The organism is Trichocoleus sp. FACHB-46 (assembly GCF_014695385.1).
Lineage (GTDB): Bacteria > Cyanobacteriota > Cyanobacteriia > FACHB-46 > FACHB-46 > Trichocoleus.
The window spans coordinates 1-115,343 of record NZ_JACJOD010000007.1 but is presented as its reverse complement, the minus strand read 5'-3'; the positions used below and the strand labels follow the sequence as shown (position 1 = coordinate 115,343).

The following is a 115,343-nucleotide window of genomic DNA, read 5'->3' as shown; positions in this document are numbered from 1 at the left end:
ATTAAGAAATTTCTTATTTATTAATCTCTTGAATTTAATTGTTAATTCAGTAAATGTGAGCTGAGAAAGGTAAAAAATGTTGCCCTATCTTTGGCTGTCTCAAGAGTTTCTTAGGATTGTGCCCAATCACTAATTGATTTACTAGTTAGATATTTGACTGTTCAATGTAAAGACCTAGATTCTAATCAGTCCTCAGCTCACAGTTCTATCCGCTACAGTTATATTGAGGGTTACTAATGGTTGTAATTCGCAGTTCAGATTGAAGTGTTGAGATATCCTGGGTTGCTTTAGCTGGTTTCATTGTGATTTCAACGGGCGATCGCGAATTTCACCGTGTTCTAGGCGACCAAATGTACTACTTAAGATCGCTACACTAGAGGAGTGGCTAGTTGACTCCGAGCGACCCCAGATTGCTCTCAAGTCACTAGGCGCAAGAGCCGAAACTCTAGCAACTTTGTGCTTTTATTGAGTCGAGATTATGGCGCAATTCCAGATTCAAGCCCCTTTTCAACCCACTGGCGATCAACCTAAGGCGATCCAGCAACTGACTCAGAGTGTGCAGTCAGGTGAACGCTTCCAGACTTTGCTAGGGGCAACGGGTACTGGCAAAACATTTACGATCGCTTCGGTGATTGAAAACGTGGGGAAGCCCACTTTAGTCTTGGCTCATAACAAAACCCTAGCCGCCCAACTTTGCAACGAGTTGCGAGAGTTTTTTCCTAACAACGCCGTCGAGTATTTCATTAGTTATTACGACTACTATCAACCGGAAGCTTATATTCCGGTGACCGATACTTACATTGAAAAGACAGCTTCGATCAACGAAGAGATTGATATGCTGCGGCACTCAGCCACGCGATCGCTGTTCGAACGGCGCGATGTGATTGTGGTCGCTTCTATTAGCTGCATCTATGGCTTAGGCATTCCCTCCGAATATCTGAATGCGGCTGTGCCACTGCGCGTGGGGATGGAAGCCGACCAACGCCAAATTCTGCGCGATTTAGCTTCTGTGCAGTATTCTCGCAACGACTTAGAGATGGGGCGCGGTCGCTTCCGAGTCAAAGGGGATGTGCTAGAAATTGGCCCAGCTTATGAAGACCGCATCATTCGAGTAGAGTTTTTTGGTGATGAGATCGACGCGATTCGCTACATCGATCCCGTAACTGGCGTAACGCTGCAAAGCATGGAGGGGGTGAATATTTACCCTGCCCGTCACTTCGTTACTCCCGAAGACCGCTTAGAGGGAGCCTGCAACGCCATCGAACAAGAGCTGCGCGATCGCCTGGAAATTTTAGAGCAAAACAACAAGCTCCTAGAAGCCCAACGCCTAGAGCAGCGCACCCGCTACGACTTGGAGTTGCTGCGAGAAGTCGGTTACTGCAACGGTGTGGAAAACTACTCGCGCCATCTCGCTGGGCGGCAAGCGGGAGATCCCCCCGAATGCTTAATCGACTATTTCCCCCAAGATTGGCTCTTGGTCGTTGATGAATCTCACGTCACTGTGCCGCAGATTCGGGGTATGTACAATGGTGACCAAGCCCGCAAACAAGTGCTAATTGAGCACGGATTTCGTTTACCCAGTGCCGCCGACAACCGCCCCCTGAAGTCTGAGGAGTTTTGGGGCAAGGCAAAACAGTGCATTTTTGTTTCTGCTACTCCCGGAGACTGGGAGATGGAAATTTCGGACGGTCGAGTGGTGGAGCAGGTGATTCGGCCTACCGCAGTGCTTGACCCGGAAATTTTCGTCCGTCCCACTACAGGTCAAATCGATGATTTGTTTGGCGAAATTCAAGAGCGGGTCCAGCTTCAGGAACGGGTGCTGATCACAACGCTGACCAAGCGCATGGCTGAGGACTTGACCGAGTACTTGCAGGAGCGCAGCGTTCGGGTCCGCTATCTGCACTCTGAGATTCACTCCATCGAGCGGATTGAGATTTTGCAGGATTTACGGGAAGGCACCTTTGATGTCTTGATTGGTGTGAACTTGTTACGGGAAGGCTTGGACTTACCAGAAGTGTCGCTGGTCGCGATCTTAGACGCGGATAAAGAAGGTTTCTTACGAGCGGCGCGATCGCTGATTCAAACTATTGGTCGGGCAGCGCGTCACATCCGAGGTCAGGCCATTCTCTACGCCGACAACCTGACTGACAGTATGGCCAAGGCCATTAGCGAAACCGAGCGGCGGCGAGCAGTGCAAATGGAGTACAACACCAAGCACGGCCTCACGCCACAGCCAATTATCAAAAAATCGAGTAACGCTATTTTGTCGTTTTTAGAGGTATCCCGCCGTCTCAACGCCCAAGAACTAGATCAAGTCTATGAGCAAGCCAGTGATCTCCCTCTAGAAAACATTCCGCAGCTCATCGGTCAGCTAGAAGCTCAGATGAAGGAAGCGTCGAAAAAATTAGAATTTGAAGAGGCCGCTAAGTATCGCGATCGCATCAAACACTTGCGCGACAAGCTATTGGGCCACTAAGCACCTCCGTATCATCTCTCAACTTTGCCTCTGCTTGATGAAACTCTCATCATTGCTTTAAATTTGGCTGCGAAATCTCTCTTAAGCCAGATGTTTAGAAGCGGTTACTGAAAGCGAGAATATGGAGGCTTACTTGTCTTAAGATTTGTGGCCTTCTGATTAGCAGAGCAGAGCGCATTTCATAAGAGATGAGTGAGCTACCTGGATAGATGTCTAGCTGGGAGCTTGATAGTGAAGCAACATAACCGATTGCAAGCATATCGCTACGCGAATCGGGGCAGCATTTACCTCTTTATGCCCATGCTGGATTTTAATGTCATGGCAGAAGTTGGAGAAACTCCGCCTTAAGGGAGTGAGATCGCAGCAAAGCGATCGCTGGGTAAGTTATTGCCTGATCACTATTTGTTGAAAACTTGTTTGCTGAACTTAAGAGTTGGGCAAGATTCTTGTTAGCACTACAGGAATTTTAAGTGGTCGGCTTTTAACCTAGAAAGCTACTGAATAAAGTTGCAAAACTCTTAAAGCGACTGGTTTAACTAATAGCTGCTATTAGGAATACGACACTCGGCGGCAAATCAGGGGTCTACCTAAAGTTAAGAATCAGGCAATTTGCAACGGTGAGTCTACTTCAGTGACCCTATTGCAACAGTTAAGTGCTTCAAGTCCTTGTTGGCTGTTGCCATGACAAGGTTGACCAAAACAATACCTTACTCACTTAAACTCTTAACTCAAATGCCCTACTCTTCAATGTCCTCCTCTCAGACATTTCCTAGTAGAAGCCCTATTCTTGTCTCCAAACCCTTGGCTCCTGAATTTACGGTTGCCATCCCGACATACAACGGTGAGCACCGCTTGCCTGAGTTGTTAGAGCGCCTGCGAGCGCAGGTGAATACAGAGGATTTTCGCTGGGAAATCCTAATAGTTGATAACAACAGTACAGACCAGACTGCTGAGGTCATTCGGACCTTCCAGGCAGATTGGCCCAACCAGTACCCCATCCGGTACTTGTTTGAAGGTCGCCAAGGCTCTGCTTATGCGAGGCAGCGAGCAGTGCAAGCAGCCGAAAGCGAGCTGATTGGTTTTTTAGATGATGACAACATTCCAGCTCTAGACTGGGTGGCAGCAGCTTATGCCTTTGCTCAAAGTCACCCTAGAGCAGGAGCTTACGCGAGTCAAATTCACGGTGACTTTGAAGCTGCACCTCCGCAAAACTTTAGAAGAATTGCTGGTTTCTTGGCGATTACTGAGCGCGGTCCTCAGCCATTGCTATACGATCCTGGCAAAAAGCTGCTGCCTCCTTCAGCAGGCTTAGTGGTGCGTAAAAGTGTTTGGAGCCGCTATGTGCCTCAAACTTTTACCTTGAGAGGAAGAGTCGGACAGTCTCAGGGGCAAGCGATCGCGGCCAGCGAACCGGGAGAAGATCTAGAACTGCTTCTGCATATTCAGAATGCAGGTTGGGAAATTTGGTATAACCCAGACATGGAAATGCACCACAAAATCCCTCACTGGCGTTTTGAGCGAGATTATCTGCTCGCCATGTTTCGAGGGATTGGTCTGAGTCGCTACCACACTCGCATGCTCAGTGTTAAACCTTGGCAGCGTCCATTGGCAGCTCTGGCCTATATCCTGAACGATATGCGTAAAATCCTCCGGCACTGGCTGAAATATAGAACGGTCATCCCTCAAGATTTGGTAGCTACTTGCGAAATGGAGCTGTTCCGCAATAGTTTTCTGAGTCCCTTCCACCACTGGAAGAAAACCCTGAAAAACTAAGAGGGCATAAGTTCTAATCTCTCTATGGATGTAACGATCGCAATTCCTACCTACAACGGTGCCGATCGCCTGCCGCTGATTCTGGAGCGCTTGCGATCGCAGACTGCTGCTGAATCGATTCGGTGGGAAATCATCATCGTTGACAACAACAGCACCGATGGCACTGCCGCTGTGGTGCAACAGTATCAAGCCAACTGGTCCCACCCTTATCCTCTCAAGTATTGCTTTGAGCCAGAACAAGGAGCCGCTTTTGCCCGCCAGCGAGCGATTCGAGAAGCACAGGGTGAACTAGTTGGCTTTTTAGATGATGACAATTTGCCAACGGCAGAGTGGCTCGCCGCTGCCTATGAATTTGCGCAAACTCACCCTCAGGCAGGAGCCTATGGCGGACAGATCTATGGAGATTATGAGGTAGAGCCTCCCGCTAATTTTGAGAAAATTCAGGCATTTCTAGCGATTCGGCAGCGCGGTCCAAATCCAAATTTGTATGAGCCAGAGCGGATCAGTTTACCGCCAGCAGCTTCTTTAGTGGTCCGACGGCAGGCTTGGCTTGAGCATGTCCCACAACGTCCTGCTTTGAGCGGTAAAGTTCGCGGGTGCATGGTGCAGGGGGATGACTACGAACCTTTGCTGTATCTACACAAGGCAGGTTGGGAAATTTGGTACAACCCTGCCATGCAAACTTATCATCAAATTCCTCATTGGCGTTTAGAACGACCCTATTTGACTGAGCTAGCTAGAGGGTGTGGGCTGGCGACCTGTGAGTTACGCCTGATCTACACTGCGGATGCCCAGAAGCCCTGGATCATGGCCAGAACTTTTTTAGGCAATTCCCGGAGAGCTGTGATGCATGTACTCAAGTATCGCCAACGAGTCAAAACAGATCTAATTGCCGCTTGCGAACTGGAGTTTTTTCTAGGTAGCTTGATGAGTCCGTTTTACTACCTCAGAAAAAATCTTCAGGCTAAAGCTGCTCCTAGTCCGCTACAGACTCCTTCAGGCTCTAACTAAACTAGGGCGCGATCGCGCTTGACTAGCGTGCGTTACTTAGGCCAGAGATTGCGCCACCAAGGAGCGGTTTGGCTAGAAATTGCAGGCAACTTCTGACGGATATCCTGGATATTCCAACCCGTTAGTTTAGCTAGGGTTTGAGCTTCTTGTTCAAAGCGGGCAGGTAAAGCTCTCTTATACTGTCGTCCAGCCGCGCAGTTCGTCTCAGCTGTAAAGGCATGGCGCAAAACATAGCGCCCTTGGAAGGACTGTCGATTCGAGGTTTCCTGGAACATTAGATCCTCAGGAAACTTGTCACGGGTATACCGGACATGAATCCGGGTCAGAAAAACATTGGAGGAGGTGTTGTCGTTGAGCCAAAAAACACCCGCCTGACGCAGTTCCTCAGGGTTGAGAGGTTCAGCTGAGCAAGGGTCGCAGTTGCCCATATCCCAGGCATATTCCAAAAAAGCTACCTTTTTACCTTCACGAGTGTAGGCAGTCTGGAACATAGATTTGTAGAAGTCGCCAAACTCGTTTTTGACAAAAACTGGAATTTCAGCATCTGAGGGCACCTGCACGGTTCGGTAGTTAGTGACTTCAGCTTGGCCTTGAGGAGACAACAGGTAAACGATTAAGTCTTGCTCGGTGGCAGCATTAATCATGCCCAAACGGATCGGCAGCATGAACTTGGGTGATTCGTAAGCCATCTGAATCGGACGGAGAAATTGATAGCCCGCTTTTTCAAATTCCGCTAGATTCACCTTGGCGACGAAAAACTTTAGGTTTTGGCGGATGTAGGGTTGCAGAAGTTGCTTCGCTCCTCTAGGAATGCGGTAACCACTGCGGTTCAACCAAGTTTCTAAACCACTGGATTCCTTGGCGCTCAGAATCACAATGTCATACTCACCCACCGTGAATTGAGCTTCAACTTTGACTCCCAGGGCATTGTCGCTCGCAGCTTCCGTAGGCGCACCAGCCATCGCTGCAGACGGAGCCATCACCCTCCCATTAAAAGTTTGAGTTTCACAAGGATTGGAGTCGAAATATTCCACCAGACGAGGGGCACTAAAGGCATCCAGCCGTTCTAGCACTTTAGGATCGCCGACATGAACTTGCTCCTGCTTTAGCACCACTGGCACAGGCACCACGATCGCAAAATCTTTGACATCACCCTGGAAGTCATTGGCCATCGTCAGGACAGTGCGTTCTCCATCTCTGGCGATCGCAACCTGAGAAGCTTTGTTATAGAGTTTGGTGTCTGCTTTAGCGACGTAGAAGCCACAAAAAGCCCAGGCATTGGGTACATACCCAATTAAAATAACCAGCGCCAAAAGCAAGCCCAACAATATCCGTAACGGCTTCATCATAATTTTCTCCAGGTGCATGAATAAGAAGGCTGAGGAATGTTGCTCCTATACTTCAACGGCAGTGGGACTGAGAGGCTCACCAGATTCAGGAGCAGGCCGAGACCAAGTAAAGCGAGGCGCGGACCAGATCAGGTCTATTAGCAAGGTGAGTGGAGACAGCGCAAATAAGGCCCAAAACACAGCAGTCGGGATGAAGAACTGATTGCGGAGCATAAACGTGACAGCGGCAATGGCGACAGACCAAACCAATCGCCCGATCCGAGCATTGGGAATGGAGCGAGGGTCAGTAATCATAAACAAGGCAAACAGCAGTAGAGACCCACTCATTAATCGGTGCCAGTAGACATCCCAAGTCCAACCCAGCCAGAAATTGCGATAGGCTTCTAGGCCAGCGTAGGTGGCTAGAAAGGCGGCTGAAGTATCCCAACGCCCGACGCGCTGTAGCACCAGACCCCCAGCCCCCAGAAAGAGCAGCCCGTACCACCACTCATCGCCCCATTGTCCCGGAGAAACCCAGGCATCTTGAGTGAGCATTAGCACAGCAATAATGCCGAAGTTAGCCGGATTAAAAAAATGCTTGCCTTGTACTTGAAACATAAACTTACTGAGAACCGCTAAGCTGCTGGCTAAAGCCATTGTGCTGGCATGATCCGCTCTGAGCAGCAAACACAGCCCTAAAGACGTGATCAGGGCACTCCGTAGCGATCGCCCCTGCTTCTTAACTGGAGTCGAAGAAGTAGAAATTTCTGTCTGAGTGGTTTGTGAAGTGAGCGATCGCTGTGAGTTCCGGCGCTGCCACCATTCCTGTAAAGCAGACATAACCCATTGAGTCGTGAGGCAAGTCGCGATCGTCACGACAATGAATTCGGGTCGAACCGTCCAGTCTCTCGTGCCTAAGCCCAGGATGAGAAACAGTGAGAGAAACAAAATCTGATAATCACGCGCGTCCTGTAGCAGCATGGCTAGAGCACAGGAGAGGGTCGTCCCCAATCTAGACGAGCCTACTCTTAAACGGTTCTGCTGTTACAGAAATTGTTACAAGCCCTCTCCGTACTTTTGCCAGAGTAGCCAATCACAGTCGATAGTGACGATACACATCACTAGCAGCACGATGTAAAAGTGAGTGACGATACACTAAAGCCTGCAAATCATCCGCATAGCCACCCCCGATCACGCAAGCAACTGGGTAGCCTGCTGCTACACAGGTACTCAAGACCTGCATTTCTCGCCGGAATAAACCTGTATCGGTGAGCGCCAATTTACCCAAGCGATCGCCTAAATGTGGATCAACTCCTGCATCGTAGAGGACTAGATCTGGACGTACCTCAGTGAGTAAATCGGGTAAGTAGGCGGCTAGGGTTTGTAGATAAGCATCGTCTTCCATGCCTACAGGTAAAGGCACATCCAAATCACTTTGTTGCTTAGTACCTGGAAAGTTAACTTCACAGTGCATTGAGAACGTGAAGACACTCGGATCATCCTGGAAGATCAGGGCCGTACCATCGCCTTGATGTACATCTAGGTCAACAATCAGAACTTTCTCCAGTAAGCCCAACTTTTGTAGAGCACGAGCCGCGATCGCCAAATCGTTGAAAATACAAAATCCAGAGCCATAACTAGGAAAGGCATGGTGAGTTCCGCCTGCCGTATTACAAGCAAGCCCTTGCTGTAGAGCTAGCTGTGCCGTGAGAATCGTGCCTCCAACCGCAGTACAGGTGCGATCGACCAAAGCTGGACTCCAGGGCAATCCAATGCGGCGCTGGGCCTTAGGGTCGAGGGTGCCCTCACAATAAGCTTGCACATAATCCCTTGTATGGACGAGTTCTAGAACTGTTTGGGCAGGCCGCTTAGGGGTAAGAAACTGCTCTAGATGCGCCACCCCATCCGCTAGTAGCATCTCGTACAACAGTTTAAACTTCGCCATCGGGAACCGATGTCCTGCTGGCAGAGGCGCAACATAAACTGGGTTATAAACCAAGGGTAAGTCCATCGACTTTCTTACACTGGATACAGAATCCTCAACAGCGATTTCTCTAGAAATTGCTTCACCCCTTCAGCGAGGCTGATCATGGAACTAAGAAGCATTTGGCAATATGGCAGCAATAGTTCTGAAAACAGTAATCACTTTGCCACAATTAGCCAATGGTGGCACAACCTCAACGGCAAAGAGATTCTGTGGCAACAACGGTTGATGCCTACAACTGCGGAGGCCACCAACCTCAACTGGGAACCCCAGCGTTTTGATGAAAAGTTTTTAGTAGTAAACCCTACTATTCGTGGCATCACCCTCTACTGGCAGAAGCCTGATTCATCGCAAGAGCGCAGCACCACAGTCCACAAACTGGAACTAGACCAACTGCATCAGCAACTATACATTTTCCCGCAGTCACAAAAGGAAGTGGTGATTCGGGTAGAGTTGCCGCAGGTTGCGCTCCAGACAGTGGTCATGAAAAATCCCCAGTGGCAAGTTGCTCCCAACGGAGATAACTACTTACTGACACTGCGAGACGATCGCCAGAAAGTCGTAGTGCAAGCCACCTTTGACTCAACTCAAATGAGCCAACTCAAACAACAATTGCCTTAGAAACTGCCCAAGTACAACACAACTACCGAAGCAAGACTAGGGCTTCCCAGCCTTTGCCTCGGTAGCTTTTTAGTTGTGACCGGTGAGCCGTCAACTGCACCTGTCGTTAATCATGAAACACGATGACTGTGAGATGGAAGTTCTGCTGTACGCAGCTTTAGTTAGTCGCTTGGGCTGCCAACAGTTGCTTTAACTTTTCTAGGTCTTGAGCCCAACGTGGGTCAGGCTGAACCGCATCGCTATCAGTAGAAGTGCTAGCTGCAACTCGTCGAGACTTATTGTTATTGTTGCTATTGCCCTTGCTACGACGGCTACCTGTAGAAGGAGCACTGGGGCTAGGACTGCTGCTGACGCCCTCTGCACCCTCTGCACCCTGTTCTTCCTTACCTTTGGCGCGAGGCAACGCTTTCTCAATTTTTAGAGCGCAGTCTTTGAGCACAAAGCCGTTGTATTTTTCAATAATTTCATCGGCTTGCTCATCGGTTTTGACAGTCACAAAACCAAAACCTCGACATTTGCCTGTTTTGCGGTCAGTGATAACCTTGGTAGAGACAGAATCACCAGCTTCTGCAAATACTGCTGCTAGCTCTTGGCGCTCCACTTCTTTGGGTAAATTGCCCACATATAGACGAATAGACATGAAAGATACCTCCAGACATCGGTTCAGATAAACTTGCTTGAAAGCATTAACCTCACGCAGTTAGCGAGAGATTGCCTTGATAGACGACTCTACGAATAGCTACGCCTTGTACTCTCCTCGCTAACATCGAAAACACAGCTCCTCGCCTCAAAAAAGCTGTCCAGTACCCTTCATCCAATGCTTTACACTCCAGAAAAGAGCAAGTTGAACTTCATCATGGTTGTAGGTTTTTAATGATCACTGGAGGCTTATGTTCGAGCGTTTTCTGTTTAAACTGCTTTTCCAGGATTTCTATGCCATTCATTAAGGTATCACGGCCTTAGATACGCAGCTAGGTAAAATCATAAGTTTCAGACTTGAGCCAGATCTTTATCAGTAGATTGGCGAAACAAGCTTTGAATATACCAATAGATTGACGTAACACGCAGGTATATTTCTAGACTGTTTCAATAAAAACCAGCCGATGGCTACGGCTGGTCGAGCTTGCTGTGTTGGGAGGAAGAAAACCTGACACCAAGACGGTTTTGCTGTAAAAACTGCCATTGTTAAAGGCTGAGCCACGTCTTCGGTAAATCGGATCTCTCTGTAAAGAAAAGTAACATAAACTTCCAAATTAGTGCAACTTTTCTTTACACAAGATTTGATAGTGGCAAAAAAATCAATAAGTAGATATTACTAATATCCTCCAATAAATAACAGGATATAAGTGCCAACGCAGGCTGCTACCCCAGCTAGCAAGGTAGACCAAATCGGATGGCGACTAATGCTAATTTTGCCGCTCGAAGTTCGTAAGGTTTCTAAATCGATCCAGGAAGTAGCGCCCCGATGGAACCAACCTTTAGCAGTTACGGCTTGGTGGACTAAGTCACGGGGTTGGGGCGATCGCGCCCAAAATGCTCCCAACGGCCCCACGGCTGAAGTGTGATGCAGCGGTAATAAACCCGTGTCGGTTTGGAGAATCAAGCTTTGGCTTAGCCAATTAGCCAGCCCTGTGCGCCCCAGTACTTTGCCTTGGAGTTGTACAGGTTTGCTGTCGATAGGGAGAAGTGCAGAATTAGCTACCAATGTTGGGAGTGGAGATGTGGCTCGGAGCGTCACTGGAGTGATGTCTGGAAAGAACGGATTGATCCGAACAAAAATCCCTAAGCTCAGACCCAAAGGTAAACAACCGATGAGGACAGCCCAGTCACCCACCAACCAAAACAAATTCCACAACCCTAAGAACTCACCGATCGCAGCGATTAACCAAATCCCTAATCCGATCGCAACGCCTAACCCCAAGCCCCAGAAGGGAGCGCCTTGGAGGGCTAGGCGTTGTCCATAGCGAGTTAACCACTGCTGCCAGGTGAGTTTGGGCGTGGGTGCTTGAGCGGAATTAGCAAAGTTTAGCTCAGAGTCGAGTCGCCAGTGACGGGCGTAAGAACTCAGGAGTTGCAGGCGATTGCCTAATAAAGAATGAGATTGGTTGAGATTGAGCCAATGGCGGTGAGGGTTGGTGCGGTCCCATTCCAAAAGTGCCTCAAATGAGACGGCTGGATAGAAGCTACCGACGGTTAGCGCTGTTTTGTAATCGAGCGGTGCTAGGAAGTTGAAGCCTTCGAGGACATAGCTGGTTTGTTGCTGCTGTTGTACGTCTTGAGCTACCCCGATCGCGGTTTTGAGTAAGGCTCTGGTAAGGCCGTTCGGGTTGCCCGTAAATTCAGCAGCTAAGCGATCGCTGTAGTAGAGCCGCTGACGAGACAGCCACAACAGCGGCCAGCGGAGCAGCCAATAGACGCCATAGTTGAGACTGGAAAAGGCAGCAATGATGTAGACCAGTACCGTGAAGAGGTAAAACAAGGCCGTATTTTGTCGCTGCGCTTGCTTTCTACGAGCTTCCAAGCGATCGCCCCAAGTGGCTACCTGCCAATACAGCGTGTAGGGAACTTGCAGCAGCAGCACTGCTAGGGACATCACCGCAAAATCCCAGTGAGCAATGTGAGCAATTTCCCCAGCATAGAGGGCCGCAATTTCGTCATCTGCCAGTTGTTCTAGCAGTCCTTGGCTGACGGCAATGCGGGCGAAGCGAGGTAGGGAGCCGTAGGTGAGGGCGATTGGTGCAGCGGTGGGTAAAAGCCGTAAGGCAGGAGTGGGAATCTGCTTCTGCCGAGGCAGACGATTGAGAACTTTAGTGGCTTCTGGGCTATAGGTCGCTAAAGTCGCGGTTGATAGGGGTTTCAAGCCGTACAAAAACTTGAGTAGCGCATCCATCAGCCAAGGCAGCGAGGCTAACATCAGCCCTACCACAACAATAAAAATGACCGTTGGATTGCGGTAGAGCAGTTGAATCGGCTGGACAAAAGGAAGCTTGACCAACAGCCAGTTGGTAGCTCGCATAGAGAACCGTAGGACAAACAAGGCGAAAGCCAAAAAAGCGATCGCGCTACCTGCTTGCAAGAGCCCAAGGCGAGTAAGTTTGAGCTTGCTAAGCGGTTGCCACTTTTGTGCTCGACCTGCTTGCTTCCACTCGTGCGGTTCCGTTGCCGCTGTTGATGCTGCTAAAACTGGGTTTGTACTCTCAAATAGAACTTCCTGCGCAACTCCCGTGGGTGGCGTAGAGGTGTCGTCAGGAGCCGGCTGAGGCGATCGCGGTTGACTACCTGAAGTGGTTTGAGGACGCAGTTTGCTAGTTCGAGAACTTTTGCGAATGGAGATGGCATCAAGCGGGACAAATCCAGCTCCGCTAGCATCAGAGATTGTAGATGGAGCCTCGGATGCTGCTGATGTAGCGGGTTGCAACTCGGTAGATGCCACCAGTTGAGGATAGCGTTGGATGAAGCTAGCTAAAGTTTTGTCGGCCCAAGCTTTCGCCTGAGGGTTAGGTGTTTGGGTAAGGGTTTGGCAAAGGGCGATCGCTTGCTCCGTCAGCCCTTGACGCTTATAGGCGGTGACTAACCCAATCTGGGCTTGCAAGCTAGTTGGGGTATTGGGTGTAGGTATTGCAACCTGATTTGGAGAAAAGTTGGCACAGCGCTCTAGCAGCGAGATGGCGGTGGGGTAATCTCCCTGCTTCAGGGCAGTTAAGCCTGCTTTCAGCGTCGCGTTGGTAGATGGTTGGTGAGATGCAGAAGGGTCGGAACTAGACATACAGATGCTGCTGCCATAATCCGCTCCAACATAGCATCAAGTGGAGATAGGTTCTTGCCCAGAAACTACGGGAGCGATCGTGCTTAATTTTAACTCCGGGTGCTCTCCTTCTACTTGCTGGCAGTTCCACTCATTGCGGAAGAGCAGCACAGGACGGCCCCAAGAATCTTTCACCGTGACGGTATTAAACAAGCGCCCCACTTTTTGCAAAGCGTCCCAGCCTCCTGTCACCCAACGAGCCACGCTGTAAGGTAGCAGTTCGATTTGGGTTTCCACGTTGTATTCGTTTTGCAACCGGAACTGTACTACTTCAAATTGCAGTTGCCCGACTGCCGCCAAGATCGGGTCTCGCTTGGCTTCATCTGCCGAGAACATGATCTGAACCGCCCCTTCTTCCCGTAGCTCCGACACACCTTTGTGGAACTGCTTAAACTTGGAGGGGTTGGGGTTTTTGAGGTAAGCAAATAGTTCTGGTGAGAAACAAGGGATGCCTTCGTACTCTAGCTTCTGGCCCAGATAAATCGTGTCTCCAATCGCAAACGCTCCAGGGTTGTTGAGACCGATCACGTCACCAGGGTAAGCCGCCTCGATCGATTCGCGTTCTTGAGCAAACAGCTTTTGCGGGCGAGACAAGCGCACCGTTTTACCCGAACGAGCATGGTTCACGGTCATATCTTTTTCAAACTTACCGGAGCACACCCGCACAAAGGCAATGCGATCGCGGTGTCTGGGGTCCATGTTGGCTTGCAACTTGAAGACAAAACCCGAAAACTCTGGATAGGTAGGCTCTACCTCACCCACCGTACTGTGATGAGGTCCAGGCTTGAGGGCGTAGTCCAAGAAAGCATTCAAGAACGGCTCCACCCCAAAGTTGGTCATGGCGCTGCCAAAGAATACGGGCGTCATTTTGCCTCGGTGTACCTGCGCCAGGTCTAGCTCTGGACCTACCCCCTCAATCACTTCCAAATCTTCTTTGAGTTGGTAGTAGAGTTCTTGCTCCAGCAAGTCTTCGATCCGAGGGTCGCCCAAATCGACGGTTGTAACTGTGGCTTCGCGGCTACCGTGAGCACTGCGCTCGAATAGGTGAATTTTTTGCTCTCGTCGGTCAAACACGCCTCTAAAGCGATCGCCCATCCCAATCGGCCAGTTTACCGCGTAGGTTTGTAAGCCTAGTTCTTGCTCAATTTCATCCAGCAGTTCTAGCGGTTCACGCCCTGGACGATCGAGCTTGTTGATAAAGGTAAAAATAGGCAGCGATCGCAGCTTGCACACTTCAAACAGCTTGCGAGTCTGCGGTTCCAAACCTTTAGCTGCATCGACTAGCATCACCGCATTGTCAGCGGCGGCTAAGGTGCGGTAGGTGTCTTCACTAAAGTCTTGGTGTCCCGGCGTGTCCAGAAGGTTGATATGACAGTCTTTATAAGCAAACTGCAAAACCGTCGAGGTGATCGAAATCCCCCGCTGTTGCTCCATTTCCATCCAGTCTGAGGTTGCTTTGCGCTGAGCACGTCGGGCCTTGACCGCTCCCGCCTCGTGAATTGCGCCTCCGTACAGCAATAGCTTTTCGGTCAGAGTGGTTTTGCCCGCGTCTGGGTGAGAGATAATCGCAAAATTGCGACGACGTTCAATCTCTGTCTCCAACTCAACTTGAAGCGATTTGTCTTGAACCGATTGGTCAAGGGCAAGGGAATCAGTGGACATGCCGGAACCTGACTGGGTAAATCTGTAAAGCAACTTATCAACGCTAAATCGCTAAATTCAACGTTGCCTTTAAACTTGATGATAGCGACAAAAGCTGCGCCTGCGGAAATCCTCCTCAGGTAGAGGATGAGGAGATACCTACCGGAGAGCATCGGATTTCCCTATCTATGTCATACTTTCAGGCAAAGATTAGCTAGATATGATTAAGGCAATTGCCCTGATTGCAATCGCAAACACCTTAACTCCGTGATGGAGAGAAACTGGAATGTACGACACGGATAAGCGGAAATTATTATCGGCAGTAGCGCATGGTTCGATCTTTTTTAGCGCTGCCTTGGTATCTATTGGTGTGCCGATCGCGATTTTGTTTGTTTCTGATGACCCCGTGGTGAAGGAAAACGCCAAGGAAGCCATTAACTTTCACCTTAATATTTGGGTCTGGGGCGCCATTATTGGAGTCCTGTCCTGGATCTTGATTGGTCTTCTGTTGGTGCCTTTCTACTTCCTGGCTCATTGGGGCTTGGCGATTTGGGCGATCGTGACTTCCCTAAGCGATACTGACCACGCATTCCGTTATCCCTTCATTTTCCGATTGGTCTAGGGCGCTCTGGCGATTCCTAAGGATTTGGGAGAGGTGCGCTCTCAAATTTTTTGGTTGAAATAAATCGTTGGTGAAATTTCCTGACTCCATCCACTTCTCCCTGTCAAAGGTAAGGGAAGGTGTGATGGAGTTACTTTATGAGCGATCTTTGTCTGCTGGTAGCCGATGTTTTAGTGAAGAGTCAGTTAGCTAAGACCGCAGCACCAGAAATACCTCAGATTAGCTACTTATTCGCAGCAGACAATTTAACCAAAGCTCAAACGGTTGCTTTAGCTTCACCCCAGGTTACCACCGGAGTTGAATTTGGTGCTCCAGAATTTAGCCAACCCGGATGTCAGCCTCAGCTCACCGCTCAGATAGGGGCAGCTCAGGTGGAGGCGATCGCGCCCAGCCCACAACTTGCTACAGAAATTCACGCTCAAGAAGACAACCTGATCGCGTCGATTCTAGATGATCAGCGTGGTAGTCAGCAGGTTTCTAAAGTTAGTCCTGCTTTGATTCCTAACTTTAGCGATATACCACAAGCTCAGGCTTTGGCTCCGCGATCGGGTAACCAGCTCTATCGCCAAAGACTAGAAGCTCTAAGAGCAGGTACTCTTTACACCCGGATTGCTAGCAATAGTTTTTACTCAGCTTGGTCTCAAGCCACAACGAAGCCCAGCTACAGCCAATGGAAACAACTACTAGAGCTAGAAGCCAGAGCGGTAGCACGAGGCCAAGGAGACAATCGCCTCTCGGTCGTCGTGGGAGACTCGCTTAGCCTCTGGTTCCCGACCCAACGCCTACCTGAGGGGCAATTGTGGCTGAATCAAGGAATTTCGGGCGACACCACAAGTGGCATTCTCCAGCGGCTTTCAGCCTTTACTCAGACGCGGCCTGACACTATTTACGTCATGGCTGGCATCAACGATCTGCGTCGGGGTCATAGCGACCAACGGATTTTAAGTAATTTGCGCCAAATTATGCGACAGCTTCATCAGAAGCATCCTGGCGCTGAGGTTGTTGTGCAGTCAATTTTGCCGACTCGCTATGCTGCGATTCCCAGTAGTCGGATTCGCGGCTTGAATCAACGCATTGCCGCGATCGCCCAACAAGAAAAAGTAAGTTTTCTAGATCTGTACCCCTACTTCACTGACACGCAAGACACCTTGAATCGAGCCTTGACCACTGATGGCTTACACCTGAATCCGCGTGGTTATCAAGTTTGGCAAGTCGCCCTCCAGCAAACAGAATCTCAAATCAAAATCGCTCGTTATCAACGTCTCACGGCTACAGCTGCTTCTAACTCTGCTGTCAGATAACCTAGCGCTGTATCCCTGCCCTAGCTTAGTACCTGCCTGGACGCAAGCCCAAATCCCACTCGATGTTACAAGCAGCGCAGTAATAGTGAACTTCGGATTTTGGCGCTGAAGCTCTAGGAAGCTTGCGCTTACAAGTAGGGCAGCGATAGTAAATCACAGGAACCAGAATGAAATCCGCGATCGCCAAGCCGACAATTACAGCTACATTCAGCACGGTTGGGTAGGCAGGGGATTTGTCCCCACCACCAATTGCCCAGACTACAGTTCCCCCTATGAATAGGGCAAATAAAAATATGGCGATGAAAGTTCTGACCAGCAAACTTTGATCAAGTTGAACTCTTCTACGCATAACAGGGTAAGACTACAGGGGCAACTACTTCTAAATCTTCGGTCTTATGGTCTTCCATCCTGTTATATCTGCTGCGTGGCTTCAGGAGCATCTCAACGATCCGCAAGTGGTAGTAGTGGATTGTCGCTTTGCCTTGATGCAGCCTGAGTTGGGGCAGCAGCAGTATCAAACCAGCCATATTCTAGGCGCTTATTATTTAGATCTCAATCGCGACTTATCAAGCCCAGTAGGTCAACATGGCGGACGGCATCCATTACCAGATCCAGAAGGGTTTGGCGCTAAGTTACGAGCGATCGGAGTTAATTCTGAGAGTTCTTCTGGGCCAACTTTAGTCGTAGCTTACGATGACTCTCGCTTGGCCTTTGCCTCTCGCCTCTGGTGGCTGTTGTGCTACTTTGGCCACAGCAATGTTGCGGTACTAGATGGTGGTTTTGCAGCTTGGCAAGCGGCAGGGTATTCCGTCACCGCAGAGGTGCCAACTCCCCAAGCAGGGAACTTTACCCCGCAACTCCAGCCTGAGCAAGTGGTTGATATTAACGTCGTCAAAGCCCGCAAAGATTTACCGAATGTAGCTTTGGTGGATTCCCGCGAAGGCGATCGCTACCGAGGGGAACGCGAACCGATTGACCCGGTGGCAGGTCATATTCCCGGTGCAGTGAATTACCCCTGGCAAGAAGTCACTAACGAGCAAGGCTATCTGCGACCCACAGTAGAGCAACGCGATCGCTGGACTGAAGTCGCTTCAGCTCAAGAAATTTTGGTTTACTGTGGTTCTGGCGTGACAGCCTGCGTCAATCTACTGTCCCTAGAACTGGCGGGCATTGATCAAGGCAAACTCTACGCTGGTAGTTGGAGCGATTGGTGTTCTTATTTGTAGAAGTGAGGGGTGAGGAGTGAGGAGTGAGGGAGTTAGAAGAGGGGCAGGTTGACAGATAAGCTGACGCCCAGAATAGAGCTGTCAAAATCTACATTGCGGTTAGAAGAGTTGCCGAAGCCGAAGCCTCCGAATACCGTAATGCGGCTGTTGCGAGACCAGTCATAACTTAGACGAGCCAGCAGTTGGTGATAGTTGTCTTCCCGTCCTTGCTCCGTAAAGCTCGATAGTACGTACTGATAGTCCAGCCCTGTCTGAACTTTACTAGTCGGGTTGTAATTCAGAGATGCACCCAAGGCATTGACCACTCGGCTGCGATCGCTCGGATCAGCAAAGCTATAGCGCAGTTGGTAGAAGCTATCAATGGTTACCGCGCTGCCAAGAGAATCTCGGCGGCCCAGACCCAGACGGATGGAGTTGTCATTTAGGAAGCGATCGCCGCCTCCAGCCGTAAATAACTGTTGATTGCTTAAGCCCACCTCCCCGTACATTTTGGGAGTGAGTTGTTGATAGATGGATGCCCCAACCCGTACTTCGTTGTAGTCGAAGTCATCCAAGTTGGCATATTTGATCAGATTGGCATTGATAGAGCCAATTAAATAGGTTTTAGGCCCGATCGCTGGAGTTGCCCACAGGCTCAGTCCCGTGCGAATCAAGCTGTCATTAATGGGGTCAACACTGGAAAAAATGTTGTCACTTTGGAAAAAATCAACCCGACCTTGCAAGTAAACAGTTCGCTGGGAACGAACAGCCTGCACAGGTTGTTGTCTCAGGTGCAGTGTACCGAGTTCTGGGTCAAGTTGTTGATTGCTGTTCTCTACAGACTCCTGTAGGCGCAAGTTGCCTAACTCAGGATCAGCAGCTTGTGGCTCTGCTTCAGAGTTACTTGTATTTGTTGTATCAGATGTATCAGACTCATTACCAGTAGTTTTTCCAGGCTCTTCTGGCTCTCCCGAACTTTCCTGGGCGGCATCGCCTGGTTTTTGCAACCGCAAATTACCCAGCTCTGGATCTGCTAATGTTTGCTCCAGGTGACGCTCTTGCTGCGATTGCACCTCAACCTCAGAAGGCGCGTTTAGCTGAGACAGATATCTCAGCGGCAAGTTTTGATTCGCTAAGGCTGGATTGGTCAAGGATGGCTCTACTGTCACCTCTGACCATAGGATCTCAGTTTCAACGGTTGGTAAACTGAAGCCTACATCTAAGGATACAGAATCCTGCTTTGTTCCTAGGCTATTATCAGGTTGTAAAAATTTTGGCAGCGGCAAAACAACCGGATTGGCTGTTGGCTCAACAGTAGCTTCCGGAATTGGAACAGTTGCTGCGGTAGCACAAGCTGAACTACCTGCAAGACTCAGCCATAGACCTAGGTGTTGCCAAAGTCTGAGGTGCGGATGATAAAACAAGCGTAGATAAACTTGCAAGTTGGATACCGTATATTTACTGAAAAACCAGCCGAAACTCATCGTAGAAGTAATTCTCCTTAGTTGCTAGGGTGGCACGAAATATAAATCAGGGTTTTTAGCTTAAATTTTTTGTTTTAGGGAACTACCAAACTAAGTTGATCGTCGCCTGAATGGATGCCTACCGATAAGTTGTGATTCCTAATATAGGGAATAGACGAAATCCAGCTAATTTGTTCATCTTGGTTAGTAAAGAACGGACGAAAATTTTCGTCAATAGATTCAAATCTTGGATTGTATGTATATTTCCTTAGGGGAATATACGGAAATCGGAAAACTTTCATATAAAATTTTGATGTTGCACCGCCAGGAACCGCTTATGTCTCAAAAATTAGCTCTGTTCCTTGCTCTGATGCTGTCGGGTCTAACTATTGGGAGCTTTACGCAGCCTGCGGATGCCAAAACTCCCTTGACTCGTGCTGTCATTCAGGCACTCCGGAATCGTGTGCAGTTAATGCAAAAAACCCGACCTGTTCGATCGGCACGAGTTTCTGATGCAATGGCTCCTGGCGATGCTCTAGCAACGGCGCGTGCTTCTCTAGCAGAGCTACGTTTTAATGACGGTTCTTTAGCTCGTGTGGGTGAGCAAGCCGTTTTTCGTTTCGTGCCTAATGCCCGTACATTTCAGCTCTCTAATGGCACGATGTTACTCCTCATTCCGCCTGGTCGTGGTCCTACAGGAGTAAGAACCCCCAATGCAGCGGCGGGCATTAAAGGTTCTGCTTTGTTTGTCCGCTATATTCCTGACACAGATACCACCCTGGTTGGGGCACTGACCAATAACCCGCAAGGGCCAATGGTAATTTATAACCGTGATGCTTCTCAAAGCCAAGGCTTACGAGCTGGCCAGTTGGCGGTTATAGTCAAAAACCGGATTGAGCAAGTCTACGACTTTGATCTCAATACCTTCTATGAAACCAGTGATTTAGTCAAAGGGCTGAATCTCACGCAAAAGGATGCTGCTAGTCCCTCAGATGAGGCGATCGCGGCAGTTCGAGCTGAGACAGTAGAGGCTTTGCAAGGCCAGTCCTCCTTCAAAAACGCAAACGTCATCGAAAACCCAACCTTTGTCCGTTTGCCCTCTGAGTCAGCTGATTTTCCCGTTAACAACCTCGATCGCGTCTTCAATTCTGTGGATGTACGCCGAGCTATCGACCCAGAGAAAACTCAATCCGATCAAACCATAGCCTCACCGCAACAACCTGGTTCTGGTTCTGGTAGCGTTCCACCTGTCGCTGGCACTACCCCACCTGCGACTCAACCGCCGGAGCCAGTCACCTCTACTCAAAACCCACCTCCTAGCGACAACCCCGCTATCAGTTCACCGCCTGAACCCACTCCAGTCACTTCAACTCCTCGTCCCCTAGACTCCTTAGGGCAGAGACCAAGGACGGTTGCTCCAACAGACACCAGACTGCTCACCCCTCGCCGCATAGAGCCAGCAACTCCAATTTCGCAACCTAGCACTCCTACGCCGCCCGTAGTCACCACACCCACTCCCCCTACCCCCACCCCTGCCCAAGGGTCAAATACGCCCCCTTCGCCCACGGATGAGCTGCCCGTGGTGCCTAAGCAACCTGATACCCTTCCTAACCCCAATTCTCCTGTTACTCCAGGCTCCAGCCTTCCCAGTCAAACTCAAGGAGATGATCCAGGTATTGGCCAGCCTAATGTAAATCCTCCTATTGACGCTTTACCAGACCTTTCCACTGATACTCCCCCAGGCGGCTCACCGGATGTAATCATTCCGAGTTCACCTATCTTGGTTGAACCCGGATCAGGAGTGCCAGTAGTGCCGATTGATCCGACTTTGCCAGGTAACTTCCCTGGTCAAGGAAACACCGGAGGTAACTTCCCTGGCGGAGGAAATACGGGAGGCGATTTTCCTAGCCAAGCTCCAGTAACGCCTGCTACCCCTATATCCAATCCAACCAATCCGACTGGCGGAGGCCAACCTACAGATCCAACCAATCCGACTGGCGGAGGTCAACCTACAGATCCAACCAATCCAACTGGCAATACGCCACCTAATGGCGGAACACCGGGTAGTGATTTTCCTGGTAAAGCCAATGATGGTAAATTTCCTGGTAAAGCCAATGATGGTGTCTTCCCAGGTGGTGGGGCAACCGAGGGTAAGTTTCCTGGCCGGGTTCCAATTGACAAATAAATAGACTAAGGCGATCGCCTTAGCTATCTACTGAACTATCCACGGGGTCACTGATCTCCGTGGATTCTGTTTCTCCTTCAAGAGTATTGGGCCAAGCCACTGTAGAAAATGCAGCATCTGTAAGCGACACTGGGTCTGTAGAGGCATCCACATCCATATAGGCTATATCTAGAGGGGAAAGCCCATTCGCTGCGTTAAAACTAGTTGAATGATTAGTACTTGTTAGCTTTCGGAGTGCTTCTAAAACTTCAGTGGCAGATTGGTAGCGCTGGCTGAAGTGATAACGCACGAGTTTGCTGAGTATGATTGCCAGTTCATGGCTTACCTCAGTTTTATGCTGCCACAACACTTCTTCAGTTGCTTGGTCTTTTTTGAACTGACTGGGGGGGATGCCAGTCAGAGCTTGAATGGCTGTAATACCGAGAGCATACAGATCGCTATTGCAGCGCGGAGTACCAGCATATTGTTCGCTGGGCATATATCCCTGAGTACCAATGCCAACCGTGATGCTGTCTGGCGTGTCATTTTCGGCTAGGTGAGGAATTCTCTTTACAGCTCCAAAATCAATCAGGACTAGTTTGCCATCCGTTAACCGTCTGATGATGTTGCTAGGCTTGATGTCTCGGTGGATAACGCCTTGACTGTGGACAAAGGCAAGAACTTGCAACAAGTCTTTAAGTAGGTCAATAACTTGAGCTTCGGGTAGCTGTCTACCTAAAGTCAGTTCGTGGCTTAAAGGACGACCAGGAATGAATTCTTGAACTAGGTAAAACTCTTCCTTCTCCTCAAAATAGGCCAATAGTTGAGGAATTTGATCGTGCTTGCCAAGACGCTCTAGAGTTTCGGCCTCCCCGATAAACAGCCTTTTTGCCATCTCTAAAAGATTGATGTTGTTGGTGGCTGTTTTCAGTCGCTTCACAACACACTGGGGATTGCCAGGACGTCGGGTATCTTCAGCAATGTAGGTTTCGCCGAATCCGCCTGACCCTAGAACCTTTGTGATTACATACCGACCATCAAGCTTAGTGCCTAAGATGGCGGTCTCTCGCTCTCGTAATAGATCTCCGACGTGTCCCTGTTGACTTTGGCTAATAATGGTTTGGATGAGAGGAGAATCAATATATTTTTTAAGGGTATGCCATAACTTTAGCTTCTTGAAATGCTCAAGGGTGGAGCTAGCAAACGTGTAGGAAAGCCCACTAAGAGCGATCGCGGTGATTGGTAAGGCCGTGGGCAAAATCAACCCACCGTAAGAAAAGATAAGGTAAGTAGCGCCCCCCCAGCTCAAAGGAGCGACAATGACTAATAGCCACCGAAGCCAGGGTCGCTTGGGGAAGCTCAATAAAAAACCGACGCCGATACTACCAACTAAGCAAAAAATTCCTTGTAAAGACCGATCGGGAATCCCGTCCGCGATCGCCCGACCTTCCATTAAAGTGGCGATCGCATTGGCATGAATTTCTACCCCTGGCATGGCCTGAGAATTTAGCCAGTTAGCAGAAAAGGGCGTTGGTAAAAAATCTTGTAAAATCTCAGCCGTTGACCCAATCAAGACAATCTTATTTTTGAAAGAAAAATCTTGATTTGGTTTCAAGTAATTATTCCAGTAGCTAGGGTCAAGCACATGCCAAAAAGGAATTTGCTTGAAGGTTCCTGCGGGGCCATAGAAAAAAATATGGTCTCCCTGAGAGCTGCTAGGCTTTACTTGGGCTGCCTTGAGCGTCGCCTCAGCAAAATCAGGTACGTTTTGAGGTAATCCGCTAGCAAAGTTAGGGTCTTGAGCTAAAAGCGCAGAATATTGATTGCCTAGACGATGCACCTTGCTGTCAGGCTCCAGCAGGAAATTAATTGAACCCACGGAAAGAGGATTAGTGCGGAAACGAGGATAAATGGGAGTCAACTGGGCAGTAACGCCTTGATCATTGATGATGTCTTCGTACTTAGTGGCTAGAGTGACGCGACCTGCATAGCGCTGTAAGCTCTGACGCAATCGCTCATCATCTTTGGTGCCATAACTGCTGGGCGTTGTAAACTCAATATCTAAAGCCACAGAGCGGGCTCCAGCAGCCATCAACTTGTCAATGGCTTCAGCGTAAGCGGCTCGTTTCCAAGGCCAAGTCTCTAGAGCCGCGAGCGACTTATATTGCTTTGGATCGGCTCGATAGAACTGCCCTTGAGACATTGATTCATCATCGATCGCCAAAATTACAATGTTGCTCGGTGCTGCAATGGGACCCCGCAACTCAAAAAATAGAGTTTGGGCTTGCCGCTCCATAATTTGGCCTAGCGGAATATTGGTGGCCGTCGCGATCGCTGCTGCTGCTGCCCAGACGCCTGTTAGGATGTGACCCAAGTTAGTCAGATTCAGAAACCGCTGTGCAGGCTTCGTTGACTTTACCTTTTCAGTTACTAAAGGCCGAACTGTAGTACCAATGTTTTTCTGCGCTGGCAGCAAACTTCGTTCTTTTGGCATGGGTTGTCTCAGTGATTTAGCTGGTTTCATCCAGAGACTTATGGCGTTGTCACTCGTTTGAAGTTAAGCAATTTGAGTTGGTTTGGAGATGAGTTATCAATGTTCAGGAATAGGATTTAATCGCTTTTAGATTTGCTTAACCTGGACGAGTTCTTTCTAATCAACTTAGCAAACCCTGACTAAGAGCACAGGTTATCTTTATGTAATACTGTGCCTATAGAGGAACCATCCGCCTTCTTGTTTGATGGCATTCAACGAAACTAGAGAACTCTAGTATAAGTAGTTGCGGTCAGCAGGCCGAGCCGTAAAGCTAAAAATAGAAACATATCTCAAGCTAGAACCCTAAGTCAGTTCTTGAGGTTTTCCCCAGATGCATCTTAGAGAGTAGGTCTCTATAATGATGGCAGTCTAAAGGGGCTTAGTTCCCCAAAAATCTGAAGCTTATATACAAACCCGCCTCAATGTAGATGAACTGATAACAACCTCTAGAGTTATATTCTGTACACTTACATTAAATAACCTACAACAACCTACAACCCAAAATTATGTACCCTCATAAACATACTTTAGGATGGCTCAACTTTATCTCGCTCGATAGAGGTAGAGCCAAGAGACAATAGCAGCTAATAGAGAACTGATTAGATATAAATTCCGCAGGCAGCTAGCCTCTATCCACAAGTAACTGCTCTAATGTGGGCTAACTACAATTGCCTAGTAGACCACCTATATAGACAAGTAGATAAAGTCCATAACTTTCAAATTAATTCTCTAATTTTTATTAGGTCTAAGCTTCTATGCCTTGCTCAATGAACCGTCTGTCTATTTTTGTAGACGGGAACAATATGTTCTATGCGCAACAAAAAAATGGTTGGTTTTTTGATCCAAGACGTGTCTTGGAACATTTTACAAATGATCCGGATGTCATGTTGGTCAATGCTTTTTGGTATACCGGAATTAAAGATCCTCAAGACCAACGTGGCTTTCGTGACGCCCTGATTAGTCTAGGCTATACCGTCCGCACCAAAATTCTGAAAGAGTATTACGACGACAATTCGGGTCGTTACTCGCAAAAAGCCAATTTGGATATAGAGATTGTGATCGATATGTTCAACACTGTTGAGCAGTACGATCGCGTGGTTTTGTTTAGTGGGGATGGTGACTTCGAGCGGGCGATCGAACTACTCCGCTCCAAGAGCACTCATATTACAGTGGTATCAACAGAGGGCATGATTGCTCGTGAACTTCGCAACGCCACCGATCGCTATATTGACCTCAACGATATTCGGCCCAAAATTGAGAAATTCGATTCTCAGTTCTAAAAGTTGCACCTTAAACGTCAACGGGGTTCCTTAGAATAAGAAAAGTGTTGTCCACTTGCACTCAAGTTGGCTAAATCTGCTATGAAAGTTCAACCCCAACCAGACCGAATTATTATTTTCGATACGACCTTGCGTGATGGTGAGCAGTCGCCCGGAGCCACGCTGAATGTGGAGGAGAAGCTGACCATCGCCCGACAACTGGCTCGTCTGGGAGTTGATGTCATCGAAGCAGGATTTCCTTTTGCCAGCCCTGGAGACTTTGAAGCCGTCCAAAAAATCGCTCAGACTGTAGGGACCGAACAAGGCCCGGTGATTTGTGGTTTGGCTAGAGCAACTCGTCAAGATATCCAGACCGCAGCAGAAGCTCTCAAGCCAGCGGCTCATGGTCGGATTCACACCTTTATTGCCACTTCCGATATTCATCTCAAGCACAAACTGAAAAAGTCTCGCTCTGAAGTGCTGGCGATCGCCGAAGAAATGGTCGGCTATGCCAAATCCTTAATTGATGACGTGGAGTTCTCGCCTGAAGATGCAGGTCGCTCTGAGCCAGAATTTTTGTATCAAGTGTTAGAGCGGGCGATCGCCGCAGGTGCCACCACCATTAATATCCCTGATACCGTTGGCTACACCGTACCCAGCGAATTTGGCGCTTTGATTCGCGGCATTAAAGAAAACGTCCCTAATATCGACCAAGCCATCATTTCCGTTCACGGCCACAACGACCTCGGCTTAGCCGTCGCCAACTTCCTAGAATCCGTGAAGCATGGAGCCCGCCAGCTAGAATGCACCATTAACGGGATTGGCGAGCGAGCTGGCAATGCCGCCCTAGAAGAATTGGTAATGGCTTTGCATGTGCGGCGGCAGTACTTTAACCCCTTCCTCGGTCGTCCTGCTGACTCAGAAGCATCGCTAACTAATATCGACACCCGCCAGATCTACAAAACCTCCCGCTTGGTTTCTAACTTGACGGGCATGTTGGTACAGCCCAACAAAGCGATCGTTGGTGCCAATGCGTTTGCTCATGAGTCGGGGATTCACCAAGATGGAGTGCTGAAGAACAAGCTTACCTACGAAATCATGGATGCCCAATCCATTGGGCTAACCGATAACCAAATCGTCTTAGGTAAGCACTCAGGTCGCAATGCCTTCCGCACTCGCTTAAAAGAATTGGGCTTTGAGCTGTCGGATCAAGACTTGAATAAAGCCTTTGTTCGGTTCAAAGAACTGGCAGATAAGAAGAAAGAAATCTCGGACTGGGATTTGGAAGCCATCGTCAACGACGAAATTCAGCAGGCTCCCGAATTATTCCGGCTAGAACTAGTGCAGGTTTCCTGTGGCGATCGCGCCCGTCCTACCGCCACCGTCAGCCTCCGCACCCCCGAAGGCGAAGAACTCACCGATGCCGCGATCGGCACTGGCCCTGTGGATGCTGTGTACCGAGCCATCAACCGCGTGGTGAACGTGCCCAACGAACTCATCGAGTTCTCAGTCCAATCCGTCACTGCTGGAATCGATGCAATCGGTGAAGTCACGATTCGCTTACGTCACGGCGATCGCGTCTTCTCCGGGCGAGCCGCCAACACCGACATCATCGTGGCCTCCGCCCAAGCCTACGTCAATGCCCTCAACCGTCTCTATGCCGCCATTAGCGCCCCAACAAACCTGCCTCATGCAGAGAGAATTGGGGCGGAAGTGTAAGAAGGATGAAGTAGGAAGGATGAGGGATGAAAAAGTGAGGAGTGAGAGAGTAAGATTTCTGATCGCCCAAACTCGAAACACTCACACATAGATTCGTTTGGAGGGGGTCTGGGGGACGCAACCGTCCCTCAGCGGGAGTTTGAGGGCAGGTGCCCTCAAGGCTCGGATTAACTAACGTCGATGCACCAACGTTGGCCCTGACTGATCCGTTGGCAACAACAAAACCTCACTTAAATTGACATGCGCCGGACGAGTCGCACAAAACAACACCACATCCGCCACATCCTCAGCCGTTAAAGGTATTAGCCCCTGATATACCTTCTCAGCCCGCTCCGCATCTCCATGAAATCGCACCTGACTAAATTCTGTCTCCACCAAACCAGGGTCAACAGAACTGACTCGCACAGGCGTACCCAACAAATCTTGCTTTAACCCTTCCGAAATCGCTCTCACAGCCGCTTTGGTACCACAGTAAACATTGCCGTTGGGGTAAGTTTGATGCCCTGCGATCGAACCAATATTGATCACGTGCCCTCGGCCTCTCGCCACCATCCCAGGCACCACAGAGCGAGTCACATAGAGCAAGCCCTTGATATTGGTATCAATCATCTCCTCCCAATCTTGCACATCGCCCTCGTAGAGCTTGTCTAAGCCACGGCTCAGGCCCGCATTGTTGACCAAAATATCAATGTTGCCCCAAGAGTCGGGCAGCGATTGGAGGGCAGCTTCTACTTGAGGGCGATCGCGCACATCCAACTGCAACAGATGAATCTCGCTAGCAAACTCTTGATTTAGCTCATCTGCCAACTGTTCTAAGCGATCGCGCCGACGAGCCGCCAACACCAGCTTGGTCCGAGCCTCAGCAAAAGCTCTGGCACAAGCCGCTCCAATGCCGCTGCTAGCCCCAGTAATTAAAACGACTTGATCTTTAATCGCAACCACAATCACACCCCAATTTCAGCTTGCTGACTCACATCAGATTCAGCTTACCGTGAAGGTTTGGGAGGTTGAGTGGCAACAGGTTGACCTACAACTCGTAAGCGTTGAGTCACAATCGTCATGCCATCTTCTCGCACTAAAACCGCTGAGATCCAGCGATCTTCCGGTCTAGCAGGTGCGCGACCCACCTTATAAATGCCGCCTGCCGACAGCAGCTCTAGGTTGAACGTAGCGGGGTTGAGATAATTGTTCGGTTTGATCGGTTCTTCTACGGCTGCTCCTAAGAGGAGGCTGTCTCCCAAAGGTTCTCGCACGATCGCATCGAAGCTGTATTCCTGGTTGGGCCGCACTTGTTCTGGCAGCGTGATTTCTACGCGGGGGGGCGCTTCTCCCGTGGTCAACTGAGTCTCCTCAGCTAGAATCTCTTGCCGCACAATTTTCTGGTTTTCCAGCCGTTGCCGCGATCGCAGAGTTGTGTTCAGAACTAAGTTCCGCTCACCTAATTGCTGCACGCCGCTCATGTAAGTCACTGTTTCCGCCGTAAAGCCTCTTCCTTCGGCTTTCCAGGACTTTAGCTCGGTGCGGTAGTTGATCTGGGGATACTGCTTCCACAACGCCGCTAAGGCTTTTTCAACTCCTTGGCGCGTTAAACCGTCCGAGTGACTGAAGTTTGAGCCGTAGAACTTCATGACTTCCGAAAGATTGTGGCTATTGGCAGCCGCATCAATTTGAGCCAGTAAATTCTTCAGGGGTGCTGGGGCCGCTGGGGTTGTCGTGGCTGGCGCTACTGGTCTAGTTTGAGCCTGCACTGCTACAGGTTGCACTCCCTCTCCCGCAAAAACAGTCAATCCTAGCGTCAGCAGACCCAGGAGCGGCCAAGTCCCTGCTTTTGCCCGGATGTGGCGGGAGTTAGGTTGGAGATTGCGGCATAGACCCGTGAGCGAGTTGTGCATAAGTGATAGCCTGGATAGTTGAGTAGCAACGATCAACGTTTTGGATGCGAAGTCGGCGATGTGGACAGTTTGATCTCCAATCGCAGCCTGTAACTGCTTCCTGCATTGTAGAGTACCCTAAGCGATCGCCTAGTAGTTGAACTGTGTCCCATGAATAGTCCTGCGGCAAATTCTCCTCTTCGATTACTCATCGCAGCGAGTGGCACTGGCGGTCACTTGTTCCCGGCGATCGCAGTAGCAGAGCAACTCCCTGACTACAAAATCGAGTGGCTAGGTGTACCGAATCGGCTCGAAACTCAACTCGTTCCCGCTCAGTATCCGCTACGAACTATCCCGGTCGAAGGCTTTCAACAACGGCTAGGTTTAGGGACGCTCAAAATTCTTTTCCGTTTAATTCGCTCGATTGGACAGGTGCGCCACTTACTCAAGCAAGGCAATTTTCAAGGCGTACTCACGACAGGCGGTTATATTGCGGGACCGAGCATCATTGCGGCGCGATCGCTTGGTTTACCCGTTATCCTGCACGAATCCAACGCTCTACCAGGGAAAGTTACGCGCTGGTTTAGCCCTTGGTGTACGGCAGTCGCCCTAGGATTTGAAAGCGCAGCCCAATATTTGCCTAAAGCTCACAACGTCTACGTCGGAACTCCAGTGCGATCGCAGTTCCGAGCCGCAGCCAATCAGCCGTTGGAGGATCTGCCTATTCCCGCTGATGTCCCATTAATTGTGGTCGTTGGTGGTAGCCAAGGGGCCGTTGCAGTGAATCGAATGGTGCGGCAATCCGCTCCAGCCTGGTTGGCGGCAGGTGCTTGGATCGTCCATCTCACGGGGGACAGTGATCCAGAGACGCAAAGTTTGCAACATCCACATTATTTCGCCTTGCCGTTCTACGACAACATGGCTGGATTGTTTCAACGAGCTACTTTAGCGATTAGCCGCGCTGGAGCGGGTTCGCTGACGGAGCTAGCCATCACAGGCACCCCCTCGATTTTGATTCCTTACCCTTTCGCTGCCGAAGATCACCAAGCGCATAATGCGGCTATCTTTGCAGCGGCAAGAGCCGCCCAAGTCTATCGCCAAGCAGACCTGACCTCAGAACTACTAGAAGCGAAAGTGCTGGAGCTGCTGCGATCGCCTAATCTCTTGCAAGAGATGGCAACCAAAACAGAGTCCCTCGCCGTAGCAGATAGCGCTGAGCAATTAGCCGCCCTTGTACGGCAACTAGTTGAACAAAAACACCAATAAAAAACCCCCTTTTCCAAGGAGGCTAACTTCAAATCTTGCTTCCTTCCTTAGTAGGGAAGGGGCCAGGGGTTAGGTTTATTCTTCTTCAACAAAAGCTTCTTCGTCCTCAACCTCTAGGGGAGCCACGGAGTTAGCAGAAACCACAGCGCCCATTTCGAGCTTCTGGCGGACTTGCTGTTCCACGGTTTTAGCGACTTCGGGGTTTTCTTCCATGTACTTGATGCCATTATCACGGCCTTGGCTGATATTCTCGCCGTTGTAGCTGTACCAAGCACCTTTACGAGTGATCACGCCCATTTCTTCTGCGAGGTCAATCAAGCAACCCAGCGTCGAAATCCCTTTGCCAAAAATGACATCAAATTCAGCAATGCGGAAAGGTGGAGCCACTTTGTTTTTGGCAACCTTCACTTTAGCCCGGATCCCAAACTCTTCAGTGCCCTTTTTCAGGGTTTGAATTCGGCGGATATCGAGGCGAACCGAGGCGTAGAACTTGAGAGCATTACCCCCTGTTGTGGTCTCAGGATTACCGTAGGTTACGCCGATTTTCTGACGCAACTGGTTGAGGAAAACGACAGTACAACCAGAGCGACCAATATTACCAGTAATTTTCCGCAGGGCTTGACTCATCAACCGAGCCTGGAGACCGACGTGGATGTCACCCATGTCGCCTTCAATTTCCGCGCGCGGTACAAGGGCTGCTACCGAGTCAATTACGACAATATCGACAGCCGCAGAGCGAACGAGTTGATCAACAATTTCTAGACCTGCTTCGCCTGTGTCGGGTTGGGAAACCAGCAAATTCTCGATATCAACGCCCAACGCTGCGGAATAGGATGGGTCAAGAGCATGCTCAGCGTCTACAAAGGCGGCGATTCCCCCGGCTTTTTGCACTTCCGCGATCGCATGCAGAGCTAGGGTCGTTTTTCCGGAACTTTCAGGGCCGTAAATCTCAATTACCCGCCCCTTGGGTAACCCACCACCCAAGGCCAAGTCGAGGGTCAACGCTCCAGTGGGAATCGTCTCTACCCGCATCCGGGTAGCATCTCCCAAACGCATGATTGACCCCTTGCCAAAGTTACGCTCAATTTGAGTGAGCACTAGGCTTAGGGCTTTTTGCTTATCGGGGTTATCAGTAATTTTGGTAGCCATTAACGCCTCAAGACAGGATTTTTTGCAGGATGTAACAGGCTGGACAAGACAGAGGGGTGAGACTCTATTCTAGAAATTTAGAGCCGATATGAGGGTGACAACAGCAGCGAAATTACCGTAATAGAGTTAAATTTATCTATCCAATTAGCTGAAGTCTCGTTACTCTGGAAACAGGCAAAGCAGTCTAATTGCTCCCTCTAAAATTTTACCTTGTTTTCAGTACGAACGTACTAAGAAAGAATTAAGGTTTTCAGGCACTTCGGTAGACCCCTATGACGAGGGCATAGCCCCTAGATGATGTTACGATGACCTTCTACCTTCCCGATCTCCTAGTTCCCGATACAGCACTTTCAGTGGCAGGTCTGACCGCCTATATTCAAGCCCTGCTAGAGCAAGACAGTCAGTTGCAGCAGATTTGGGTTACTGGAGAGGTTTCGAGTGCTAACCGTTATCGGAGTGGGTTGTTTTTTACGTTACAAGATCCGGATGCTAAGGCTGCCATCAGCTGTGTGGTTTGGAGCAGTCAGCTCGGCAAAGTAGTAACCCTACCCACCCCAGGCGAACAGATCATTATTCTAGGGCGGATTCATCTACATCCTCAACGGGGGCACTATCAATTAATTGTTTGGCAAGCACTACCGGCTGGTGAGGGCTTAAGAGCTTTACGATACCGCCAGTTGCGGCATCGGCTAGAAGCGGAAGGATTGTTTGATCCCCAACGTAAGCGATCGCTCCCCTCACATCCACAAACCGTTGCTGTCATCACATCTCCGCGGGCTGCGGCTTGGGGGGATATTCAACGTACTCTCAAGCGCCGTTATCCCGGTTTAAAGGTGCTGTTTTCACCCACCTTAGTGCAAGGGGATCAAGCTCCTGTCTCAATTGTGAATGCGATCGAGCGGGTTGAACGGGATGGACGAGCTGAGGTGCTGATCTTATCCCGTGGTGGGGGTGCGACTGAAGATATGGCCTGCTTTAACGACGAACGGGTGGTGCGGGCGATCGCCAACTGTGCCATTCCCGTGATTGCTGGCATCGGGCATCAGCGGGATGAGTCGTTGGCAGATTTAGCCGCAGATGTGTATGCTCACACTCCCACAGCCGCCGCAGAGCAAGCTGTGCCACAATTAGCTGACCTTTACACGCAACATCAGAAGCGAGCGATGGCTTTACAAGAGGCAGCGAACCATCAGTTTGGCCGAGTAGAGGAAGAACTACGCCAGTTGCGCGATCGCCTGCGCAGGTTGCCCCTAGAGCGGCAATTGCAACGGGAGGTAGGCAACCTAGCCTGGCTGCGTCAAGAATTAATTAAAGGTGCCCTACGGCAATCTCAACAAGCCACGCATCACTGTCAAACCCTACAGCAAAAGTTGGCCAATCTTGATCCCCAGTCAGTTCTGCATCGAGGGTATGCCATAGTCAGACAGGGAGATGGCACCATTACCCGCTCTACCACAGGGTTACACTTGGGCCAAGAGCTATCGATTACCCTAGGGCAAGGTCAGCTCAAAGTTCAAGTGACCGAAATTTTACCGGCAAAGCCTAATGCCAGTGAGTCTTCAACTGTACTATGAACGACCTAACAAGCTTGAATCAAAGCACTTCTAAACCAACTGACACCGTAGCCAGTGCCAATTCACCCTCTACTTCATCCCAGACGGACTGGAGTTATGAAACAACGGTGGACCAAATTGAAACGATTATTGGTCAGATTGAGGCAGGAGATCTAGATCTCGTTGAGGTTTTTGATCAATTTGCGATCGCAATTGACCAACTGCGGCAATGCGAAACTTTTTTGCGTCAGCGTCAGCGTCAGATGGATTTGCTGATTGAAAAATTAGTCGATGAGTCTGAATCTTACTAAGACTCGCCCTACTGGTAGCTAACTCCTCCAGTAGCTAACTTCTGTTGCAGGGATCGCTGTTTTTTCTCGTCGCTATAAATAGCGTGGCTCTTTAGGCGATACTGCCCCGTTTGCGCGCTTCTTTGTAAGACGTACCAATATTTCGTAGCCCCGCTCGAATCATTTGCTGCTCTAAAAGGGCAAAAAAGCGAGAGCGATCGCCACCCCGGACCACCGCTTGGTTATGTGCCTCCGCCAACACGACTGGATACCCGTAGCCCTTCTGCACTTGAGCCAGCGTTAAGCTGAGGGCCATCTCTAACAAAGTAGTATCTTCCGCCACCCAAGCAGGAAATTCTACTCTGGCAATTTCAGTGCCCACGTGGACATAGCAAAAGTAGATGTTATGAGGACCATACAGATCTAAAATCCGAGCCGAACTGCGCCAAAGTGGGCTACGTTGTCCTGGTTCGAGAAATGCGGACCACAGCGCAATATCTCGTAGCGGGTCAAACACATGGCAAGGAGCGCGATCGCTTTGGCCAGGGCAGTACGTGGCGCAGTCGGGGGCAGGGTGAGGACAGGTTTGTAAGCGCAAGAAGTTGAGGGCTTCACCACTCCGAGAAGCACTGAGATAACCAATGAGAGGAATTTTGGCTAATCGCAGTTGCTCCCAAGCCTGTAAAATCTCTGGCAACAAGCGATCGCGAGCTTCATTCGGTAGCGCTTCCAGAAACCAATAAATTAGCGAACCATCTACCATCGCCAGTAGGGGAACTTGTTCTGCCGCCTGTCTTTCATCTTGCTTGCTTCCTACTTCATGCTTTACCTGACACGCCAAATCTGCCAATACCGTTGCTTCTGAAACGGTACGGCGATGCCCCATCCATTCCTCAGTGCGAATTCCCCATTGACGGGAAACGTAAAGGTCTTCAGGACGGTAGAACACTTCTGGCAAGCTATCCAACAAAGGATGCAAACTTTGTCCGTAATGCAGCACGACTCGCCCGACATTAATCAAGTAGCAGTAAGCAATCTCATGGTGGCTGGGAGCAATTTGCGATCCATCGGTGGCGATCGCGGTATGAATAGCCGGAGCGACTCCCAAATTGACTCTTGTGGTGAGTGGTTCTACAGGTTCCGCTGCTGCAAAGCCCAAGCGATCGCTCCAGGTTTGTCGTTGCAAGACGAGTTCTGCTTGCCGAGATTGAGCTTGGGTTAGTAATTTTTGGGCTAGTTCCAAGCGCTGCCGCGAAGCAGTTGCTTCGTCCGCTAAGTGCTGGCTAATTCCCTGCATCTGCTGCGCTAGTTTAGTCAGATCAAGCATGGGGCAATTCCTAGGGCCAAGCAGCAAACTCTTGGCTAAATTGAGCGAGGGAGAGCAGTTGAATCCGAGAGGTTTGAGCAGCTAGGCTGCGGTCTGTGGCGGTGTTATAACCCCAATCTGCTAAGTAAAGCTGGACTTCTGTTAAATCAGGCTGCTTTTGTACCGATTGTAAGGTTTTTAAGCGGTCTTCAATAAACCACAGCTCAGCAGCATTTGTGAGGTGATATTCAGGGGTCGCCAGCAACTCTCGTAAAATTTGGTGTTTGGGTCGCTGCACTTCTTTGCCAAAAATTTGGTTAGGAGCTAGCTCAATGCCTTGCTGCTGCAACAGTTGCTCAACAAACCGTCCTTCCTTCGTAGTCACAATCACAGGTTGCCCTGACGCAGCCAAGAATTGCTGAAGTCGAGCAATCACTCCAGGATAAAAGCGATGTAGAGCTAACCAGCTACTCAAATCGGTAGCAATCCATTGATCGCGCCCTTGATCGAGAGCAGCAGCAACTTCTATGGCCTGTAAGTTACTTTCAAGTAGGATTTCTTGGGCGATCGCAGGCCAATCTTGAAAAATTTTAGCAGTCGGAATCTCTAGCAATATCGCTTGGATTAGAACTGGCATTTCCCAACCTGTTTCCACCACTGGACGGAGTTGGTAAAACAGCTCGGCCACTTCTTGACTAGCTTCTGGATTGGCTACAGCATGAGGGCTATTCCAAAGGTGACAGTAAGTTCGCCATGCGGTCTGAAAATATTCCAGCAACCCGTCACAAAGAACTCCATCAAAGTCAAGGGCGAGGACTTTTGGTGCACTTGGGGACATAACTTTGATTCTAAACTGCGCTTCAGGTAAGAACTATCTCACCTATGGCAGTAAACTGCTTAGAATAAAGTATAATTATTTGGATTTAACAACTGGGGCGCTAGGATTCGAACCTAGGAATGGCGAGACCAAAACCCGCTGCCTTACCACTTGGCGACGCCCCATTGGATTCACATTGACAATAATAGCAGCAAAATCCCATAGTCTGTCAAGCACTTTCTAGCCAGTAACTTAACTTTTTTTCAAACTTCCGCTTGACTAACTCAGATGAAGCATCGCTGCCACGAAGTTTTCATCGCCTTCGCGATCGCGTTTCTTGTTGGTCCGTGGGGAAAACTGGGCACTCTGAGGTTAAATCGATTGGTTGGAGGCGACAATAAGGATATGCAACCGAACCATCGCTTCTAGTTTCAGTTTGCATTCCCTCCTTGGGTTATCTCGCTCCATTGCGTTCATTTAGACTGCGTCAGCAGACTAGAGATAGGAATATGTCCTCAGACTTAGGTTATCAAGCAACGATTCTTGCCGTAGATGACAGCGTTGTCATGCAAGAACTGATTAAGCGAGTTTTGGCGGTAGATTATCGGGTTTTGGTTTCCGATAGCGCTGTAGATGCCTTGTCAGTTCTAGGTCGCGAAAAGGTAGCGCTCTTACTTCTAGATGTTTCTATGCCAGGCATTGATGGCCTAGAGTTTTGCCGAACCGTGCGTAAATTACCTCAGTTTGAGGCGTTGCCCATCATTATGCTGACGGCCCGCGATCGCGCTTTTGATAAAGTTCAAGGGCGGCTCGCAGGCGCGTCAGAATATTTGACTAAGCCGTTTGATGCCACTCAATTGCGCCAGTTAATCCAAAAATTTGTTGGCGCTCAGGCTCCGGGCAGCTCCAACTAAAGTTGGCTGCAAGGCTATTTCTGGAAGACTTTGGCTTGAATATCTAGGACCAGAGCCTATATTTTGCGAGAACTTATTTTCGAGCCAGTATTTTATCGGTCTGAACCAAGCTAAGTTAAGCGGCAATCAGACTGTCAATCTCGTTCAAGGCTTGCTCAATTTCAGTAATGCCTGTTGTGATCTCTTCCCAACTTCTTTGTTGAATCTGCTTTTCCATGCGCTCAGCTAGGTTTTGAATGACTTTGACCCCAACATTAGCGCTAGCTCCTTTAATTTGATGAGCTTTGTGCTCTAGGGTCTTCAAGTCTTGATTCAGTACGGCTGCCTTGGCCAGAGAAATGTTTTTCCGAGTATCTTGCAGGAATAGCTGTAGTACTTGTTGCTGAAATGCACCGTTGCCACGAGTGATGCGTTGAAATCGATCGAGGTCTAAGCCAACTCTCGTAGCTAATTCAGGCGTCACAACCCCTGTCGTTTCTGCAACTGGCTCCGTCTCTGGAGGCGCGATCGCGTCACACACCCAAGCGTGACTCCAACGCTTTAACTTGTCAACGAGTTGAGCTTCGTTAAAAGGTTTGTTGAGAAGGTCGTTCATGCCCGCATGAAGGCATTTTTCTTGCTCTCCCTGGACATCATTGGCAGTCATCGCAATCACTACGGCTTGTCGATTTTGCCCTTCTAGGCGACGGATTGCGGCCACAGTAGCGTAGCCATCCAAGACAGGCATCTGACAATCTAACAGGACGATGGTGTAATTTGCCTGAGCCATGAGCGCCAAAGCTTCTTGACCGTTAGTTGCTACATCAGGTTCGCAACCTAGGTTCTTAAGCTGTCTAACCACGACTCTCTGGCTGACAGGACTATCTTCTACTAACAGAATTTTAAGCTTCGATAGGTCTGTCATGGAAACGAGTACAGATTCCTCTGAAAGTTACTGAGCTAATCCTGCTTAGTTAACGCACTTAGTTAAATAGCATACTTAAATATTTTCTCTGTTTATTACCTATTTCGACAGGTTATGCAGTGAGTAAGATCACGGTCTGTATCGATTTCAGCCGCTCCTACAAACTTTTGCTTTTGGTTTTTGGCAACTACAACTTTTTGGGCAAGACTTTGCTAGTAATAAAATTGGCGATGTCATTGACGGGTAGTACGTGCTGTGCGGCCCCCAGCGCGATCGCTTCCTTCGGCATGCCAAACACGATGCTACTTTTCTCATCTTGAGCAATGGTGAGGCCGCCTGCTTCAGCGATCGCTCGCATGCCCTCAGCACCGTCTCGGCCCATTCCAGTCAACAGAGTACCGATTGCCGCCTTACCATAAAACTTAGCCACAGAGTTAAAGGTCACCGTGACCGAGGGGCGATGCCCATCTACCAAGGGCGAAACTGAGCAAAGGAACTTACCTTGGCGATCGAGTTCTAAATGCGATCGCTCCGGGGCAAAATATACCGTTCCTGCCAGCGGCACTTCACCCGCTTGAGCAATTTTGACATGCAATCGACATTCAGCCTTAAGCCAATTCACTAATCCCTGCAAAAATCCTTCGCTGATATGCTGCACACACAAGACTGGGAAGGGCAAGCTGGCAGGTAGTGGTTTCAAAACTGCTTGCAGTGCTTGGGGTCCACCTGTGGATGCTCCAATGGCTAGTACTCGCTTTGGCCCTGTATTCAACCCGATACGCGACCCTGTAGAGGTTGGATAGTTGCCACTGGGCATACTTCCTGAAGATGGAGACTGAGTCACCGGGAAGCGACGCTGCTTTGTAAAGACAGTCACACCAGACAGGACTCTAATCTTAGTGATTAATTCCTGCTTGACTAGCTCGTAGTCAGTGGCCAACCCTGCACCGGGCTTTGGGAAAACATCCACCGCTCCCGCTTCTAGCAACTGAAAGATATTATGCGTGTTGTCAGGCTGGACAGAGGCACTAATTACCAAGATGGGGCGAGGATACTCTGCCATGATTTGCTTGGTAAACTCTAGCCCATCCATCCCTGGCATGTAGAAATCTGTGCAAATGACGGTCGGTTCCACTTGGGGAATCAGTTGCAAAGCTTCAATACCATTCCGGGCGGTTCCAACAACTTGAATGTCTGTTGAAGAAGAAAGCATCCGTTGCAGGATAACCAGAGATACTGGAGAATCTTCTACCAGAAAAACCCGAATTGGCAAAGACGACATCTAAACAAGTCTCCTTAAGGTGTCTAGTAACACCTTCTGGTCAAAAGTACCTTTTGTAATGTAGGCGTTGGCTCCCGCTTCTGCTCCTCGGCGCTTATCCTCATCGGTTGCTAAAGACGTGACCAAAATAATTGGCAGCTCGCTATATTCTTTATGCTGACGAATCTTAGCAGTTAACCCCAAACCATCCAAGTTGGGCATTTGGACATCGGAAATTACAGCATCAAATTCACGATTTCTCAGCTTGTTGAAGCCATCTAAGCCATCCACTGCTGTCACTACTTCGTAACCAGCACTCTCCAAAATGCGCTTCTCTTGAGTCCGAATGGTGATCGAATCTTCTACGAGCAGGACTACTTGTTTGGGTGCTTGCACTTCTGCAAAGGCCTTGGGAACCAAAGTGGTAGCTCGCTGCCGCACTGACTTGAGCAGGTCTTGGGGGTGGAGCACCATGCAAACTTCGCCAGTCCCTAAAATCGTTGCTCCAGCCACATTCCGGACTCGCTTGAGTAATTTGCTTTGGGGTTTGAGCACTACATCTTGTTCGTCGAGTAAAGCCTCTACCAGTAGCCCGACGCGATCGCTGCCCACCTTCAAGATGATACAGGGTAATAACTTGGAGCTGAAACCAGGCTGGGTAGGACGCGACGGTGGACTTGATTTTAGTTCTAGCAAATCCGCCAATTTCACAATCGACACAGGTTGGTCTGCCAGGATAACGGTTTCCCGCCCTTCGATGGCAAAAATCTCATGAGGTTGCACTAATAAAGTCGTATGCACGGCTTCTACGGGGATCGCATAAGGCCGCCCCTGCACTTCTACAATTAGCACATGAGCTGTCGCTAAGGTTGTGCCCATTTGGATGCGGAAGGTGCAACCTTGACCCAACTGCGACTCTACTTGAATGGTACCCTTGAGGCGCTCGACATTGGTGCGGACCACATCTAGCCCAACTCCTCGGCCAGAAATTTCGGTAACAAAGTTTCGGGTGGAAAATCCGGGCGAAAAGATGAGTGCTTGAATTTGGCTGGGAGTCATAATGGCCAAATCTGCTTCTCGAATTACCTCTCGCTTGAGGGCTGTCTGCCTAATACTCTCAACATCTAAACCCCGACCATCATCACTGATTTCAATGACGATATTGGTGGCGGTTTGGTAGCCCTTGAGGCGAATCGTAGCCTGCCGAGACTTGCCTAATTTTTCTCGTTCTGTGGGAGATTCTAGACCATGATCAATGGCGTTGCGAACCATGTGCATCAAGGGGTCTTTCATCTCCTCTAGTATCCGCTTATCAGCCCGGGTTTCTCCACCCTCAATGATCAAATTGACTTCTTTGCCTTGTTGCTTGGCTAAGTCTCGCACGATGCGCGGCAGCAATTGAAAAATCGTGGATAGTGGCAAGAGGCGCAGAGTCCGAACGCCTTCTTCTAGTTCGCTGGCCACAATATCTAGGCGAGCATTATCCTCGTAGGCATCACTTTTTAAGCGATTAATGAGCAATCCAAGCCGATCTAGACGTTCTTCTGTCCGTTGGTAAAACGTTTGCAGTTGTTTGAGGTCTCTCTGGGTGGCGGGGCGATCGCTAGAACTGAAGACAAACCGATTGACAAAGGTATCGCGACTCCATTCTTCCCACAAACTCGCGATCGCTTCAATCTCACTTAAGCGATGAGCCACCCGGATTTTAGTCACGGTTAGCTCACCTGTCTGGATCATCAAAGCATCGAGTTTTTGCGTCTCAACTCGAATTGTTTCAATCTTGTAGCCACCTGAATTGTTAGCATCCGCGATCGCTGGAGCCGCTGGCAAATTTGTCCCTGGAGTTTGAGGAAGGGCCGCAGGAGTTGCTGTGGAGTTGAGAGTCGGAGGTTCTTGAGTTGAGAGAAGATGATAACCGTTGTCTCCGCTGTTTTCTCCCAGCTCAGCAGTCACAAATTCGCCGATAACCACATGGCTGCCCTCGTGAGGTAATCCCTCAGCCGCAATCAAGGGAATCGTTGTGGCTGAATCAGCAGTATCAGCATCTACTGGGGTTTCTGCATCAACAGGCTGTATCAGGTGGCCGTTTAGTACTTCAGCGGTATCACTAGCGCTGTCGCTCGCTACTAAAGATGTATCAGTGGAAATTCCCTGGAGATCTGTGGCGGTAGGTAAGGAAAATGTGGTACTTGCAGACTGATCAGCAGAGACGGCTGAGGACGAAGAATCTGATTCCGGTGCTCCCATTAAATGAGCGAGGACGTGGAAAGCATTAATGTCAGCAGGTTCTCCTGTGACTGATTCATGCACTAATTTACGGATTGCGTCTAAGCCGTAGTAGAGGCGATCGCTCACTGCCGCTAGCCTGATGTTGCCACGCTTAACCGTTCCTAGAACATCCTCAATCTGGTGCGCCAAGGTGCCGACATCTCTGACTCCTAGCATGTTGGCATCACCCTTCAGGCTGTGCGCTTCTCGCAGTAAATCTTCTAATCTAGTGCGATCGCTCGGATGTTCCTCCAAATACAGTAAGCCTGCTTCGAGGTGCTGTAAATGTTCTTCGCTGGCAGTTTTAAAGATACTCCGGAGTTCATCGTCGTCGATCATCATAATCAGGGGTCAACCTACTTGAAATATCTAGATTAAATTCTTCCAATGCGACGCTGCTTCATTAAAAAGAAATGCACCAATGAGCTTAATTCGCAGGGTCATACCTTCAAACATGAAATAAATTCCATTTAAATGAATTCACTACACCACTACCTTTAAGTCGTAGGCAGCTTCGTTCAGTTTTTGCGTACTGGCCTTGGTTTGACTAATACCGCTCGCTGTTTCTAGGGCTCTCTGATTGAGAGAAATCATTGCATCTACAACTTGCTCAATCGCGATCGCCTGTTGTTTTGCAGTCAGCGAAATCTGTTGGTTATTGACAGTGATATTGTTCATCGCCGTCACAATTCCCTCCACAGTTTTTGTGCCTTCATCGGCCACCATTACGGTAGAGTTCGTTGCATTTTGAACATCAGAAACAAGCGAACTAATTCGTTCTGCTGACTTACGACTTTGATCAGCCAGCTTGCGAATTTCGGCAGCGACTACAGCGAAACCTCTGCCATGTTCTCCCGCCCTAGCTGCTTCTACAGCCGCATTCAAGGCCAACATATTAGTTTGGTTGGCTAGATCGCTAACCAAGCTGGAGATGCTGCCAATCTGATTTGTTTGTTCACTTAAGCGCAGAATTTGCTCAGCAATCTGTCCTACTTTGTCGCGCAGGCTAGAATTATGCTCTCCTCCCTGCCGCCCACCTAAACCATTGCCATCAACCAAAATAAGCGCTTGTTGGGCACTGTTTGCTGCTGCTTCAGCTTGCTGAGCTGACTGCCGGGAAGAAGCACTCAACTCATCCATTGTGGTTGTGGTTTCGCTGACGGCTGCGGCTTGCTGGGTAGCCGTGTGCTCCTGCTGCTCAACGGCTGCCGCAATTTCTGAAGCAGAGCTAGCGATCGCGGTTGCAACTTGATTAATCGGCTGGACTACCCGCCGCGCAATAAAAATCGCTACTGAGGAGCCTAAAATAATTGCCACTAAAGTTCCCCCTAGGGAGATCAAAGAGGCAAGTTGCTCAGCTTGTGTGGCTGCTGCCCGCCGCTGGACCAATAGGTCATCCTCGACGGATTGCATCTTGTTAAGCTCGCGGCGAATGTTGTCCATCACGGTTTTGCCTAGGCCAGACAAAACTAAAGCTCTGAGTTCCTGTTCTTTGCCTTGGCGCTTGAGTGCAATGGTTTGGGCCAGCTCATCTAATTTTTGCTGGGTTAATCTTTCGACCTCAACCAGCGATCGCTTTTGCTCTTCATTGCTAAGTTTACTTCTCAACTGACTAATATCAGTCGGAAGGCTGGTCGTCGCTGCGTTATAGGGTTCTAGAAACTCTTCTTTGCCTGTAAAAATGAATCCACGTTGGCCGGTCTCAGCATTAATCAAAGACTTTTCTAGCTCTTGAAGACTTCCTTTAATTTGATAGGTGCGGTTAACCGATGCCATTGAGTTAGCCAAGACCTGCATACTTAGCTTTGAGGCCAAACCAACACCAATCATCAGGGCAAAAATAGTCCCAAATCCAATGGGTACAACTCGACTCAACTTCATGTTGTTGTGCAGCATTTTATTTCCTATGGCTCAGCATTTTTATGATTGCAGTACAAATTATTGTATTTTTCTGGCGATCGCTTTGCCTAAAACAACTACTTAATATTTTGCACATCGGAGCACTTTTAAAGATTTCACAAACTCCAGTGAATCTCAGTATTTACACTGTTTTTAATTTTTAATTTAAACAAAAGACATTAAATTCATGGCTCACTGACCACAAAGCAATATTCAGTCAAGCTTGACTTCTTTAAGAAATCCCATTCCTGCCTAAAAACTATAGATTATTGATAAAATTTCACGATACTAAAAATTAGAAATAGTTTCTTTTAGATTTGTTTTAAAGAAATAGGCTGCGATAAAAACTTGAAAATACAGCTCTTAATAAGAGTTAAAACTAGAATCAAGTGAAAGTTGAAATTTAATCAAGAAATCTATAGTTCTTCTTCCACGAATAAGTTACCTTGATCTAAAACTTTTGACATATCTAAAATTCCCATCATTTTTTCCCGATAGAAAGCTGTACCTTTAAGAAAATTACTACCTTCTGAATACAGAGTCGTGGGCACAGCTTTTAGCTCACCGGGCTGAAGATAACTCACATCAAATACTTCATCTACAGTGATTCCAGCGATTAGTCCGTCAATGTCCACGATCATGGCTTTCATGCCAGAATGACTGGGGTTGCCCGCTAAATTCAAGAGGCTGCGAACATCAATGAGTGTGACAATTTCACCACGCAAGTTCATATTGCCAATAATATGATCTGGGCAACAGGGAACTGGAGTAATTTTGCGGATATCTGTAAATTCACGGACAAACTTGAGATCTAGGCCAAAATATTCTCCATTCAGCCCCACCACAGCAAGTGGAATCAATCCCGTAAAATCTTGATTCTGAGGTAACTGTAATAAATTTGCGGCTCGTTCCCGTAAGATGGCTTTTTCGGCTGCGGTGAGATGAGGGCAGAACTCTGATGTCGAGTGGCTTGTTGGCTCTACTGCCCCCTCTAAGGACGTCAAAACCTCGTTTACTGAGGGATACCGCACTAAATTTTTCTGGTTAAGAATAGTAATAATTTCGCCATCAACCTTGGCAATCCCAGCGGTGAACCTCGATGTAGTTTCTGCCTCTCTACCATAAGGAACTGCTACCTCAATACTGGCCAAATCGAGATTTTTAACTTCATCAACTTGATTGACCAAAATGCCAATCATTAGCTCCTGCCACTCCAGCACGATAATACTATCGCTAAGCTGATAATCCTGAGGTTGCCGCCCAAACCGACGATTCAGATCCATAACAGGCAGCACTTTGCCCCGAAGATTAATCAAGCCAATAAAATCTGGCGGCATCTCTACAGCCGTTGTGAGTTCTGGTAGATAAAAGATTTCCTGAATTAGGTTAGCTTCTAGCCCATAGAGCGAACCATGTAAACTGAAGACTAAATAGGGAGTCGGCAACATTGGTTTATAACAGATGAGTAATTTTTTTAAGATTTAAGAAATGATAGTCAAGTAATTTTAGTTAAGTATTTTTATTCAATAACTTCTTGACGTAGAGTAGTAAGTCACCTGCTGCTGAATGATTTTGGTATTCTACAGTTGTATCAGAAGAAATTTCCTTCAAGAGATCTAATGCTGTACTACGCATTTTTGTAGACCTAATGATGTCATTTTCTCTTGCATAAATTGCGCCTAAATCCAGATAAGCAGCGATCGCCTTAGGATCTAAATAGATAATTTTTTTTAAGATAGACTTGGCTGACTCAATGTCTCCTTCTTCTTCAGACACTTTAGCTAGTAAGTAATAAGGCTTAATAGAATGTATATCTAAGGAAATTGCTTTTTGGCAGTAGTTTTTTGCCTCCTGATATTGCCCTAAGTTAGCATGGGCCTGAGCCATTAAGTAATAAGCATCGAAACTAATTGAGTCATACTTAATAGCTTGGCTTGCTGCTTGCAGAGCTAATACACACAGACCATCTCTCAACAAATTTTCGGCTTGTGTGAGCGACGCTTGATATAGGGCCAAGTGGATTTTGGTTGAGGCGTTAGAGTGAGCCTGCGAGTTTGTATCTAACTCACCAACTGTCCTGTGAGTGGATTTATAACCTACCTCAAGGCTGGGGAGCGAACTTGCTTGCAATGGCTCTTTCCCGATGGGCTTAACTTCTTGGGTGGGCGCTCGCTGAAGTTTGAATTCTTGGGAGCCTAGCTGATGAGCCTGACTTCTGGCTGGATTAGCATTGGGTTCAGTGGATAAAATACGGCGCTGATACACCACCGATTCTGGCCAGATTCGGGTTTGAAACTGAGTCAGTTCTTGATTGTACAGCTCCGCGTGGCCCGTAATTAAATAGCCACCAGGCCTCAAGCAATTGTAAAATTTTTGCAAAACTACCGCGATCGCCGCAGCATCAAAATAGATAAATACATTACGGCAAAGGATTAAATCTAAGTCACAAATATCAGATAGAGGATTAGGAAGTTTATCTTGAATCAAATTCCCTGGATAAAACGTCACCCTTTCTCGAATTTTTGGATTGATCTCCCATCCGGATCGATGAGGAGAAAAATATTGTTGCTGTAATTCAGCGCCAAACGTTCGGAAAGACCAAGAGCTATAGCTACCTTTTTTAGCTTTCTTGATCGCTTCAGGATTAATATCAGTTCCTAAGATAGTGATGTTCCAGTCATCTTGTCTTGGCAACAACTCATGCACCAAGATTGCCAGCGAATAAGCTTCCTCCCCCGTAGAACACCCAGCACTCCAAATTTTGAGTGAAGCTTTAGATTTTCCTTGCTTAACTTTTAAATCTTTTTGGTAGTCAATTAGTTCTGGTAATATTTTATTTTTTAGTAAAGTAATTTGTCCTTGGTCACGAAATAGATAACTTTCGCCTGTGGTTAACAAAATAATTAATTCTTGCCATTCGCGATCGCTTTGAGGCGTAGGCATTTCTAAAAGCTTATAATATTGAGCCAATTCAGATATTTTGAGGCTCTGCATTCTGCTGAGAATCTTCTTGTAAATATTAGGCTGATCTTGCAGACGAATTTGTAATCCTGTCCGTGCTGCGATCAATTCAGTAAGAGCTTGCTGAAATTTATCCTGAATTGGAGGCATAAGTTATAAGGTCTTGATTGTTATCACTATCTACTTTTAGGGAAGTAGCAGTAGAAAAATCCAAAAGTATTGAGCTTAACTTCTATTAGTTACCTAATAAACGAGAGAGCGCTGCGGTAGAGTCTAAACTAGCTTATGCCGTCATCCTGTGGATGTGATTTGTGGATGTGGCCTGTGGATGTAGAAACTACTGCCGTCTAGTTTTGTTTAGGCGACATCAACTGTGGTGGTTTCTACGGGTCTTAGAGCGGCAGGAGGAGTGATCGGAATTTGAATCCAAAACTCTGACCCTTGCTCTGGCTCTGAAACACACTGAAGCGTGCCACCGTGCTTTTCTACAACAATCTGATAGCTAATGGAAAGCCCTAAACCTGTACCCTTTCCTACTGGCTTTGTCGTGAAGAATGGATCGAATAAACGTCCTCTTACAGATTCACTCACACCAGGACCATTATCCTTAATGCGAATCAAAACTTGCGGACTAGAACTAGTGGTTGCTAAGCCTAACAGTTCTGAAGCTGCGGCTAATTCAGGAGTGAGCAGTTCGGTTCGAATTGTAATCTGACCCAGTTGTGGCTGTTCTTCTAACGCATCCACTGCATTGCCAAGAATATTCATAAACACTTGATTTAACTGGCCTGCGTAACATTCCACCAAAGGCAGTTCTCCGTATTCTTTCACCACTTCGATGCCTCGATGACTTCCCGCAGGCTTGAGGCGGTTTTGCAAAATTAATAAGGTATTATCAATGCCTTCGTGAATATTGACTGGTTTCATCTCGGCTTCATCTAAGCGGGAGAAGTTGCGCAACGACAGCACGATTTGGCGGATGCGGTCTGCCCCCATTTTCATAGAGGAAAGCAGCTTCAATAAATCTTCTGTCATAAACTCAACATCCAATTCTTCTATCTGCTGCTGAATACTCTCCACAGGCTCGGGATAGCATTTTTGGTACAGATGCAGTAGTTCGAGTAGGTCTTGGATGTAGTTGTCGGCGTAGATGAGATTGCCGCTGATGAAGTTCACCGGGTTGTTGATTTCATGAGCTACCCCAGCCACTAGTTGACCCAAACTAGACATCTTTTCGGTCTGAATCAGTTGAGTTTGAGTGTGTTTGAGATGTTGTAGCGCCTCTGTCAACTGTTTTGCTTGCATCTGGGCTGCAAAGGCAGCAGCACGAGTTTGAGCATACAGCTCGGCTTGATCAATCGCGATCGCCAGTTGGTCTGTCACGGCTCGCAACAACTCTACTTCTACCTCAGTCCAATGCCGAGGGCCACTTGCATGGCTACAAACAATGGCTCCAAATTGTCCCGAACGAGTTTCTAAGGGGAGCAGTAATTGCGAAGTCATGCCTAAATGGGACAACAGAGCTTTCACATCCACATCGATGTTCTGCTCATTGCTAGCATCATCGATTTGAATGACATCGGCGCTCAGAACTTGTCTCACGACCAAATCAGTGTACTGGGGCGGAAAATCTCCTAACAAACTAGTGAGAGTGGCATGCCGAGCTTCATGAGTGACGGCTAGAGTGGGTTGCTCTGGATGCGGCCAGCACCAAACAAAATGGCACCGATCAATCTTTAACAAACTGCGAATTTCAGTGACAGCCGTTTCTAAAATGGTGTCTAAATCGAGGGAGTTACGAATTTGATTGGCTAAGCGCAACATTAAAGCTTCACGCCGACTCAGCAACTCTTCTCGCGCCCAAGCTCGGTCGATCGCAACTGCAATACTGTTGGCTACCCAGCCTAAAAAGTTCTGGACTGTGTCTGTAATCACCTTGCGACTAAAGAGCGCCATCACTCCGACGAGCCGATCTTCCACAATCAGCGGATAGCCTACAAAGGTCTGCATCCCTTCTTGCTGCACCCACTCGGTAGCTCCAATGCACAAATCCTTGGACACATCATGACTTAAGTAAGGCGTACGATTTTGGGCAATGAAGCCAACAATAGAGATGCCCAAAGAGATCAAACTGGGAAAGTCTTCTGTATGGCTGTGTTGTCCTGCGATCGCCTGTAGCTCTAATAAATTCGTATCGGCGTTGAAGGTCCAGATGCGTACAAAGGCGGCTTCGAGTTGCTGAGCTACGGCGTTAACAAAGCGATCCAGCACCTCTGGTAAATCTCCGCCATGGGCTAAGGCAATCCCGATTTCAGCGCTTAAGGTTGAGAGGCGCGATCGCTCAATCAGAGCTACTTCCGCTTGCTTTCTAGCCGTTACATCTCGGAAATAAACCGAGAGGCCATCTTGGTAAGGATACGCCTGCACCTCAAACCACGTTTCTAGAGGTGCGTAGAATTCCTCAAAATGTACCGTTACCTGCTCACTCACAGCTCTGTGATACTCACGGTGAAATGTAGATCCTACAGTCTCCGGTAACTGGTCCCAAATCCGCTGACCAATCAACTCGGCTCGATCTCTAAATAAGATCTGCTCAGCTTGCGAGTTGACGTAAGTAAAGCGCCAATCGCGATCGAGCGCAAAAAACGCATCAGTGACACTCTCTAAAATATTGATGATGCGCTTGTTCGACTTTTGCAGCTCTTCCTCGGCCCATTTGCGATCGCTGATGTCGATCAAGATGCCATTCCACAGGAGATCTCCGTTAGCTTGCCGAGACGGACATGACGCCCCTTGAATCCATTTCACCTGGCCTGAGGCCAAAACAAATCTTCCCTCCCAGGTCCACGACCCTAAGGTTTGAGCTGAAACTGCAATAGATTGATCTAAACCTGGGCGATCTTCTAAGTGGACTAGGCTAAAAATGGCATCAGCATCCTGTTGAATGACTTCTGGCTCCAACTCCAGCAATTCGCGTGACCCAGGGCTGATAAAGGGAAAAGCCAACGAGCCATCGGAGCGCAGGAGAAACTGGTAAACCATACCAGGAATCGTGATCGCCATCTTTTGGAAGTTGGCCTCACTCTCTTTTAAGGCCGCTTGGGCTTGCACCCATTCCGTCACATCATTCAGCGTGCCAGATGCACCCATCACGGTGCCATTTGCTGCACACATCTGTTGCATATAGATTTCTAGCCAGCAAAGTTCGCCCGCTTCGGTGAAAAAGCGGAGTTGCTGCCGAAAAGCTTCTATGTCTCCTCTCACGATCGCTTGCAGTTGGGCGTGGGTAGACTCATGCTCATCCGGATGCAAGTAGTCAGTAATGGGGCTGCCAATCGATTCTCCCAAAGAGAATCCAGTAATTTCTGTCCAAGCAGGATTGAGGAAAGTCCAGCGACCATCCACACTCAGTTGGAAGATGACTTCTTTAATACTCTCGACCACAGAGCGGTACTGCCTTTCGCTCTCCTGTAGGGCTGCTTCGGCTCGCTTGCGCTCTGTAATATCTTCCGAGATCCCTAATAGATACTGCGGGTTTCCAGTGGCATCTAGTAAAGGAATTTTTTTGGTATGTAAAACTCTTGAGCCTCGGTGCTTGGTGCGAATCTTTTCTTCCGAACTATTAACTAACTGTTTAACCTGTACTACTTCTAGATCCTTGGCTCTAAAAAAGTCGGCTTCTGATTCTGGAAAGAAGTCATAATCATCTTTGCCAATCATTTCAGCTCTAGAAAGACCCGTCAGCTCTTCGCCGAACTTGTTGAATTTAACAAACTTGAATTCTTTGGCATCTTTCACAAAGATCATGTGCGGAATGTTTTCGACGATCGAGTCTAAAAACATTTGGGTCTGCCGTATTTCTGCTTCGGAAGCTTTACGCTCTGTGATGTCGTGAGCGACCGCATAAATCAATCGCTGTTCTACTAAAGGCGTAGCTTTCCAAGAAAGCCATCTATAAGAACCATCTTTGCAGCGATAGCGGTTTTCGAAGCAGAGTGTTTCTAGACCTGATTTCAATCTTTCTAGTTCTGCTGCGGTAGCTTCTTGATCGTCTGGATGTATCCATTCACTCCAGGGATGAGCCGATAACTCTTGATTGGTAAAACCTAGGTTCTTTTCCCAAGCTGGGCTGAGGTATCTAAAATAGTGGTCAAAATCAGCAATAGAAAGCATGTCGAGCGAGAGCGTAAAGAAGCGATCGCGCTCCGCTTCAGCATTTCTCCGCTCTGTAATATCGATGCCTGTACAGATAATGTGCTTGATAGATTCATCTGTATTTAACAAAACCGTGTGTGACCAAGCAATCGTGCGGTGCTGTCCTGACTTGGTTAGACATTGGCTTTCATACTGACTGGCTGCATCTCCCCAATGCAATTTCTGTAGAATAGCCTCGACCTGCTTTCCTTCATCGGGAGCAATAAACCAGTCCCAGAAATACTCTTCTTTGACTTCTTCAAAGGTGTAGTCAGTTGTCGCTGTACAGACTTCGTTGATCCGAAGAACTTGACCTTGAGGATTGAGCACCACCACCAAAGCATTAGCTGTTTCTAGCACGGTAGAAACAAAGTTGCGAACTAGGTCATCCGTGGAATCCAATACGGTGGCGAGGAGAGTGCGCTCTTCCTCAAGGGCTTTCTCCGCTTGCTGGCGATCGCTAACAGCTTGAGTCAAAGCTTGGAGATTGAGCCGTAACTCTAATTGCGTCACCACTTGACGGCTCAGGGCTAGCAGTGCGTCTTGTTGCTCCGGACTTAAGGTGCGGGGTTCATAATCAATCACGCAGAGCGTCCCCAAAGGAAATCCTGCCTGAGTGACTAAAGGTGCGCCCGCGTAAAAACGAATGTGGGGAGCATCAACAACTAAAGGATTAGTCGCGAAGCGATCATCTAGTAAAGCGTCTTCAACCAGGAACAACTGCGGTTGCAAAATCGCATGGGCACAGAAGGCAACTTCTCGTGAGGTCTCACAGGCTGTCAACCCAACTTTAGATTTGAACCATTGCCGATTTTCATCGACCAAGCTCACCAAAGCAATCGGGGTTTGGCAAATATGAGCAGCCAAACGGGTGATGTCATCAAAACTAGTTTCAGGAGCAGTATCCAAGATTTGATACTGCTTCAAAGCCGCTAGTCTAATTAATTCGTTGCTAGGGATGGGTGCTTGCATAAACTGGTTGCTACCTACTGGCTGAGTCCTGTGCTAGCTGAGCGCCTGATCTGCGGTGCAGCTTGACTGTCATCACAGATGTCACAGAACATTGATATTCAAATTTCGGGACTAACTAACAAGGGTCGTTGGGTTGTGTTTAGGGATAAGGATTTAGCATCGCTACACATCTGCGATCGCAACTAACTGGAGCCAATGATTTAGCCTCCGTATCAACACTGGGACAGTTATTAAAGATTAGACATTTAACCTTTGCTAGCAACCAGGCCCAGGGCACTTTCACTCTGATTTATGATGCCCTAAAAGTTACTAACAAGAACCAAAAGCACAGCCACTTTATATTTGTCTTTATATTTGCACTTGTGCTCTACCGATCAAGCTCTGATTGAATAAGCAGCAGTATGAGCAAAAGCTGAAGCTCTGATTGTTATTCATTTTTAGAGTTTGTGCGATCGCTAACTCTAAGCAAATTAAGTTCTATTTTTCTGCTTAGTCAACTGCTGTTTTTACTACTTAGAGGCCAGCTATTACAGTATTAGTCAGTAGTTCAACTTAGGGCAAAGCTAAGTTGCAAGCCAAGTCGCCGTATTTTTAGGATATGTTAAGCAAAAGATAATTAAAGTTTGAATAGGGAATTTATAACTTTAGTTGAAGTGAAGCTCAAGACAGGATAGAAACTAAGATTTGACTTATTTTGCAGCTTTCTAATCAGGCATCAGCTTGAACAACTCAAAGATTAAGCAAATATTAAGTTTCTGTTCTGTCTTTTTTTGATTTTGTTGTAGCTGAAAATCCAGCTTTTCTAATATACAAATACTATTCCACTGACAGCGATCGCCCCATCAATCGTGATGGTTATGCAGAACTTATGCCATCCTCTTCTCCAGATTCGATACATACTGTTCTAGTAGTAGATGATAGTGCTGTAATTCGAGACTTAATCCAGACAGCTTTATCACCTAAATATCGAGTTCTGGCGCTGAGTAATGCGGTTGATGCGTTGGCAGCAATTTATCATGAGCAAATTTCCATTTTGCTACTAGATGTTTTGATGCCAGAAATCGATGGTTTAGAACTCTGTCGCACGATTCGGAATTTACCTCAATTCCATCAGCTACCTATCATTATGATAACGGCCAAGGATAGCCTCTTTGACAAAGTTCAAGGTAGGCTAGCAGGTGCAACTGAATACTTAACTAAACCTTTTAATGCCTGTCAGTTACTCCAAACTATTGAAAGGCTGATTGAAGTTAATTCACTTAAAAATTAAATTTTAGTAGCAGCACCCTAGGAACGGAGCTACTTGTGTTTGGAAATTATCAGTGAATGATAGATTTTACTAGCTTTGAAATGATTGAATCTAATTGAGTTGAGTCAGTGCAGAAGTATTACAGGTGGAAGAATGAGCAAAGTATTAGTGGTTGATGACCTACATAGCGAACTAGAGAGAATTTCTAGTGTTTTGCGGAGTTCTGGCATTGACGTAGTACAGGCTCACGATGGTGAAGAAGCCATTAAAAAACTACAAGAGCAAGAGCTACCTGACCTCGTAATCTTAGATGTGATTATGCCGCGAATTAATGGTTTTGAAGTAATTCGTGAATTGCGCGAAGACGACAAAACCAAGAAGCTCCCGATCATTATATGTACTCAAAAAAATACTGACATTGACAAGATCTGGGGTATGGAGATTGGTGCAGATGCTTATGTGACTAAGCCTTTTGATTCAGGGCAATTGCTTAACATTGTGCAACGCTTTTTGTGAATTCCGAGCTTTGGTAAATCTTTGCTCGGACACTATAGAAACTTCTGTATTTTTGAAGCTTGGTTAATTGTTTTAATATCCTTCAGAGTAGCTATTTGCAATGACTGTTCTTCCTGTGCCTGCTATTGCTGCGCCTGCTACCGTTCAGCAGTTTCTTTTGTTTCGTCAAAAAGACAGCTATTTCGCGATCGAGCTGACTAAAGTCTGTGAAGTTCTCTTCTTAAAAGATCAATTACTAGCTTCAGTTCCTAATACTGCCTCTTTTGTTTTGGGTTTAACTAACCTGCAAGGGGAAATTTTAGTGGTTGCAGATTTTGGTGGTTTGAGCAACATCGGAGTAGTGGAATTGCAGCGAGCTCAGGGCCGAATTCTGGTTCTAGAAATTCCTGATCCGCAAAATATGCAGTTGCTGCCGTTACATGTAGGCGTAGCGGTGTCTCAGGTTGAGGGAGTTGTCTCGCTCCATCCAGATCAAATTGTTTCTGCTATGGACGTGAGCCCAGAGCTAGCTCCAGTACTCAAAGGGCTATATGACTACGAGGGCCGCTTCTTAATGATCTTAGATGCAGAAGCGATCGCTCAATCCCAGCACTGGTAAGCATTTGCTTATTGACTGCCTGTTTGTTGACTGCCTGTTTACTGTCTACTGGTTATTTATTTCCTCTAGAGGCTGCCCTCATGTCTGTTCATCCAAGTTTAGAAGCTGGTGTTCGTGCTCTTCAGTCGGGTCATTATCAAGAAGCGATCGCATTGCTAGAGCAAGTACAAGCAGACAATCCGCAAGATGCCAATCTTCACTACTGGCTCGCCCGCGCTTACCAGAGGGCAATATATGCCTCTGAGCATGCTACATCCTATAGTGCTATTCCTATGGCTCCGCCTCGGACTGTTTTCGAGCCTGCTGCTGAAGTGACAGAATCTCACGCTGCTCCAGATTCAGAAATCAACTCCAGCCGACTCCGAGATGAAATGCTGGCAGATGAACAACGCTTGATTTTGGCCCGCGAGCTAGGATTACTCAACCTCAACTACGGTGCAGCGCCAACTGCCTCTCAACCTGTGATGTTCGGTCACTCGCCAGAGCAGCCTTTAGGCCCACCGCCGTTTGGCCGAAAAGTCATGATTACCGTTCTAAGCCTCAGCATTGTGCCTATATTGTTGCTGGGAATGCTAGCCATCGGAGCAACTACTTATTTCACCACCCAACCTGATGCAACCGCAGGGCAGCCATCCTGTTTAATCACATTATCGGTGGCAACAGGACTGATCGCAGCAGTCGCGGGCGCGATCGCCACAAGCCTATCTCGGCAAACGATTCACCCTTTATTGACAGCCGCCGCTGTCGCCACAAAAATCAGCCAAGGAGATTTGAGCGCCCGTGTACCCGCAGCAGGCAACCAGGAAATTGTCACGCTAGGAGCTGGGGTCAATCACTTAGCAGAGCGAATCCAAGGCTTGGTGCAGCAGAATCAAGAGCAAGCACAGCGCCAGCAAAAAGAACAAACTCAATGGCAACGACAGGTCCATGCGATCGCTCAGATAGTACAGAACTTGGCGGCAGGCAAGCTAGATGCTCGCATCTCTAATGTTCAAGCCCCCAGCTTTCTGCAAGAGCTAGGCGATCAAGTCAACTCAATGGGCGCTCGGCTAGAAACATTAATTACAGAATTACGCAATCAACAAAAAGCCTTAGATGCCTCCGCGATCGTGTCAGTGACCGATCGACAAGGACTCATTACCTACACCAATCAAAAATTTTCTGAGATCTCTGGTTACAGCCGCGAAGAACTGTCAGGCCAAAATCATCGGATTGTCAATTCTGGAACGCATTCCAAAGAATTCTTTACAGCGCTTTGGGCGACTATTGCCAATGGCAAAACATGGCGCGGCGAAATTAAAAATAAGCGCAAGGATGGCTCCTTCTATTGGGTGGATTCCACTCTTATGCCCCTGTTTGATAGCAAAGGTAATATCTCTGGCTACATTGGAGTACGCTTTGACGTCACAGAACGCAAACAAGCAGAAGAACGCCTGCAAACCTTGGCATTAGCCCAGGTAAGTCTAGTTCAAGAAATTAAAAATCGGCAAAATGTTTTAGACGAAGCCGCCATTGTGAGCGAAACCGATCGCAAAGGAAACATTACCTTTATCAATGACAAGTTCTGTGAGATCTCCGGCTATAGTCGCGAAGAACTACTAGGTCAGAATCACCGGATTGTCAATTCTAGCCATCATGCCAAACCCTTTTTTACTGAAATGTGGAGCCTGATTTCCAGTGGTCGAGTCTGGAAAGGTGAAATTAAAAATAAGCGCAAAGATGGAGCGTTCTACTGGGTTGACTCCACGATTGCACCGATCTTTGATACTGACGGCAAAATCGTCAAATATATCGGCATTCGCTTTGATGTGACTGAGCGCAAGCAGGCTGAGGAACGTCTGGAAAAACAGGCTGAAGAGCGTAAATTCGAAGCAGATGCGATCACCCAACAAGTTGTCAATCTGCTGAATGAGATTAAAGGCGCTGCGAAGGGGGATTTAACCGTCAAGGCTCAAGTCACCAATGACTCTTTAGGAGCACTGGCCGATTCCTTTAACTACCTGATCAGCTCGCTGCGCAAGGTTGTCCTGAATATTCAATCTGCGGCTATTCAGGTGAATCAATCGACTACAGACTCGATCAACAACACGAATGAGTTAGCCCAGCAAGCCCGGACCCAAGCTTCTCAAATTGAAAGTACCCTGCGGCAAATTGAGCGACTGCTGAACTCTATCCAAGATGTTGCTGAAGCGGCAAATCGAGCCGAGCATGTGGCTAAACAAGCTGCTCAAACTGCAGAAATCGGTGGTGAAGCGGTCGATCGCACAGTCGATGGCATTAATGACCTCCGCCTCACGATTTCTGAGACCTCCAAAATGATGAAACGCTTGGGAGAAGGTTCGCAGCAAATCGGCAAGATTGTTACCTCTATTTCTCAGATTGCTTCCCAGACCAACCTCCTAGCCCTCAATGCCACGATTGAGGCAGCGCGAGCAGGAGAGCAAGGCAAAGGCTTTGCGGTCGTAGCCGAAGAAGTTCGCAAGCTCGCAGAACGTTCCGCTTCAGCCACTGAGGAAATTTCTGACATTGTCAGCACCATCCAAGACGAAATCAGCCGAGTTATGGCAGCGATGGAAGCAGGAACGCAGCAGGTAGTAGACGGAACCCTATTAGCCTCCGAAGCCAAAACTAATCTGAACGCCATTATTGACGTTAGTCGAGAAATTAATGGCTTGGTGCAGAACATTACCAAGGCGGCTCAGCGGCAGATAACTTCGGCTGAAGATATCTCTGGCACTATTCAGGAGGTGAGTGAGATCTCTACTAATACTGCCGAAAAAGCAGAGAACGTCACGGTGGCCTTGGATGGATTAGCCGTTGTCGTCAACAAACTGCAAAGCTCGGTCGCTAATTTCCGATCGCAGTAATGCTCAGGGAGTACCCACGTTTGCCCTAGTTGTGCCTCGTATGTCAGCCATTGGGATTAGGCGATGAATGCAAAGGATTTAGACAGGTTGATCGGTTGTTTCATAGCAGAAGCCCAAGAATTTCTCCAGATTCTAGAAACAAATTTGTTAGCGATCGAGTGCAATCCTCAAGCCCATCGTCGTTCAGAAGCCGTGAAGGAGCTATTCCGAGCCGCCCATTCTATTAAGGGTTCAGCCTTAATGTTTGGTTTTGAGGGTCTCTCCACAGCAGCGCACGGCCTGGAAGATTGTTTTGCTATTCTGCGCGATCGCGTTGATCTGGCTCAACTAGACTCTCCGACGATCACAGCTTTGCTACAGGGGGTAGATTGTCTCAAAACCATCACCAACAGCAACTTTCAGGGTAAAGCAGAATTTCTAGCTGAATTGCAGGCGATCGCTCAAATCAAAGCTCAGCTTGAAGCACGCTATCCCAAGGTGCCAGATCCAGCTCTTTTGCCGCTACATGCCCCTGCTAACTATGAAGTGATAAAGGCGATCTTTGAACACGAAATTTTGACGGTGCTGAATCAGTTGGAAGCTGAGTTATCTCAAGCTAGACCTGAAACGATCCCATCAGCGGTGGAGGTGCTGTCTAAGATTTATTACCAACTCTCTGGTGTGGCAGGTATGCTGCAACTGCCTGAGTTTGGTCGTGTTGCCGACACGTTGGAGGCGCTGCTCAGTTCACCAGAGTTATCCTTTGAGCAATTCCAGCAGCAAGGCTGGGCGATCGCGCAAAATCTCCAGACTGCTCGTCAGCAAATCTTAAATGGACAACCGATTACGGTTTTACCGCAGGCAACCGCGATCGCCGTTCCCTCTCATCGTTCCGAACCCGATAATTTGTTACACGAGCGGTTCGAAGCTGAACCTAGCCAGTCCCAGCAACCACAGTTCTCAGCTCAACTGCCAACTCCCTTGGCGGAAAGTCGCTTAGATCAGCCAACCGTGCCTATCCTGGACCACATTGGGCCAGAGACTCCAGTTTTTGCTGAGGCAGCTACCCCCATACCCAGTCCTAGTACAGACTCTACTTCATTCAATAGCTGGCAACGTCTGACGATTCGCATTGAAGTGGACCGCTTGACCGAACTGGTGAATTTGGTGGGAGAACTGGTGATTAACCGCACCAATTTGGAAGTCCAAGGAGGACAGTTACGCTCAGAAATCAAGCACATTCGGCGAGGCATGGCAGAGCTACATCAGTTTGGTGGCCAACTTAGAGAAGAATATGATCGCTTGAGTGTGGCTGACTGGCAAACTGCGATCGCGCCGTCTGGTTTGGCAACTAGCCCCCCTAACTCACGCCGCTCTGCTCCATCGACATTCGATGCTCTAGAGCTAGACCAATACACTGAGTTTCATTCCAGAGCTCAGTCTGTGCTTGAGACTACCCATACGGTGGCTCAAACGGCTGACAAACTGGATGCTCTGGTTTTTACCTTTGAGCAAAGTACCGAGCAACTCCGCCGCATTACCGAACAACTGCAATCGCGCGTGATGCAGTTACGGGTAGTCCCCTTCAGCCGAGCGGTCGATCACTTACCCCGTGCCCTGCGAGAGCTGTGCTTGACCCATCACAAAGAAGTGAACTTACTGCTAGTGGGCCGAGACACCAAAATTGATGAAAGCTTATTAGATGCGTTGCGAGAGCCATTAGTTCAGTTATTACGGAACGCCCTTGACCACGGCATTGAACTGCCTGAAGCTCGCGTGAATGCTGGGAAGCCACCTAGTGGTCAAATTGAAATTTCTGCTTTTCAACAAGGCGGTCAAACTATTGTTACCGTTACGGATGATGGCAAAGGCATTGATCCGGAAGCCATTCGTCAACAAATTGTTGCCAGAGGTCTTGTGCCTGCCGAACAAGTTCAAGATTTGTCCCTCGCCGAGCTGTATGACTTTCTATTTTGGCCAGGGTTTAGCACTACCAAGGATGTCACAAATCTTTCTGGGCGAGGGGTGGGACTGGATATTGTGCGCTCTAACCTGCGGCAAGCCCGGGGCACTGTGAAAGTTGATTCTCGCCCAGGGCAAGGAACTAGCTTTATCTTGAAATTGCCACTCATGCTTTCGATCGCCGAAGCCTTAATGGTGCGGATTGATCACAACACAGTGGCGGTGCCCTTAGATGCGATTGAGGAGATTCTGCACATTCAGGGCGATCAGGTACAAATGGCTGGGAACCAGCCCATGATTCGTTGGCGTGGTGAATTTATCCGGTTGGTGCGGTTGCAAGATCTATTGCACTACCATCCGGCTGACTCAGATTTACCATCTCCTGATCCACTAACCCAGGACTTGATTCCTATCTTGGTCCTGAGTGCTGGAGAGGGCGTAGTAGCGATCGCGGTAGAAAGACTGATGGGGCAGCAAGAAATTGTAGTCAAACCAATTCCCGCGCCGCTTTCAAAACCTAAAGGCGTGGTGGGCAGCACCATCTTAGGAAATGGACAAGTAGCTGTCATCTTAGACATCGATGACCTGGTTGAACAGTTCAGCTACCAAACCAGCCAAGCGATCGCTATGAGCGACAAAGGCCCACAGATTCTAGCCCCGGTGCCCGCGACCCAACCTCAAATTTTGGTGGTAGATGACTCCTACACGATCCGACAACTCCTGGCTTTGGCCCTAACGCGGGCGCGGTATCGAGTAGCGCAAGCCAAAGATGGCCAAGATGCGATCGAGCAACTCCAACAAGGGCTGCAATGCGATTGCATTATTGCTGATATTGAGATGCCTCGGATGGATGGGTTTGAGTTATTGCGATCGCTCAAATTCAATTCTCAATTTGCTCACATTCCCGTCGCGATGTTGACTTCTCGCAGCGGAGCCAAACATAGAAAGTTGGCACAGGAGTTAGGCGCGGCTCACTACTTCACTAAACCCTACAACGAAGCCCAGGTTCTAGAAGTGCTCGCCCAACTTTTAGCCGCTAGCCGGATAGCCCTTTGAAGTCTTGATATTGCTATGCCACCTACTCCTTATCACCGCAGGTTCCAGAAGCAGGTTCCCAGCCAGGCTCCTAACTTAACCGAAAAACTGATAGCCTTGCGATTTGGCAGTGAGCAATATGCCATTCCCATGCGCCAGGTTCAGTCTGTCTTGAACAACTTTACGGCTTACGGAGCGCTAGAAACAGGCCAAAGTTTGGTCATGCACAATCAGGGCATTGTCACCTTAATTGATAGCGCTACCCTGTTCCTGAGCCAGCAAGCGATCGCACCCTCACAATTCTTAGTTATCTGTCTGCTAGAGAGTGGTGAGCTTTTAGGCATTCCCACTCCCGAAATGCCCACCATTTTGGAGGCTGACCTGAGCAAACTAGCAACGCTGCCAATGGGTTACCGTCAGGGCCATTTATCCCCAGCGATCGAAAAGCTGATTCCAGTTCCCGATGGCAGCGTGGTGTTTTACATCAATGTAGAACGGTTGTTACCTATTTCTGCCTACTAACTGCACCGGTTTTATGCGGGATAGATCCGCAAGCGCCGATTCGGTTCCTCTCCAAAGCTAGAAGACTTGAGATGATAGTGTTCTGCCAACTCATGTTGCATCTTCCGCACTTTGGACGATCGCGGCAACAACTCGACTGGCTGGCCTTTAGGAATCACGATTTGCTCAACTGCAAGTCTGGCTTCCTCTAGCGCCTCGATTTCGTCTTCATCACCATCACGGTAAAACAGACTCAGATCAGAGGCTTCAGGCACCGCCGGATCATCCATATCCAATAGGCGACGGAGAGAGCGAACAATCTGCGGCACCGTGTTGGCTTTGATTGTATGGATCGGCACATGGCGGCTCTTGGCCATACTTCTCAGCTTGGCATGGTTTTTGACATGCGATCGCAACGCTAAAACGGCATCGGCGCTGTCAATATCTTTTGTCAGCACGACAGGTAGATTCAGAGTTTGAATTACTTGGTCGAGTTGATGCCGACTGATGCCATAGGGATAGACGTGCAAGGGCAGATCTTCACCATTAGGGCCTGTGGTGCGAGCGGAGATCTCACTAACAAAATCTGAACTGCTGCTACTAATACCAAGGCTACCTTGAGGCCAAGAAGCATCGAGTAGTTGCTCAAACTCCTGGGCCGCTGGAGAACTGTCTAATCGGTTGGTCAAAGCTGAGCGTCTAGCCGAGAAACTCTTTTCGCCAAAACTAGGACTTGGCAGCGGCGTCATTTGTCCTGAAGCTCGCCAGCCCACGGCCCCTTTCGCAGCCGCAGCAAAGCGATTGGGGGGCAGTGGGCTTTCTGCGATCGCATTAGGCAATTCGTGGGTAATCACTACTGCGCCCGCTTCGTTTACCGTTCTGGTTTGGGGGTTGGGCTGGCGACCCCGCAGCAAACTGTCCACCGTCTCGGCGACGTGCTCATGCACCACCCACTTTTGCCGCTCCAACATCTCTACTGCGATGTCGAAGGTCGGTGGCGCTTTGCGCTCTAGAACACTTTTCTGGCTGCCCCGCCGTCTGGCTTCCTCGTCGCCCAATGTGACTGACTGGATACCACCTACCAGATCAGACAATGTGGGGTTTTTAATCAAGTTTTCAATCCGGTTGCCGTGAGCGGTGCCCACCAGTTGCACACCCCGTTCCGCGATCGTGCGGGCCGCTAGAGCTTCCAATTCCGTACCAATTTCATCAATCACAATGACTTCTGGCATGTGGTTTTCCACTGCCTCAATCATCACTTGGTGTTGCAGTTCGGGTCGAGCTACTTGCATCCGCCGTGCTCGTCCGATCGCGGGGTGAGGCACATCTCCATCACCTGCAATTTCATTCGAGGTGTCAATGATGACCACTCGTTTTTCTAGTTCATCTGCCAAAACCCTTGCAATTTCGCGGAGTGCAGTGGTTTTGCCAACTCCGGGTCGCCCCAACATCAAAATGGAACGGCCACTTTCTACCAAATCTCGAATCATGCCGATGGTGCCGAAGATGGCTCGCCCGACTCGGCAGGTCAGGCCAATGACTTCGCCTCGCCGATTGCGGATGGCGCTAATTCGGTGCAGGGTTCGTTCAATCCCCGCACGATTGTCTCCACCAAAGTTTCCTACCCGCTCAATCGAGTACTGGAGGTCAGTTTGCGAGACGGGTGTTTCTGACAAGTACTCTGCTTTGCCTGGAAAACGTGCTTCTGGACGGCGGCCTATATCCATCACCACCTCAACCAAGCTCTCTTGGTCGGGATGCTGCTCTAAGCGCTGGCGGATCTCACTTGGCAATATATCTAGCAATTTACTGAGATCGTCTGTAATTTGCATGTTGTTCATCGTGACGTTTTCAGGCTCGATCGCTGCCATGTCTGCTGTCATATCTAGATCTGATGCGGGCTGCTGTTTCTGTTGGCTCGATGCAGCTAAAAGCGGGTCTACTGGACCCGGCAAACTTTCCTGATTGTCAAAAGAATTTGTCTCGTTCAGACTCACCATAGTGATTAAAAAAGTTGAATTAACAGCAGGCGCTTAGGAAAGCAAAGTTTGATTGAGAGCGGACGGTGTCTTGATTTGGCTCACCAAGGAGTGCGCTAAATCAACTGCGGGCCAAAGTAGGTGCGGTTGGCTTTCCAGGGGCAGGGATTGCACTGATTGAATTGGTTGCAGTGGTGCTTCGGCTAAGGCGATCGCTTCAGAAGATGGTCCAGAGATAGGCAGGGACAAACTTTCTAGCTGCTCCAAAATTGGAGACAACAACACTCGTGCGTAACTACCATAGGCCACTCCAGCAATGTATTTCTGTAGGCTTGGGGAAGCTAGAAGCCCTAAGCTGTTTAGCTTCTCGACGGTATGACGGTTAGTTCCTCCTGCTAACTGCACAAATCCTGGCAAGTTGGCTGCCAACACTTTTTGGCCTAACTTGACGGCGGCACGGGTCGCACCGTCTCCAATATCACCACTCATGGGCCGACCATCTGTTTGCCAAACTAAAGCACAGGCTAGCGGCGAAACCGTTTGATAAATTGACCAGAGGTAGTCAATTAGGCCATCGCCATCCGGACAACTAATCGCTAGTAATTTGAGTTGTCCCGCCCAAGGAGCGATCGCCTGCCAAAGTCGCTGGAAATCAGCTAGCCGCCCTACTTGGGTGTGAATCTCTAGAGCATCTACGCCCGCTTGCAGTACTAAAGGGGCGATCGCTTCCGGAGTAAACACATGGGAGCGAGTCGTAATTTGCTGAATCGGACAAATGGGTAAACACCGTCCGCAACCATAGCAACGGGCATCTATAACTCCAGAAAATTGCTCCGGTTGGTTTTGCTGTGGTTGCTCAAAGACAATTGCTTGCGCGGGGCAAATCGTTTCGCAAGGCCGAGGACAGTCAGAAGGACATAAAGTTGGGTTAAATTCTGCTTTGCGGAAATGGGGATCTTCACCGTCATTTAGGCTCACCATCAGCCACGGGCGGCCCTGCCAAGCTAAAGAGGGATGCTGAGAGGCGAGCGCAATGTCGTCCGCTGTGTCTAAAGCTGCTTGGGCGATCGCGATTACCGCTGGGTCTGCGGCAACATCAATACAATCAGCACCAGCCAACGCGTAGGCTAAAGTTAAGTTTCGGACGGCAGGGAGATGTTGGAAACTGGCTCCGCAAATTAATTTAAACCAGCGTCCCTCCCTTAGAGAACGTAAGGGATGGTCAAAATTAGTCACACCTTCATGCTAATGCTCTCGCTGAGAAATGACGAGGCTCTAGACAAAATTTGATCCCCTGCCGCTAGGTTGGGGGCTGTTTGCAATCGAGTGAGGAATTGCCTGACTCTTGCTCATTCACCACATCTGCTGCTTTAAGAGATACTTCGCCGCCAACTCACGCCAAATCTGGTAGTTGTTGGCCTGGCGATCGCCATCCAGCATCCTCAAAGGCAGATGCGGTGTGATTACCGTTTGTTAACAAACTACTGATCTGCTTCTAAAGCGGCTAAATAATCGATTGCGGCTTCCAGCTTAGAAGGGTATTGCTCAGCAAATTGGTTAAACCAAAGCCCTTCCGTAGACAACGGATCTAAATTCTTTAACCAATCTTGGGCAGTGCGAGCCAAAGCAGTTCGACGGGCTTGTTGCGCTTGGGCTTGACGCTGTTGCTCCGCCACTAATTGCTGTTGTCGAGCTTCCTGTGCGATCGCGTCCTGCACCTCGTACTGGCCTTTGATCTCCGCCAACAAGCTATCGAGCGGGTCTGGCTGCCGCCCAGAAGTTGGCTTTGCTGGAGGAGAGCTAGGTGGTAACGGGGATGGTGCGGCTGGCGGTGCAGGTGTTTCGCTGTATTGAGCTTTGACTTGTGCGAGTAACCGTTCGATCGAGTCCATATCGTTTTGCACTTCTAGTCATTAATGGCATTGAGCAACACTTCGCTCAAACTCATCTCCTCAATATCGGCAAAGGTGATCGCATCACAAATATCAAACTTCGCGCCCACCCCTGCGAGTTGCTCGTCTAAAGCTTGAAGAAATTTGGTGGCTTGGGGATCAGCACCAATTTGAATGAACGAAATGGCTAATTCTTCATCTCGCTCCATTTTGCGGGAGGCATCAACGATCACCTCCATAACCGCACGGCGATCGTCCGGTTCCCCATCTGTGATCACCAAAATGGTTTCGCCAGCGGGCTTTGTTTTCCCAGCGGCTTTGCGCTGAAAGTAATAATTGGTGGCATCTTGTAGCACTGCCGCCAAGTTGGTGGTTCCGGCGGGGTCGTTCTCTTGAAAGAGCTGTTCTACTTTGGCTGAAGTCACATCGTCATAGCGCTTGAAGCGTCCTGAGAACAGATAAACCGTGATGCCATCCGGGTCAAACTGCTCACACTTGCGGGCCAGCGCCAAAGTAGACTCCTGTACTTCCATCCAACGACTGCGGCCACCTCTCTGATCTGGAGTGGACATACTGCCACTTTTATCCACGATGAGCGTATAGTCCCGATCTTTCACGACGTAAACCTCAATGCATCCGTGTTTTTCGTCCAGTCTAGAGGATGAAACCTCACAGCGTCACGAGTAAAGATGCGAAAATTAGCAATTAGTCAGTGGCTAAAAACTAATTGCTAAAAATTGATTGTTAAAAACAGGCAGGTGAACTGGTACTGGAGTTGAACCCCGAGCCAGCTTAAGCCGGAATCAATGTTTCTTGCAAAGGCTGCCAGCGACAGACGCGATCGCCGCCGCGCTCTACGACTATCTTGACTCGCGGTTCCAGAGTTGGCAGCAGGGTCAGAAATTCTACTTCTTGGCGTGACAGAATATGACCTTCAATCAACCACAGCACTAAACCTTTGGCATGAGTGGGCAGGTTTTCTAGGTGATAGTTGATAACCGGCGGCGCAAAGTAAACTCGAATATCTTTTTTGCCCAGGTGAGGGGGACGAATACCATGAACTCCAGTCAAGTAACTTCCCAGGTCGCCTAGCCCTTTCGCACTCATATGCACCGTCACATAGCCAGCAGCCCGTAAACGTCGCTGATAGCGGCCTTCAAAACCACCTTCCAAGGGCACATAGAACCCTAAAGAGCCTGACTTTTCTAAATCGCGAATTAGTTTGCCGCCATTTGCGATAAGTGCCATAAGTTTTATGCTTTACCCCGCTCAAAGTCCTATTGTGACTCACTCCACCACATGTGTGGCTGCGATCGCGCCCTTACTTTGGTAGAGAAACTGCTTAAATCTCTCACCTGCCTGTTCATTTTATCCTGTAGCTAGGTACTTATGCCGCCCAGTTCAAAAACCATGCAAGATCTAGAAAACTCGCAACCTTGGCCTCACCAAGATTGGTATCGCAACGATCTTACCCAAAGAAAAAGTTGGTATGGCGGAGTCGCCCAGGCTTACGACCAAGCCAGGCCACGGTATCCCCAGGCTCTAATTCGGCGAGCCGTAGAGTTGGCGCAACTTCCCGCTGATGCCAAGATTTTGGAATTGGGGTGTGGTCCTGGCATCGCAACTAGGCCATTCGCTCAGCTAGGCTACTCAATAGTTTGTCTGGAGCCAAGCCAAGCTGCTTGTCAGTTAACTCAGCAACACTGTGCAGCCTACCCAAACGTTGAGGTCCACAATACCTCCTTTGAAGAATGGCCATTAGAGGCCCAGGAGTTCCATGCGGTTCTGGCCGCGACTTCTTTCCACTGGATTGATCCTGAGATTAGACATGCCAAGGCTGCTGCTGCGCTGTGCGATCGCGGGTTTCTGATTTTGTTGTGGAACACACCTCCTCAGCCCAGCTACGAAATTTCTCAAGCATTAGAGGCGGTTTATCAAATTCATGCTCCGTCTCTAGCAGGCTATGAAGACCATGCCTTCCATGCGCAGAACTTGAACCAAATTGCTCAACTGGTGGTTGGCTCAGGGCAATTTCAGCACTTACTGTCCGAGCAGTTAATCTGCGAAGGTACCTACAGCATTGATAACTACCTAATGCTTTTGAGTACCTTATCCCCGTACATTGCCTTGGAGCTACAGCAGCGGGAGGCTTTATTTACAGATCTACAAGCAGTGCTAGAAGAAACCTGCGATGGTAGCCTGCCAACTTCCTATCTTTCCGCCTTCCATATTGCTCGAAAGGTCTGAGTTGTCAGGTTTAGCGCTTGATTGCTATACGGCACCTTCTGCTTCTAGGTTCACAAGGTGTCACACTGAGTTTAGAGGATGAGTTGCAATATCAGTGCTTTGAAGTCGGTTATGTCCAAAAAGCAAAAGTTTCCTTATCTAGTTGGCTCCAAGTGGACAGCCCGACAAACCCAGATGGGATGGCGACATTTTCAAGTCGTGAATCGTAAAAATGAAGGTCAATGGGTCTTTGCGGAAATGGTAGCGGCCTGTGACCCCAATGTTCGCTTTTGGCTCAATGCCAAACAACTCAAAAATCGTGCGATGTGGCAGGGGGGCTGGCAGTCTCTACAAGAACAAGGCTTTGAAGCAACTGAAACCGAGCCCCTAGAGACGGTAATTTACCCAACTTAGTTTTGGGCGGATCACCGCCTGTCTTCCCTTCGTTAGACAGAGCCAGCTTCACGGAAATTTATTTAGGCTGAGAGGTGGCTTTGTTGGGAAGGCGCTGCTGTGAACCAGAGTGTTTCAGGGTAGTCCATCAGGATAGCCAAAGCTGGAGTAGATAGTAGGAGCGAAGCGTGGAAACCAAACGGCTGGGCAATACAGGTATCACGATTAGTGCGATCGGTTTGGGTGGCATGCCGATGTCCTTAAGCGATCGCCCCACCGAAACGCAAGCCATTGCCACCATTCATCGTGCCTTGGATCTGGGAGTAACCCTGATCGATACGGCAGACTCTTATTGCAAAGACGAATCCGATAAGCATCATAATGAACGGTTGATTCACAAAGCGCTCCAGCAGTATGACGGCGAGAAAAGTCACGTCAAAGTTGCGACAAAGGGCGGCTTGATGCGCCCCAATGGGTCTTGGACTCGCAATGGCAACCCAGAGCACCTGCGAGAGACGATCCGAGTCAGTTTTGAGGCGTTAGGGGGTGAGCAACCAATTGACCTTTGGCAGTACCACGCTCCTGACCCCAACTACACAATTGAAGCATCGCTCACGCCTGTCAAAGAAGCGGTGGAGCAAGGTTTGATCCGTTTCGTAGGGGTTTCCAACTTCTCGGTCGAGCAAATCAAACAAGCCCGCCAGGTAGTAGATGTAGTCTCGGTGCAGAACCAGTACAACCCCTGGTATCGCCAACCAGAGACAGATGGGGTTTTGGAGTACTGCGAGCAAGAGCAGCTCACCTTTATCCCCTGGAGTCCTTTAGGCGGTAGTCGGCGATTTGGGAAATTGCAAGATATTCCGGCGATCGCCCAACTCGCTCAGTCCTACAACTCTTCTGTTTACTGCATTGTGTTGGCTTGGTTACGTGCTAAGTCTCCCTGTGTGGTTCCCATTCCTGGCGCAAGCAAGCCTTCTAGTATCGAAAACTCTGTACAAGCGATCGAGGTGCAACTGTCAGCAGCAGACATCACGGCGATCGATCGCGCCACAGCTTAGTTAAGCCTCTTATCCAGCTAAGCCTCTGATTTCAGCCAGAATACGGCCATATTTCGCAGCAAACGCTGTTGTTGTCAGCCTAGCAGCGGTGAAACGATGGTACTAAAGCTGCGGAGCTGACCTCCTAAAGTTGCTTAGCGTCTGGATTCATGCTTTATTTCCCTGAGACCCTGCTCAGTTCGTCTGGTGGGCGCTTAGTTGCTCTTGCGACTGGGTTGACTTTCTTGGCTGCTAGCGCACGTTGGCTGAGCGCTAGGGTAGCTACGGCGATCGCCCGTGTTCCAACTAACCCATCACCTCAAACCCCAACCATTCCAGACGAGTGGCATCCAGACGAGTGGCAACCGTTTCAGCAAGCGCCCCTCGCCGCGATCGCCTGGAATGTACATGGTGAGATCACCCACTGGAATCCCAGTGCAGCTCAAGTCTTTGGTTACAGCCCCCAGGAAGCGATCGGTCGGCAAGCAGCTTTAATCGTCCCTAGCCACATCAAGGCTTATGCCAATCAAGTTTGGCATGACCTGATCAACCAACGCGGGGGCACTCGCAGTATCAACGAGAATGTGACACAAGATGGCAGAACAATTATTTGTGAGTGGTTCAATGCGCCGCTACTAGACGCACAAGGGCAGGTGCTTGGGGCCATTTCTTTCGTGCAGGATATTACAGAACGCACGCAGGTTGAGAAGCAACTGCTACAAAGTGCTTTTTTTGATAGCTTGACTGGCTTACCGAATCGCGCTTTCTTTAGCGATCGCCTGCACCAAGCAGCCGCCAAAGTCAGCCGCCAATCTGATGGTTGCTTTGCCGTTCTTTTTCTCGACCTAGACCGCTTCAAAGTGGTGAATGACAGTCTGGGACATTTATTCGGCGACCAGTTGCTGGTTGAAGTCGCCCAACGATTGCAAGCTTGCTTACATATAGGCGACACGCTAGCTCATCTGGCTGGAGATGAGTTTGCGATTCTACTAGAGCACATTCAAGACATCAAGGATGCGACCTGCGTAGCAAGGCAGATTCAAGAAGCCGTCAAGAGGCCCTTTATGCTCAATGGCCATGAGGTGTTTACCACCATTAGTATTGGCATCGCCCTCAGCACGATTGATTACGAAAAGCCAGATAACCTGCTGCGGGATGCAGACACAGCCATGTATCGTGCCAAAGCTTTAGGCAAAGCTCGGTACGAAGTCTTTACTTTGGCCATGCACGATCATGCTGTCACACTGCTGCAACTCGAAAATGACCTGCGACGAGCGATTCAGCGGCAAGAATTTTTAGTGCATTACCAACCAATTGTTTCGCTGCGAAACAGCAAAGTGATTGGATTTGAAGCTTTAGTCCGTTGGCAGCATGCTACAAGAGGCCTCATTTCCCCAGCGGAATTTATTCCGGTTGCTGAAGAAACGAACTTAATTGTGCCCATCGGATGGTGGGTACTGGAAGCCGCTTGCCAGCAGATGCGGTCTTGGCAGCTGCAATTTCCCACGACAGCAACTTGGACAATGAGCGTGAATCTCTCTGGGAAGCAAATTGCCCAACCCGATCTAGTAGAACGAATTCGTCAAATTCTGACGGCAACGGGTTTGAGCCCTCGCAACTTGAAATTAGAAATTACCGAGAGCGTGCTCATGCAGAATCCTGAGGCGACCACAGCCCTCTTTTTACAACTGCAAGCCCTAGGAATTCGGTTATCAATTGACGATTTCGGGACAGGTTATTCCTCGTTAGCTTATCTGCATCACTTTCCCATCGACACCTTGAAGATCGATCGCTCCTTTGTAACGAGTGTAGATACAGATGCCGAGAAGTTAGCCATCATTCGCACCATTGTTACCCTAGCCTGGAACCTAGGAATGGATGTAATTGCCGAGGGTGTGGAAACAGCGAAGCAGTTAGCTCAACTCAAAGCCTTAAAGTGTGAAGCAGGACAAGGTTACTTGTTTGCTAAGCCTATGAGTGGTGAGGCAGCAACGGCCTTTATTCAAGCTCATTGCTACCGCTTCACCCGCAAATCTAGTTGAGATATTTGGCGATCGTGTTTTCCTAGCGCACCACCGTAAATGGGAACCGCACAGCGGCCTTCGTGTCATCGACAGAGCCAGTCAACTCTTTGGTCTCTCCTTGGACTAGCACGGTTAAGGTAAAGGGAACTGGACCCGAAGCCGCACAGCGCCGATATAACCGCGCCTCGACTGTGTACTTACCTGCTGACGACCCACCTGTGGGCCAAAAAATATTTTCAACGGGTTTGGCGACAGGCTTGATGCAGTCAGCATTGGCGTCTACATCCTGCTGTCCCCCGGAACGAATACGAGGATTTTTGTAGAACACGGTCTGACCACTGGGGTCAGTAACGGCCAAGTCTAAGTCATCCACCGTTTCCCAGCGCAACGTGGCTTGAATATCGCCAGTGCCCAACTCTGGTTCTTGCCCTCCCGTCACACAAAACACGTCTAAGTTAATCAACCGCCCCGAATCAGTCTTCATGTAGCAAGCTAAGCTCGGTTCCCTGCTAGGTTTTGCCAGCGGATACCCAAATTGCTTGGTTGGCGATGGATTCGCAAAGCTAGGAGCAGCAAACCCTAAAGCCAAAATCAGTGAGACTGCCGTTGGGCGAATGAGTTGCAACATGGTGCTAGGTAGATTGAGAAATGGCGAATGAGGATGCTTATAGAGTTCCCTAGCCAGAAAGAAAAATCAGAAGGTAGCTGCTAGAGGTTAAGCCAGAGGTTAGGCCAGAAGTTAGAGCAGAGGTAGGGCGATCGCACTTCCGTGTCCAAGGCACAATGGGAAAGGGCGTTCCTTCGGGTATTGAATCGGGTATGTCTATCATCGTGGCTGAAGACCTGAGCAAGGTCTATCCTGTAGCGGTCAAAGAGCCAGGTCTGAAGGGGACATTGCTTCACTTCGTGCGGCGTAACTACCGCTTGGTGCAAGCAGTACAGCAAGTTTCGTTTCAGATAGAAGCGGGTGAAGTGGTTGGTTTTTTGGGAGCTAATGGTGCAGGCAAAACCACTACACTCAAAATGCTCACCGGGCTGATTCACCCTTCATCGGGACAAGTTCGGGTGGCGGGGCAGGTACCGTTTCGGCGTGAGGCCAGCTTTCTGCAAAACATCACGCTAGTCATGGGTCAAAAGCAACAATTGATCTGGGACTTGCCAGCGCTGGATTCTCTGCGGATCAATGCTGCGGTTTATGGCATTTCGGACAAAGAACTCCAGTATCGGATTGGCGAATTAGCCGAGATGTTGTCTCTGCAAGCCAAGCTAACCCAACCTGTCCGGAAGCTGTCTCTTGGTGAACGGATGAAAGCCGAACTTCTAGCAGCTTTGCTCCACCATCCTCAAGTTTTGTTTCTAGACGAACCCACTTTAGGCTTGGATGTCAACGCTCAGGTGAGTGTACGGGACTTTTTGCGGGAATATAATCAGCGCTATGGAGCCACTGTGCTGCTGACCAGTCACTACATGGCAGACATCACAGCGCTGTGTAAGCGGGTGCTGGTGATTCATCAGGGACAGTTGATTTACGACGGTAGCTTAGAAGGGCTGTCGGAACGCTTTGCCCCTTGCCGTGAAGTCAAAGTGGAATTGGCTCAACCCAAGTCCAAAGCGGAGTTGTTGAGTTACGGGGACATCGAAGCGGTGGATGGCCGCATGGTGCGATTTGTCGTACCTCAAGAATCTTTAACCCGTACAGTGGCTCGGATTCTCGCGGAACTAGAGGTGGTCGATCTAGCGGTGACAGACCCTCCGATCGAAGAAGTGATCGGTCAGTTGTTCCGGGCAGGAGTGGCGGTATGAGGAGAGCCTGGAAAATTACTCAAGCTTTGCTCTCGGTTTACTACGCTTATATGTTGGAGTACCGAGCGGAGCTGCTGTTGTGGGCTTTGTCGGGTTCCTTGCCCCTGATATTGATGGGAGTTTGGATTCAAGCAGCTCAAGGCGGACAGTTGAGCTTGTCTCCTATCGATTTTGTGCGCTATTTTTTGGCCGTGTTTATCGTGCGGCAGATCACGGTCGTTTGGGTGATTTGGGAGTTTGAGAAAGAAGTGGTGGAGGGCAAGCTGTCACCCCGACTCTTGCAGCCGCTTGATCCGGTTTGGCATCATGTCACTGCTCACGTATCCGAAAGATTGGCGCGTTTGCCCTTTGTCGGTGGGCTAATTATTTTATTTTTCCTGCTCTATCCGCAAGCGGCCTGGATTCCACCCGTAAGCAATATTTTGTTGTTTAGCTTAGCGACTGCGATCGCCTTTGCTTTGCGTTTTCTGATTCAGCATACCTTTGCTTTATTCGCCTTTTGGATCGAACGAGCCAGTGCGATCGAGCAGTTCTGGTTTTTGCTTTATCTCTTTTTATCCGGTTTGGTAGCACCGTTAGAGATGTTTCCGCCCGCAGTTCGCAACGTGGTTCTGTGGACGCCGTTTCCTTACATGGTCCACTTTCCTGCCAGCTTACTCGTCGGACTGCCAGTGAATTTCGGCCAAGGATGTTTAGTCATGGCAGGCTGGGGTTTACTGTTTTTGGGGTTAAATCGTTGGCTCTGGAGACAAGGGCTGAAGCAGTATTCGGGAATGGGGGCTTAAGGAGGGAGGAAAAGGGTGAGGAGTGAGGAGAGAGGGGTGAGGAGTTAGAAGGAAGGACGAAGGATGAGGGAGGAAGGATGAAAAAAGAAGAGAGGATCAAGGAGAAAGGGATACAGCGTTATGGGCGGGTGTTGCGGTTGTTTTGGGGAACGGCGATCGCGGCGGAGATGGAGTATCGGCTCAACTTTGTGCTGTCGGCTTTTACGAGTTTGGGCAACTTGATTGGTAGTTTGTTTGGGCTGTTTTTGTTTTACCGTACAGACTACACCTTTGAAGGTTGGTCTTGGGACGAAGCCTTGGTGGTGTTGGGCGTGTTCACCGTGCTTCAGGGCTTTTCCAGTACCTTTCTCGGCCCCAACTTAAACCACATTGTGCAGCATGTGCAGCAGGGTACGCTGGATTTCGTCCTGTTGAAACCGATTAACAGTCAGTTTTGGCTCTCAACCCGTACTATTTCTCCTTGGGGCTTACCGGATATCTTATTTGGTTGCTTGGTGATTGGCTATGCGGGGCGGCGGTTGGGAATTGAAGCTCCTGCTTATTTCCTTGGTGCGGTGCCATTGTGCTTCGGGTTTATCAGCCTCTACAGCTTGTGGTTTATGTTGGGAGCCACGAGTATCTGGTTCGTTAAAATCTATAACGTCACCGAAGTTTTGCGCGGTTTATTAGAAGCGGGCCGTTATCCAATGGTGGCTTATCCCGTCGCTTACCGATTTTTCTTTACCTTTATCGTGCCTGTGGCGTTTCTGACCACCATTCCTTCCGAAGCCCTACTAGGCCGAGTAGAACTCGTTTGGTTGCTGGGAGCAGGCTTGTTAGCCTTAGCTTTGTTCTTAGTCTCTCGGATGTTTTGGCAGTTTGCTTTGCGCTTCTATACGAGTGCGTCCAGTTGAGCAGCATGGATGACTCAGCAGCGCGATTTATTTTCCTATTCTTAGATGGGGTGGGATTAGGAGAAGCGCAAGCAACTAACCCTTTAGCGGCGATCGCGGCCATGCCATTTCTCACTCAGCTTCTAGGGGGGCCACTACTGGCTAGACGAGCAACTTGCCAGGCGGGACTATTATTGCAACCGATCGATGCCATCCTCGGAGTGCCAGGGCTACCCCAGAGTGCGACGGGCCAAACGTCGTTATTTACAGGCTGTAATGCTCCTGCTTTTATGGGACGTCATCTCAGTGCTTTTGCCAATGGCTCTTTGCGAACTTTGATTGAAGCCCACGGCATGTTCAAGCAGGTGCTGAGCTTGGGCGGCTCTGTTACCCATGCCAATCTCTATTCTCCCGCCTACTTTGAGGCGATCGCGCAACGGCGACGGCGTTATTCGGTGGGCACGCTTCTGGCCCTGACCGCTGGGGTGCCTTTTCGCATGGGGGGAGGAGGCGATCGCCAAGCTGCGATTTCCTGGGATATTACGGGCGAGTATGTGAATCAGCGGGGCGGCAATGTTCCACCCCTGACACCCGCTGCCGCAGGGCAAAGACTGGCCACAATTGGGAGCCAGCACCATCTCACGCTATTTGAGTGTTATCTCCCCGATTACGCAGGTCATAGTCAGGACAAAGTCCAAATCGTTCAGGTTTTGCGGTTAGTAGATGCGTTTGTTGAGAGTGTCGTGGCGCATCTCCAAACTGGAGTGAACCTGGTGATTAGCAGTGACCACGGCAATATCGAGGACTTATCCCATCCGCATCACACCTCCAATCTGGTGCCGCTGATTGTGATTGGCCCTCAAGCGATCGCGTTTCAGTCTGTGCAAGACATTACAGGCATTACACCCAAAATCGTGGAGTTGTTACAAGTTGGCAGCAATACGGCTCCAAGCTTGTACCACGTTTTGTAACTCTGCTGGTAACTGATTTTGCACCATATCCGCATAACGAGCCGTTACAGTAGGCCCAGACAGCGTCACGGTGAAATAGTCGGCGGCTCCCTGAGGAGCAGGGTAGCTATGGCGATTGAATTGAGCAAAGTTTTGCTGTTCGAGTAATTGCCGAAAGCGTTGCACCTCAGCCGGAGATACTTGCACCACTTTCACAGGAGTAACAACACCATTGGGTTGTAATTGACCTTGAATCAGCTGACCATTTGCTTGCAAAGCGATCGCGGAAGTTTGTCCTGCAATGCCGCCACTGGTGACTACTCGAAAGATAACTCCTGTGGTTAGGGGCGGAATCAATTCACTGCCACCAATCAAGTTTGGCTTCAAGCCTGTCGCGCCACTCACATTACTGGCTTGGCGATCGAACTTCACCAAGGAACCAGAATCATTGGTGCGATAGGCTAAGCGCTGCCCCCCACTTTCTACAGTGACGAGCCAACCGGGAACGATAACAGCAGCACAAAACACCCCCGGTTCAGCTAAGCCTAAGCAAGCATCAGGCCAAGTGGTTTTTTCTGATTGCACAATTTGCAACTGGGTAGTAGGTACCCGAAATTGCTGAGCCGCAGCCTGTAAGACAGTTCTAGAAACGTTTTTGGGTAAGCCCGCTGGGTAAAGCCCGCTGGCTGCCGTGTCTAACTTGATCACTGAGCCAGATTCATTGGTGCGATAAACCAACTGCTGCGATCGCCCTGCGACTGTAACTTGCCAACCCGGAGTTTCGGCTTGAGTGCAAAACTCACCAGAGGTCGCCAAACCTAAGCAACCATTACTCCAGGTTTGCTTGGCAAACTTGGCAATCTGGACTTGAGTCGCTGCAATTCCCAATTGCTGAGCCGCTGCTTGAGTCACGCTAGCCGCGATCGCCTGGGGTAAATCGGCCTTGGAAGCATCGACTGCTAGACGTAAGCTTTGGCCAGTTTGGTCAGTGTGGTAAACCCAAGCCTGCTGTCCAGCGGAGAGTACCACTCGCCATCCTGGAACTTGGGCTTGAGTACAAATTTCATTGGTAGCAGCTAACTCTAAGCAGCCGTTATTCCAGACTTTTGGCTCGGCTAAAGTGACTCGCAACCTACCAGGTGGAACATTGATGCGGCGAGCTAAATCTTGTCGAACCAAGTTCTCTACAGAAGCTGGAAATGAATTGCTGGTTGAAGAGCCAGTACTTCTACCTCGCCCCCGACGACCTTGCTGGGCCAGTAAAGTTGCCTGTTCTGGCTGACCAAGCACTGCCTGTGGAGCCAAGGGAGAAGCATGAGTCGTGGTGGCCGCGATCGCGGCACTCAGCCAACCCAAACTAGAACCAACCGACAAAATTCCTGTCAACAACACAACTACGAAGCGAGGCGATATTGATGAGGCAGCAATGGTTGCAGAACGATATTGGGTCGGGGGTCGCATAGAAAACCTCACAAGAACTCACTAAACTCAAGCTGATGATGCAGCGCCAATGAGCATGATTGACTCGGCAATTTTAAGACGCTGCTACAACAATTTATGCCAGCCTGACAAAACTTCAGACGGCGATCGCTTACAGATGAGTTCCGTTAGGGTTCCTATTGCTTAGGAGGAGTGATTTGATTGGGCAGAGTGGGCAACCCTGCTTTCTGCAAAAACTGATTAAAGCCTGCAGGTTGGATGAGATACCAAGCAGTTGAACCTGCGAGAACCAACGCTCCTAACATCAACAGGGTAGAAAACACTTGGGCGATCGCGCCTGGAGCATTAGAAGAACGTCGATGCGATAGAGATGGCGTCGGCGTTGTCCTGACTACTGTGGAGCGAGGTCTGGAAGCGTTAGCAGTCGCAGCAGTTTTGCTAGATACAGTACCGACTTTGCCTGCACCCACCACAGGGGCAGTTTCCATTTGGCGCAACTGCTGGGTTACAGCTAAGGGTTGCCGTTCGGTGCGACACCACTGACGCAGAGCAGCCGCAGTAATGCCACAGAGATTAGGTGCTTCTACTCCTTGGACCCGCTGCAACAAAGACTGATCGGTCGTCACTAAAACCACCAACGAACCGGGATGGTTGCGTGCTAACCCATAAGCGGCTTGGGCTACAGCTAAGGATAGCCTAGCTTTTTTGCTAAAAGATTCTCCGCTCGCAGGTTTGAGAGAAGCATGGGGCGCACTGATGGCCGTCATATGCCAGCCACTATCAGGGTAGAAGCGCATGAACTCTCTAGCCGTCTGCTCCAAGCTCGCCTCTGGCGCTCGGTCATGGAGATAACGGATTTCGTCAAAAACAACCTGGGGAATAAAGCACTCGCCTACACGAGAGAATTCCTGCCACTCTCTAGTTTTTCCTACTTCCAGAGCGCTTAAATCCAAAACCACTAAAATCGGAGCTGGTGCAGCCATAGCGATTCGGTGTCACACCTTGTAATGCTGAGTAATGTAGATGAAAGAATGAATTGAGGAGCACCCTATTCAAATTATGGATGATGGCCGCTAAAATAGCAGACTTTCTGGTGAAGTTAGCCACCAATTCCTAAGCGGCCTGCCAAGCTAGGGGTAAGGGGCAGGAGGGTGGCAATCATTAAGAACAGAGCCAGCAATCCTAAGCCAGCGCGGGCATCGTTGGGTTCGGAGAGTTCATTAAGACTAGGCCGCTCTAAATCTCGCTGTAAAAACAGAATGATGATCGCCCAATACAAGGCCAAGGCATTAGCAAAAGCCGCGATCGCCAAAAGAATTAAAGTCGCTACCGTGGTTCTGCCAGCCGTTTTGCGGCCATAAATGGCTTGCACGATCCGCCCACCATCCAATTGGCCAGCAGGCATGAGGTTCAACGCGCTCACCACTAAGCCCAACCAACCAATCACAGTCAGGGGATGCACATCGACCAGCGAGTTTTGCAAAGCAGACCCCAACACCACTTTCGCCAAGGTGCCGACCAGAATCGAACCTTTGAAGAAGTCCGCTGGCACCTGGAACAAACTGCCGGGATGAGACAAGACTAGCCCCATTACCAGCATCAGTAAGGAAATTAAGCCTCCTGCGGCTGGTCCCGCAAACGCCACATCAAAGAGCACGGTGCGGTTGGGCACAATCGACTCGAAGCGAGTCAAAGCTCCGAACGAACCCAGTTGAGAGGTCGGGAAGAAGAAAGGTGGGCTAAGGCGCACTTGATGACGGCGGGCCAGAACTCGATGACCGATTTCGTGAGCTGCCAACACGGCCAAAATTCCGCCCCCAATCGGTAAAACTTCTCGGAACCGTTCTGGAGCACTGAAGAAATCGAAACCTAAGAGAATGCCGCCTGTTTCTAAGCAAGTTGCCACCGTCGCGATCGCCAGTGACAAAGCCAAGAGCTTCTGTGGCAGCGTGGTGGGCTTGGGGTCGTTGCGACTCGGCAGCACAATCACGACTGGCCTGCCATCTTGGTTTTCTACCAAAAACAAGCGATAGCGATCGCCCAATCGCTCTTCCAAGCTACCCGCCAGACGGCTATAGGCAGCCTCTACATCTCCTCGCAGGTTGCCCTTAAAAATGGCTCCATCTTGGTAAGGAATGGTTTCAGTAGCGAAGAAGGTATCAATCCCAAAAATGCCTTGAATGGCCTGCAAATCTGTGGCAGGAATGGGTATGCCTTCGCCTTCCCCAACAGAAGCAGTTGATTCAGTTCCGGATGACCCAAGTTCACCCTCAGCTTTCTGGTTGGCGGGTTCAGCATTCACTGCTTGCCGTGCCTTCAGCATGGCAGTTGCTCGTTCTTGCAACACGGTGTCTTGACTAGCCGATCGCAATTGATTGCCTAAGAAAACATAGAGAGCAGTGGACCCAACTACTAGGAACAGAATGCCGACTAAGTTGAGATAGATGCCAGCGGCGAATAGCCCGAAAAACAGCAGCCAAGGTAGCATCAATACCACGGACTGTAGCCAAGCCAGAATCCCTAGCTTGCCAAAAGATTTAGCTCGGTAAAATCCCCAGCCCAAAATTCCTAGGGTAACTAGGACCATTAAAGTGATGGCAGAGGCTTCTGACGCAGCAGTAATCATGGTTATTGTTGGCTCCTGAAATAGAACCCGACAAAGTCAGGCACTAGCTGATGTGCTGCTCCTGCTGAAAAGGATCGAGATGCTACATCTCGGCTGTCAAAAAACTTTAGTCAACGAAGCAGCCACGTATAGATACGACGTTACCACAAAAGCTGCAACTCAATTGGATCAAGGCTTTCAAGCGTTACGAAATAATCACTTAAAAATATCTTCAAAGCTAGTTTGGAAGCTAAAAAGTAGCCCACTAAGTTTAATTCTGTTTTCTCACTTCTCCTTACAAACAATCGGACCAAGAAGCAAAGTTCGAAGATTTCTCAGAATATTTGCAATGAATAACATAGAACCGTCCCGAACTGCTTTGAGATGGTTATATTGGGACAAATGTCAACGAAGAAAACAATGAACGAGAACGAACAGCAGATTCCTTCAGAGGAGCAGATTGCAGCTCGCCTTGTAAATCTAGTTGAAGGGATAGTACAGGAGAGATTAGGTAAGTATGAGGAAGAACTGGCAGAACTGAAGAGAGAGGTTCGAGAACTGAAAGATAAAATGCCTAGTACTGCAACTAGTGCAGCTCTTAAGCTACAGCAAGATACTATGCGGGCTCAAGCAAGGGGTTCTGGCCTCTAAAATTTTTACACCTCTAATACGTAGCTTAATACCTCTAACTTTTGGGTTAGAGGTAATTTTTACTTATTGTTTACAACTAAGAATTTGAGTCCTACTTGAAATTAATTTGTTTGCTGATAGCTCAGTACCGCTTGTCGCAAGTTGCCTTGGTGTTCTGCTAGCAAGCGATCACCCTCTTCTCGTGATAAGCCTGTCCAATGCATCAACAGCGCTAGCTTCACCGAGCGACCGCTGCGCTCCAGCAGCCAACCTGCTTCTTCGCGGTTGAGATCGGTTAAATCTTGCAAAATTCGCAGGGCGCGATCGTGCAACTTTTTGTTGGTGACGGAAACATCGATCATGCGGTTGCCGTACACCTTGCCCAGTTGCACCATCGCTCCAGTAGACAGGATATTGAGGGCTAGCTTGGTGACAGTACCAGACTTGAGGCGGGTAGAGCCTGCGAGTACTTCTGGCCCCACAATCAAGCGAATATCAATGTCTGCTTTGACGGGAACCTGCTCCGCTGGCACGCAGGCGATAAAAATCGTCGTAGCTCCCCGTTGCCGTGCGGCTTGCAACGCTCCGTGAACATAGGGAGTGGTGCCCCCAGCCGTAATGCCCACCACCACATCTAGTTCTGTGATGTGACGATGGGCGATCGCCTCTGCCCCATCTTCAGCGCGGTCTTCCAAGTCCTCGGAACTCCGCACCAATGCGCCCGCGCCCCCAGCAATAATGCCTTGGACTAATTCAGGTGGCGTACAAAAAGTGGGAGGACATTCGGCGGCATCCAAGACTCCCAAGCGACCACTGGTGCCTGCACCGATGTAAAACAGCCGTCCCCCTTGTCGCAGTGACACAGCCGTCCGTTCGATCGCCTGAGCTAGTTCTTGCCGAGCTGCTGCGATCGCGGCAATGGTTTGGGCGTCTTCCCGGTTAAATAACTCAACCAACTCTAGAGCACTGAGTTGATCGAGATTCTGACTGTTGGGGTTCACTTGCTCCGTCAGCAAGTAGCCGCGCTCATCAGGAAAATGCTGGGGGAGCTGTTCGCCATTGACAGGGCTAGCAGGGTGAGGGTCTTGAGGCATGTTACTTATAGAAGTCCTTCCAAACGACGACGAATGCGGTCGATCTCCGAGTCTGGAGCTTCTGCTTCGGGTTCCGCCCCTTCTTCGCGCCAATCGGTTTCTTCTACATTGGATTCTGGAGGCATTGCCAGGGTGTCTTCTGGAACCAAGTTGCAGTCGTAGTCAGCACCTTGGCAAAATTCTTCAATTTCTTCTAGTTCAAATACTTCCACCGATGGGGTTGGGAAGTCCTGAGCTTCCAACAACAAACCAAACCGAGTGGCATCATCTTCCGACTCAAACATCAGCACCACATTGCGTTCTCCCCGCTCCGGGTCTTGAATTTGAATCGTGTGAATTCCTTCGTTTTCAGTTCGGGCATTAAAAAGTAGAACGAACACACGCATGGGTTTTAGGCATCTTGTGACCACAGTTCTTTCCTATCTTAGAGGCGATCGCGACGAGTGCATGCGCTAAGCTCATTCTCAACTTCGATCCATCGCTACCTGAAACTTGCAACTCCAAATCGGAGTCAAGCTCTGGGTGGAATGCTATTGATTCACCCGAGGCTACTGAAACCGACTGAACCACCATCCCAAAATACTTTCAGAAGAATGTATTGGTTTTTGTAACCCAACGATGGTTTCAGCTTGGGAATTTGAGCATCGTGGGATAGATTCTTATTGGCGTTCCCCAGCTTGCTATTGTTGCAGATGCGATGACCCAGTCTTCTCCTCCGGGTAACGAACCCACCCCTCCTAGCCGACGCCTGTGGCTGCTCCTGTTGAGCCGTACCAGCGCTGTTGTTGGAGTTGTTTTGCTTGCTAGCATCACTGGCGGTGCTTGGTGGGCCTGGAATTTTGTGCGTAACGACCTCGCCCCACTGATTGAGAAGAACCTCAGTCAAACTTTAAGCCGCCCGGTAGAGCTAGGAGAGGTGGAGCGATTTGATCTCAATAGCATTCGCTTTGGGGCTTCTGCGGTGCCTGCGACACCCACCGATCCCGATCGCCTTGCTGTGGCTGCGGTAGAGGTCGAGTTTAATCCGTTGCAGCTATTGTTCACTCGGACGCTGAAGCCCAGCATTACTTTAGTCAAGTCCACCATTTATGTAGAGCAAGCCAAGAGCGGTGAATGGATTTCCACGCGAGTTAAAGCTCAAGAACAGGCGGGGCTGATCAAAACGGACCTAGATGTGATTCGCTTTCGCGATGCGGGCATTGTTCTGATTCCCTATCCTGATCCTCGGAGCAAACGAGTGGCGATCGCGTTTAATCAAGTCAATGGTGCGGCCAACTTTTTTGACCAAAACCAACGAATTGCCTTTGAGGTCAGTGGCAAACCTTTGCGCGGAGGCAATCTGCGGCTGAAGGGCGAATCCCAACTAAAAAGCCAGCAGACAAACTTACAAATTCGAGCCCAAGATCTCCTAGCGTCGGATGTAAGTCGGATTATTGACCTGCCCCTTGATTTTCAGGGGGGGCGCGTGGATGGCACGCTGGCTGTGCGGTCTCACCCGGATGAACCTGTGAAGCTAGAGGGGCGAGCGGAACTAAAAACTGTTACGGCGCAAGTGAGGCAAGTCCCACAACCTTTCCGACAGGCCAAAGGCTTTGTGCGCTTCCAAGGGCAGCTAATTGGGCTGGAAAACATCAGCACGTTTTATGGCAAATTGCCGATCCAAGTGGCAGGAGTGCTCAACACCCAGTCCAACTACGATTTGCGGGGACGCTTAGCCCCAGTCAGTGTGGCTAATTTGCTCGACACCCTCAAGGTTGAAGAGTTACCCTTTGCCACCGCAGGAGAAGTACGGGGAGCCTTTTTACTGCGGGGGCCGATCGCCAAGCCTGTCCTGGCAGGCACCGTTGTCACCACCAAAACCGCTCGGATCGATAAAGTTGATTTCAGCCGCATCAGCACTAACTTTGCCCTGGTCACAGCAGAGTCTAAAGTTATTTTCGATCAAATTAAGGCAACCCCAGAGGTGGGCGGTACGGTCACAGGTAGCGGTGGCATCAAATTTGGCGAGGCAGGCGGTCTCGTTTTAGATTTCGCGGGCCAAAACTTGCCAGGAGACGCGATCGCTCAAACCTACGGCACTGAATTGCCCACCAGCATTGGCTTAGTCAGTGGTAGAGCCCAAATTTATGGGCCTTTGGGTGGCAATTTGCAAACTGTGGTACAGGCGCAGGCCCCCAATGCCGCAGGTGGCATCGTCAGCGCCAGAGCCCGGTTAGCCGAAGGTCGCTGGCAAGCCCTGGTCAAGGCGCAGCAAATTCAACTCAGTCGGTTTGAGCAAGTCCCCGCCCAGTTTCGCGGCCAACTCAGTGGCGAAATTGCCTTGGCAGGCACCACTGATAATCCACAGACGAATGCGGTTCAAGCAGCAGGTAAAGCTTTCCTGAATGTGGTGGGGGGCACTGTTGCCCTGAACAACATCAGTTTGAACCAAGGCCGCTGGCAAGCGTTGGCAGATTTATCCCAAATTCAACTGAAACGCCTTTCACCGGACTTACGCGGACAGTTGAGTGGTGCTTTACAGTTGGCAGGTACGACTGAAGCCTTTGACCTCAGTGCAATTCAAGCAGCGGGTCGGGTGCGGCTCTCGGAAGGGTTGGCGATCGTGCAGCAACCCCTGACTGCCTCGGTGCGTTGGACAGGACAAAACTTACTGGTGCAAGAAGCGACCGCTCCTAACTTGAGTGCCAATGGCATCGTCGCCGTGCGGACCGAAGGCAAGAATGCGCCAGAAGTTACCAACCTCAACTTAAATGTGCAAGCCCGTGACTACGCCCTCAACGCTCTCCCCTTTGCGGTGCCTAGCACTTTTCAACTGGCAGGCCGAGCCGATTTTACGGGTCGCTTAACGGGCACGCCCACGGCTCCCAACGTCGCAGGCAATTTGCGGCTGAATCAATTTGCCCTGAATGGCGTTCCTTTTGAACCCGTTCTGGCAGGCAACCTCAAGGTAGTCACTGGACAGGGGTTAAATCTGGCGGTGGCAGGCGATCGCGATCGCATTGACTTGGCCCTCGACCCTAACAATCAACCCAGAGCTTTCTTAATCCAGCGAGATGAGGCGATCGCTCAGGGTAAGGCCCAAGGCGATCAATTGTTGGTGAATGTCCAGAGCTTCCCACTGGCCGCGTTGAATCTGGCTCCCGGAGCCCAGTTCGGTTTAGGGAATGTGGCTGGACTGCTCAGCGGCAACTTCGATGTGAACTTGAAGCAATCCTCCGTGGTAGGTGAAGTCGCGATCGCCCGACCCGCGATCGGCACCATTGCGGGCGATGAGTTCCGGGGCCGCTTCCGCTACGCCAATGGCATCGCTGCCTTGACAGGTGGCGAACTCCGCATCGGCCAGAGCCAGTACCTCTTAGCAGGTAACTTCCTGCAAACGGCAGCAGGGCCGCAATTTAAGGGGCAGGTAGATGTTGCGCAGGGGTCGCTGCAAGATATATTGGCGACGCTGCAATGGTTTGAGCTGCAAGACATCACCCGTGGTTTAGGAGCACCAACCTATGCTAGGGCAGCCGATGTGCAAACCGTGGCCGTGGGCGTACCGGAAACACCTCTACAAACCCAACTCCGCCGTTTCTCCGAAATCGAGACATTATTGAGTCAGCAAGTAGCTCGCCGTGAGGCTGCATCTCCTCTGCCTGATTTAGCAGATCTTGAAGGCAACTTCACGGGTGGCATTCGTTTCGCGGGCTCGCCAGAAACTGGAATATCGCTCAATTTTGATATTCAAGGGCAAGACTGGCAGTGGGACGAGTACACCGCTGACCAAGTCGTGCTGAACGGCAGCTTTGAGAACGGCGTTCTGACTTTGTTACCATTGCGCTTCCAATCCGCCGATACCTTAGTTGCGTTCTCCGGGCAAATCGGCGGCAAAACTCAGTCAGGCCAATTGCAAATCGAGAACTTATCCTTAGAAACGCTCGATCGCTTTGTCACTTTACCCGTTGATATCAGCGGTAAGTTGAATGCTACAGCCACATTGGCCGGCAGCTTGGTCAATCCGCAAGCCGTGGGAGAACTCAGCTTAGTCGATGGCACGCTGAACGATACGGCAGTGCAAACCGCTAGAGGCAGTTTTAACTACAACAATGCTCGCCTGAACTTTGGCAGTACTGTAATTGTCAATGGCCCAGAACCGTTAACCGTGGCTGGCAGTTTTCCGGCGGCACTTCCTTTCAGTGCGCCCCCCACCAGCAACGAAATTAGTTTAGATGTGGATGTTAAAAATGAGGGTTTGGCGCTCTTAAATGTGCTCACGCCTCAGGCCGCTTGGGTGGATGGTCAAGGCCAAGTCAACCTTCAAGTCCGAGGGACTTTAGAGCAGCCGATCGCCAATGGTATCGCTACTTTCCAAGATGCCACTTTTGAGGCTCAAGCCCTGCCCGAACGCTTGACCAATGTCAATGGCACCATTCGCTTTGATCGCGATCGCATCCTCGTAGAAGGTATCCAAGGCCAATTTAGCCAGGGACAAGTCAACGCTCAAGGCATTCTGCCGATCTTTACCAGCTTCCGCCCAGGCAACCCAGATGCTGCCACTCCCCTGACGGTTAACCTCGACAAAATTTCGCTCAACCTCAAAGGGCTATACCGGGGCGGCGTAGAAGGACAAGTAATGGTGACTGGCACCGCTCTAGAACCAAGAATTGGCGGTGAAATCAAACTTGCGAATGGCCAAGTTCAACTGCCTGACACTAGTAGCGCTCCTGCAACGGCGACGAATGCCAGCACCAGCGATAGCCAATCCGGTGCTACGGCTACTACGCCTCGATTCAACGATTTGCGACTCACGCTAGGGGATGGCCTGCAAATTGTCCGTCAACCGATTTTAAACTTCCTTGCTGTCGGCGATATTACCCTCAATGGCACCTTAGACAACCTGCGGCCTAATGGCACCATTCGCCTCCGTACAGGCCAAGTCAATCTATTCACCACTCGCTTCACCTTGGCGCGGGGTTATCCTCAAACGGCAGTATTTACTCCCGAACGGGGCTTAGACCCAATTTTAGATATCCAGTTGATTACCTCTGTGCCCGAAGTCACCCGCAGCCGCACAGTTTCTACCTTGTCTCCCTCGGAAGTAGAAGATGTGCCAGCTACGAGTTTGGGGGCCCTGCAAACAGTGCGCATCGAAGCTACAGCGACGGGGCCTGCAAGTCAACTGTTCGACAACTTAGAACTGAAGAGTAGTCCCTCCCGGAGCCGCAATGAAATCGTTGGGCTATTGGGGGGTGGCTTCATCAATACACTCGGACGCGGCGATAGCACTCTGGGGCTAGCTAACTTGGCAGGTTCAGCCTTACTGACCAACATTCAAGGGGCGATCGGTAATGCTTTAGGCCTGAGCGAATTTCGTCTATTCCCCACAATTGTTACTTCTGAAGAATCGCGTTCCTCAACCCTGGGCTTGGCAGCGGAGGCGAGTGTTGACATCACGCAAAACGTTTCTGCCTCTGTGCTGCGGGTGCTAACAGCAGATCAGCCAACTCAGTTTGGTTTGCGCTATCGCCTGAATGAGGAATTTCTGTTACGCGGTTCGACAGACCTTTCGGGAGACAGCCGAGCTGTGCTGGAGTATGAAACTCGTTTCTAACTTTCCTCACAGTTCAAAGTTTCTTGAGTTTGTTTTTGACTCCAAGCGGTATGCCCACTTGCCACCAAGCAGAGGTAACGGCGCGTCATTTCGGGCAGGGTGACACCACTAAATTCTGCCCCTTCAATCTTGACGCCTAGAACGCTGGCATCGCTCAAATCAGCTTGGCTTAGATCTGCTCGGCTCAGATTGCTCCAATCTAATTCGGCCCGACCGAGGTAGGCTCGGTTGAGATTCGCTCCACTCAAGTCGGCTCCGATTAAATTAACGCCCCGAAGCTTGGCTTCAGTAAAATTTGCGGTGGACAAATTGGCCTCCTGCAAATCAGCTCCACTCAACTTGGCCTCACTCAGGTTCACCCCACTGAGGTCTACGCCCCTGAGATCAACGCCGTTGAGGAAAGCTCCTGCCAAGTTCACCCCGTTGAGGAAAGCCCCTTGCAGCATAGCCCCACTCAATCTCGCTCCTTTGAGATTGGCCCAATTGAGGTTGGCTCCTTTAAGGTGAGCATTCCGTAGATTCACACTTTGTAGGGTGGTGCCGCAGAGATTAGCTCGTTGTAAGTTGGCGTTCCGCAGATTGGCATTGCTCAGATTAGCCGCGCTGAGTTTGGCTTTTGCTAAATCGGCTTTGACGAGGAAAGCTCCGTTCAAATTCGCCTTTGTTAAGTCGGAATCGACTAAACAACTTTCACTCAGTTTGGCAAAGCTTAAATTGGCCCAATTAAGAAAGACACCATTGAGATTTGCTTTGGTTAAAAAGGCGCGACTTAAGTTGGCCCCGGTTAGATTGGCACCTTCTAGGTTGATGTCAATCAAGGTTGCTCCACTTAGGTCAGCTCCTCTGAGGTCAACGCCAGCGAAGTCTCGGCTTCCCATTTCGTAGCATTTGAGCAAGTAACTAACGTCCATGTCTTGATGCCTTTAGTTGCGGCTAGCTTAGGGGTGGGCAACGTCGATCTATGGGGCTGACCCAAATTGAAGCTTGGGCTTGTGTTCTTAACTTGCCCAAGCGCTTTTCGGTTCTTGACGCACGAGCTGTTACGTTGTTTAACGGCTTTGAAAACTTTAGAAACACTATCCTTTTATCTTGCTTTTCCATACTAGGAATAGAGGCAGCATCTCAGGGCTACCCTTAAAATTGATTAACTTAATAATGCGTAATTATTAAAGATGCTTCAGGCTGGAATGACCTGAACCAAAGGGTTTAACGTTATTAGATTTTTAGGCGAGCATGGGTAGAAAACTTGGACTTTGGCTGCTTTGGGTTGGGGCGATCGCGTATGCCTTTCTGCTAGCTCCCCCTAACCAACCAGATACTCTCACTCTGATTCAAAAGCTATCTACAGGCGATTGGGAGGGGATTAATCCCCTGATTATTGCTTTGTTTAACATCATGGGCATTTGGCCGATGATCTACAGTGCCTTGTTGTTGATAGATGGCAGAACCCAAAAAATTCCTGCTTGGCCTTTTGTAGCGGGCTCCTTTGGCCTGGGAGCGTTTGCCTTGTTGCCTTACTTAGCGCTCCGCCACCCTAACTCGGACTTCAGTGGGCCTAAAACATCTTTGTTGAAGCTGCTCGACTCCCGTTGGACAGGGGTAGTTCTGGCGTTAGGCACGATCGCTTTAGTCGGCTATGGGGCGATCGCAGGTGATTGGAGTGATTTCGTAGCGCAATGGCAAACGAACCGCTTTATCCACGTCATGAGTTTGGATTTTTGCTTGCTGTGTCTGCTCTTTCCGACAGTGTTGAGGGATGACATGGCCCGGCGAGGATTGCAAGATGCTCGCATTTTCTGGGCTGCCTCTCTACCCTTGTTAGGGCCAGCGCTTTACCTTGCTTTTCGACCACCTCTGAGCAGTTCTGCCGCAACCGAGGCTAAAGGTCTGAGCCAACAACCGACGGTAACGGGCCAATCCTAGAGCGCCACCCTAAGCACCCAAAACCCGGTGGTATGCAAGGGTTGATCAAATGGGGCGATCGCTAAACTGAAGTGAGGCTAAATCCGTCAGGCATGATCGCTCCTCGGAGGCAAGCCCCTTCTAGCGTGGCTTGATTGAGATTTGCGCCTGCTAAATTGGTTCCTTCCAGGGTGGCACAGTTGAGATTCGCACCTGCTAGACAAGCTCCTTGAAGGTTGGCACCGCGTAGATTAGTCATACACAAGTTAGCGTTGCTCAGATCAGCTTGGCTCAAGTTAGCTTGGCTTAAAGTAGCCTCACGCAAATCGGCCTTGCTCAGATTAGCGCGGCTCAAGTTGGCTTTGTAGAGGTTAGTGCCAATACAGTTGGCCCCAATCAGCATCGCTTTGTAAAGAGTGGTGCCCATCAAGTTGGCCATGCAGAAGTTAGCCATACTCAGATTGGCCATTGTCAGGTTAGCTTCGTGAAGAGTAGCGCCGATAAAGTCAGCCATGCAAAGGTTGGCCATGCCCAGATTAGCGCGACTAAGATTGGCTTCCCGCAGCTTTGCCACACTTAAGTCTGCTTCCCGTAAGTCTGCCTTGTAAAGATTGGCTTCCCGCAAATTGGCTTTACAGAGCGTGGTTGTGTAGAGGGTTGCACCTTCCAAATCTGCTTGACTGAGATTTGCTTCGGTCAAGTTTGCCATACAGAGGTCAGCGTGTCGGAGGTTTACCTCTCGTAAGTCAGCCTTGCTTAAGTTAGCTTCTCTCAGCTTCGCTTGGTACAGGTTGGCTGTGTAAAGGCTAGCTCCCATCAGCTTGGCTCGATGGAGATTTGCCGTCTCAAAGTTGGCTAAGCAAAGGTCGGCTGCTTCTAAGTTGATGCCACTCAAATTTGCCTGACTTAGGTTGGCATTTCTGAGGTTGATCGTGTCTATAGAGGCACCCGCTAAACGTGGACTACTTGTAGCTTGGGTCGTCCACCACTGATTCCAACCAGTTACTCCTCGCTCCAGCAAAGCAAGGTGTTCCGGATTTGCCATATGCACCCTAGTCTCACCAGAAAGTCCTTAGGCCTAGGATTCCCCACAGGTGTAATTAGGCAACTTAGCGGATGCTACTTCGTCAGTAATATTTCCAGACAATATTTACAGACCTAACTAAGGTCTAGCTTTGTGCTTGCGAGGCCAACTGACCCGCTAATTGCGTCAAATATTTGTTCAAAGCTGCTTGTTCTGACAAAGTAGGTTTTTGCGAACCTCGGCCATTTAAGGTGTAGCGATCGCTAAACATATCCGCACCTTGATTCGAGCTTTGCCACTGAAACTGACCATATTGCTTTAACAACAATTTTTTGAGCTGCACGCGATCGCTCTCCGGCAAGTTACCTCGGCTCACAACCGTTTGCTTGCGGCAGTCTTCCAAAACATAGGCAGCACTGGAGCGCAAAGTTAGACGCTGACAGATACCTGCAATGCCTCCAGAACGCTCCCAAACGATCGCTGCTTGAGTCTGCTGGGGTTGGGTAGGCGTTGACTTGTTAGCGATCGCATTGGAACTAATGGCAGTTGGCAAAGCCAGGACTAAAAGAGTGACACCGAGAGCCATCGGGCTTTTCATAGCAAGAATTTCCTTGGATAGGGGGCGTTGAACGTGGGGCGTATTGGTAGAAACACTCAACTTCAGCCCTTCTCCGCAGAGCAGTTGACTAAAAAGACTGCTGAAATCGCTCTGGCCCTATTTCCCTAGCTAACGAGAAACCCGCTACGGCTGTTTTCAGGAATCCTCATTAGACTCAATAAAGACTGTGACACTTTACAATCTTTTACTTTCGCAGGAGTCAATCTTTTAGATGTGCCGTTTAATGGGCTACTTAGGGCCATCCATTTCGCTTGATCGCCTGCTCGACAAGCCTGAGCACTCACTCATTGTCCAAAGCTACCAACCCCGTGAAATGACAGCGGGCCTACTAAATGCCGATGGGTTTGGCGTTGGTTGGTACCACTCGCAGCAAGAGACACCTCCCTTCACTTACAAAAACATCCTGCCTATCTGGAACGATCCCAACCTCTCTAGCCTTAGCCGCTACATCGAATCAGGTTGCGTCTTAGCTAACGTTCGTAGCGCGACTCCAGGGTTAGGCGTTGATGTGAGCAATTGTCAGCCTTTTCAGCAAGATCGCATCTTGTTCATGCATAATGGCTTCATCAAAAACTTCCGGCAGACATTGCGTAAAGCCATTTGCGATCGCCTCGATGATACTTCTCATCAGGTGATTCAAGGTACAACCGACTCCGAGCACATCTTTGCGCTGTTGCTACACTACTGGTACCAAGCTCCAGAAAAACCTCTGGAAGAGGCGCTGCACCAAACTCTGACCACTCTCTCTGAGCTAGCAGAGAGCCAACAGTTAGAGTTTTCGGCCAATATCTTGATTAGCAACGGCAAACGGTTGATTGCTTCTCGCTTTGCCAGTCACAGCCCCAACCCCTCTCTCCACTGGCTCCGCGACGACCCTACGCTTCCGGATGCCGTAATTGTGGCTTCTGAGCCTTTGTTCGCTGGAGATTGGACCACCTGCCCAGAAAGTAGCATTCTGACTGTAGAAGATGACCTCGACATCCAGATTCGCCCCATCTGACCCACAGCTCCGCGATCTAGAGTTGCGTCGGCAGCAGATTCAGCAAGCGTTGCAAGACTGCCGCGCAGGTACTCTGGCCCTGTTTCAAGCAGTTGACTCCACCACATTTTGCCAACAAATTCATCCTGAATTTAGTCCCATCGGTTGGCACTTAGGCCATATTGCTTTTACCGAGGGGCTATGGATTCTTGAACACTGTGCGGGTCAAGCTCCTCTGCTGCCCCAATACCGCCGCTTGTTTGCCGCCGATGGCTTGCCTAAAGCAGAGCGCTGCAACTTGCCTAACCTGGCTGATACTTACACGTATCTCGATACCGTGACAACCCAGGTGCTGCAATATCTGAAAGTTGCACCACTTGACTCGCAAGAACGCCTCTGGCACTGGCTATTGCAGCACGAAAGTCAGCATTGCGAAACCATTAGTTTTTTGCTGCAATTGCAGCGGTGGACGGCTGAGTTAAAGCCTTCAAGTAGGCTAGACCAACCCCAGCAGCACTCCGACTCTAGCGATTTTGAGGAAATGGTCTGCATTCCCGCCGGGGCATTTCAGCAAGGCAATGATTCTCTAGACGCGATCGACAACGAGCGCCCGGTACATTCGGTTGATCTCGCTACCTACTGGATCGATCGCTACCCTGTTACCAATGGCCAGTACCGCAAATTTATCGCGGCTGGGGGCTACCAAAACCCCCATTGGTGGTCAGAATCGGGTTGGCAATGGCGACAAGCAAATGGTATTACTCAACCGCTCTATTGGCCAAATGATCCAGCCTGGGCAGCTCATCCTGTCTGTGGCGTTAGTTGCTATGAAGCCGAAGCCTATGCTCGCTTTGTGCAGAAGCGCCTACCTACAGAAGCCGAGTGGGAAAAAGCTGCAAGTTGGCATCCACAGAAACAGCAACGCCAAACCTACCCTTGGGGCGAAGTCTTTCCTAGCGCTGAATCTGGGATTGGACGCTGCAACCACGACCATTTGGAGGGGCAAACGACACTGGTTGATGCTTATCCAAAGGGGCAAAGCTTCTACGGTTGCTACGACATGCTAGGCAACGTTTGGGAGTGGACAGCTTCCTGGTTTGATGGCTACGACGGGTTTGAGTTCTATCCCTATCGTGGCTACTCACAAGTGTATTTTGATGGGCAGCATCGCGTGTTGCGGGGTGGCAGTTGGGTGACACGACCTTGGGGGTTGCGCTGTGCTTTTCGTAACTGGTATGAGCCTGGAACTCGGCAAATTTTGGCTGGCTTTCGCTGTGTGCGGGATGCGGAGCCTCCTGCCGCTTAGCCAGATGCTAAGGATTTCTTGAGTTTTGCTCAGCAACCTTAATGAGAAAATACAAGCGATTAGCCAAAAAATCTCACCTGAGTTCGATTTGGCTAAGATTCGCTGTGTGGTTCTCTATTTAAGAAGCTTCGCAGCGTCAATCTAACGGTTTTACATGGATGCGCTAACTTGCTGCGAGTAGTAACAATCTCGCTTCCATCACACTTACGGAGGTAGGATGTCGATTTTTAAAGCAGTGGGCAGCAATCTTGTGTCTCACCCCCCGGACCAAGGCGTTGTTCAGCCCCTGGAAAAGCGCTTGCAGATTGAACATCTGATTAGCCCTAGTAATCCTTTAGCCACGGAGCTTACAGCGGGTAAGGATGTGGTTGATGGTTTAGGCCAAGCGCCCAAGTCATTGCCCCCGCATTATTTCTACGACGATCGCGGCTCTCAGCTATTTGAGCAAATCTGTGGGTTGCCAGAGTACTACTTAACTCGGACCGAGACAGCCATTCTGCAACAGTATGCAGCCGCGATCGCCCAAATTACGGGTCCTTGTGAGCTGGTCGAACTTGGCAGTGGTAGTGCTGTCAAAACTCGGATTTTGCTAGATGCTTATGCTTCCCTAGAGCAGCCTCTGCACTACATGCCGATTGATGTCAGTGCTGGCATCCTGGAAAGTAGTGCGCGGGATTTGCTCGTGGATTACCCAACCTTGCAAGTCCATGGCTTAGTTAGCACCTATGAGTTAGCCCTTGCCAAACTAGAGCCAGCGCAACTCCCTACCCGGATGATTTGTTTCCTCGGCAGTTCTCTGGGGAATCTCACTCCTGTTGCATGTGAGGTTTTCTTTGCTCAGGTAAAAGCAGCCTTGAAACCGGGTGAATATTTCCTGCTGGGGTTTGACTTGCAAAAATCACCCGATATTCTGGAAGCTGCCTATGATGACAGCCGAGGGGTGACAGCAGAATTTAATCTCAACATGCTGCACCATTTGAATTGGCGTTTCCAAGGCGACTTTGACGTGTCTCAATTCCAGCATGTCGCTTTCTACAATGAGTCGCTGCATCAGATTGAGATTTACTTAAAGAGCTTACGATCGCAAACGGTTCATCTGCGATCGCTCAACTTGGCGCTTGAGTTTGCTGCGGGCGAAACAATTCACACCGAAATCTCGCGCAAGTTCAATCTGGCATCCATGCAGCAAGACCTCCAAGCTAAAGGCTTAAACCCCATTCAAGCTTGGACGGATGCTAAGCAGTGGTTTGGTCTCGTCTTGTGCCAGGTTTAGTCTCATTTAACTCTTAGTACATCCACCCAAAAAAGTAGGGGCACAATAGTCTGTACCCCTACCCTCACTGTTATCGAGATATTAAGAACTTGTGATCCGTTGCTTACTTAGACTTCGGAGCCGCTTGTTCAGTTAGCTCAGAGCTGAACTCATTAAACATGCGCCGTCTTAGAGGTACAGATTCAGAACGGGGCAAGAGGTTAAATACCTCTCGGAAGGTATCATCCACCGCTTCAAAGGGGACTTTACCCTTGGCATTCAACGCCACTTTACCCTCTTGGTTGATCACTACAGTTTGGGGCACGACGCCAGCATAGTAGTAACCGGGTTCAGTTGGGCTGTAGCTAGATTTGATTGGAATGGCATCCACGTTGATGGGAATGAAGTCTACAACCTTGCCATAAAAGCCTTGGAGCTGAGAGACAACCGGGGAAAACTGCTTGCAATCCTTGCTGTCATCGACAAAAAACACCAGCAGCGCAGGTTTATGACGTTGGATTGAATCTGCCAAGGTGGTTCTAGGCGGGACCAACGCGCCATTACCCGCGTAGAGCGCAAAAATATTGCCATCAAAGCGATCGTCGTCTATGCCTGCGAGTGCAGGAGAAGCTCCGACCGACCAGAAACCAGCGATCGCGACCATTAACACCAGCAGCACAGCGAAAGTCTGTTGTCGCCATGACCGACGCTGCTTGGGTGCTCCTACCTGTGAGGACAGTTCACCAGTCGTCAAATATTTACTAGCACTAGTCATAGACACAATGGGCAACTTCCACCAGGGAGACATTCTAAAACTCAATACTAAGGCTTGACGATTCTACCGTATGTCATTTTCCCATTGTTAGGGGAGAGGCGATCGCAAAAAAATAGCACCTCCTCAAGCTTGAGAACGTGCTACAGGGTATGGATTTAACTTTGCGTCAGGATGTAAGAGAATTTCTGCTATTTCTAGCTCTCAATCTTTAGCTATCTTTAGCTGTGCTGATGATTGCCATTGGTGCGGGGGCTGCGGGCTCCCACAGAAGCGCCAACCATAGAAGCTACTAAGCCGAGTAGAGAACCAAAGGTGAAGGACCAACCTGCTTTCGCGGCATTGCCAGCCAAATCACGGGTGCCTTGAGCTGAGATATTAGGAGGGCTAGGGATAGCACCTGGGCTGGGAATATCGATACCACCTGGTTGGGCTGCAGCAGAGGCAGCATCGGCAGCACTATTCACTAACAAACCAAAAGTACCAGATACACCACTTGCCAACAACCAAGAACTAATAGCCAAGGTAGTTGCCCATAGGATAGCGCCATTTAGCAGGGCAGTACTGCGGTTCATCGGACCACAAGTACGGCTCGTAATCCAACCACCAATAAACAGAGAAATAAATAAACTAATAATGCTCCAGATGCCAACAGCAGTACCAACATCTCCAGCATCGGATCGGGGAGCACCGGACCCCGCAATGCTAGATAGTCCGATCGCAGCACCCAAAGCGCTTAATACTAATTGGGTTGCCAAAGCTGTGAGCAAACCTGCCAAAATGGGACCCCAACGGACCCGATCATGATATTCAGTAACTGGACCGTAAGCTGTTCTTTCAACTACATTATCTGCTGGCCGATTTGTATATGCCATAGCCTAATCTACCCCCTCCCACTGTATAGGTTCTTAAAGAATTTGCTTTAGCAATTTCTACATTTGAGCTCTACTTTAAGCTGACTCTACAGTGACTACATCTACCGGCGGGAATAAGATTTAGCTTCTTTCATACTCTCAGACACAGAAATTAAAATTTGTTTTTTTCTAAACTAAGAGGCATGAATTAGTTAAGTTTTTGTCAAGTTGCTCATCCCAAACACTTGAGAAGTTCTAACTCAGTTCTTATCATGAAAACTAAGCCAACTTGAATCTGCTCCTCTCATGAAAGGGTTTCAGGCGATCGCCGTTAAAAATACATTGACTGAATTTACATAATATTGCTTGACTTGTTAAAGTCTGGAACTTTGTAACACTCTTAACCAATTCAGTCTAGAAGGTATTCCTGCTTACATGAATAACTATTATGTCTGAGTCGCTCTTCACAGATATTAAAACCTACGCTTCTACTTGATTAAGTTAGTAAAGGCTCGGCAACTCAGCTACTTGTAAAATACCTACTCCTTTGGGCATAGAAAATGGGCGGCTTTGCCATAAAAAGCATGGTTTACTGAGTGGCATATAACCCTTTAGAAGTAGGTTGGCTTTAGTCTTAGCGCAGTCGAATTGCAGTTCCAGTCGCAGTAATGAGCAATAACACTCCAGACTGATCCAGGCTGATCGTTCCAGTATCGATCTCAATGCCAATGACCGCATTCGCTCCTAAACGCTCTGCTCGCTTCTCTAGCTCTGCGAGTGCATCTCGTTGCCCTTGCTCAAAAACGCGCTCGTAGCTGGCTGTCCGCCCGCCAATAATGTCTCGAATTCCCGCAAAAAAATCTCGCAACGCATTACTGCCGTAGACTACCTCAGCCGTCACGATGCCTAAATAAGCTTCGACAGTGGCTCCTTGAATGACATCAGTTGTTGATAAAATCATCGGTTGTCCTCACGCAACAATACTTAAACAGTTAACTGCCTCACCTCAATCTAGTAAAGCTACACCTGACAGCCTCAGCCAGGGGTTGGGAGCTGCCCAACTGGGCCGTTTCTCAACTGGGCTTCTCAATTGATAGGGCTCTCAACGTATCTCAAGTTTAGAGCCCAGAGTTTAGAGCCCAGATGTTATCAGCTTGGTTTCAACGAACGGCAGCGATCGAACTTCACTGCAAATGGAACTTGTTGTTGGTGGCAGCAGTCTCCTTCCTGATCCTTTCTCAGGGTCACTGTAGCCGTTAATCATTGCAAACGTCGTCTAGGAAAATTGGCTGTGTATAGACAATCTCTTTTGGCCCTTAGTGCGCTGTGCTTAGTAGGCTTAGGTCTAGCTGCACCCGTAACTCAAGCCTCTGAGGCAAAACAGACCCCAGCAACCAACCGCCATCAATCAGCGATCGCGAGCGGCTTAATTGCTCAAGCCAGCGGGTCCAATAGCGAAGAACTAAGCCGACTGCTAAAGGAAGGACGGAAGTTGGTTGATTCTGGCAACTTCCCTGGTGCCTTAGCACTCTATGAGCGAGCTGCCAATTTGGATGGTAAGAATGCCAAGATTTTCTCTGGAATTGGTTACCTGCAAGCTCGACAAGGCAATTTCCCCGCTGCTGCTGCTGCCTACCGTCAAGCCGTAGCGTTGGATCAGAAAAATGCCGATTTTCAGTACGCCCTTGGCTATAGTCTGGCCAACTCTGGAGATAATCCGGGAGCTGCTGCCGCCTATCAACGAGCGACTCAGTTGGATGGCAAAAATATAGAAGCCTACCTAGGATTGGGGATTGTCTTAGCTCGCCAAGGTAATAACGACGGGGCGATCGACGCTTATCAAAAAGTCATTACCATCAACCCCAAAAGCGCCAAACCCTATGAAGCGCTTGGATCACTATTACTCCAGCAAAAGCGTTATCGGGAAGCGATCGCGACTTTACAGAAGGCGGCTCAACTAGCCCCCAATCGCGCCAGCACCCAAATTAACTTGGGCGTCGCTTTCCTGAACCAGGGCGATACCCGTGGTGGCATTACCGCTCTCGAACGAGCCGCCCAAATGGAACCCCGCAATGCTGATATTCACTTACAGATTGGCAAAATTTTGCAAGACCAAGGCGATCGCCCTGGATCTTTGCAAGCTTATCAACGCGCGGTTGCGATCAAGCCTAGTTTGACGGAGGCCCATGCTGCGATTGGTGATCTGTATTTGGAGGATCAAAATTTCCTGCGGGCGATCGTAGCTTATCGCGAAGCCTTGGAAGCTAGCCCCGATGATGCCAGAACCGTTTACAACCTAGCTGTGGCTCTTAGAGGCCGCGATCGCCTAGACGAAGCCGAAGACACCTTCAAAAAAGCCCGCGACTTATTCAAGCGTCAAGGCGACAAAGCAGGCGAGGAAAAAGCCGAATCCGCCTTACGCAGTTTTAAGGACTAAAATCAACTTTTCGAAGCTACAAGTTCTTGAAAGTAAACAAGGCTGGGGAAGACCCGATCTCACGGCCAGAGTCTGAGAGTAGTTACTCTTAGGCTCAACTTTAGGTTGCAAAAGGTGAGCCTGCTCAATTCTTGGTTACGAGTGGTTATAAAGGCTGAGCGATTCTTGGTTACGAGTGGTTATAAAGGCTGAGCGATTCCTAAACCGTGCTTCAGCGGTCTTTCCACCCCCAAAAACCTGGAATGAAAGATTTCAAAATAATCCCAGCGTTAAACCGGGTCAGCGAAAGCTCAATCTCCTGATTTACGTAAATTCAAAAAGAAAGATGAAGCTGTAACAAGAACTATAAATTTGGGAAAACTTCTCTAAGCCCTTGACAACATGACAACATCACAAGGCGCTCAACTACCGAGAGCAATCTTCACCATAAATTTAAACAGTGCAGTTTACATTTATTAACAAAATGCAATAGTATGTATTTAGGTATATATCCTCAGTTGAGTATATATTCTTATTTGTCCTGATCGTGTTGACTCAGTCTGTCAAGGAAACCTTATACAGGAGCGGCGGGAGAAGCAAATTCCCTCTAGCTTGGGCTACTGGTTAAGCTGCTATCCCAATTATTCAATCATCGATTTCGAGAGCGCCTAGCACCATCTGGTCTGACCTCCCTTCAATCGGTAGACCTCCTAATCCAATCGAGACGGATTGATTCAGCACCCTGAATGCCCTTCGTAACGAAACGACCGAATTATTAGGTCTTGACATGAGTACCCATTTTCCTTGGCTCACCACCATCATTTTGCTGCCTCTTGTGGCATCCCTGCCCATCCCCTTCTTGCCTGGTAAAGACAACAAAGTTGTCCGCTGGTACGCCCTAGGGGTGGGTTTAGTAGATCTAGTCCTAACTCTCTTCACCTTCTGGCAGCACTACGATTTACAAAACCCCGAGCTACAACTCGTTGAAAGCTATACCTGGATTTCCCAGATAGGTCTTAACTGGTCAGTCGGCGTTGATGGTTTATCGATGCCTCTGGTGCTTCTAACGGCTTTGGTCACGACCCTCGGCATCATGGCAGCTTGGCCTATCACCCACAAGCCGCGCCTGTTCTACTTCTTGATGCTGGCCATGTACAGCGCCCAGATCGGAGTATTCGCAGCTCAAGATCTGCTGATGTTTTTCCTCATGTGGGAACTAGAGCTGGTACCCATCTATTTGCTGATTTCGGTCTGGGGCGGTCAAAAACGCCTCTATGCAGCAACCAAATTCATTCTCTACACGGCGGTTGGCTCGCTGTTTATTCTCGTTGCTGCTTTTGCAATGGCCTTCTATGGCGACAACGTCACCTTCGATATGCGAGAGCTGGCCCTTAAGGACTACTCTCTAACTTTCGAGTTGATTGTCTACGCAGCCTTTCTAGTTGCCTACGGGGTCAAGCTCCCCATCTTCCCCCTACACACTTGGCTACCGGATGCTCACAGTGAAGCGCCCGCGCCTGTGTCCATGTTGCTGGCGGGTGTGATGCTGAAGATGGGCGGCTATGCCCTAATCCGGATGAACGTGGAAATGCTGCCAAACGCTCACGTTTACTTTGCGCCTGTGTTAGCTCTGCTCGGTGTAGTCAACATCATTTATGCGGGCTTGACAGCGTTTGCTCAGACCAACTTAAAACGCCGCATGGCCTACTCTTCTATCTCCCACATGGGCTTCGTGCTGATTGGGATTGCCTCCTTTACAGAGGTTGGATTGAGCGGGGCGATGCTGCAAATGATTTCCCACGGTTTAATTGCAGCGGCTCTATTCTTCCTATCTGGGGTGGCTTACGAACGGACTCACACCCTGATGATGGACAAGATGGGTGGGATGGCGAAGCAAATGCCGATTGTGTTTGCTTTGTTTACCATGGGTTCGATGGCCTCACTGGCGCTACCAGGCATGAGCGGTTTTGTCAGTGAATTGAGCGTATTCCTCGGCTTTACTAGCAGTGAAGCTTACAGCGACCCTTTCAAAGTCGTAGTGGTGTTGCTTTCGGCAGTGGGCTTGATTGTGACTCCCATCTACTTGCTCTCAATGCTGCGGGAAGTGTTCTACGGTACCGCTAGCCCGGAAATGGCTCAGGTCAAATTCTGGGATGCAAAGCCTAGAGAAGTGTTCATCACGGCTTGCCTGATTGTGCCCATTATCGGAATTGGTTTGTATCCTAAGCTGGCGACCCAAACCTACGATGTGAAGACCGTCGCGATCGCCTCTCAAGCCAGAAACTCCCTACCTCTAATCGCAGAGCAACCTCCCTCTCGCTTGTTCTCTCGCGTCTTGAGCGCACCTCAACTACAAACTCCGAAGCCGAGTGAACTGCTGGGTGTGCTGAAGTAGATTTCTGCCCATTAACTCAACGGACAGCATTGATTGTTGTCCTTACCCCTGAAGTCAGCAGTATGATTTCAGGGGTTTTTGTTGATTGCAAGGATTGAGACTATGAAAGTTTGGACTTCTGTACTTCTGGCTCCCGTGGTTGCTTTAGTTTGGTCAGCAAGCGCCCAAGCAGCTCTACGCACCAAAGTTGTGGAGTATAAGCAAGGAAACACAGTTCTAGAAGGATATTTGGCTTATGACGATGCAGTAACTGGCAAGCGGCCTGGAGTGCTGGTAGTGCATGAGTGGACAGGCATCGGGCCTTATGTGAAGCGCCGCACTAACCAACTAGCAAAAATGGGCTATGTTGCGTTTGCACCTGATATTTATGGCAAGGGCGTTCGGCCCAGCAATCCGAAAGCAGCAGGGGCTGAAGCGACCAAATATCGCTCCAATCGCGGGTTATTACGCGATCGCGCTCAGGCTGGTCTCAATGTTTTGCGCCAACAAACTCAGGTAGACCCCAAGCGAATTGCGGCGATCGGGTACTGCTTTGGCGGCGGCACCGTTTTGGAACTAGCTCGTAGCGGCGCTGATATTGCAGGGGTGGTTAGTTTTCATGGTAATTTAGACACCCCCAACCCAGCCGATGCCAAGAATATTAAAGCTAAAGTTTTGGTATTGCATGGCGGGGACGACCCTCTAGTACCTGATGAGCAGGTGCAGTCTTTTAAGCAGGAGATGCGCCAAGGTAAGGTCAATTGGGAACTGGTGAGCTATGGCGGTGCCGTCCACAGTTTCACAAATGCCGAAGCAGGCAATGATGTCTCTACAGGGGTGGCTTACAACCGTACCGCCGATCGCCGCTCTTGGGAAGATATGAAGCAGTTTTTTACGGAGATTTTTGGAAATAGAAGATAGGGAGGAGTGAGAAGTCAGAAGCCAGGAGCAGAAGGGTTTTAGTTCCCCTAACTTCTTAAGCGATTCGCCTCTCATAGAGAATCGGAACTGTCTCTAGTGCTACTGACTTCTAACTCCTAGCCCCTTCCTTCTTCATCTCTCATCCCTTCTCATCCTTCCGTCTTCACCGCCTGCTCCTGCACAAGGTTGGGGCGGGTCACATTCGAGGCAAACAGGTTTTGGAAGGCCGTTTTGCGGCGGGCGACGTTGTTGGTGTCAAAGTTCCACATGGTTTCGTAGTAGAAGAAAGACACACCTTTGAAGTCGCGATCGCGTACCGCTTGCACTTGGGCTTGAATTTGTGGAGTTGGCATCAAACGGTCTTTCAAGCCTGCCAAAATGCCGATCGCGACAGGAATATGTTGTTTCGCAGCTCGAACTTCGGGCTGATCGAGTTCTGAAATAAAGGTGTTTAAGTCAGTGCGATAAATCTGCAACAACAGTTCTTCTACCAAGCCACGGCGTTCCCACGTGGCCCAATCGGCCAAAAATTCCTCATAGGAGAACTTTTGCGGATTGGGAGAGAGGGAAACGATTGTCTTGGGTTTACGAGCCTTAATTGCCTCAAACGTGCGAGCGAACACAGCGGTAATTTTGTCAGCACGCCAACGAGTCCACTCGGCATCTTTGGGATCGCTTGGTGGTTTCTGGCCTTGATGTTCTTGCTGATAAAGCTTGACGGTGATGGGGTCGTAGCCAAACTGAGCAGGTAGCCCAAAGTGGTCATCAAACTGAATGCCATCAATGTCGTATTTGGTGACAATTTCGGTGACCAAATCGATCATGAACTGTTGCACTTCCGGCTGAAAAGGATTGAGCCAAACGCGACTGTGCTTGCCTTCGGCCCAAATCGTGGAACCGTCTTGTCGAGTAGTAAGCCAGTCAGGATGACGTGCCACTAGGTCTGACTCGGCAGGAGCCATGAAGCCAAATTCAAACCAAGGAATGACAGCGAGGTTGTTACGATGGCCTTCCGCTACGGCTTCCGCCAACATATCTCGCCCTTGCAAGCCTGGAGTTGGATCTACCTCTGTACCAATCACTTTTTTGGCAACTTCGCTAGGGTAGAGTGTATGGCCCCAGTTCCAAACCGTTGGATAAACGGTGTTGAACTTGAGATTTGCCAGGTCTTGCAAGTCATTCTTGAGGCGATCGCGACTAAACAAGATCTCGCTATCGACGTTGGTGAGCCACACGCCTCGGATTTCGCTCGTTTTGTTAGTGCTTTGAGGCTGGGACTGGGGTTTGTTACTAGCGATGTATTGGGTAGGAACTAGGGCGAGTTGATCGGAGCCTGCTCGACTGCGACAAATGGCTGCTGCTACATCGGCGCGAGTCGCCATTTGATTGGGATTGAGAGACTTGACGTTGGGATAGTTGACGACAATTTGTTTTTCAGTCGCTGCCGCGATCGCGTTACGGGCATAGTCAGGAATCGCTTGAGCATCATTAAAGTTAGCACTTAAGGTTGTGGCAACAGGTTGAGCCGCTTTGTAGCCCAAGCCACCTGCTAATGCTACTAGAACTTGAGCGCGAGGGATATTCTGAGCTGGTCTAAAAATTCGACCGGGATAACCGGACATAAACCCCGCACCCGATGCTTTATCAATTGATTGAGCCGCCCAATAATTAGTCGCTACATCACTAAATCGGATGGGTGCGGTCGGTAGGGCAGCATTAACGGCTCCCGGAAACGCTTTCACCACCATTGCGGCAAATTCAGCACGCGTGACGGGGGCACTGGGGCGGAAGCTACCATCGGGATAGCCACTAATGATTTTCTGATCAGCCAAATTTTCAATACAGTTCTGTGCCCAGTGACCTTGAACGTCCTTAAATTTAGTTGGGCTCGTTTGTGCGGTGGTGGGGGTCATCAAACCCGCTGCAATCACCATCGCGATCGCAGTCAAAAAGGTGGTGAAGAAGGTCAGCGGCGAGCGGGGTCGGTAGATTTTATGCATGGAAAAGTTCTGTAAGGCCAAGGTGACAGGCAAAGACGAATGGATGGCGGCTTATCTCTCTTAATCCAATTAAGTTGCCCCAAATTCCGTCAAAAAAAGTGGGCCTCATCTAGCCCACTTAATCCATGACTCTGAAAGTGATGTCACGGTGCCGCTCGCGTCGGTAATGTTACAAAGCGATCGCTCCTCACGTTACCCTGACTTACCACTCGCCTTAGCTTTGTAGCCCAACTTGGTCAAAATTTCTACGAGTTTCTGTGTGTGGTCACCCTGAATCTCAATCGCATTCTCTTTCACAGTGCCACCCGCGCCGCACTGGGCTTTCAGCTTTTTCAACAAATCGGCCAATGTTTCTGCCTTGGCTTGGAACCCAGTAATTTCAGTCACCGTTTTGCCACCCTTGCCTTTTCGGGTTGCCTGCACCTTCAAGTTTTGTTGATTTGGCGGTAAATCGGGCACTCCACGCGCAAACGCATCAGGATTGGCAGAGTTACCAAACTCAGAGTAGACAACGCGATCGCTCTTATCAGTCGGCTTACGCTTAGAAGAAGCCATAGTCAGAAACTGCTTATTGCTGAGTTGAATTCGTGGGAGTTGTAGGTTCTCCCTTCACTCCCCCAATGTAAAACAACCGGGTCACTGCTTCATAGGCCCAATGCTCACGCGGTACGTCGGAGAAAGGTGGCTCAAATTGCTCAATTGGGGTTTCGTAAACCTGAGGGATTGGCAGCGGCGCATCCTGACGGCGAATCGGATAACCCTCGTTTAGAGTCGGATCTACTTGCGTCGGTTGCGATGGAGATTCAGTAGGTGTGAGATCAGGCGTTTGAGCTTGAGCAGGATGAACGGCGATCGCGCTTCCAGTCAAAGTTCCTAAAACCAAGAGCCATCCTAGAGGACGAGCCAGAATTTGTTGCAGCATAGGAGGATTGAACGTGCGAACTTTATCTCCACGGTAGCGCGATCGTTTTGGCTGTTGCCCAATTTCATAACTCAAGCAACCCCTAAATGCCGAGCTTCACCTGCATTACTTCATATAAAACCCGCGATAGTTCTCGCCGTTGTAGCACTTGTTTGTCGGCAGGAGTTCTCGCAAAAGCACGATCGTAGGCAGCAGGCAGTGCTTTTTTGACTAAGAACGAGAGTTGCTCGCGAGTGATCGGGCGTTCTGGGGCAAAACGGCGATCGCCCACACCAGCGGCAATTTGCTTCGCAACTAATGTTTCAATCATCGGGTAAGCCCAGCGGTAGTTAGGCAACACATCCACGAAGGTTGGCGTGGCAGGCGAAACCAGTTCAAAGCCCAACAGCTTGACTAGTGCGGTGGCAACCACAGCTCGATTGACGTTGGCTGAGGGCCGAAAATGCAGATCGGTGTAGTTTTCACTGCGAATAATTCCAGCAGCAGCTAGAACCTGAATCGCTTCAAAGTCGGGATCATCGTGAGCAATATCATCAAACCAAAAGAGCGGGATGCCATTGCGAGTCAGGGTGCCTTGCAGCTTGCGTTTAAGCGTTTCGTTGGTGGCAATATCGCGAACTTCTACTCCTGCATTGACGGCTAGAGCGGCTAAATAACCTCCTGCTTCTCCGATCGCCCATTCTACGGGGTGCATCCGATAAGCCGCGTTGGTAATGTGGGTAGTGCCGATGCTTTTGGCCGAGAGGATCAAGCCATCGGTGTTAATCGGAATCAAAGCGCCCAGAGGCAAGGTAAAAGGCAACGCAATCACGTTTTCCCCTGGCAAGCTGGCATGCCCTGGCTCGTCATTGCCGTGCAGATCGAGATAGTGGTACTGACCGATGCCGACACTATCCTCAAAGCTTTTTGCTCTTGCCTGGCCAGGGAAAAAGGGCTTGGCGACATCTTCATGGCGAATCGTGGTGGCCGCAATGCCACGTCTGGCTTCGCGAATGTAAGGCTCTATGGCAATACCATCCCGAGTCCAAGTGAGGTCGCCGCGTGGCTTTAGGTCTGGGACTCCGTTGGTTTGCAAATAGTGAACGTAAGCACGGGCGCGATCGCGGGCTTGTTGAATGTGACGCTGCCGTTCGTCTCGGCTCACACCGACTAAGACCCCAACTCGATAGTCATTGCCACAGCACCAAGGCCCATTTTCCCCATGTTGATGTTGGCCCCAGTTCAGAACCGTGACATCCCCAGGGCTAATTGTTTTCTCATTTTCGGCTGCCCGGGAAATTCGTCGATAGCGAAAGATGCCAAAAGGATTGAAAAACTCACGGGGTTGGGGTTCCCACTGTCCACGGCTTTTGTGCCAAAAGGCGCTTTGAAACTCTGCGGCATTTAGCCAAGGACTGCTGTTATATCCAGGAGGAGCCCCGATCGCCACCCCACGTCCCGGAGCCGTCCGTTCGACAACAGCGCCAAAGGTAAAAGACTGCTGACATTGGGGCAAGGCTCGTTCGGGCAAGGCTTGCTCTCCGGTTTCACTCCGGGCTTCCTGACCGACGCGAGACTCAATATTGCCTAGTTCTAGCAAGTCTCCCAACTCTGTCGCTTCTAGGATGACTCTGCTGTTGATCGTAAAGGTGTGATTGTTCTGGCGATCTTGAAACACGATTCCCGTCACGCGCCGACGCTGGCCTGGATTGTCGCTGGTCACGACTTTAATCGGTTCAGAAAAAGGAATCAGGATGAGCTTGCCTTGGGCGAGGTAAGGGGCGATCGCTTCGTTCATCGCGGTGGCGGCGACCACAGGGGTAGTAGCTAGGGGGCTGACCCAACCTCCGCCCGGATTGGCAACTTTTCTACCGTTGAGCTTTTGTAATTCCCGTTGGCGATCGCGGAAGCTGCGTTGGGTTTTAGAAATGGCAAACCGCTCGCCTTCGACTTGAAAGGGGGTGGCAGCTTGGCGCAGGAGATCGCCATCATCGGAGGCGGGGAGGGCTTGGGCGGTGAATTGTCCGCCAACTACGGCTTGGGGTTGGACGAGACAAACGTTAATGCCACTGCGTAGGGCTGCGAGGGTGGCAGCATAGGCGGCTGTGGAGCCTCCCACAATCAGAATTGGGTAAGACAGCGATCGCCCATTCTCTGGCCTTGTGAAGGTGTTGGGGTCGAAGATTCCCCCTTGCTGGCGGACTGGCTGTGGTGTCGGCATGGCTTTAATCTGGCGGTTGAGAATGGTGGGATGCGGAAAAGCCTGATTTATGGATTTTAAGCAGGGTTAGGGGTTTAGCTTGGTTTGCCACAGCTTGATTTAAGTTCTGGGCTGAACCAAGACTTGAGGGCAGGTGCCCTCAAACTCCCGCTGAGGAACGGCTGCGTCCCCCAGACCCCCTCCAGACGAGTCTAAGTGTGGGTGTTTTGGTACTTTGTTTTCGGCACTTTGTAATGCTTCACTCTCCCAACTCCCGACTCCTGACTTGGGGCTCCTCCCTTTTTCATCCTTCAGCCCTCCTCTTTCATCCTTCCCTGTTCCCTCCTTTTCTCGCGATCGCTGTTTCAGAACTAGTGGGATTTCCTATAATGAACCTGTCCCCTCACTGCGTCAGGTCTGTGACACGTACTCCTCTTTCTTCTACCCATCAATCTGCGATCGATAATCTTGCTGAAGTGATTACCTCGGCTCAGCGGCCTGATGCGCTGGGGCGGTTTGGTCAGTTTGGTGGTAAGTATGTGCCAGAAACGCTGATGCCAGCGTTGAGTGAGTTGGAGACTGCGTTTCATCAGTACTGCAACGATCCGGAGTTTCAGCAAGAGTTGCAAGGGCTGATGCGGGACTATGTGGGACGTCCCAGCCCGCTGTATTTTGCAGAGCGGCTGACGACTCGGTATGCTCGCCCGGACGGGAGTAGTCCTCAAATTTATCTGAAGCGCGAAGATTTAAACCACACAGGCGCTCACAAAATCAATAATTCTTTGGCTCAGGCGCTGCTGGCGAAGCGGATGGGTAAGCAGCGGATTATTGCGGAAACGGGCGCGGGACAGCATGGCGTGGCGACGGCAACGGTCTGTGCTCGCTTTGGGCTGGAGTGCATCATCTATATGGGTGTGCACGATATGGAGCGGCAAGCTCTGAACGTCTTCCGGATGCGATTGATGGGCGCTGAGGTGCGTCCGGTGGCTTCTGGGACGGGCACGCTGAAGGATGCGACTTCGGAGGCGATTCGAGACTGGGTGACGAATGTGGAAACGACTCACTACATTCTCGGCTCGGTTGCAGGCCCGCATCCTTACCCCATGATTGTGCGCGACTTCCAAGCGGTGATTGGTCAAGAAACTAGAGCACAGTGCCAAGAAAAGTGGGGTGGTTTACCTGATATCCTGCTGGCTTGTGTGGGTGGTGGCTCGAATGCGATGGGCTTGTTCCACGAATTTGTGAATGAACCGAGTGTTCGGATGATCGGCATTGAAGCGGCTGGAGAAGGCGTAGATACGGAGAAGCACGCAGCGACGTTAACTCGTGGTCGTGTGGGTGTGTTGCATGGGGCGATGAGCTATCTATTGCAAGATCAAGACGGCCAGGTAGTTGAGCCACACTCGATTAGTGCGGGCTTAGACTACCCTGGCGTTGGCCCTGAGCACAGCTACCTCAAAGACAGCGGTCGAGCGGAGTACTACAGCATCACGGACGCAGAAGCGCTAGAAGGTTTCCAATTGATTTCTAAGCTGGAAGGAATTATTCCCGCTTTGGAAACGTCTCATGCGATCGCCTACTTAGATTACCTTTGCCCCCAACTCGAAGGTAGCCCCCGCATTGTGATCAACTGCTCTGGCCGTGGCGACAAGGACGTGCAGAGTGTAATCAAATACCTGAAGCTGGACGAGCAGAATTCCTAGGGATTCTACCTTTTGCCTTTCGTAGGAGCGAAGCATTCGGTAGCAGTACTTTGGGCAACTCCAAAGACTCTCAACCGAATGCTTCGCCATTACTTTGAGAAGCGCGATAAGGGCTACGCCCTCGCAAGCGATCGCCCATTAGGGAACCATTGTTCTAGTTACAAGTCCGAATAGATCGGGTGTTAGCTTGAGAATCTTTTCTCTCCTCAAAACTTGACTGACTCAGGGTTGCATGCACCTCATCTACCATTTCTGACTTGCTCTAGATCAAATAGGAGCCATGTTTCATGATGCGACCCCTTCTGACTGGGATTGCTTGCAGTGCTGTCGTGATGACGGGTGGATTGGTGGGAGTTTTCACTCACCAAAATCCTGCCCCTGCCATCACCAAATCTCTTAGCTCAACGGCTCAGCCTGCTCACTCACACACACAACTATTCGCTCAAACGCCAACAACAGCTAGTTCACTCACCGCTATTGAAAAATCTGCTTTTGATCAGATCAATAAGTACCGTGCTTCCAAGCGCCTACCTGCATTAACTTGGAACGCAGCGATCGCGGAGCAATCTCGCAAACACAGCCAAAACATGGCCAATGGTAAAGTGCCATTCAGCCATGATGGATTCCAGCCACGAGTCGCAGCGATCGCCAAAACAGTAGCGTACAGAGGGGCGGCTGAAAACGTTGCTTATAACCAAGGCTTTAGTGATCCTGCGACTAAGGCAGTGCAAGGCTGGATTAAAAGCACGGGACACCGCACCAACATCGAAGGCAACTACAACGTCAGCGGCATCGGTGTGGCCAAAAACGCCAAAGGCGAATATTACTTCACTCAGGTCTTTATTCGTTCGCGATAACGGATAGTCTCAGGCTCTTGTAGCCCATACAATAAGAGGTGCCCTGCTGCTGTGGCGGTTTCGGGCACTTTGTTTATGAGCGGTTGAGCGATGGATTTTGAAGACTTTCAGGTTTACGATCGCGACTTACCTGAAGTAGCGTTACAGCAATACTTACCCGCCGAGGCGATCGCCGTTGATACAGAAACAATGGGTTTACTACCCCACCGCGATCGCCTTTGTTTAGTACAACTCTGCGATCCTCAAGGCCGAGGAGCCGTGGTGCGGATTGAGCGCGGCCAAGCAGAGGCTCCTCATCTTCAGCAATTGTTAGAAGCGCTGACAGTGACAAAGGTGTTTCACTTTGCCCGTTTTGACATCGCCACGCTGAAGCACAATCTGAGTATTCAGACCGCACCCATCTTCTGTACCAAAATTGCCAGCAAACTAGCCCGCACGTATACTCCACGCCACGGCCTGAAAGATGTAGTGCAAGAGTTGGAGCGAGTAGAGCTGGATAAAAGTGCTCAAAGCTCGGACTGGGGCAACGCAGCCAATTTATCAGACGAGCAACTGCGCTACGCCGCTAATGATGTGCGCTATCTTTTGAGCGTGCGCCAGAAACTCATAACCATGTTGCAGCGAGAGGAGCGATGGGATTTAGCCCAGCAGTGCTTTAACTGTCTGCCGACCCTCGTGGCTTTGGACTTGCTGCAATACAAAGACTTGTTTGAGCACTAAGCTTATAAAAAGCACCCTTTTAGCGTTGAAAAGCGGTCAGCGTCGCTTCAATCGGGTAGCCCACGGCTTTCCAGGCGGGCAAGCCACCTCGTAACTCTGATACCTGGCGATATCCGGCGGCCCGTAGTTTAGCAGCAGCTTCGGCGGCTTCTTCGTCAATATCGCCGTAGATGTACAAATCGCGATCGAACTCTAGGGAATTTAGGGTGCGAGCAGGAAGCTCGGGCAGAGGCATGGAAATCGCACCAGTGATGTGGCTGAGGTTGAATTGGTTGCGATCGCGTACATCAATGATTGTCAGTGCGGGTTCACCCCAATCTAAGCGAGCCTTAAGGTCGTAAACGCGAGACTTGGACCGTAGCGCTGGGGGCCGAGGGAGAAGGCTAAAGAACGCGTCCATGTGGAGAATGCCAAGTAGCTTTGCTTGCAATCTAACAACTGATTTTGCGAGCTGCAAAATTTTATGTAGAAACCTTGACTTTTGAACCTTGATTTGGTGTCTCGTTTAAAGCGGTAACTGATCAGCTAAAGATTAAAAATGGGGCGTCACCTCAAGGTGGCCCCGAAATCAATCTAGCGCTTAAAAGCAAGACACCAGACGCAGCAAGGGTTCAATGATTAATTATTGAAAATCAATTTCTTGCTTTTGAGTGTGATTGGCGAGCGCAGAGATCACGTTGTATCCTTCGGGTCCAGGAGGTCTTTGAGAGTCCTCAGCACCGTCAGTGGCTCCATCTACTGCTTTCCACGCTTCCAAGCCACCCTTTAGCTCAGCCACATTGAAGAAACCAGCGCCCCGGAGGGTTTGGGCTGCTTGAGCCGTTTCTTGCTCGTTGCCACCATACACATAAATGTCGCGGCTGGGTTCTAGGCTGGACTGCGCCCAAGACACCAACTCATCCATTGGCATGGACATGGCTCCAGTGATGTGGCTAGCATTAAAGCTTTCGCGATCGCGAGCATCTAGAATTGTCAGCGCAGGCTCACCCCACTCCAAACGAGACTTGAGGTCATGCACCGAAGATTGAGCCTTCAGGCCAGGAGGGGTAGGAGTGACATTGGGCAAAGCTTCTTTAGCATGTTCGATTGCATCTGCAACCTTATGGGTTGCGTTATCCGCAGCATGGGCAGCATTATCTACGGCACTTCTAGCTTTATCTTGCATATTTTCCATAACGAGCTTATTAATCGAATCACATCATCTGAACTGTAATCGCAAGCCCAAAGGCAATCGATCCCCCCTGAGTAGTAAGGTCAAAAAGTTCTCCCTTTGGAGAGATCGCACACCTTCCAAATGCTTTCAAAAGCAAGGCGATCGCACTCGAAACCTAGCCCCGATTCAGCAGATCTGTCCTCTAAACTGGATCTATGGCACCCAGAATTCAGACCCTACCGCTAGAGGTAGTCCATTTAATTGCGGCTGGAGAAGTGATTGATTCTCTGGCGGCAGTTGTGCGGGAATTAGTCGAAAACGCCCTAGACGCAGGGGCAACCCGCATTGCGATCGCGCTCTGGCCAGAGCAATGGCGAGTCCGAGTAGCTGATAATGGCGCTGGCATGGACTTGGCAGATTTGAAACAAGCTGCCACACCCCACAGCACCAGCAAAATTCAAGTGAGCGAGGACTTGTGGAAGATTACAAGCCTAGGATTTCGCGGTGAAGCGCTGCACAGCTTGGCTCAGTTGGCAGAACTGGAAGTATTAAGTCGGCTCCATAGTAATCAAGCGGGTTGGCAAGTTAGCTACAATACCCAAGGAGAGCCAGCGCGAGTCGAGCCTGTCGCGATCGCCCCTGGCACCGTCGTCACTGCCAGCAACTTGTTTGGCATCTGGCCCGCTCGCCGAGAAGGACTGCCCTCCCCTGCGCAGCAGTTACGCTCGATTCAGCTTACTATCCATCAGATCGCCCTTTGCCACCCGCATGTTACCTGGCAAGTTGAGCAAAGCGATCGCTCTTGGTTCTCGATTTGGTCTGGAGAAGATGCCAAGCCAGTTTTAGCCCAGATTCTACGAAGCAGCCATCTCAGTGATCTTCATGCTTTAGCGATCGCTAGCCCCAGAACCGCCACTACCCCAGGAATCCCCAACCCTGACACTTCCAACCCAGAAAAGCTGCAACTAGTCCTAGGCTTGCCAGACCGTTGCCATCGTCGTCGTCCCGACTGGGTGCGAGTCGCCATCAATGGCCGCATCGTCAAAGCCCCCGAACTAGAACAAACTATTCTGGCCGCCTTTCGTCGCACCCTCCCCCGCGATCGCTACCCTGTTTGCTTCGCCCACTTGCAGGTTCCCCCCAACCACATCGACTGGAACCGCCATCCTGCCAAAGCCGAAGTCTATCTGCATCACTTAAGCGATTGGCAAGAAGCCGTCACCCAGGCGATCGCCCAAGCCCTGCACTTCAGTCCAGCCCAACTCACCGAGTCCTACCATTCCCAAAGAGTGGGACAACTCTTGAAAGTCGCCGAAGCCGATGGTGTGTATCAAGTCAGCCGCACCATTCCCGTAGAAACCGAAACCACTGTTACAACTGATGACTCAACCAACCCGACCGTCACCAATCTTCTAGAACTAAGAGCCGTTGCCCAAGTCAGCAATACCTATATCGTCGCCGAGCATCCTGCGGGCATGTGGTTGGTAGAGCAGCACATTGCCCATGAGCGCATCCTGTATGAGCAACTGTGCGATCGCTGGCACCTCGTTCCCCTAGAACCCCCCGTCATCCTCAACAACCTCTCCGCCCCCCAGCGCGAACAACTGCAACGCCTAGGGCTAGAAGTCGAGCCATTTGGTGAACAACTCTGGGCAGTCCGCACCGCCCCCAACCTCCTAGCCCAGCGCGAAGACTGCGCCGCCGCCCTCTGGGAACTGAGCCTTGGAGGAGATCTAGAATCCGCCCTCGTTGCCACCGCCTGCCGCAGCGCCATCCGCAACGGCACCCCCCTCACCTTGCCAGAAATGCAAACCCTCCTCGACCAATGGCAACAAACCCACCGTCCCCACACCTGCCCCCACGGTCGCCCCATCTACCTATCCCTAGAAGAAACCGCCCTATCCCGCTTCTTCCGTCGCCATTGGGTGATTGGGAAGAGTCATGGGATTTAGGAGAGTGAGGAGTGAGAAGAGAGGGGTGAGGAGAAGGATGAGGGATGAAAAGTTAGGAGTCAGGAGCCAGAAATTAGAGGACAAAAGTTCTTCGCGAGAGACACCAAAGTTACCTTTGGAGGGGGTCTGGGGGACGCAACCGTCCCTCAGCGGGAGTTTGAGGGCGCTTGCCCTCAAGGCTCGGATTGCAAAACCCCAACTCAGACCACCAAGCCCAAGCTCACTGCGACAAACTACCCGCACTAAATTCCTGACAAAAACTATCCACCACTCGATCCAACGCCACCGCCCTCGATGCCTTAAACAACAAGCGATCGCCCGGTTGCACCAATTGCTTTAAGCGCTCCACCACCGCCTCAGACCCATCAAACTCCTCCGTCGCAATCCCCACCGCTCCAGCCGCCATCGCCGCACTTTCCTCTGGATCAGCCAAAATCAACAAATGATCTAAACGTAATTGAGCTGCCATCGCTCCCACCTGTTGGTGAAACTCCGGCGATCGCTCCCCCAACTCCTTCATCGTGCCCAGAACCGCAATACGACGTTGACCCGGCGTTTGGGCTAGCAACTGCAAAGCCGCAATCATCGACTCCAGTCCAGCATTGTAAGTTTCGTCCAAAAGCACTACATCATTGGGTAGCTCATGGCGCTTGGCGCGACCACTAGGTAACTCCACCGCCAAGCTCGCCTGCAAGGGTTGCCAGCTAATATTCAAGCTTTTGGCAACCGCCAGAGCAGCTAAATAATTGAGAGCATTGTGCTGTCCCGGTAGAGGTAAGGGAAACTGCATCCCCTCTACACTTAAAGTGCTGGCATCTAATAACTGTCCTTGGAAGTCCCCGCCTGCTAAACCATAACTGATGGTCTTTCCTGACCAGACCGTTGCCGCAGTAGGTAACAACAGGGGACTGTCGTGGTTGAGAATTGCGGTCCCTGTGGGAGCCATTTCCGCCAACAACTCACACTTGGCCTGCGCGATCGCTTCCTCAGAACCTAACCGTCCAATATGTGCCGTCCCCACATTCGTAATCACCGCAATGTCAGGCCGCGCAATTTGAGCCAACAGTGCAATCTCTCCCGGACCTCGCATGCCCATTTCAATCACGGCATAGTCATGGTCTGGTTCCAGTTCAAGTAGAGTTTTTGGCACGCCAACTTCGTTGTTGTAGTTGGCTTGGGTTTTCAGCACTCGTCCCCTGGTTGCCAACACCGCACTAATTAATTCTTTCGTAGTGGTCTTGCCCACCGATCCTGTCACCGCCACCACCGGAATCCCACACTGATCTCGCCACCACCGCGCGATCGCTTGGTATGCCTGCAACGTGTCTGTCACTTGCAGCAGAGGAAAAGCCCCAGTATTTTCCCGTGGCGGAGTTTCTTCATAAGCTTGATCCACGATCGCCGCGATCGCTCCTTGGTCTAGAGCGGCACCGACAAATCCATGCCCATCAAACTTTTCGCCCCGCAAAGCGACAAACACTTCTCCCGGTTGGAGACTACGAGTATCGGTGCCAATGCCGACTGCTTGCTGCGCTAAATCCGCGCTAGAGAGGTTAAGGGGTATAGCGTACAGAATCTCTACGAGCTGGGATAAGGTGGCACGACAAGGCATAAGACGGCAGTGATTGAAACAAACTAGCTGTGATCATACCGTTGCCTGCTCCTACCCACGGATAATGTGCCCCTAAGCCAACCTGAAAAATTTTTGATGAATTTATGCCGATCCTTCCGGAAAGGGCTGAACTGTAGTTGTATTACTCAATGGAATAAATTTCTGTTCCTGTGTCTACAAGCTTTTCAGCGCTTGATTGACTGTCCTGTACTCCACATGCCAAACAGGAAGCTAGTCAAAAAAGCAGTTAACTTGTAGACTTCAGGGGGTTGAAAACTTCACCGAATCTTTAAACGATTGGTGACTTCAGTCACATTGACCAGTGATCTCACCCAGTACGATGGGAGAGTACTAGGATCGAGTCAGTATTGAAGTTTACAAGCTTTTCTTGTAAACCGAGTTTTCTCCTAAGTATTTACGTCAATCTTTTATTTGTTGCTAATAAATCAAGCCTTACAAAATTTTCGCTTAGCCTCCTTTCCCCAGTGTGGGAGCGCAAACTAACGTGACTACTTGGATGGGTCAGTACAATCGAGAGATTACACCAGAGGAGCAGAAGCTTTATGATCACTTGCTCTTCTGCGTCGAGCACGAGTCACCTCAGCAGCTAATTGGCCGCTTTCGGTCACTGTTTATTGATGGCATTGGCTATCCAGAACGCGAAATTACCGTTGCGCTCGATCAGCTCATTGCGTCTAAGTTTGCCGAGCAAGAATTTAAGTTTGTCTTAAATCGTTGCTGTCACATTTTGATCAACCGTTGGCAGACGCGATCGCAGTTGCAGCAGCCAATTTTAGAATTGGTGGCGCTGTTTGAGGCTCCTTCTGCCCGCCCGATTACTGAGGTGTCTCGCGGCAAATCAGTCAGGCGATTGCGGGAACTGGTTGTCTTGTTTTGCCAAAGTGAGTACTGTGCCACCCTGCGACGTTTAGCGCGAGTCATTATTCAGACTAATGAAGCGCAGCAGCAGGATAACCGCTCTCTCGGAACGCTGATTCGGCGCTATCCCTATCTTTATGACCACTGCTTGCTGAGCGAAGACAGTTCTTACGAGCATCAGCAAACAATCCGTCAGATTCAAACTCAGGTTCAGCGACAATTTGAAGTGGATCTGTCGCAGTACGTCACCTATCGAGTGCGGCAGTCTCAAACCGTACGCTTGTCCCCGACCTTGATAGAAGCCCGCCAACTTCAAGCGGTGAAGAATCCGACGCTGTTGAGTGATGACGAACTCTACCAGGCTTTGCAGCAGTTTGCGGGGCGAGTAGATGGAGATGCTTCTTATCGAGATTTAGCCCAACGCTTTTTGCTCAACGCAAAGTACACGCCATCCTATGCGACGTTTAAGGATGACTTGTATGAATACATTGTGGCTGCGGTTGATCCAGAGTACGGCAAGCGGCAATTTAACAATCAGCTTTACCTGCATCTGCGCAATACCCTGCCAGATAATCATGACCAGCGGTTGAATGAGTTTCTGCTGATTAGAACTTGCGCTTATCTACTCAACTTCTTAGTCGTAGAAAGTGCTCAGCGCCCTAACCACTTTGTTTTTGTCGATCTGATTACCAACTTAGGGGCTACTGCCGCAACCGGGTTGTTGCTGAAGATTGTGTTACTTTGCCGTAAAGTGAAGCCCTATCTAGAAAAGCGCTTTTCTATTTTGTTCAATCACTATGAAGCTTGCGCTCGTGAAGGGGTGCATTGGCTAATTCAAGCTTTGGAAAACCTAAATGTGGCCCTTAGCACTAACTTTGGTGTGGTAGACCTCTCTTACATTCATCAAGTCGTTCAATAAACCCAAAGTATTAATTGATACCAAGCTCTGAATGAATTGGGGCGATCGCTCTCCTCCTTAGGTTTGGTGAGGTGCGATCGCCAGCCTCCACTTAACTGTGCTGCTAACTGCGCCAAGAATGACTCACTTTATTCAGTTGCATCACATCTTCATCGCTGAGCGTCCAGCCTAAAGCCCCCGCATTCTGTTGGGCTTGTTTGGCGTTCTTAGCACCTGGAATCGGGATGACTCCACCTTGAGCAATTAACCAATTCAGGGCAACTTGAGCAGGTGTCCGACCATACTTGGTGCCCAAATCCTGAAGTAGATGGAGCACAGGCGCAAGTTTCTGGAGACCGTCGCGGCTAAAGCGAGAATCCCATTGGCGGGCTCCAGTAGGTTCCTGGTAATTTTCTGCGGTGTATTTGCCAGTGAGTAAGCCTTGAGCCAAGGGGCTGTAAGCCAAAATCGTGACTCCTAATTGCCGCGCCATGTCCAGAATGCCATTGGCTTCAATCTGCCGAGTGATCAGGGAGTAACGAACTTGATTCACTGCTAAAGGCACACCCCGCTCAGCTAGAATTTTGTGCGCTTCTCGCATTTGGTCCGCCGAGTAGTTGCTCACGCCGATAGCAGCAATTCTGCCTCGCTGCACTTCATCGGCCAAAGCATTCATCAAGGTTGACTGGCTCATAAGGAAGGTGAAGGGCCAGTGGACTTGGTAGAGGGCAATTTGGTCTACTTGCAATCGCTTCAGGCTTTCCGTAAGAGCGTCAGTGACAGATTGCCCGCCAAAGCGCCAAGGAGCAGGACCGTATTTGGTGGCGATTTGTACGGGTTGTTGAGCTTGCTTCATAAACTGCCCCAGCAGCTTTTCCGACTCACCAAATCCGTAGACTTCCGCAGTATCAAAGAAGTTGACTCCAGCTTCTAAGGTGGCTCGAAAAGCAGATTCAACTTCGGTTGAGCCATAATGACTGCCGTAGTTCCAAAACAGCTTATCGCCCCAAGCCCACGTACCAATGCCTAAAGCAGGTACAACCGGACCCGTGGGGCCGAGCTTTATTGTTTGCATACTGTGACCTCTAACCTCTTTACTTTTCGTTATGTGCTTAGAGTGTAACGTTCTACAAAAGGCTGGAGAGGCTTTGAATTAAGCGTTCCAGGATTTTTATAGAGTTTGGATTACGCCTGAGGATAGAGTTGCTTCGCAATAAGAACGCATGACTTTAGGCTTCATCTCTCTAGAGCTTCCTTGAAGCCTCTATCGTAAGAAATAAAGCCAGGACTTACGCAGGAGCAATATTAGACTGGAGCAATGAGCTTCACTAAACTCGACTACTGCCAATACCTGATCAGTAGCCCGATCAACTACCCAGTGACAAACTTGGCTGACCATCTTGATGGCATTAGTCATGACCGCATCAACCGTTATTTGCGTGGTGAGAAGTTGACCCCTCGTCTGTTGTGGGACAACGTTCAACCACTA

At 49.7% G+C, this 115,343-nt stretch carries 88 protein-coding genes, 1 tRNA gene and 1 pseudogene; 43 read left to right on the top strand and 47 right to left on the bottom strand.

Annotated features, from left to right (window positions below; all coding sequences use genetic code 11):
• Positions 1 to 478: 478 nt before the first annotated feature.
• The 3 genes from uvrB to hpsE (H6F72_RS04335) all read left to right on the top strand — a co-directional run bounded on the left by uvrB (position 479) and on the right by hpsE (H6F72_RS04335) (position 5,260).
• The gene (gene uvrB / locus H6F72_RS04345; RefSeq protein ID WP_190432189.1) at positions 479 to 2,476 is read left to right on the top strand and encodes an excinuclease ABC subunit UvrB; all 1,998 of its coding nucleotides are present in this window, start codon (positions 479 to 481) and stop codon (positions 2,474 to 2,476) included.
• An 801-nt stretch (positions 2,477 to 3,277) separates the two neighbouring features.
• Positions 3,278 to 4,249, top strand: coding sequence for a hormogonium polysaccharide biosynthesis glycosyltransferase HpsE (hpsE, locus tag H6F72_RS04340; protein WP_242016780.1), 972 nt, complete (start codon positions 3,278 to 3,280; stop codon positions 4,247 to 4,249).
• Positions 4,250 to 4,273: 24 nt separating this feature from the next.
• Entirely contained in the window at positions 4,274 to 5,260 is a 987-nt protein-coding gene (gene hpsE / locus H6F72_RS04335) for a hormogonium polysaccharide biosynthesis glycosyltransferase HpsE (protein WP_190432188.1), read from the top strand.
• A 32-nt stretch (positions 5,261 to 5,292) separates the two neighbouring features.
• Here the strand turns inward: hpsE (H6F72_RS04335) and H6F72_RS04330 are convergent, their stop codons facing one another.
• The 3 genes from H6F72_RS04330 to H6F72_RS04320 form a co-directional block, all read right to left on the bottom strand.
• Entirely contained in the window at positions 5,293 to 6,609 is a 1,317-nt protein-coding gene (locus H6F72_RS04330; protein WP_370527440.1) for a DUF2330 domain-containing protein, read from the bottom strand.
• Between the two features lie 45 nt (positions 6,610 to 6,654).
• Positions 6,655 to 7,569, bottom strand: coding sequence for an RnfABCDGE type electron transport complex subunit D (locus tag H6F72_RS04325; RefSeq protein WP_190432187.1), 915 nt, complete (start codon positions 7,567 to 7,569; stop codon positions 6,655 to 6,657).
• 112 nt (positions 7,570 to 7,681) lie between these two features.
• Positions 7,682 to 8,599, bottom strand: a complete 918-nt coding sequence (locus H6F72_RS04320) for a histone deacetylase (protein WP_190432186.1) — start codon at positions 8,597 to 8,599, stop codon at positions 7,682 to 7,684.
• Between the two features lie 78 nt (positions 8,600 to 8,677).
• Between H6F72_RS04320 and H6F72_RS04315 the strand changes: the two genes are divergently transcribed.
• Positions 8,678 to 9,193: a hypothetical protein gene (locus H6F72_RS04315; RefSeq protein WP_190432185.1), complete on the top strand. Its 516-nt coding sequence runs from the start codon at positions 8,678 to 8,680 to the stop codon at positions 9,191 to 9,193.
• A gap of 157 nt (positions 9,194 to 9,350) precedes the next feature.
• On the opposite strand, the gene H6F72_RS04310 is transcribed toward H6F72_RS04315, so the two are convergent.
• The 3 genes from H6F72_RS04310 to prfC form a co-directional block, all read right to left on the bottom strand.
• Positions 9,351 to 9,833 carry an RNA-binding protein gene (locus H6F72_RS04310; RefSeq protein WP_190432184.1) on the bottom strand — a complete coding sequence of 161 codons (483 nt, stop codon included), beginning with the start codon at positions 9,831 to 9,833 and terminating at the stop codon, positions 9,351 to 9,353.
• A gap of 675 nt (positions 9,834 to 10,508) precedes the next feature.
• The gene (locus H6F72_RS04305) at positions 10,509 to 12,959 is read right to left on the bottom strand and encodes a M48 family metalloprotease (RefSeq protein WP_190432183.1); all 2,451 of its coding nucleotides are present in this window, start codon (positions 12,957 to 12,959) and stop codon (positions 10,509 to 10,511) included.
• A gap of 36 nt (positions 12,960 to 12,995) precedes the next feature.
• Entirely contained in the window at positions 12,996 to 14,660 is a 1,665-nt protein-coding gene (gene prfC, locus H6F72_RS04300; RefSeq protein ID WP_190432181.1) for a peptide chain release factor 3, read from the bottom strand.
• 265 nt (positions 14,661 to 14,925) lie between these two features.
• On the opposite strand from prfC, the gene H6F72_RS04295 reads away from it, so the two are divergent.
• Together H6F72_RS04295 and H6F72_RS04290 are read left to right on the top strand one after the other, a co-directional pair.
• The gene (locus H6F72_RS04295) at positions 14,926 to 15,261 is read left to right on the top strand and encodes a DUF4870 domain-containing protein (RefSeq protein WP_190432180.1); all 336 of its coding nucleotides are present in this window, start codon (positions 14,926 to 14,928) and stop codon (positions 15,259 to 15,261) included.
• Between the two features lie 137 nt (positions 15,262 to 15,398).
• Complete coding sequence (locus H6F72_RS04290) at positions 15,399 to 16,562, top strand: SGNH/GDSL hydrolase family protein (RefSeq protein WP_190432179.1); 1,164 nt, start codon at positions 15,399 to 15,401, stop codon at positions 16,560 to 16,562.
• A 25-nt stretch (positions 16,563 to 16,587) separates the two neighbouring features.
• Here H6F72_RS04290 and H6F72_RS04285 read toward each other — a convergent pair whose 3' ends face one another.
• Positions 16,588 to 16,911: a hypothetical protein gene (locus tag H6F72_RS04285; protein WP_190432178.1), complete on the bottom strand. Its 324-nt coding sequence runs from the start codon at positions 16,909 to 16,911 to the stop codon at positions 16,588 to 16,590.
• 46 nt (positions 16,912 to 16,957) lie between these two features.
• On the opposite strand from H6F72_RS04285, the gene H6F72_RS04280 reads away from it, so the two are divergent.
• Positions 16,958 to 17,788, top strand: coding sequence for a sulfurtransferase (locus H6F72_RS04280; RefSeq protein ID WP_190432177.1), 831 nt, complete (start codon positions 16,958 to 16,960; stop codon positions 17,786 to 17,788).
• 32 nt (positions 17,789 to 17,820) lie between these two features.
• Here H6F72_RS04280 and H6F72_RS04275 read toward each other — a convergent pair whose 3' ends face one another.
• Positions 17,821 to 19,251, bottom strand: a complete 1,431-nt coding sequence (locus H6F72_RS04275) for a hypothetical protein (RefSeq protein WP_190432176.1) — start codon at positions 19,249 to 19,251, stop codon at positions 17,821 to 17,823.
• A gap of 316 nt (positions 19,252 to 19,567) precedes the next feature.
• On the opposite strand from H6F72_RS04275, the gene H6F72_RS04270 reads away from it, so the two are divergent.
• Positions 19,568 to 21,415, top strand: a complete 1,848-nt coding sequence (locus H6F72_RS04270; protein ID WP_190432175.1) for a FecR domain-containing protein — start codon at positions 19,568 to 19,570, stop codon at positions 21,413 to 21,415.
• Between the two features lie 19 nt (positions 21,416 to 21,434).
• Here H6F72_RS04270 and H6F72_RS04265 read toward each other — a convergent pair whose 3' ends face one another.
• Complete coding sequence (locus tag H6F72_RS04265; RefSeq protein ID WP_190432174.1) at positions 21,435 to 23,888, bottom strand: serine/threonine-protein kinase; 2,454 nt, start codon at positions 23,886 to 23,888, stop codon at positions 21,435 to 21,437.
• Between the two features lie 806 nt (positions 23,889 to 24,694).
• Here H6F72_RS04265 and H6F72_RS04260 point away from each other — a divergent pair.
• Positions 24,695 to 25,207, top strand: coding sequence for an NYN domain-containing protein (locus H6F72_RS04260; RefSeq protein WP_370527439.1), 513 nt, complete (start codon positions 24,695 to 24,697; stop codon positions 25,205 to 25,207).
• Positions 25,208 to 25,288: 81 nt separating this feature from the next.
• Positions 25,289 to 26,905: a 2-isopropylmalate synthase gene (locus tag H6F72_RS04255; RefSeq protein WP_190432171.1), complete on the top strand. Its 1,617-nt coding sequence runs from the start codon at positions 25,289 to 25,291 to the stop codon at positions 26,903 to 26,905.
• 171 nt (positions 26,906 to 27,076) lie between these two features.
• On the opposite strand, the gene H6F72_RS04250 is transcribed toward H6F72_RS04255, so the two are convergent.
• Together H6F72_RS04250 and H6F72_RS04245 are read right to left on the bottom strand one after the other, a co-directional pair.
• Entirely contained in the window at positions 27,077 to 27,847 is a 771-nt protein-coding gene (locus H6F72_RS04250) for an SDR family NAD(P)-dependent oxidoreductase (RefSeq protein WP_190432169.1), read from the bottom strand.
• A 44-nt stretch (positions 27,848 to 27,891) separates the two neighbouring features.
• Entirely contained in the window at positions 27,892 to 28,797 is a 906-nt protein-coding gene (locus H6F72_RS04245) for a nuclear transport factor 2 family protein (RefSeq protein WP_242016779.1), read from the bottom strand.
• Between the two features lie 150 nt (positions 28,798 to 28,947).
• On the opposite strand from H6F72_RS04245, the gene murG reads away from it, so the two are divergent.
• Positions 28,948 to 30,042, top strand: a complete 1,095-nt coding sequence (gene murG / locus H6F72_RS04240) for an undecaprenyldiphospho-muramoylpentapeptide beta-N-acetylglucosaminyltransferase (protein WP_190432167.1) — start codon at positions 28,948 to 28,950, stop codon at positions 30,040 to 30,042.
• A gap of 75 nt (positions 30,043 to 30,117) precedes the next feature.
• Here murG and recA read toward each other — a convergent pair whose 3' ends face one another.
• A complete protein-coding gene (recA, locus tag H6F72_RS04235; protein WP_190432165.1) occupies positions 30,118 to 31,191 on the bottom strand; it encodes a recombinase RecA in 1,074 nt (357 codons plus the stop codon).
• A gap of 305 nt (positions 31,192 to 31,496) precedes the next feature.
• Here recA and xseA point away from each other — a divergent pair, with 305 nt between their 5' ends.
• Both xseA and xseB read left to right on the top strand, forming a co-directional pair.
• Positions 31,497 to 32,765 carry an exodeoxyribonuclease VII large subunit gene (xseA, locus tag H6F72_RS04230; protein ID WP_190432163.1) on the top strand — a complete coding sequence of 423 codons (1,269 nt, stop codon included), beginning with the start codon at positions 31,497 to 31,499 and terminating at the stop codon, positions 32,763 to 32,765.
• Entirely contained in the window at positions 32,762 to 33,055 is a 294-nt protein-coding gene (gene xseB, locus H6F72_RS04225; protein WP_190432161.1) for an exodeoxyribonuclease VII small subunit, read from the top strand. Before xseA ends, xseB begins: the two co-directional genes overlap by 4 nt.
• 91 nt (positions 33,056 to 33,146) lie before the next feature.
• On the opposite strand, the gene H6F72_RS04220 is transcribed toward xseB, so the two are convergent.
• From H6F72_RS04220 to H6F72_RS04210, 3 genes are all read right to left on the bottom strand, one after another.
• The gene (locus tag H6F72_RS04220) at positions 33,147 to 34,361 is read right to left on the bottom strand and encodes a DNA double-strand break repair nuclease NurA (RefSeq protein ID WP_190432159.1); all 1,215 of its coding nucleotides are present in this window, start codon (positions 34,359 to 34,361) and stop codon (positions 33,147 to 33,149) included.
• Positions 34,362 to 34,371: 10 nt separating this feature from the next.
• Complete coding sequence (locus H6F72_RS04215) at positions 34,372 to 35,178, bottom strand: HAD family hydrolase (RefSeq protein ID WP_190432157.1); 807 nt, start codon at positions 35,176 to 35,178, stop codon at positions 34,372 to 34,374.
• A 92-nt stretch (positions 35,179 to 35,270) separates the two neighbouring features.
• Positions 35,271 to 35,342: transfer RNA gene (locus tag H6F72_RS04210), tRNA-Gln, on the bottom strand.
• 324 nt (positions 35,343 to 35,666) lie between these two features.
• Here H6F72_RS04210 and H6F72_RS04205 point away from each other — a divergent pair.
• Complete coding sequence (locus H6F72_RS04205) at positions 35,667 to 36,071, top strand: response regulator (RefSeq protein WP_190432155.1); 405 nt, start codon at positions 35,667 to 35,669, stop codon at positions 36,069 to 36,071.
• 115 nt (positions 36,072 to 36,186) lie between these two features.
• On the opposite strand, the gene H6F72_RS04200 is transcribed toward H6F72_RS04205, so the two are convergent.
• From H6F72_RS04200 to H6F72_RS29945, 7 genes are all read right to left on the bottom strand, one after another.
• A complete protein-coding gene (locus H6F72_RS04200) occupies positions 36,187 to 36,975 on the bottom strand; it encodes a hybrid sensor histidine kinase/response regulator (protein ID WP_190432153.1) in 789 nt (262 codons plus the stop codon).
• Between the two features lie 187 nt (positions 36,976 to 37,162).
• Entirely contained in the window at positions 37,163 to 38,257 is a 1,095-nt protein-coding gene (cheB, locus tag H6F72_RS04195; RefSeq protein WP_190432151.1) for a chemotaxis-specific protein-glutamate methyltransferase CheB, read from the bottom strand.
• Positions 38,258 to 40,846, bottom strand: a complete 2,589-nt coding sequence (locus tag H6F72_RS04190) for a hybrid sensor histidine kinase/response regulator (protein ID WP_199298875.1) — start codon at positions 40,844 to 40,846, stop codon at positions 38,258 to 38,260. It abuts the gene before it with no gap.
• Positions 40,847 to 40,987: 141 nt separating this feature from the next.
• Positions 40,988 to 42,400 (bottom strand): CHASE3 domain-containing protein, encoded by a 1,413-nt coding sequence (locus H6F72_RS04185; protein ID WP_242016778.1) that lies wholly within the window; start codon positions 42,398 to 42,400, stop codon positions 40,988 to 40,990.
• A gap of 419 nt (positions 42,401 to 42,819) precedes the next feature.
• Positions 42,820 to 43,851 carry a chemotaxis protein CheW gene (locus H6F72_RS04180; RefSeq protein ID WP_190432149.1) on the bottom strand — a complete coding sequence of 344 codons (1,032 nt, stop codon included), beginning with the start codon at positions 43,849 to 43,851 and terminating at the stop codon, positions 42,820 to 42,822.
• Positions 43,852 to 43,912: 61 nt separating this feature from the next.
• Positions 43,913 to 45,397 carry a protein-glutamate O-methyltransferase CheR gene (locus H6F72_RS04175; protein ID WP_199298874.1) on the bottom strand — a complete coding sequence of 495 codons (1,485 nt, stop codon included), beginning with the start codon at positions 45,395 to 45,397 and terminating at the stop codon, positions 43,913 to 43,915.
• Between the two features lie 324 nt (positions 45,398 to 45,721).
• A complete protein-coding gene (locus H6F72_RS29945; RefSeq protein ID WP_190432145.1) occupies positions 45,722 to 50,530 on the bottom strand; it encodes a PAS domain S-box protein in 4,809 nt (1,602 codons plus the stop codon).
• Positions 50,531 to 51,398: 868 nt separating this feature from the next.
• On the opposite strand from H6F72_RS29945, the gene H6F72_RS04165 reads away from it, so the two are divergent.
• From H6F72_RS04165 to H6F72_RS04140, 6 genes are all read left to right on the top strand, one after another.
• Positions 51,399 to 51,800: a response regulator transcription factor gene (locus H6F72_RS04165; protein WP_190432143.1), complete on the top strand. Its 402-nt coding sequence runs from the start codon at positions 51,399 to 51,401 to the stop codon at positions 51,798 to 51,800.
• Positions 51,801 to 51,932: 132 nt separating this feature from the next.
• Complete coding sequence (locus tag H6F72_RS04160; protein ID WP_190432141.1) at positions 51,933 to 52,295, top strand: response regulator transcription factor; 363 nt, start codon at positions 51,933 to 51,935, stop codon at positions 52,293 to 52,295.
• Positions 52,296 to 52,395: 100 nt separating this feature from the next.
• Positions 52,396 to 52,893 carry a chemotaxis protein CheW gene (locus H6F72_RS04155; RefSeq protein ID WP_190432139.1) on the top strand — a complete coding sequence of 166 codons (498 nt, stop codon included), beginning with the start codon at positions 52,396 to 52,398 and terminating at the stop codon, positions 52,891 to 52,893.
• 80 nt (positions 52,894 to 52,973) lie between these two features.
• A complete protein-coding gene (locus H6F72_RS04150; RefSeq protein ID WP_190432137.1) occupies positions 52,974 to 55,760 on the top strand; it encodes a PAS domain S-box protein in 2,787 nt (928 codons plus the stop codon).
• Positions 55,761 to 55,823: 63 nt separating this feature from the next.
• Positions 55,824 to 58,757, top strand: coding sequence for a chemotaxis protein CheW (locus H6F72_RS04145; RefSeq protein WP_190432135.1), 2,934 nt, complete (start codon positions 55,824 to 55,826; stop codon positions 58,755 to 58,757).
• A 15-nt stretch (positions 58,758 to 58,772) separates the two neighbouring features.
• The gene (locus tag H6F72_RS04140; RefSeq protein ID WP_190432133.1) at positions 58,773 to 59,258 is read left to right on the top strand and encodes a chemotaxis protein CheW; all 486 of its coding nucleotides are present in this window, start codon (positions 58,773 to 58,775) and stop codon (positions 59,256 to 59,258) included.
• Positions 59,259 to 59,269: 11 nt separating this feature from the next.
• On the opposite strand, the gene H6F72_RS04135 is transcribed toward H6F72_RS04140, so the two are convergent.
• The 5 genes from H6F72_RS04135 to ndhN form a co-directional block, all read right to left on the bottom strand.
• The gene (locus H6F72_RS04135; protein ID WP_370527438.1) at positions 59,270 to 61,237 is read right to left on the bottom strand and encodes a R3H domain-containing nucleic acid-binding protein; all 1,968 of its coding nucleotides are present in this window, start codon (positions 61,235 to 61,237) and stop codon (positions 59,270 to 59,272) included.
• 33 nt (positions 61,238 to 61,270) lie between these two features.
• Positions 61,271 to 62,452, bottom strand: a complete 1,182-nt coding sequence (ldpA, locus tag H6F72_RS04130; RefSeq protein WP_190432132.1) for a circadian clock protein LdpA — start codon at positions 62,450 to 62,452, stop codon at positions 61,271 to 61,273.
• Positions 62,453 to 62,697: 245 nt separating this feature from the next.
• A complete protein-coding gene (locus H6F72_RS04125) occupies positions 62,698 to 63,108 on the bottom strand; it encodes a salt stress protein, Slr1339 family (protein ID WP_190432129.1) in 411 nt (136 codons plus the stop codon).
• Positions 63,109 to 63,122: 14 nt separating this feature from the next.
• Positions 63,123 to 63,725 (bottom strand): VWA domain-containing protein, encoded by a 603-nt coding sequence (locus tag H6F72_RS04120; RefSeq protein ID WP_190432128.1) that lies wholly within the window; start codon positions 63,723 to 63,725, stop codon positions 63,123 to 63,125.
• Between the two features lie 175 nt (positions 63,726 to 63,900).
• Positions 63,901 to 64,356, bottom strand: coding sequence for an NAD(P)H-quinone oxidoreductase subunit N (gene ndhN / locus H6F72_RS04115; RefSeq protein WP_190432127.1), 456 nt, complete (start codon positions 64,354 to 64,356; stop codon positions 63,901 to 63,903).
• A 141-nt stretch (positions 64,357 to 64,497) separates the two neighbouring features.
• Between ndhN and H6F72_RS04110 the strand changes: the two genes are divergently transcribed.
• The 4 genes from H6F72_RS04110 (at position 64,498) to H6F72_RS04095 (ending at position 68,806) form a co-directional block, all read left to right on the top strand.
• On the top strand, positions 64,498 to 65,355 hold the full coding sequence (locus tag H6F72_RS04110) for a class I SAM-dependent methyltransferase (protein ID WP_242016777.1): 858 nt from the start codon (positions 64,498 to 64,500) through the stop codon (positions 65,353 to 65,355).
• Between the two features lie 111 nt (positions 65,356 to 65,466).
• Positions 65,467 to 65,748, top strand: coding sequence for a TIGR02450 family Trp-rich protein (locus H6F72_RS04105; RefSeq protein ID WP_190432126.1), 282 nt, complete (start codon positions 65,467 to 65,469; stop codon positions 65,746 to 65,748).
• 167 nt (positions 65,749 to 65,915) lie between these two features.
• Positions 65,916 to 66,785, top strand: a complete 870-nt coding sequence (locus tag H6F72_RS04100; RefSeq protein WP_190432124.1) for an aldo/keto reductase — start codon at positions 65,916 to 65,918, stop codon at positions 66,783 to 66,785.
• Positions 66,786 to 66,934: 149 nt separating this feature from the next.
• Positions 66,935 to 68,806 carry a bifunctional diguanylate cyclase/phosphodiesterase gene (locus H6F72_RS04095; RefSeq protein WP_190432123.1) on the top strand — a complete coding sequence of 624 codons (1,872 nt, stop codon included), beginning with the start codon at positions 66,935 to 66,937 and terminating at the stop codon, positions 68,804 to 68,806.
• Positions 68,807 to 68,828: 22 nt separating this feature from the next.
• Here the strand turns inward: H6F72_RS04095 and H6F72_RS04090 are convergent, their stop codons facing one another.
• Entirely contained in the window at positions 68,829 to 69,416 is a 588-nt protein-coding gene (locus H6F72_RS04090) for a hypothetical protein (RefSeq protein ID WP_190432122.1), read from the bottom strand.
• A 191-nt stretch (positions 69,417 to 69,607) separates the two neighbouring features.
• On the opposite strand from H6F72_RS04090, the gene H6F72_RS04085 reads away from it, so the two are divergent.
• The 4 genes from H6F72_RS04085 (at position 69,608) to H6F72_RS04070 (ending at position 73,219) form a co-directional block, all read left to right on the top strand.
• Positions 69,608 to 70,591, top strand: coding sequence for an ATP-binding cassette domain-containing protein (locus H6F72_RS04085; protein ID WP_190432121.1), 984 nt, complete (start codon positions 69,608 to 69,610; stop codon positions 70,589 to 70,591).
• Positions 70,588 to 71,376 (top strand): ABC-2 family transporter protein, encoded by a 789-nt coding sequence (locus H6F72_RS04080; protein WP_190432120.1) that lies wholly within the window; start codon positions 70,588 to 70,590, stop codon positions 71,374 to 71,376. Before H6F72_RS04085 ends, H6F72_RS04080 begins: the two co-directional genes overlap by 4 nt.
• A gap of 77 nt (positions 71,377 to 71,453) precedes the next feature.
• Entirely contained in the window at positions 71,454 to 72,269 is an 816-nt protein-coding gene (locus H6F72_RS04075) for an ABC transporter permease (RefSeq protein WP_199298873.1), read from the top strand.
• 5 nt (positions 72,270 to 72,274) lie between these two features.
• Positions 72,275 to 73,219: an alkaline phosphatase family protein gene (locus H6F72_RS04070; RefSeq protein ID WP_190432119.1), complete on the top strand. Its 945-nt coding sequence runs from the start codon at positions 72,275 to 72,277 to the stop codon at positions 73,217 to 73,219.
• On the opposite strand, the gene H6F72_RS04065 is transcribed toward H6F72_RS04070, so the two are convergent.
• From H6F72_RS04065 to H6F72_RS04055, 3 genes are all read right to left on the bottom strand, one after another.
• Positions 73,172 to 74,659: a hypothetical protein gene (locus H6F72_RS04065; protein ID WP_190432117.1), complete on the bottom strand. Its 1,488-nt coding sequence runs from the start codon at positions 74,657 to 74,659 to the stop codon at positions 73,172 to 73,174. The two genes, H6F72_RS04070 and H6F72_RS04065, sit on opposite strands and share 48 nt — an antisense overlap.
• A 155-nt stretch (positions 74,660 to 74,814) precedes the next feature.
• Positions 74,815 to 75,621 carry a PIN domain-containing protein gene (locus H6F72_RS04060; protein WP_190432116.1) on the bottom strand — a complete coding sequence of 269 codons (807 nt, stop codon included), beginning with the start codon at positions 75,619 to 75,621 and terminating at the stop codon, positions 74,815 to 74,817.
• 116 nt (positions 75,622 to 75,737) lie between these two features.
• Complete coding sequence (locus H6F72_RS04055; protein WP_190432115.1) at positions 75,738 to 77,264, bottom strand: site-2 protease family protein; 1,527 nt, start codon at positions 77,262 to 77,264, stop codon at positions 75,738 to 75,740.
• Between the two features lie 399 nt (positions 77,265 to 77,663).
• On the opposite strand from H6F72_RS04055, the gene H6F72_RS04050 reads away from it, so the two are divergent.
• On the top strand, positions 77,664 to 77,894 hold the full coding sequence (locus tag H6F72_RS04050) for a hypothetical protein (protein WP_190432114.1): 231 nt from the start codon (positions 77,664 to 77,666) through the stop codon (positions 77,892 to 77,894).
• Positions 77,895 to 77,995: 101 nt separating this feature from the next.
• Here the strand turns inward: H6F72_RS04050 and murQ are convergent, their stop codons facing one another.
• Positions 77,996 to 78,967: an N-acetylmuramic acid 6-phosphate etherase gene (gene murQ, locus H6F72_RS04045; protein WP_190432113.1), complete on the bottom strand. Its 972-nt coding sequence runs from the start codon at positions 78,965 to 78,967 to the stop codon at positions 77,996 to 77,998.
• Positions 78,968 to 78,972: 5 nt separating this feature from the next.
• Positions 78,973 to 79,353: a DUF3110 domain-containing protein gene (locus H6F72_RS04040; protein WP_190432112.1), complete on the bottom strand. Its 381-nt coding sequence runs from the start codon at positions 79,351 to 79,353 to the stop codon at positions 78,973 to 78,975.
• 311 nt (positions 79,354 to 79,664) lie between these two features.
• Here H6F72_RS04040 and H6F72_RS04035 point away from each other — a divergent pair, with 311 nt between their 5' ends.
• The gene (locus tag H6F72_RS04035; RefSeq protein ID WP_190432111.1) at positions 79,665 to 84,560 is read left to right on the top strand and encodes a translocation/assembly module TamB; all 4,896 of its coding nucleotides are present in this window, start codon (positions 79,665 to 79,667) and stop codon (positions 84,558 to 84,560) included.
• Here the strand turns inward: H6F72_RS04035 and H6F72_RS04030 are convergent.
• Positions 84,557 to 85,471, bottom strand: a complete 915-nt coding sequence (locus H6F72_RS04030; RefSeq protein WP_190432109.1) for a pentapeptide repeat-containing protein — start codon at positions 85,469 to 85,471, stop codon at positions 84,557 to 84,559. The genes H6F72_RS04035 and H6F72_RS04030 overlap by 4 nt on opposite strands.
• A 322-nt stretch (positions 85,472 to 85,793) precedes the next feature.
• On the opposite strand from H6F72_RS04030, the gene H6F72_RS04025 reads away from it, so the two are divergent.
• Complete coding sequence (locus H6F72_RS04025) at positions 85,794 to 86,483, top strand: DUF2834 domain-containing protein (RefSeq protein ID WP_190432108.1); 690 nt, start codon at positions 85,794 to 85,796, stop codon at positions 86,481 to 86,483.
• Between the two features lie 61 nt (positions 86,484 to 86,544).
• Here H6F72_RS04025 and H6F72_RS04020 read toward each other — a convergent pair whose 3' ends face one another.
• On the bottom strand, positions 86,545 to 87,507 hold the full coding sequence (locus tag H6F72_RS04020; RefSeq protein ID WP_190432107.1) for a pentapeptide repeat-containing protein: 963 nt from the start codon (positions 87,505 to 87,507) through the stop codon (positions 86,545 to 86,547).
• A gap of 124 nt (positions 87,508 to 87,631) precedes the next feature.
• A complete protein-coding gene (locus H6F72_RS04015) occupies positions 87,632 to 88,084 on the bottom strand; it encodes a hypothetical protein (protein WP_190432106.1) in 453 nt (150 codons plus the stop codon).
• Positions 88,085 to 88,316: 232 nt separating this feature from the next.
• Here H6F72_RS04015 and egtC point away from each other — a divergent pair, with 232 nt between their 5' ends.
• From egtC to egtD, 3 genes are all read left to right on the top strand, one after another.
• Entirely contained in the window at positions 88,317 to 89,105 is a 789-nt protein-coding gene (gene egtC / locus H6F72_RS04010; RefSeq protein ID WP_190432105.1) for an ergothioneine biosynthesis protein EgtC, read from the top strand.
• Positions 89,074 to 90,390, top strand: a complete 1,317-nt coding sequence (locus tag H6F72_RS04005; RefSeq protein WP_190432104.1) for an ergothioneine biosynthesis protein EgtB — start codon at positions 89,074 to 89,076, stop codon at positions 90,388 to 90,390. The genes egtC and H6F72_RS04005 overlap by 32 nt, the downstream gene beginning before the upstream one ends.
• Before the next feature lie 250 nt (positions 90,391 to 90,640).
• Positions 90,641 to 91,663: an L-histidine N(alpha)-methyltransferase gene (gene egtD / locus H6F72_RS04000; RefSeq protein WP_370527437.1), complete on the top strand. Its 1,023-nt coding sequence runs from the start codon at positions 90,641 to 90,643 to the stop codon at positions 91,661 to 91,663.
• A 103-nt stretch (positions 91,664 to 91,766) separates the two neighbouring features.
• Here the strand turns inward: egtD and H6F72_RS03995 are convergent, their stop codons facing one another.
• The 3 genes from H6F72_RS03995 to H6F72_RS03985 all read right to left on the bottom strand — a co-directional run bounded on the left by H6F72_RS03995 (position 91,767) and on the right by H6F72_RS03985 (position 94,229).
• Positions 91,767 to 92,450, bottom strand: a complete 684-nt coding sequence (locus H6F72_RS03995) for a thylakoid membrane photosystem I accumulation factor (protein ID WP_348252342.1) — start codon at positions 92,448 to 92,450, stop codon at positions 91,767 to 91,769.
• A gap of 185 nt (positions 92,451 to 92,635) precedes the next feature.
• Positions 92,636 to 93,289, bottom strand: coding sequence for a hypothetical protein (locus tag H6F72_RS03990; RefSeq protein WP_190432101.1), 654 nt, complete (start codon positions 93,287 to 93,289; stop codon positions 92,636 to 92,638).
• 613 nt (positions 93,290 to 93,902) lie between these two features.
• Positions 93,903 to 94,229, bottom strand: a complete 327-nt coding sequence (locus H6F72_RS03985; RefSeq protein ID WP_190432100.1) for a YbjQ family protein — start codon at positions 94,227 to 94,229, stop codon at positions 93,903 to 93,905.
• 330 nt (positions 94,230 to 94,559) lie between these two features.
• On the opposite strand from H6F72_RS03985, the gene H6F72_RS03980 reads away from it, so the two are divergent.
• The 3 genes from H6F72_RS03980 to H6F72_RS03970 all read left to right on the top strand — a co-directional run bounded on the left by H6F72_RS03980 (position 94,560) and on the right by H6F72_RS03970 (position 98,979).
• Positions 94,560 to 95,705 (top strand): tetratricopeptide repeat protein, encoded by a 1,146-nt coding sequence (locus H6F72_RS03980; RefSeq protein WP_199298872.1) that lies wholly within the window; start codon positions 94,560 to 94,562, stop codon positions 95,703 to 95,705.
• A gap of 766 nt (positions 95,706 to 96,471) precedes the next feature.
• Complete coding sequence (locus tag H6F72_RS03975; protein WP_190432098.1) at positions 96,472 to 98,079, top strand: NAD(P)H-quinone oxidoreductase subunit 4; 1,608 nt, start codon at positions 96,472 to 96,474, stop codon at positions 98,077 to 98,079.
• 102 nt (positions 98,080 to 98,181) lie between these two features.
• Positions 98,182 to 98,979: a dienelactone hydrolase family protein gene (locus H6F72_RS03970; protein ID WP_190432097.1), complete on the top strand. Its 798-nt coding sequence runs from the start codon at positions 98,182 to 98,184 to the stop codon at positions 98,977 to 98,979.
• A 149-nt stretch (positions 98,980 to 99,128) separates the two neighbouring features.
• Here H6F72_RS03970 and H6F72_RS03965 read toward each other — a convergent pair whose 3' ends face one another.
• From H6F72_RS03965 to H6F72_RS03950, 4 genes are all read right to left on the bottom strand, one after another.
• Complete coding sequence (locus H6F72_RS03965) at positions 99,129 to 100,979, bottom strand: family 10 glycosylhydrolase (RefSeq protein WP_190432095.1); 1,851 nt, start codon at positions 100,977 to 100,979, stop codon at positions 99,129 to 99,131.
• 192 nt (positions 100,980 to 101,171) lie between these two features.
• Positions 101,172 to 101,534 carry a translation initiation factor gene (locus H6F72_RS03960; protein ID WP_190432093.1) on the bottom strand — a complete coding sequence of 121 codons (363 nt, stop codon included), beginning with the start codon at positions 101,532 to 101,534 and terminating at the stop codon, positions 101,172 to 101,174.
• 13 nt (positions 101,535 to 101,547) lie between these two features.
• On the bottom strand, positions 101,548 to 101,976 hold the full coding sequence (locus H6F72_RS03955) for a hypothetical protein (protein WP_190432092.1): 429 nt from the start codon (positions 101,974 to 101,976) through the stop codon (positions 101,548 to 101,550).
• A 7-nt stretch (positions 101,977 to 101,983) separates the two neighbouring features.
• Positions 101,984 to 104,101, bottom strand: a complete 2,118-nt coding sequence (locus H6F72_RS03950) for an FAD-dependent oxidoreductase (RefSeq protein WP_190432090.1) — start codon at positions 104,099 to 104,101, stop codon at positions 101,984 to 101,986.
• 398 nt (positions 104,102 to 104,499) lie between these two features.
• Here H6F72_RS03950 and trpB point away from each other — a divergent pair, with 398 nt between their 5' ends.
• The 3 genes from trpB (at position 104,500) to H6F72_RS03935 (ending at position 107,360) form a co-directional block, all read left to right on the top strand.
• Positions 104,500 to 105,783, top strand: a complete 1,284-nt coding sequence (trpB, locus tag H6F72_RS03945) for a tryptophan synthase subunit beta (protein ID WP_370527436.1) — start codon at positions 104,500 to 104,502, stop codon at positions 105,781 to 105,783.
• A gap of 287 nt (positions 105,784 to 106,070) precedes the next feature.
• Positions 106,071 to 106,640: a CAP domain-containing protein gene (locus H6F72_RS03940; protein WP_190432082.1), complete on the top strand. Its 570-nt coding sequence runs from the start codon at positions 106,071 to 106,073 to the stop codon at positions 106,638 to 106,640.
• Between the two features lie 90 nt (positions 106,641 to 106,730).
• A complete protein-coding gene (locus tag H6F72_RS03935; RefSeq protein ID WP_190432080.1) occupies positions 106,731 to 107,360 on the top strand; it encodes a ribonuclease H-like domain-containing protein in 630 nt (209 codons plus the stop codon).
• 19 nt (positions 107,361 to 107,379) lie between these two features.
• On the opposite strand, the gene H6F72_RS03930 is transcribed toward H6F72_RS03935, so the two are convergent.
• On the bottom strand, positions 107,380 to 107,760 hold the full coding sequence (locus H6F72_RS03930; protein ID WP_190432077.1) for a rhodanese-like domain-containing protein: 381 nt from the start codon (positions 107,758 to 107,760) through the stop codon (positions 107,380 to 107,382).
• 222 nt (positions 107,761 to 107,982) lie between these two features.
• Entirely contained in the window at positions 107,983 to 108,534 is a 552-nt protein-coding gene (locus tag H6F72_RS03925) for a rhodanese-like domain-containing protein (RefSeq protein WP_242016776.1), read from the bottom strand.
• A 194-nt stretch (positions 108,535 to 108,728) separates the two neighbouring features.
• Between H6F72_RS03925 and mutL the strand changes: the two genes are divergently transcribed.
• Positions 108,729 to 110,465: a DNA mismatch repair endonuclease MutL gene (gene mutL, locus H6F72_RS03920; protein ID WP_190432075.1), complete on the top strand. Its 1,737-nt coding sequence runs from the start codon at positions 108,729 to 108,731 to the stop codon at positions 110,463 to 110,465.
• Between the two features lie 220 nt (positions 110,466 to 110,685).
• Here the strand turns inward: mutL and murF are convergent, their stop codons facing one another.
• Complete coding sequence (gene murF / locus H6F72_RS03915) at positions 110,686 to 112,077, bottom strand: UDP-N-acetylmuramoyl-tripeptide--D-alanyl-D-alanine ligase (protein WP_190432072.1); 1,392 nt, start codon at positions 112,075 to 112,077, stop codon at positions 110,686 to 110,688.
• A 517-nt stretch (positions 112,078 to 112,594) separates the two neighbouring features.
• On the opposite strand from murF, the gene H6F72_RS03910 reads away from it, so the two are divergent.
• Complete coding sequence (locus H6F72_RS03910) at positions 112,595 to 113,875, top strand: hypothetical protein (protein ID WP_190432069.1); 1,281 nt, start codon at positions 112,595 to 112,597, stop codon at positions 113,873 to 113,875.
• Between the two features lie 103 nt (positions 113,876 to 113,978).
• On the opposite strand, the gene H6F72_RS03905 is transcribed toward H6F72_RS03910, so the two are convergent.
• Positions 113,979 to 114,929, bottom strand: a complete 951-nt coding sequence (locus H6F72_RS03905) for an aldo/keto reductase (RefSeq protein ID WP_190432066.1) — start codon at positions 114,927 to 114,929, stop codon at positions 113,979 to 113,981.
• A gap of 243 nt (positions 114,930 to 115,172) precedes the next feature.
• Between H6F72_RS03905 and H6F72_RS30080 the strand changes: the two are divergent.
• A pseudogene (locus tag H6F72_RS30080) lies at positions 115,173 to 115,343 on the top strand (IS701 family transposase); the annotation flags it as partial.

What these genes read in the sequence shown, in the direction of transcription:
- H6F72_RS03910 (WP_190432069.1), top strand. Translation starts at nt 112,595, where the DNA reads ATGGGTCAGTACAATCGAGAGATTACACCAGAGGAGCAGAAGCTTTAT.
- H6F72_RS04290 (WP_190432179.1), top strand. Translation starts at nt 15,399, where the DNA reads ATGAGCGATCTTTGTCTGCTGGTAGCCGATGTTTTAGTGAAGAGTCAG.
- uvrB (WP_190432189.1), top strand. Translation starts at nt 479, where the DNA reads ATGGCGCAATTCCAGATTCAAGCCCCTTTTCAACCCACTGGCGATCAA.
- egtC (WP_190432105.1), top strand. Translation starts at nt 88,317, where the DNA reads ATGTGCCGTTTAATGGGCTACTTAGGGCCATCCATTTCGCTTGATCGC.
- H6F72_RS04065 (WP_190432117.1), bottom strand. Translation starts at nt 74,659, where the DNA reads ATGCGACCCCCGACCCAATATCGTTCTGCAACCATTGCTGCCTCATCA.
- murG (WP_190432167.1), top strand. Translation starts at nt 28,948, where the DNA reads ATGAATAGTCCTGCGGCAAATTCTCCTCTTCGATTACTCATCGCAGCG.
- H6F72_RS04275 (WP_190432176.1), bottom strand. Translation starts at nt 19,251, where the DNA reads ATGAGTTTCGGCTGGTTTTTCAGTAAATATACGGTATCCAACTTGCAA.
- H6F72_RS04255 (WP_190432171.1), top strand. Translation starts at nt 25,289, where the DNA reads ATGAAAGTTCAACCCCAACCAGACCGAATTATTATTTTCGATACGACC.
- H6F72_RS04145 (WP_190432135.1), top strand. Translation starts at nt 55,824, where the DNA reads ATGAATGCAAAGGATTTAGACAGGTTGATCGGTTGTTTCATAGCAGAA.
- H6F72_RS03950 (WP_190432090.1), bottom strand. Translation starts at nt 104,101, where the DNA reads ATGCCGACACCACAGCCAGTCCGCCAGCAAGGGGGAATCTTCGACCCC.
- H6F72_RS03995 (WP_348252342.1), bottom strand. Translation starts at nt 92,450, where the DNA reads ATGTCTCCCTGGTGGAAGTTGCCCATTGTGTCTATGACTAGTGCTAGT.
- H6F72_RS04320 (WP_190432186.1), bottom strand. Translation starts at nt 8,599, where the DNA reads ATGGACTTACCCTTGGTTTATAACCCAGTTTATGTTGCGCCTCTGCCA.
- H6F72_RS04015 (WP_190432106.1), bottom strand. Translation starts at nt 88,084, where the DNA reads ATGAAAAGCCCGATGGCTCTCGGTGTCACTCTTTTAGTCCTGGCTTTG.
- murQ (WP_190432113.1), bottom strand. Translation starts at nt 78,967, where the DNA reads ATGCCTCAAGACCCTCACCCTGCTAGCCCTGTCAATGGCGAACAGCTC.
- H6F72_RS04080 (WP_190432120.1), top strand. Translation starts at nt 70,588, where the DNA reads ATGAGGAGAGCCTGGAAAATTACTCAAGCTTTGCTCTCGGTTTACTAC.
- H6F72_RS04070 (WP_190432119.1), top strand. Translation starts at nt 72,275, where the DNA reads ATGGATGACTCAGCAGCGCGATTTATTTTCCTATTCTTAGATGGGGTG.
- H6F72_RS04095 (WP_190432123.1), top strand. Translation starts at nt 66,935, where the DNA reads ATGCTTTATTTCCCTGAGACCCTGCTCAGTTCGTCTGGTGGGCGCTTA.
- H6F72_RS03975 (WP_190432098.1), top strand. Translation starts at nt 96,472, where the DNA reads ATGAGTACCCATTTTCCTTGGCTCACCACCATCATTTTGCTGCCTCTT.
- recA (WP_190432165.1), bottom strand. Translation starts at nt 31,191, where the DNA reads ATGGCTACCAAAATTACTGATAACCCCGATAAGCAAAAAGCCCTAAGC.
- H6F72_RS04175 (WP_199298874.1), bottom strand. Translation starts at nt 45,397, where the DNA reads ATGCAGAGCCTCAAAATATCTGAATTGGCTCAATATTATAAGCTTTTA.
- H6F72_RS04220 (WP_190432159.1), bottom strand. Translation starts at nt 34,361, where the DNA reads ATGCTTGATCTGACTAAACTAGCGCAGCAGATGCAGGGAATTAGCCAG.
- H6F72_RS03960 (WP_190432093.1), bottom strand. Translation starts at nt 101,534, where the DNA reads ATGGCTTCTTCTAAGCGTAAGCCGACTGATAAGAGCGATCGCGTTGTC.
- xseB (WP_190432161.1), top strand. Translation starts at nt 32,762, where the DNA reads ATGAACGACCTAACAAGCTTGAATCAAAGCACTTCTAAACCAACTGAC.
- H6F72_RS04200 (WP_190432153.1), bottom strand. Translation starts at nt 36,975, where the DNA reads ATGACAGACCTATCGAAGCTTAAAATTCTGTTAGTAGAAGATAGTCCT.
- H6F72_RS04180 (WP_190432149.1), bottom strand. Translation starts at nt 43,851, where the DNA reads ATGTTGCCGACTCCCTATTTAGTCTTCAGTTTACATGGTTCGCTCTAT.
- H6F72_RS03985 (WP_190432100.1), bottom strand. Translation starts at nt 94,229, where the DNA reads ATGATTTTATCAACAACTGATGTCATTCAAGGAGCCACTGTCGAAGCT.
- ndhN (WP_190432127.1), bottom strand. Translation starts at nt 64,356, where the DNA reads ATGGCACTTATCGCAAATGGCGGCAAACTAATTCGCGATTTAGAAAAG.
- H6F72_RS04260 (WP_370527439.1), top strand. Translation starts at nt 24,695, where the DNA reads ATGAACCGTCTGTCTATTTTTGTAGACGGGAACAATATGTTCTATGCG.
- hpsE (WP_190432188.1), top strand. Translation starts at nt 4,274, where the DNA reads ATGGATGTAACGATCGCAATTCCTACCTACAACGGTGCCGATCGCCTG.
- H6F72_RS03970 (WP_190432097.1), top strand. Translation starts at nt 98,182, where the DNA reads ATGAAAGTTTGGACTTCTGTACTTCTGGCTCCCGTGGTTGCTTTAGTT.
- H6F72_RS04295 (WP_190432180.1), top strand. Translation starts at nt 14,926, where the DNA reads ATGTACGACACGGATAAGCGGAAATTATTATCGGCAGTAGCGCATGGT.
- H6F72_RS04310 (WP_190432184.1), bottom strand. Translation starts at nt 9,833, where the DNA reads ATGTCTATTCGTCTATATGTGGGCAATTTACCCAAAGAAGTGGAGCGC.
- H6F72_RS04140 (WP_190432133.1), top strand. Translation starts at nt 58,773, where the DNA reads ATGCCACCTACTCCTTATCACCGCAGGTTCCAGAAGCAGGTTCCCAGC.
- H6F72_RS04075 (WP_199298873.1), top strand. Translation starts at nt 71,454, where the DNA reads ATGAAAAAAGAAGAGAGGATCAAGGAGAAAGGGATACAGCGTTATGGG.
- H6F72_RS04030 (WP_190432109.1), bottom strand. Translation starts at nt 85,471, where the DNA reads ATGGACGTTAGTTACTTGCTCAAATGCTACGAAATGGGAAGCCGAGAC.
- H6F72_RS04205 (WP_190432155.1), top strand. Translation starts at nt 35,667, where the DNA reads ATGTCCTCAGACTTAGGTTATCAAGCAACGATTCTTGCCGTAGATGAC.
- H6F72_RS03905 (WP_190432066.1), bottom strand. Translation starts at nt 114,929, where the DNA reads ATGCAAACAATAAAGCTCGGCCCCACGGGTCCGGTTGTACCTGCTTTA.
- cheB (WP_190432151.1), bottom strand. Translation starts at nt 38,257, where the DNA reads ATGTCGTCTTTGCCAATTCGGGTTTTTCTGGTAGAAGATTCTCCAGTA.
- H6F72_RS04155 (WP_190432139.1), top strand. Translation starts at nt 52,396, where the DNA reads ATGACTGTTCTTCCTGTGCCTGCTATTGCTGCGCCTGCTACCGTTCAG.
- H6F72_RS29945 (WP_190432145.1), bottom strand. Translation starts at nt 50,530, where the DNA reads ATGCAAGCACCCATCCCTAGCAACGAATTAATTAGACTAGCGGCTTTG.
- H6F72_RS03930 (WP_190432077.1), bottom strand. Translation starts at nt 107,760, where the DNA reads ATGGACGCGTTCTTTAGCCTTCTCCCTCGGCCCCCAGCGCTACGGTCC.
- H6F72_RS04160 (WP_190432141.1), top strand. Translation starts at nt 51,933, where the DNA reads ATGAGCAAAGTATTAGTGGTTGATGACCTACATAGCGAACTAGAGAGA.
- H6F72_RS04265 (WP_190432174.1), bottom strand. Translation starts at nt 23,888, where the DNA reads ATGCCAAAAGAACGAAGTTTGCTGCCAGCGCAGAAAAACATTGGTACT.
- H6F72_RS04040 (WP_190432112.1), bottom strand. Translation starts at nt 79,353, where the DNA reads ATGCGTGTGTTCGTTCTACTTTTTAATGCCCGAACTGAAAACGAAGGA.
- prfC (WP_190432181.1), bottom strand. Translation starts at nt 14,660, where the DNA reads ATGTCCACTGATTCCCTTGCCCTTGACCAATCGGTTCAAGACAAATCG.
- H6F72_RS04185 (WP_242016778.1), bottom strand. Translation starts at nt 42,400, where the DNA reads ATGCTGCACAACAACATGAAGTTGAGTCGAGTTGTACCCATTGGATTT.
- H6F72_RS04060 (WP_190432116.1), bottom strand. Translation starts at nt 75,621, where the DNA reads ATGGCTGCACCAGCTCCGATTTTAGTGGTTTTGGATTTAAGCGCTCTG.
- H6F72_RS03925 (WP_242016776.1), bottom strand. Translation starts at nt 108,534, where the DNA reads ATGGAAAATATGCAAGATAAAGCTAGAAGTGCCGTAGATAATGCTGCC.
- H6F72_RS03965 (WP_190432095.1), bottom strand. Translation starts at nt 100,979, where the DNA reads ATGCATAAAATCTACCGACCCCGCTCGCCGCTGACCTTCTTCACCACC.
- H6F72_RS04165 (WP_190432143.1), top strand. Translation starts at nt 51,399, where the DNA reads ATGCCATCCTCTTCTCCAGATTCGATACATACTGTTCTAGTAGTAGAT.
- H6F72_RS04025 (WP_190432108.1), top strand. Translation starts at nt 85,794, where the DNA reads ATGGGTAGAAAACTTGGACTTTGGCTGCTTTGGGTTGGGGCGATCGCG.
- H6F72_RS04020 (WP_190432107.1), bottom strand. Translation starts at nt 87,507, where the DNA reads ATGGCAAATCCGGAACACCTTGCTTTGCTGGAGCGAGGAGTAACTGGT.
- H6F72_RS03990 (WP_190432101.1), bottom strand. Translation starts at nt 93,289, where the DNA reads ATGGCATATACAAATCGGCCAGCAGATAATGTAGTTGAAAGAACAGCT.
- H6F72_RS04090 (WP_190432122.1), bottom strand. Translation starts at nt 69,416, where the DNA reads ATGTTGCAACTCATTCGCCCAACGGCAGTCTCACTGATTTTGGCTTTA.
- H6F72_RS04285 (WP_190432178.1), bottom strand. Translation starts at nt 16,911, where the DNA reads ATGCGTAGAAGAGTTCAACTTGATCAAAGTTTGCTGGTCAGAACTTTC.
- H6F72_RS04050 (WP_190432114.1), top strand. Translation starts at nt 77,664, where the DNA reads ATGAACGAGAACGAACAGCAGATTCCTTCAGAGGAGCAGATTGCAGCT.
- H6F72_RS04325 (WP_190432187.1), bottom strand. Translation starts at nt 7,569, where the DNA reads ATGCTGCTACAGGACGCGCGTGATTATCAGATTTTGTTTCTCTCACTG.
- H6F72_RS03940 (WP_190432082.1), top strand. Translation starts at nt 106,071, where the DNA reads ATGATGCGACCCCTTCTGACTGGGATTGCTTGCAGTGCTGTCGTGATG.
- H6F72_RS03935 (WP_190432080.1), top strand. Translation starts at nt 106,731, where the DNA reads ATGGATTTTGAAGACTTTCAGGTTTACGATCGCGACTTACCTGAAGTA.
- H6F72_RS04215 (WP_190432157.1), bottom strand. Translation starts at nt 35,178, where the DNA reads ATGTCCCCAAGTGCACCAAAAGTCCTCGCCCTTGACTTTGATGGAGTT.
- xseA (WP_190432163.1), top strand. Translation starts at nt 31,497, where the DNA reads ATGACCTTCTACCTTCCCGATCTCCTAGTTCCCGATACAGCACTTTCA.
- H6F72_RS04105 (WP_190432126.1), top strand. Translation starts at nt 65,467, where the DNA reads ATGTCCAAAAAGCAAAAGTTTCCTTATCTAGTTGGCTCCAAGTGGACA.
- mutL (WP_190432075.1), top strand. Translation starts at nt 108,729, where the DNA reads ATGGCACCCAGAATTCAGACCCTACCGCTAGAGGTAGTCCATTTAATT.
- H6F72_RS04005 (WP_190432104.1), top strand. Translation starts at nt 89,074, where the DNA reads ATGACCTCGACATCCAGATTCGCCCCATCTGACCCACAGCTCCGCGAT.
- murF (WP_190432072.1), bottom strand. Translation starts at nt 112,077, where the DNA reads ATGCCTTGTCGTGCCACCTTATCCCAGCTCGTAGAGATTCTGTACGCT.
- H6F72_RS04270 (WP_190432175.1), top strand. Translation starts at nt 19,568, where the DNA reads ATGTCTCAAAAATTAGCTCTGTTCCTTGCTCTGATGCTGTCGGGTCTA.
- H6F72_RS04330 (WP_370527440.1), bottom strand. Translation starts at nt 6,609, where the DNA reads ATGATGAAGCCGTTACGGATATTGTTGGGCTTGCTTTTGGCGCTGGTT.
- H6F72_RS04035 (WP_190432111.1), top strand. Translation starts at nt 79,665, where the DNA reads ATGACCCAGTCTTCTCCTCCGGGTAACGAACCCACCCCTCCTAGCCGA.
- H6F72_RS04055 (WP_190432115.1), bottom strand. Translation starts at nt 77,264, where the DNA reads ATGATTACTGCTGCGTCAGAAGCCTCTGCCATCACTTTAATGGTCCTA.
- H6F72_RS04110 (WP_242016777.1), top strand. Translation starts at nt 64,498, where the DNA reads ATGCCGCCCAGTTCAAAAACCATGCAAGATCTAGAAAACTCGCAACCT.
- H6F72_RS04315 (WP_190432185.1), top strand. Translation starts at nt 8,678, where the DNA reads ATGGAACTAAGAAGCATTTGGCAATATGGCAGCAATAGTTCTGAAAAC.
- H6F72_RS04125 (WP_190432129.1), bottom strand. Translation starts at nt 63,108, where the DNA reads ATGGACTCGATCGAACGGTTACTCGCACAAGTCAAAGCTCAATACAGC.
- H6F72_RS04305 (WP_190432183.1), bottom strand. Translation starts at nt 12,959, where the DNA reads ATGTCTAGTTCCGACCCTTCTGCATCTCACCAACCATCTACCAACGCG.
- H6F72_RS04280 (WP_190432177.1), top strand. Translation starts at nt 16,958, where the DNA reads ATGGTCTTCCATCCTGTTATATCTGCTGCGTGGCTTCAGGAGCATCTC.
- H6F72_RS04150 (WP_190432137.1), top strand. Translation starts at nt 52,974, where the DNA reads ATGTCTGTTCATCCAAGTTTAGAAGCTGGTGTTCGTGCTCTTCAGTCG.
- H6F72_RS04190 (WP_199298875.1), bottom strand. Translation starts at nt 40,846, where the DNA reads ATGATGATCGACGACGATGAACTCCGGAGTATCTTTAAAACTGCCAGC.
- H6F72_RS04245 (WP_242016779.1), bottom strand. Translation starts at nt 28,797, where the DNA reads ATGCACAACTCGCTCACGGGTCTATGCCGCAATCTCCAACCTAACTCC.
- H6F72_RS04135 (WP_370527438.1), bottom strand. Translation starts at nt 61,237, where the DNA reads ATGGTGAGTCTGAACGAGACAAATTCTTTTGACAATCAGGAAAGTTTG.
- H6F72_RS04085 (WP_190432121.1), top strand. Translation starts at nt 69,608, where the DNA reads ATGTCTATCATCGTGGCTGAAGACCTGAGCAAGGTCTATCCTGTAGCG.